General features: G+C 75.4%; 114 protein-coding genes and 1 tRNA gene (1 of these 115 cut by a window edge). 61 read left to right on the top strand and 54 right to left on the bottom strand.

The window, feature by feature from the left end; genetic code table 11:
- Window positions 1-79: 79 nt before the first annotated feature.
- On the bottom strand, window positions 80-850 hold the full coding sequence (locus J5O08_RS02340; protein WP_218705213.1) for a ParA family protein: 771 nt from the start codon (window positions 848-850) through the stop codon (window positions 80-82).
- Window positions 851-950: 100 nt separating this feature from the next.
- Here J5O08_RS02340 and J5O08_RS02335 point away from each other — a divergent pair, with 100 nt between their 5' ends.
- Complete coding sequence (locus tag J5O08_RS02335) at window positions 951-1,637, top strand: MBL fold metallo-hydrolase (RefSeq protein ID WP_218705212.1); 687 nt, start codon at window positions 951-953, stop codon at window positions 1,635-1,637.
- Between the two features lie 12 nt (window positions 1,638-1,649).
- Here the strand turns inward: J5O08_RS02335 and J5O08_RS02330 are convergent, their stop codons facing one another.
- Window positions 1,650-2,654 carry a LacI family DNA-binding transcriptional regulator gene (locus J5O08_RS02330; protein ID WP_218705211.1) on the bottom strand — a complete coding sequence of 335 codons (1,005 nt, stop codon included), beginning with the start codon at window positions 2,652-2,654 and terminating at the stop codon, window positions 1,650-1,652.
- Window positions 2,655-2,721: 67 nt separating this feature from the next.
- On the bottom strand, window positions 2,722-2,889 hold the full coding sequence (locus J5O08_RS02325) for a hypothetical protein (protein ID WP_218705210.1): 168 nt from the start codon (window positions 2,887-2,889) through the stop codon (window positions 2,722-2,724).
- Window positions 2,890-3,116: 227 nt separating this feature from the next.
- Between J5O08_RS02325 and J5O08_RS02320 the strand changes: the two genes are divergently transcribed.
- A complete protein-coding gene (locus J5O08_RS02320) occupies window positions 3,117-4,250 on the top strand; it encodes an AI-2E family transporter (protein ID WP_308281272.1) in 1,134 nt (377 codons plus the stop codon).
- A gap of 18 nt (window positions 4,251-4,268) precedes the next feature.
- Here J5O08_RS02320 and J5O08_RS02315 read toward each other — a convergent pair whose 3' ends face one another.
- A complete protein-coding gene (locus tag J5O08_RS02315) occupies window positions 4,269-5,006 on the bottom strand; it encodes a class I SAM-dependent methyltransferase (protein ID WP_308281271.1) in 738 nt (245 codons plus the stop codon).
- Between the two features lie 111 nt (window positions 5,007-5,117).
- Here J5O08_RS02315 and J5O08_RS02310 point away from each other — a divergent pair, with 111 nt between their 5' ends.
- The 3 genes from J5O08_RS02310 (at window position 5,118) to J5O08_RS02300 (ending at window position 6,666) form a co-directional block, all read left to right on the top strand.
- Window positions 5,118-5,453, top strand: a complete 336-nt coding sequence (locus tag J5O08_RS02310) for a cupin (protein WP_218705208.1) — start codon at window positions 5,118-5,120, stop codon at window positions 5,451-5,453.
- Window positions 5,454-5,555: 102 nt separating this feature from the next.
- The gene (locus J5O08_RS02305; RefSeq protein ID WP_218705207.1) at window positions 5,556-5,927 is read left to right on the top strand and encodes a hypothetical protein; all 372 of its coding nucleotides are present in this window, start codon (window positions 5,556-5,558) and stop codon (window positions 5,925-5,927) included.
- A gap of 10 nt (window positions 5,928-5,937) precedes the next feature.
- Window positions 5,938-6,666 carry a class I SAM-dependent methyltransferase gene (locus J5O08_RS02300; RefSeq protein ID WP_218705206.1) on the top strand — a complete coding sequence of 243 codons (729 nt, stop codon included), beginning with the start codon at window positions 5,938-5,940 and terminating at the stop codon, window positions 6,664-6,666.
- 24 nt (window positions 6,667-6,690) lie between these two features.
- On the opposite strand, the gene J5O08_RS02295 is transcribed toward J5O08_RS02300, so the two are convergent.
- Window positions 6,691-7,077: a PIN domain-containing protein gene (locus tag J5O08_RS02295; RefSeq protein WP_218705205.1), complete on the bottom strand. Its 387-nt coding sequence runs from the start codon at window positions 7,075-7,077 to the stop codon at window positions 6,691-6,693.
- A complete protein-coding gene (locus tag J5O08_RS02290; RefSeq protein ID WP_218705204.1) occupies window positions 7,074-7,337 on the bottom strand; it encodes a hypothetical protein in 264 nt (87 codons plus the stop codon). Before J5O08_RS02290 ends, J5O08_RS02295 begins: the two co-directional genes overlap by 4 nt.
- 156 nt (window positions 7,338-7,493) lie before the next feature.
- Here J5O08_RS02290 and J5O08_RS02285 point away from each other — a divergent pair, with 156 nt between their 5' ends.
- From J5O08_RS02285 to J5O08_RS02270, 4 genes are all read left to right on the top strand, one after another.
- Entirely contained in the window at window positions 7,494-7,916 is a 423-nt protein-coding gene (locus J5O08_RS02285) for a YciI family protein (protein WP_308281270.1), read from the top strand.
- Complete coding sequence (locus J5O08_RS02280) at window positions 7,889-9,187, top strand: DUF6596 domain-containing protein (protein ID WP_308281269.1); 1,299 nt, start codon at window positions 7,889-7,891, stop codon at window positions 9,185-9,187. Before J5O08_RS02285 ends, J5O08_RS02280 begins: the two co-directional genes overlap by 28 nt.
- A gap of 82 nt (window positions 9,188-9,269) precedes the next feature.
- A complete protein-coding gene (locus J5O08_RS02275; protein ID WP_218705203.1) occupies window positions 9,270-9,458 on the top strand; it encodes a hypothetical protein in 189 nt (62 codons plus the stop codon).
- A complete protein-coding gene (locus J5O08_RS02270) occupies window positions 9,455-9,817 on the top strand; it encodes a VOC family protein (protein ID WP_308281268.1) in 363 nt (120 codons plus the stop codon). The genes J5O08_RS02275 and J5O08_RS02270 overlap by 4 nt, the downstream gene beginning before the upstream one ends.
- Before the next feature lie 12 nt (window positions 9,818-9,829).
- Here the strand turns inward: J5O08_RS02270 and J5O08_RS02265 are convergent, their stop codons facing one another.
- Window positions 9,830-10,234, bottom strand: coding sequence for a GntR family transcriptional regulator (locus J5O08_RS02265; RefSeq protein WP_218705202.1), 405 nt, complete (start codon window positions 10,232-10,234; stop codon window positions 9,830-9,832).
- Window positions 10,231-11,136: a hypothetical protein gene (locus tag J5O08_RS02260; RefSeq protein ID WP_218705201.1), complete on the bottom strand. Its 906-nt coding sequence runs from the start codon at window positions 11,134-11,136 to the stop codon at window positions 10,231-10,233. The genes J5O08_RS02265 and J5O08_RS02260 overlap by 4 nt, the downstream gene beginning before the upstream one ends.
- A 226-nt stretch (window positions 11,137-11,362) precedes the next feature.
- Here J5O08_RS02260 and J5O08_RS02255 point away from each other — a divergent pair, with 226 nt between their 5' ends.
- Window positions 11,363-12,463, top strand: coding sequence for an EAL domain-containing protein (locus tag J5O08_RS02255; RefSeq protein WP_218705200.1), 1,101 nt, complete (start codon window positions 11,363-11,365; stop codon window positions 12,461-12,463).
- Between the two features lie 58 nt (window positions 12,464-12,521).
- Complete coding sequence (locus J5O08_RS02250) at window positions 12,522-12,692, top strand: DUF1059 domain-containing protein (RefSeq protein WP_217615678.1); 171 nt, start codon at window positions 12,522-12,524, stop codon at window positions 12,690-12,692.
- 74 nt (window positions 12,693-12,766) lie between these two features.
- Here the strand turns inward: J5O08_RS02250 and J5O08_RS02245 are convergent, their stop codons facing one another.
- Genes J5O08_RS02245 through J5O08_RS02235 form a run of 3 tightly spaced genes read right to left on the bottom strand, consistent with a single transcriptional unit; the run spans window position 12,767 to window position 14,902 of the window.
- Window positions 12,767-13,291, bottom strand: a complete 525-nt coding sequence (locus J5O08_RS02245; protein ID WP_218705199.1) for a hypothetical protein — start codon at window positions 13,289-13,291, stop codon at window positions 12,767-12,769.
- A gap of 42 nt (window positions 13,292-13,333) precedes the next feature.
- On the bottom strand, window positions 13,334-13,909 hold the full coding sequence (locus J5O08_RS02240; protein WP_308281266.1) for a dihydrofolate reductase family protein: 576 nt from the start codon (window positions 13,907-13,909) through the stop codon (window positions 13,334-13,336).
- 9 nt (window positions 13,910-13,918) lie between these two features.
- Window positions 13,919-14,902 (bottom strand): alpha/beta fold hydrolase, encoded by a 984-nt coding sequence (locus J5O08_RS02235; protein WP_308281264.1) that lies wholly within the window; start codon window positions 14,900-14,902, stop codon window positions 13,919-13,921.
- 116 nt (window positions 14,903-15,018) lie between these two features.
- Here J5O08_RS02235 and J5O08_RS02230 point away from each other — a divergent pair, with 116 nt between their 5' ends.
- A complete protein-coding gene (locus J5O08_RS02230; RefSeq protein WP_218705197.1) occupies window positions 15,019-15,420 on the top strand; it encodes a VOC family protein in 402 nt (133 codons plus the stop codon).
- A 12-nt stretch (window positions 15,421-15,432) separates the two neighbouring features.
- On the opposite strand, the gene J5O08_RS02225 is transcribed toward J5O08_RS02230, so the two are convergent.
- Window positions 15,433-16,035 (bottom strand): VanZ family protein, encoded by a 603-nt coding sequence (locus J5O08_RS02225; protein WP_218705196.1) that lies wholly within the window; start codon window positions 16,033-16,035, stop codon window positions 15,433-15,435.
- A gap of 178 nt (window positions 16,036-16,213) precedes the next feature.
- On the opposite strand from J5O08_RS02225, the gene J5O08_RS02220 reads away from it, so the two are divergent.
- The 6 genes from J5O08_RS02220 to J5O08_RS02195 all read left to right on the top strand — a co-directional run bounded on the left by J5O08_RS02220 (window position 16,214) and on the right by J5O08_RS02195 (window position 21,915).
- The gene (locus J5O08_RS02220; RefSeq protein WP_218705195.1) at window positions 16,214-17,026 is read left to right on the top strand and encodes a DUF4184 family protein; all 813 of its coding nucleotides are present in this window, start codon (window positions 16,214-16,216) and stop codon (window positions 17,024-17,026) included.
- Between the two features lie 39 nt (window positions 17,027-17,065).
- A complete protein-coding gene (locus J5O08_RS02215; RefSeq protein ID WP_218705193.1) occupies window positions 17,066-17,962 on the top strand; it encodes an oxidoreductase in 897 nt (298 codons plus the stop codon).
- A 38-nt stretch (window positions 17,963-18,000) separates the two neighbouring features.
- Window positions 18,001-18,411: an NAD(+)--rifampin ADP-ribosyltransferase gene (arr, locus tag J5O08_RS02210; RefSeq protein ID WP_218705191.1), complete on the top strand. Its 411-nt coding sequence runs from the start codon at window positions 18,001-18,003 to the stop codon at window positions 18,409-18,411.
- 199 nt (window positions 18,412-18,610) lie between these two features.
- Complete coding sequence (locus J5O08_RS02205) at window positions 18,611-20,395, top strand: HNH endonuclease signature motif containing protein (RefSeq protein WP_218705189.1); 1,785 nt, start codon at window positions 18,611-18,613, stop codon at window positions 20,393-20,395.
- 129 nt (window positions 20,396-20,524) lie between these two features.
- Entirely contained in the window at window positions 20,525-21,127 is a 603-nt protein-coding gene (locus J5O08_RS02200; protein ID WP_308281263.1) for a class I SAM-dependent methyltransferase, read from the top strand.
- A 209-nt stretch (window positions 21,128-21,336) separates the two neighbouring features.
- The gene (locus J5O08_RS02195; RefSeq protein WP_218705188.1) at window positions 21,337-21,915 is read left to right on the top strand and encodes a GNAT family N-acetyltransferase; all 579 of its coding nucleotides are present in this window, start codon (window positions 21,337-21,339) and stop codon (window positions 21,913-21,915) included.
- Between the two features lie 18 nt (window positions 21,916-21,933).
- On the opposite strand, the gene J5O08_RS02190 is transcribed toward J5O08_RS02195, so the two are convergent.
- Complete coding sequence (locus J5O08_RS02190; protein WP_308281262.1) at window positions 21,934-22,326, bottom strand: MerR family transcriptional regulator; 393 nt, start codon at window positions 22,324-22,326, stop codon at window positions 21,934-21,936.
- A 58-nt stretch (window positions 22,327-22,384) separates the two neighbouring features.
- Between J5O08_RS02190 and J5O08_RS02185 the strand changes: the two genes are divergently transcribed.
- Complete coding sequence (locus tag J5O08_RS02185; RefSeq protein WP_218705186.1) at window positions 22,385-23,074, top strand: SDR family oxidoreductase; 690 nt, start codon at window positions 22,385-22,387, stop codon at window positions 23,072-23,074.
- A gap of 58 nt (window positions 23,075-23,132) precedes the next feature.
- Here J5O08_RS02185 and J5O08_RS02180 read toward each other — a convergent pair whose 3' ends face one another.
- Complete coding sequence (locus tag J5O08_RS02180) at window positions 23,133-23,756, bottom strand: TetR/AcrR family transcriptional regulator (protein WP_218705185.1); 624 nt, start codon at window positions 23,754-23,756, stop codon at window positions 23,133-23,135.
- A gap of 57 nt (window positions 23,757-23,813) precedes the next feature.
- Here J5O08_RS02180 and J5O08_RS02175 point away from each other — a divergent pair, with 57 nt between their 5' ends.
- Window positions 23,814-24,662, top strand: a complete 849-nt coding sequence (locus J5O08_RS02175; protein ID WP_308281261.1) for an SDR family oxidoreductase — start codon at window positions 23,814-23,816, stop codon at window positions 24,660-24,662.
- Window positions 24,663-24,714: 52 nt separating this feature from the next.
- Here the strand turns inward: J5O08_RS02175 and dhaK are convergent, their stop codons facing one another.
- The 5 genes from dhaK to J5O08_RS02150 form a co-directional block, all read right to left on the bottom strand.
- Entirely contained in the window at window positions 24,715-25,710 is a 996-nt protein-coding gene (gene dhaK, locus J5O08_RS02170; protein ID WP_218705183.1) for a dihydroxyacetone kinase subunit DhaK, read from the bottom strand.
- Between the two features lie 36 nt (window positions 25,711-25,746).
- Window positions 25,747-26,367 (bottom strand): dihydroxyacetone kinase subunit DhaL, encoded by a 621-nt coding sequence (dhaL, locus tag J5O08_RS02165; RefSeq protein WP_218705181.1) that lies wholly within the window; start codon window positions 26,365-26,367, stop codon window positions 25,747-25,749.
- Window positions 26,364-27,155, bottom strand: coding sequence for an HAD-IA family hydrolase (locus tag J5O08_RS02160; RefSeq protein WP_218705179.1), 792 nt, complete (start codon window positions 27,153-27,155; stop codon window positions 26,364-26,366). Before J5O08_RS02160 ends, dhaL begins: the two co-directional genes overlap by 4 nt.
- Window positions 27,152-28,030 (bottom strand): class II fructose-bisphosphate aldolase, encoded by an 879-nt coding sequence (locus tag J5O08_RS02155; protein WP_218705177.1) that lies wholly within the window; start codon window positions 28,028-28,030, stop codon window positions 27,152-27,154. The genes J5O08_RS02160 and J5O08_RS02155 overlap by 4 nt, the downstream gene beginning before the upstream one ends.
- A 163-nt stretch (window positions 28,031-28,193) precedes the next feature.
- Window positions 28,194-28,469: a hypothetical protein gene (locus J5O08_RS02150; protein WP_218705175.1), complete on the bottom strand. Its 276-nt coding sequence runs from the start codon at window positions 28,467-28,469 to the stop codon at window positions 28,194-28,196.
- A 354-nt stretch (window positions 28,470-28,823) separates the two neighbouring features.
- On the opposite strand from J5O08_RS02150, the gene J5O08_RS02145 reads away from it, so the two are divergent.
- Window positions 28,824-29,333 carry a hypothetical protein gene (locus J5O08_RS02145; RefSeq protein WP_218705173.1) on the top strand — a complete coding sequence of 170 codons (510 nt, stop codon included), beginning with the start codon at window positions 28,824-28,826 and terminating at the stop codon, window positions 29,331-29,333.
- A gap of 31 nt (window positions 29,334-29,364) precedes the next feature.
- Here J5O08_RS02145 and J5O08_RS02140 read toward each other — a convergent pair whose 3' ends face one another.
- The 4 genes from J5O08_RS02140 to J5O08_RS02125 all read right to left on the bottom strand — a co-directional run bounded on the left by J5O08_RS02140 (window position 29,365) and on the right by J5O08_RS02125 (window position 33,558).
- Window positions 29,365-30,543: a sensor histidine kinase gene (locus tag J5O08_RS02140; RefSeq protein WP_218705171.1), complete on the bottom strand. Its 1,179-nt coding sequence runs from the start codon at window positions 30,541-30,543 to the stop codon at window positions 29,365-29,367.
- The gene (locus tag J5O08_RS21490; protein ID WP_218705169.1) at window positions 30,540-31,202 is read right to left on the bottom strand and encodes a response regulator transcription factor; all 663 of its coding nucleotides are present in this window, start codon (window positions 31,200-31,202) and stop codon (window positions 30,540-30,542) included. The genes J5O08_RS02140 and J5O08_RS21490 overlap by 4 nt, the downstream gene beginning before the upstream one ends.
- Window positions 31,203-31,263: 61 nt before the next feature.
- Window positions 31,264-32,520, bottom strand: coding sequence for an SLC13 family permease (locus tag J5O08_RS02130; RefSeq protein WP_218705167.1), 1,257 nt, complete (start codon window positions 32,518-32,520; stop codon window positions 31,264-31,266).
- A 36-nt stretch (window positions 32,521-32,556) separates the two neighbouring features.
- Entirely contained in the window at window positions 32,557-33,558 is a 1,002-nt protein-coding gene (locus J5O08_RS02125; protein ID WP_308281259.1) for an L-lactate dehydrogenase, read from the bottom strand.
- A gap of 189 nt (window positions 33,559-33,747) precedes the next feature.
- Between J5O08_RS02125 and J5O08_RS02120 the strand changes: the two genes are divergently transcribed.
- The 6 genes from J5O08_RS02120 to J5O08_RS02095 all read left to right on the top strand — a co-directional run bounded on the left by J5O08_RS02120 (window position 33,748) and on the right by J5O08_RS02095 (window position 38,253).
- A complete protein-coding gene (locus J5O08_RS02120) occupies window positions 33,748-35,487 on the top strand; it encodes an FAD-dependent oxidoreductase (protein WP_218705165.1) in 1,740 nt (579 codons plus the stop codon).
- Between the two features lie 215 nt (window positions 35,488-35,702).
- Window positions 35,703-35,966, top strand: a complete 264-nt coding sequence (locus J5O08_RS02115; RefSeq protein WP_217615254.1) for a metal-sensitive transcriptional regulator — start codon at window positions 35,703-35,705, stop codon at window positions 35,964-35,966.
- 77 nt (window positions 35,967-36,043) lie between these two features.
- Window positions 36,044-36,436 (top strand): nuclear transport factor 2 family protein, encoded by a 393-nt coding sequence (locus tag J5O08_RS02110; RefSeq protein WP_218705164.1) that lies wholly within the window; start codon window positions 36,044-36,046, stop codon window positions 36,434-36,436.
- Window positions 36,437-36,476: 40 nt separating this feature from the next.
- A complete protein-coding gene (locus J5O08_RS02105) occupies window positions 36,477-37,187 on the top strand; it encodes a YafY family protein (RefSeq protein ID WP_218705163.1) in 711 nt (236 codons plus the stop codon).
- 168 nt (window positions 37,188-37,355) lie between these two features.
- Window positions 37,356-37,694: a hypothetical protein gene (locus tag J5O08_RS02100; protein ID WP_218705162.1), complete on the top strand. Its 339-nt coding sequence runs from the start codon at window positions 37,356-37,358 to the stop codon at window positions 37,692-37,694.
- A gap of 67 nt (window positions 37,695-37,761) precedes the next feature.
- Entirely contained in the window at window positions 37,762-38,253 is a 492-nt protein-coding gene (locus J5O08_RS02095) for a nuclear transport factor 2 family protein (RefSeq protein WP_218705161.1), read from the top strand.
- A gap of 149 nt (window positions 38,254-38,402) precedes the next feature.
- Here J5O08_RS02095 and J5O08_RS02090 read toward each other — a convergent pair whose 3' ends face one another.
- A complete protein-coding gene (locus tag J5O08_RS02090) occupies window positions 38,403-39,158 on the bottom strand; it encodes an ABC transporter permease (protein ID WP_218705160.1) in 756 nt (251 codons plus the stop codon).
- A gap of 1 nt (window position 39,159) precedes the next feature.
- A complete protein-coding gene (locus J5O08_RS02085; protein ID WP_218705159.1) occupies window positions 39,160-40,083 on the bottom strand; it encodes an ABC transporter ATP-binding protein in 924 nt (307 codons plus the stop codon).
- Between the two features lie 79 nt (window positions 40,084-40,162).
- Between J5O08_RS02085 and J5O08_RS02080 the strand changes: the two genes are divergently transcribed.
- Both J5O08_RS02080 and J5O08_RS02075 read left to right on the top strand, forming a co-directional pair.
- Window positions 40,163-40,816 carry a TetR/AcrR family transcriptional regulator gene (locus tag J5O08_RS02080; protein ID WP_218705158.1) on the top strand — a complete coding sequence of 218 codons (654 nt, stop codon included), beginning with the start codon at window positions 40,163-40,165 and terminating at the stop codon, window positions 40,814-40,816.
- A gap of 70 nt (window positions 40,817-40,886) precedes the next feature.
- The gene (locus J5O08_RS02075; protein ID WP_218705157.1) at window positions 40,887-41,291 is read left to right on the top strand and encodes a helix-turn-helix domain-containing protein; all 405 of its coding nucleotides are present in this window, start codon (window positions 40,887-40,889) and stop codon (window positions 41,289-41,291) included.
- A gap of 30 nt (window positions 41,292-41,321) precedes the next feature.
- Here J5O08_RS02075 and J5O08_RS02070 read toward each other — a convergent pair whose 3' ends face one another.
- The 3 genes from J5O08_RS02070 to J5O08_RS02060 form a co-directional block, all read right to left on the bottom strand.
- Window positions 41,322-41,999, bottom strand: a complete 678-nt coding sequence (locus tag J5O08_RS02070; RefSeq protein ID WP_218705156.1) for an SDR family oxidoreductase — start codon at window positions 41,997-41,999, stop codon at window positions 41,322-41,324.
- 77 nt (window positions 42,000-42,076) lie between these two features.
- Complete coding sequence (locus J5O08_RS02065; RefSeq protein ID WP_218705155.1) at window positions 42,077-42,775, bottom strand: DsbA family oxidoreductase; 699 nt, start codon at window positions 42,773-42,775, stop codon at window positions 42,077-42,079.
- 115 nt (window positions 42,776-42,890) lie between these two features.
- Window positions 42,891-43,904: a helix-turn-helix transcriptional regulator gene (locus J5O08_RS02060; RefSeq protein WP_218705154.1), complete on the bottom strand. Its 1,014-nt coding sequence runs from the start codon at window positions 43,902-43,904 to the stop codon at window positions 42,891-42,893.
- Window positions 43,905-44,147: 243 nt separating this feature from the next.
- Here J5O08_RS02060 and J5O08_RS02055 point away from each other — a divergent pair, with 243 nt between their 5' ends.
- From J5O08_RS02055 to J5O08_RS02035, 5 genes are all read left to right on the top strand, one after another.
- Window positions 44,148-45,302, top strand: a complete 1,155-nt coding sequence (locus J5O08_RS02055; RefSeq protein WP_218705153.1) for a glutathione-independent formaldehyde dehydrogenase — start codon at window positions 44,148-44,150, stop codon at window positions 45,300-45,302.
- 1 nt (window position 45,303) lies between these two features.
- The gene (locus J5O08_RS02050; protein ID WP_218705152.1) at window positions 45,304-45,879 is read left to right on the top strand and encodes a type 1 glutamine amidotransferase domain-containing protein; all 576 of its coding nucleotides are present in this window, start codon (window positions 45,304-45,306) and stop codon (window positions 45,877-45,879) included.
- A 477-nt stretch (window positions 45,880-46,356) separates the two neighbouring features.
- Entirely contained in the window at window positions 46,357-47,529 is a 1,173-nt protein-coding gene (locus tag J5O08_RS02045) for a zinc-dependent alcohol dehydrogenase (protein ID WP_218705151.1), read from the top strand.
- A 4-nt stretch (window positions 47,530-47,533) separates the two neighbouring features.
- Window positions 47,534-48,220: a DUF1345 domain-containing protein gene (locus tag J5O08_RS02040; RefSeq protein WP_218705150.1), complete on the top strand. Its 687-nt coding sequence runs from the start codon at window positions 47,534-47,536 to the stop codon at window positions 48,218-48,220.
- Between the two features lie 83 nt (window positions 48,221-48,303).
- Window positions 48,304-48,807: a nuclear transport factor 2 family protein gene (locus J5O08_RS02035; protein WP_218705149.1), complete on the top strand. Its 504-nt coding sequence runs from the start codon at window positions 48,304-48,306 to the stop codon at window positions 48,805-48,807.
- A 146-nt stretch (window positions 48,808-48,953) separates the two neighbouring features.
- Here the strand turns inward: J5O08_RS02035 and J5O08_RS02030 are convergent, their stop codons facing one another.
- A complete protein-coding gene (locus tag J5O08_RS02030) occupies window positions 48,954-49,664 on the bottom strand; it encodes a MerR family transcriptional regulator (RefSeq protein ID WP_218705148.1) in 711 nt (236 codons plus the stop codon).
- A gap of 78 nt (window positions 49,665-49,742) precedes the next feature.
- Between J5O08_RS02030 and J5O08_RS02025 the strand changes: the two genes are divergently transcribed.
- Complete coding sequence (locus J5O08_RS02025) at window positions 49,743-50,099, top strand: nuclear transport factor 2 family protein (protein WP_218705147.1); 357 nt, start codon at window positions 49,743-49,745, stop codon at window positions 50,097-50,099.
- A gap of 33 nt (window positions 50,100-50,132) precedes the next feature.
- Here J5O08_RS02025 and J5O08_RS02020 read toward each other — a convergent pair whose 3' ends face one another.
- A complete protein-coding gene (locus tag J5O08_RS02020) occupies window positions 50,133-50,570 on the bottom strand; it encodes a VOC family protein (RefSeq protein ID WP_218705146.1) in 438 nt (145 codons plus the stop codon).
- Window positions 50,571-50,632: 62 nt separating this feature from the next.
- Here J5O08_RS02020 and J5O08_RS20670 point away from each other — a divergent pair, with 62 nt between their 5' ends.
- Together J5O08_RS20670 and J5O08_RS02005 are read left to right on the top strand one after the other, a co-directional pair.
- Window positions 50,633-52,402 carry an HAD-IA family hydrolase gene (locus J5O08_RS20670; RefSeq protein WP_255589095.1) on the top strand — a complete coding sequence of 590 codons (1,770 nt, stop codon included), beginning with the start codon at window positions 50,633-50,635 and terminating at the stop codon, window positions 52,400-52,402.
- Window positions 52,403-52,428: 26 nt separating this feature from the next.
- Window positions 52,429-53,178, top strand: coding sequence for an SUMF1/EgtB/PvdO family nonheme iron enzyme (locus J5O08_RS02005; protein ID WP_218705145.1), 750 nt, complete (start codon window positions 52,429-52,431; stop codon window positions 53,176-53,178).
- Window positions 53,179-53,189: 11 nt separating this feature from the next.
- Here J5O08_RS02005 and J5O08_RS02000 read toward each other — a convergent pair whose 3' ends face one another.
- Both J5O08_RS02000 and J5O08_RS01995 read right to left on the bottom strand, forming a co-directional pair.
- Window positions 53,190-54,161: an NAD(P)-dependent oxidoreductase gene (locus tag J5O08_RS02000; protein WP_218705144.1), complete on the bottom strand. Its 972-nt coding sequence runs from the start codon at window positions 54,159-54,161 to the stop codon at window positions 53,190-53,192.
- A gap of 79 nt (window positions 54,162-54,240) precedes the next feature.
- On the bottom strand, window positions 54,241-55,122 hold the full coding sequence (locus J5O08_RS01995; protein WP_218705143.1) for a helix-turn-helix transcriptional regulator: 882 nt from the start codon (window positions 55,120-55,122) through the stop codon (window positions 54,241-54,243).
- Window positions 55,123-55,675: 553 nt separating this feature from the next.
- Here J5O08_RS01995 and J5O08_RS01990 point away from each other — a divergent pair.
- Entirely contained in the window at window positions 55,676-56,899 is a 1,224-nt protein-coding gene (locus J5O08_RS01990) for an MFS transporter (RefSeq protein WP_218705142.1), read from the top strand.
- A 4-nt stretch (window positions 56,900-56,903) separates the two neighbouring features.
- The gene (locus J5O08_RS01985) at window positions 56,904-57,242 is read left to right on the top strand and encodes a metalloregulator ArsR/SmtB family transcription factor (protein WP_218705141.1); all 339 of its coding nucleotides are present in this window, start codon (window positions 56,904-56,906) and stop codon (window positions 57,240-57,242) included.
- Window positions 57,243-57,350: 108 nt separating this feature from the next.
- Here the strand turns inward: J5O08_RS01985 and J5O08_RS01980 are convergent, their stop codons facing one another.
- The gene (locus J5O08_RS01980) at window positions 57,351-57,833 is read right to left on the bottom strand and encodes a hypothetical protein (RefSeq protein WP_218705140.1); all 483 of its coding nucleotides are present in this window, start codon (window positions 57,831-57,833) and stop codon (window positions 57,351-57,353) included.
- 81 nt (window positions 57,834-57,914) lie between these two features.
- Complete coding sequence (locus J5O08_RS01975; RefSeq protein ID WP_218705139.1) at window positions 57,915-58,502, bottom strand: TetR/AcrR family transcriptional regulator; 588 nt, start codon at window positions 58,500-58,502, stop codon at window positions 57,915-57,917.
- Between the two features lie 117 nt (window positions 58,503-58,619).
- Here J5O08_RS01975 and J5O08_RS01970 point away from each other — a divergent pair, with 117 nt between their 5' ends.
- Complete coding sequence (locus J5O08_RS01970) at window positions 58,620-59,537, top strand: chlorophyllase (RefSeq protein WP_218705138.1); 918 nt, start codon at window positions 58,620-58,622, stop codon at window positions 59,535-59,537.
- Between the two features lie 10 nt (window positions 59,538-59,547).
- Here J5O08_RS01970 and J5O08_RS01965 read toward each other — a convergent pair whose 3' ends face one another.
- A complete protein-coding gene (locus tag J5O08_RS01965) occupies window positions 59,548-59,955 on the bottom strand; it encodes a nitroreductase family deazaflavin-dependent oxidoreductase (protein ID WP_218705137.1) in 408 nt (135 codons plus the stop codon).
- Window positions 59,956-60,365: 410 nt separating this feature from the next.
- On the opposite strand from J5O08_RS01965, the gene J5O08_RS01960 reads away from it, so the two are divergent.
- Together J5O08_RS01960 and J5O08_RS01955 are read left to right on the top strand one after the other, a co-directional pair.
- Complete coding sequence (locus tag J5O08_RS01960; RefSeq protein ID WP_218705136.1) at window positions 60,366-60,851, top strand: FBP domain-containing protein; 486 nt, start codon at window positions 60,366-60,368, stop codon at window positions 60,849-60,851.
- A 38-nt stretch (window positions 60,852-60,889) separates the two neighbouring features.
- The gene (locus J5O08_RS01955) at window positions 60,890-61,327 is read left to right on the top strand and encodes a VOC family protein (RefSeq protein WP_218705135.1); all 438 of its coding nucleotides are present in this window, start codon (window positions 60,890-60,892) and stop codon (window positions 61,325-61,327) included.
- A 6-nt stretch (window positions 61,328-61,333) separates the two neighbouring features.
- On the opposite strand, the gene J5O08_RS01950 is transcribed toward J5O08_RS01955, so the two are convergent.
- The 3 genes from J5O08_RS01950 to J5O08_RS01940 are packed head-to-tail and all read right to left on the bottom strand — an operon-like array spanning window position 61,334 to window position 63,776.
- Window positions 61,334-62,122 carry an alpha/beta fold hydrolase gene (locus J5O08_RS01950; protein WP_218705134.1) on the bottom strand — a complete coding sequence of 263 codons (789 nt, stop codon included), beginning with the start codon at window positions 62,120-62,122 and terminating at the stop codon, window positions 61,334-61,336.
- 31 nt (window positions 62,123-62,153) lie between these two features.
- Entirely contained in the window at window positions 62,154-63,026 is an 873-nt protein-coding gene (locus J5O08_RS01945; protein ID WP_218705133.1) for an SDR family oxidoreductase, read from the bottom strand.
- Window positions 63,027-63,071: 45 nt separating this feature from the next.
- The gene (locus J5O08_RS01940) at window positions 63,072-63,776 is read right to left on the bottom strand and encodes a DUF1361 domain-containing protein (RefSeq protein ID WP_218705132.1); all 705 of its coding nucleotides are present in this window, start codon (window positions 63,774-63,776) and stop codon (window positions 63,072-63,074) included.
- 156 nt (window positions 63,777-63,932) lie between these two features.
- Here J5O08_RS01940 and J5O08_RS01935 point away from each other — a divergent pair, with 156 nt between their 5' ends.
- From J5O08_RS01935 to J5O08_RS01925, 3 genes are all read left to right on the top strand, one after another.
- A complete protein-coding gene (locus tag J5O08_RS01935; protein ID WP_217615227.1) occupies window positions 63,933-64,367 on the top strand; it encodes a VOC family protein in 435 nt (144 codons plus the stop codon).
- Window positions 64,368-64,371: 4 nt separating this feature from the next.
- On the top strand, window positions 64,372-65,019 hold the full coding sequence (locus tag J5O08_RS01930; RefSeq protein WP_147796680.1) for a helix-turn-helix domain-containing protein: 648 nt from the start codon (window positions 64,372-64,374) through the stop codon (window positions 65,017-65,019).
- Window positions 65,020-65,151: 132 nt separating this feature from the next.
- The gene (locus tag J5O08_RS01925; RefSeq protein WP_218705131.1) at window positions 65,152-66,177 is read left to right on the top strand and encodes a diacylglycerol kinase family protein; all 1,026 of its coding nucleotides are present in this window, start codon (window positions 65,152-65,154) and stop codon (window positions 66,175-66,177) included.
- A gap of 4 nt (window positions 66,178-66,181) precedes the next feature.
- Here the strand turns inward: J5O08_RS01925 and J5O08_RS01920 are convergent, their stop codons facing one another.
- Window positions 66,182-66,559 (bottom strand): DUF2255 family protein, encoded by a 378-nt coding sequence (locus tag J5O08_RS01920; RefSeq protein WP_218705130.1) that lies wholly within the window; start codon window positions 66,557-66,559, stop codon window positions 66,182-66,184.
- A gap of 49 nt (window positions 66,560-66,608) precedes the next feature.
- Between J5O08_RS01920 and J5O08_RS01915 the strand changes: the two genes are divergently transcribed.
- From J5O08_RS01915 to J5O08_RS01885, 7 genes are all read left to right on the top strand, one after another.
- The gene (locus tag J5O08_RS01915; RefSeq protein ID WP_218705129.1) at window positions 66,609-67,145 is read left to right on the top strand and encodes a cysteine hydrolase family protein; all 537 of its coding nucleotides are present in this window, start codon (window positions 66,609-66,611) and stop codon (window positions 67,143-67,145) included.
- Window positions 67,146-67,200: 55 nt separating this feature from the next.
- Window positions 67,201-67,602, top strand: a complete 402-nt coding sequence (locus tag J5O08_RS01910; protein WP_218705128.1) for a pyridoxamine 5'-phosphate oxidase family protein — start codon at window positions 67,201-67,203, stop codon at window positions 67,600-67,602.
- A 55-nt stretch (window positions 67,603-67,657) separates the two neighbouring features.
- Window positions 67,658-68,098, top strand: coding sequence for a MarR family winged helix-turn-helix transcriptional regulator (locus tag J5O08_RS01905; protein ID WP_218705127.1), 441 nt, complete (start codon window positions 67,658-67,660; stop codon window positions 68,096-68,098).
- A 132-nt stretch (window positions 68,099-68,230) separates the two neighbouring features.
- On the top strand, window positions 68,231-69,682 hold the full coding sequence (locus J5O08_RS01900; protein WP_218705126.1) for an MATE family efflux transporter: 1,452 nt from the start codon (window positions 68,231-68,233) through the stop codon (window positions 69,680-69,682).
- 56 nt (window positions 69,683-69,738) lie between these two features.
- Window positions 69,739-70,503, top strand: a complete 765-nt coding sequence (locus J5O08_RS01895; protein WP_308281254.1) for a phosphotransferase — start codon at window positions 69,739-69,741, stop codon at window positions 70,501-70,503.
- Between the two features lie 56 nt (window positions 70,504-70,559).
- Window positions 70,560-71,117 (top strand): DUF664 domain-containing protein, encoded by a 558-nt coding sequence (locus tag J5O08_RS01890; RefSeq protein ID WP_255589093.1) that lies wholly within the window; start codon window positions 70,560-70,562, stop codon window positions 71,115-71,117.
- A gap of 76 nt (window positions 71,118-71,193) precedes the next feature.
- Window positions 71,194-72,267 carry an alkene reductase gene (locus tag J5O08_RS01885; RefSeq protein ID WP_218705125.1) on the top strand — a complete coding sequence of 358 codons (1,074 nt, stop codon included), beginning with the start codon at window positions 71,194-71,196 and terminating at the stop codon, window positions 72,265-72,267.
- 91 nt (window positions 72,268-72,358) lie between these two features.
- Here the strand turns inward: J5O08_RS01885 and J5O08_RS01880 are convergent, their stop codons facing one another.
- Together J5O08_RS01880 and map are read right to left on the bottom strand one after the other, a co-directional pair.
- Window positions 72,359-72,871 carry a MarR family winged helix-turn-helix transcriptional regulator gene (locus tag J5O08_RS01880; RefSeq protein WP_218705124.1) on the bottom strand — a complete coding sequence of 171 codons (513 nt, stop codon included), beginning with the start codon at window positions 72,869-72,871 and terminating at the stop codon, window positions 72,359-72,361.
- A 39-nt stretch (window positions 72,872-72,910) separates the two neighbouring features.
- Window positions 72,911-73,678 carry a type I methionyl aminopeptidase gene (gene map / locus J5O08_RS01875; protein WP_218705123.1) on the bottom strand — a complete coding sequence of 256 codons (768 nt, stop codon included), beginning with the start codon at window positions 73,676-73,678 and terminating at the stop codon, window positions 72,911-72,913.
- Window positions 73,679-73,746: 68 nt separating this feature from the next.
- Between map and J5O08_RS01870 the strand changes: the two genes are divergently transcribed.
- From J5O08_RS01870 to J5O08_RS01860, 3 genes are all read left to right on the top strand, one after another.
- Window positions 73,747-74,034, top strand: a complete 288-nt coding sequence (locus J5O08_RS01870; protein ID WP_217615216.1) for a helix-turn-helix transcriptional regulator — start codon at window positions 73,747-73,749, stop codon at window positions 74,032-74,034.
- A 126-nt stretch (window positions 74,035-74,160) separates the two neighbouring features.
- On the top strand, window positions 74,161-74,820 hold the full coding sequence (locus J5O08_RS01865) for a SigE family RNA polymerase sigma factor (protein WP_218705122.1): 660 nt from the start codon (window positions 74,161-74,163) through the stop codon (window positions 74,818-74,820).
- Window positions 74,817-75,803: a hypothetical protein gene (locus J5O08_RS01860; RefSeq protein ID WP_218705121.1), complete on the top strand. Its 987-nt coding sequence runs from the start codon at window positions 74,817-74,819 to the stop codon at window positions 75,801-75,803. The genes J5O08_RS01865 and J5O08_RS01860 overlap by 4 nt, the downstream gene beginning before the upstream one ends.
- A 33-nt stretch (window positions 75,804-75,836) precedes the next feature.
- Here J5O08_RS01860 and J5O08_RS01855 read toward each other — a convergent pair whose 3' ends face one another.
- Window positions 75,837-76,184 carry a hypothetical protein gene (locus tag J5O08_RS01855; protein WP_218705120.1) on the bottom strand — a complete coding sequence of 116 codons (348 nt, stop codon included), beginning with the start codon at window positions 76,182-76,184 and terminating at the stop codon, window positions 75,837-75,839.
- Between the two features lie 236 nt (window positions 76,185-76,420).
- Between J5O08_RS01855 and J5O08_RS01850 the strand changes: the two genes are divergently transcribed.
- The gene (locus J5O08_RS01850) at window positions 76,421-77,047 is read left to right on the top strand and encodes a dihydrofolate reductase family protein (RefSeq protein ID WP_218705119.1); all 627 of its coding nucleotides are present in this window, start codon (window positions 76,421-76,423) and stop codon (window positions 77,045-77,047) included.
- 18 nt (window positions 77,048-77,065) lie between these two features.
- Here J5O08_RS01850 and J5O08_RS01845 read toward each other — a convergent pair whose 3' ends face one another.
- From J5O08_RS01845 to J5O08_RS01835, 3 genes are read right to left on the bottom strand one after another with little or no spacing between them, the layout of a single operon-like run.
- Window positions 77,066-77,551, bottom strand: coding sequence for a hypothetical protein (locus J5O08_RS01845; protein WP_218705118.1), 486 nt, complete (start codon window positions 77,549-77,551; stop codon window positions 77,066-77,068).
- Between the two features lie 30 nt (window positions 77,552-77,581).
- Window positions 77,582-78,184: a DUF1349 domain-containing protein gene (locus J5O08_RS01840; RefSeq protein WP_218705117.1), complete on the bottom strand. Its 603-nt coding sequence runs from the start codon at window positions 78,182-78,184 to the stop codon at window positions 77,582-77,584.
- A gap of 27 nt (window positions 78,185-78,211) precedes the next feature.
- Complete coding sequence (locus tag J5O08_RS01835) at window positions 78,212-79,459, bottom strand: MFS transporter (protein WP_308281251.1); 1,248 nt, start codon at window positions 79,457-79,459, stop codon at window positions 78,212-78,214.
- Window positions 79,460-79,541: 82 nt separating this feature from the next.
- On the opposite strand from J5O08_RS01835, the gene J5O08_RS01830 reads away from it, so the two are divergent.
- Together J5O08_RS01830 and J5O08_RS01825 are read left to right on the top strand one after the other, a co-directional pair.
- On the top strand, window positions 79,542-80,111 hold the full coding sequence (locus J5O08_RS01830; RefSeq protein ID WP_218705115.1) for a TetR/AcrR family transcriptional regulator: 570 nt from the start codon (window positions 79,542-79,544) through the stop codon (window positions 80,109-80,111).
- 67 nt (window positions 80,112-80,178) lie between these two features.
- Window positions 80,179-80,559 carry an HNH endonuclease gene (locus J5O08_RS01825; protein WP_218705114.1) on the top strand — a complete coding sequence of 127 codons (381 nt, stop codon included), beginning with the start codon at window positions 80,179-80,181 and terminating at the stop codon, window positions 80,557-80,559.
- A gap of 33 nt (window positions 80,560-80,592) precedes the next feature.
- Here J5O08_RS01825 and J5O08_RS01820 read toward each other — a convergent pair whose 3' ends face one another.
- On the bottom strand, window positions 80,593-80,934 hold the full coding sequence (locus J5O08_RS01820; RefSeq protein WP_218705113.1) for a hypothetical protein: 342 nt from the start codon (window positions 80,932-80,934) through the stop codon (window positions 80,593-80,595).
- Between the two features lie 290 nt (window positions 80,935-81,224).
- On the opposite strand from J5O08_RS01820, the gene J5O08_RS01815 reads away from it, so the two are divergent.
- On the top strand, window positions 81,225-81,464 hold the full coding sequence (locus tag J5O08_RS01815; RefSeq protein ID WP_218705112.1) for a hypothetical protein: 240 nt from the start codon (window positions 81,225-81,227) through the stop codon (window positions 81,462-81,464).
- Window positions 81,465-81,471: 7 nt separating this feature from the next.
- Here J5O08_RS01815 and J5O08_RS01810 read toward each other — a convergent pair whose 3' ends face one another.
- From J5O08_RS01810 to J5O08_RS01800, 3 genes are all read right to left on the bottom strand, one after another.
- Complete coding sequence (locus tag J5O08_RS01810; RefSeq protein WP_147796654.1) at window positions 81,472-81,690, bottom strand: DUF2945 domain-containing protein; 219 nt, start codon at window positions 81,688-81,690, stop codon at window positions 81,472-81,474.
- Window positions 81,691-81,785: 95 nt separating this feature from the next.
- Window positions 81,786-82,352, bottom strand: coding sequence for an adenylyl-sulfate kinase (locus J5O08_RS01805; RefSeq protein ID WP_218705111.1), 567 nt, complete (start codon window positions 82,350-82,352; stop codon window positions 81,786-81,788).
- A 47-nt stretch (window positions 82,353-82,399) separates the two neighbouring features.
- The gene (locus tag J5O08_RS01800; protein WP_218705110.1) at window positions 82,400-83,101 is read right to left on the bottom strand and encodes a hypothetical protein; all 702 of its coding nucleotides are present in this window, start codon (window positions 83,099-83,101) and stop codon (window positions 82,400-82,402) included.
- Window positions 83,102-83,289: 188 nt separating this feature from the next.
- Here J5O08_RS01800 and helR point away from each other — a divergent pair, with 188 nt between their 5' ends.
- Both helR and J5O08_RS01790 read left to right on the top strand, forming a co-directional pair.
- Window positions 83,290-85,461 (top strand): RNA polymerase recycling motor ATPase HelR, encoded by a 2,172-nt coding sequence (gene helR / locus J5O08_RS01795; RefSeq protein ID WP_308281250.1) that lies wholly within the window; start codon window positions 83,290-83,292, stop codon window positions 85,459-85,461.
- 139 nt (window positions 85,462-85,600) lie between these two features.
- Window positions 85,601-86,008 carry a DUF1232 domain-containing protein gene (locus J5O08_RS01790; protein ID WP_218705108.1) on the top strand — a complete coding sequence of 136 codons (408 nt, stop codon included), beginning with the start codon at window positions 85,601-85,603 and terminating at the stop codon, window positions 86,006-86,008.
- Window positions 86,009-86,062: 54 nt separating this feature from the next.
- Here the strand turns inward: J5O08_RS01790 and J5O08_RS01785 are convergent.
- The 5 genes from J5O08_RS01785 to der all read right to left on the bottom strand — a co-directional run.
- Window positions 86,063-86,136, bottom strand: a tRNA-Pro gene (locus J5O08_RS01785).
- A 48-nt stretch (window positions 86,137-86,184) separates the two neighbouring features.
- A complete protein-coding gene (locus J5O08_RS01780) occupies window positions 86,185-87,471 on the bottom strand; it encodes an MFS transporter (protein WP_308281248.1) in 1,287 nt (428 codons plus the stop codon).
- The gene (locus J5O08_RS01775; RefSeq protein ID WP_218705107.1) at window positions 87,468-88,238 is read right to left on the bottom strand and encodes a GntR family transcriptional regulator; all 771 of its coding nucleotides are present in this window, start codon (window positions 88,236-88,238) and stop codon (window positions 87,468-87,470) included. Before J5O08_RS01775 ends, J5O08_RS01780 begins: the two co-directional genes overlap by 4 nt.
- A gap of 210 nt (window positions 88,239-88,448) precedes the next feature.
- Window positions 88,449-89,567, bottom strand: a complete 1,119-nt coding sequence (locus J5O08_RS01770) for a hypothetical protein (protein WP_308281247.1) — start codon at window positions 89,565-89,567, stop codon at window positions 88,449-88,451.
- A protein-coding gene (gene der, locus J5O08_RS01765) for a ribosome biogenesis GTPase Der (protein ID WP_218705106.1) crosses the window boundary here: on the bottom strand, window positions 89,564-90,138 show its 3' portion. 979 nt of this gene lie beyond the right edge of the window; 575 of the gene's 1,554 nt are visible here — the last part of the coding sequence; its start codon lies off the right edge, out of view — the gene reads right to left on this strand; the stop codon is at window positions 89,564-89,566. Before der ends, J5O08_RS01770 begins: the two co-directional genes overlap by 4 nt.

Below are 90,138 nucleotides of genomic sequence, written 5' to 3'. Positions count from 1 at the left end.
GGCGTGTCGGGCAGAACACTCCACCCGGTTCCACTCGCCCTGTGCGCGGCTCCACTCGCCCTGTGCGTGGCTCCGGTCGTCAGGTGCGCGGGGCCCGCAGCGCGCGGTCCAGCAGCTCCTCGAACGCGCCCGCGACCTCGCGCGCGCCGGCGCCCGGCCACGCGTGCACCGGCTGCGCCGCGCCCTGGGCCTGCTGCAGCGCGGCGCGCTCCGGGACGAACGGGGTCAGCACCAGCGGTCCGTACAGCCCGCGGAGCTCGTCGAGCCGGAACGCCTGCTCCACGGACCGCGCCTTGACCCGGTTCACGACCACGCCCAGGGGCTGGAGCTGGCCCGCCGGACCGCGGCGGAGGTCGTCGATGGTCTTCATCGCGCGGCCGACCGCCGTGACCGAGAACAGCCCGGGCTCGGTCACGACGACCGCGCGGTCGCACGCCGTCAGCCCGGTGCGGGTCAGGCCGCCGAGCGACGGCGGGCAGTCGACCAGGACCAGGTCGTAGTCGTGCACCCACGCCAGCGCGAACCGCAGCCGGTCGACGTCCGTGTCCGCGCCGTCGTACGCGTCGTGCCGCGAGGACGCGGCCGAGCCGACCAGCACGTCCAGGCCGGCCTCGGCCCAGGCGCTGGGCGCGGTGGCGGCGGCGATCGACTCCGCCGTGGGGGAGTCGAGCACCCCGGCGACGTCGGCCTCGGCGCCGGCGGTGGCCAGCGCGAGCGTGCTGTCGCCCTGCGGGTCGAGGTCGACCACCAGCGTGCGGAGCCCGCGCTCCAGCGCGGCGGACGCCAGCCCGAGCGTCACCGATGTCTTCCCCACGCCGCCCTTGAGCGAGCACACTCCCAGCACCAGCACGGGGCACACGGTAACGGGCCGCCCGCCGTTCGCGGAATCACGTCCGCCCCGCCGGGCCGCCCCGGTCGACGTCGCGCCCACCTGGGGTGATGCTGGCCCCATGACCGACAGCACCCCCGCCCGCACGACCGAGATCACCCACTGGGGCCACGCCTGTGTCCGCCTGGAGCGCGACGGCAACCGCCTGGTGCTCGACCCGGGCTCGTTCAGCGACCCGACCGTCCTCGACGACGCCGACGCCGTGCTGATCACCCACGAGCACGTCGACCACGTGGACGTCGCGCGCCTCGCGGCCGCGCTCGGCGCCCGCACCGGGGTCGACGTGTGGGCGCCCGCGGGCGTGGTCGCGCAGCTCACCGAGGCCGGCGCGCCCGCGGACCGGGTGCACGCCGCGGCCGACGGGGACGCGTTCGACGCGGCCGGGTTCGCCGTCCGGGCGGTGGGCGAGTGGCACGCCGTGATCCACCCCGACGTGCCGCGCGCGCACAACGTCGCGTACCTGGTGGACGGGGCGCTGCTGCACCCGGGCGACTCGTTCACGCCGCCGCCCGCCGGGACCGCGGTCGACCTGCTGCTCGTGCCGGTCGCCGGGCCGTGGCTGAAGCTCGCCGAGGCGATCGACTACGTCCGGGCCGTGCGCCCGCGGGTGGCCGCGCCGATCCACGACGCGATCCTGTCGGACCCGGGCCGGGCGCTGGCCGACCGCCTGGTCGGCGGCATGGGCGGCGCGGGGGAGTACGTGCGCATCGCCGCCGGCGCCCCGTACACCTGGACCCCGGGCGCCTGACCGGCGCCCGGCTCAGGCCGGCGGGGCGGTCGAGCCGCGGCGGACCAGGGACGTCGGCAGCCGCACGTGCGGGTCCGGCGCCTCGCCGCCGTCGAGCAGTGCCGTGAGCAGCGCGATCGCGGCCGCCCCCATGCGCTGGATCGGCTGGTGCACCGTCGTGAGCGGCGGCTCCGTCTGCGCCGACTCCGGGATGTCGTCGAACCCGATCACGGACAGGTCGCGCGGCACGTGCAGCCCGAGCTCGCGGGCGACCTCGATCGTCGCGATCGCCGAGAGGTCGTTCGCCGCGAACACCGCGGTGGGTCGGTCCGGCAGGCTGAGCAGCGCGCGCACCGGCTCCCGCGTCGGCTCCTTGCGGTAGTCGCCCTCCCGGACGAGCACCTCGTCGACGGCGACCCCCGCGGCGGCCATCGCCCGCCGGAAGCCCTGCTCGCGCAGGCGCGACGACTCCAGGTCCGGCCTGCCCCCGACGAACGCGATCCGCCGGTGCCCGAGCCCCAGCAGGTGCTCCGTCCCGAGCACCGCGCCCGCGAGGTTGTCCGAGTCGACCGTGGGCAGGCCGGTCGGGCCGGTGTGCGGGTCGATCGCGACGACCGGCACCCCGGCGTCGGCCTCGACCACCGTCGGCGTCACCAGCACGGCCCCGTCGATCAGCGTGCCGCTGAGCCGCGACAGGTACCGCCGCTCCCAGCCGGCCCCGCGGCCGTGCAGGCCGCCGGTGTAGGCGAGCAGCTCGTACCCGGAGTCGGAGTCCGCGAGCGCCGTCGCCGCGCCCTTGAGGATCTCGGCGGAGAACGGCTCGAACTCCGCGACGAGGATGCCGAGCACGTGCGTGCGGTGCGACCGGAGGCTGCGCGCGACCAGGCTCGACTCGTAGCCGAGCCGGTCGATGACCTCCATGACCCGGGTCGAGGTCGCCTGCGCCACCCCGTACCGGCCGTTGATGACCTTCGACACCGTCGCGACGGAGACGCCCGCGTCCCGCGCCACGTCGGTGATGGTCACTCGCTGCCCCATGCCGGGGATCGTAGCCGCGCGCGGGGTGCGCCCAGGCGCGATCCCGGCCTCCGCCGGCGGACCGGGGTCAGCGGCGCCGGTCGGCGCCCGCGGCCACGTGCACCGCGGGGTCCATGGCGAGCCGCAGCGCGACGTCCAGCGGGAGGCGCGTGCGGGCCCGGCTGCGCCGCGCGAGGAGCGCCGCGCGCTGCCGGGCGCGCGCGTCGTCGAGGCGGTGCGGTCGGTCCTGGGCCATGCCCCCACCCTGCCCCGGGGCGCCCGCCCGCGGCATCGGCCCCGGGGTGGAGATCCGTGTACGCCGGACGGTGGACCCGGCCGACGGTCCCGGCGCGGACGGCGCGCCCGGTCGCGGCCCTGGTCGGCGCCCCGTACCGTCCCCGGCAGAGGGACACCGGGAAGGGGTGGGGCGGGCACATGTGGTTCCGACGACGGAGGACGACGCCGCCGAGCGGCGGGGACGCCGTGCGCGCGGCGGAGGTCGCCCGCGACGACGCCGGACGCGGACCGGGCGCCGGCGCGCTGTGGGCGGACGGCTTCGGCCGGATCGGCACCCGCTCCGTGCAGGTCCTGGCGCTGCTGGCCCTGGTCACCGTCGCGGTGTTCGCGATCACCCGGCTGACGCTCGTCGTGGTGCCGGTGCTCATCGCGCTCGTGCTGGCCTCCGCGATCCACCCGCTGGTGTCCTGGCTGCGCCGGCACCGGCTGCCGTCGATCGCGGCCACCTGGATCGCCCTCGTGCTGATCGTCGGCGTGCTCGGCGGCGTGATCACCGCGGTCGTCTACTCGGTGATCCACCAGTGGGACGACCTCGCGGACCAGGCGGTCGCCGGCTTCGGGGAGCTGCAGGACTCGCTCACCGGGCTGCCGATCCAGATCACCGACGACCAGATCGCCGACGCGCGCACCGCGGTGACCGACTTCCTCACGTCGAGCAGCTTCGGAGCGGGCGCCATCGCGGGCGTGTCCGCCACGGCGAACTTCCTCACCGGGTTCGTGCTGATGGTCGTCGTGCTGTTCTTCTTCCTCAAGGACGGCCCGACCATCTGGGAGTTCCTGCTCCGGCCCTTCGAGGGCGAGCGCTACCGGCGCGGGCAGCGCGTCGGCGGGCGCGTGGTGCAGACCATGGGCGGCTACGTGCGCGGTACGGCCATCGTCGCCGCGGTCGACGCGATCGGCATCGGCATCGGCCTGGTGATCATGGGCGTCCCGCTCGCGATCCCGCTGTCGGTGCTCGTGTTCCTGCTGGCGTTCATCCCGCTCGTGGGCGCGACCCTGGCCGGCGCGCTGGCCGCGCTCGTGACGCTGGTGGCGCTCGGGCCGGTCGAGGCGCTGATCGTGGTCGGCATCGTGATCCTGGTGAACCAGCTGGAGGGCAACTTCCTGCAGCCGGTCGTCATGGCCCGGTCGCTGGCGCTGCACCCGCTGGTCATCCTGGTCGCCCTGACCATCGGCACCGTGCTCGCGGGCATCACCGGCGCGGTGCTGGCCGTGCCGATCGCCGCGTCGATCTGGGGCGCGATCCAGGTGTGGAACGGCCCCCACGAGCCGGCGCGGCCGGCGCAGCAGAAGCGCCGCGAGGTCACCGAGGGCCGCTGACGGGCCCGGGGCCGCGGGTCAGGCCTGGGTGCGCCAGACCGAGACGTGGGAGGTGCTCTCCGCGGTGAACGGCGCCTCCGTGAAGTCCGCCCAGCGCTCCGTCAGGCGCATGCCCGCGATCCGCGCCATCAGGTCGAGCTCCGCCGGCCAGACGTACCGGTGCGGCGACCGTCCGGTGCTCACCGACCCGTCGGGCTCGACCGTGTAGTGGTGCGACACCAGTCGCTGCTCGGCCACGTCGTACCGGTCGAACCCGAGGTGCGCGTCGCTCACGTCGAACGGCAGCGCCACCTCGCCCGGCGGGAGCCGGCGCAGCTGCGGCACGAACACCTCGCACACGAACGCCCCGCCGGGCTCCAGGTGCCGGGCGGCGTTCTCGAAGCACGCGACCTGGGCGTCCTGGGTCATCAGGTTCGTGATCCCGTTGAACACGAGGTACACGAGCCGGAACCGCCCGGGCGCCGTCGCCGTCGTCATGTCGCCGATCGTCACCGGCACCCGCTCCGCCCCGGGCTTGGCGGCGAGCCGGGCGGCCATCGGCTCGGACAGCTCGATCCCGGCGACGGGGACCCCGCGGTCGGCGAGCGCCAGCGCGACGCGCCCGGTGCCGACCGCGAGCTCCAGCGCACGCCCGCCGTCGGCGCGCGCCGCCAGGAAGTCCACCGTCGGCCCCAGCACGTCGGGGGCGAACATGGCGGCGCTCGACTCGTCGTAGCGCGCGGCGACCCGCTCGGTCCAGATGTCCTCGTCCGTCACGCCGTCGAGGCTCCCACCGGCGCGACGTGGCGGGCCAGGGAATAGCGGACCGGCGCGCGGCCGTGTTGAGTAGGACGCGTCAGCCGACGACGACGCCGGGAGGAGCCCCGCATGGACGTGCACCAGCTCGCGCAGGAGCAGATCGACCTCGCCCACCAGGACCCGCACGGCCGGAGCGCCCAGATCGTGGTGCACGACGGCCCGCTCCGGCAGACCGTCATCGCGCTGCGCACCGGCACCCGGCTCGCCGAGCACAACTCGCCGCCCGCGGGCAGCATCCTCGTGCTCCGCGGCACGGTGGCCGTGTCCAGCGCCGAGCGGGTGGACACGCTGCCGACCGGCTTCCTGGCGACGCTCACGCACGACCGGCACGGCGTCGAGGCGCTGAGCGACGCGGCGATCCTGCTGACCACCGTCACGGGGACGGGGGAGCCCTCGCACGGCTGACGCGCGCGGCGCGCGGCGCAGCTCACGTTGTGGGGGCGTCCCGCCGCTGGCTACGGTCGGGAGGGCGTGCAGCGAGGCGCGCCCGACCCCAGGAGGCCCGCCGTGACGATCCGGCCCGACGACCCGGCGACCACGCAGGACGAGCCGCCACCGGGCCCGACGCTCGGCGACCGTCTCGCGCGCCTCCGCTGGACCCCGGGGCGGGTGGCGTGGCTCGGGGCGTCGGTGGTCGTGCTCGGGGCGCTGTTCGACCTGGCGCTGCTGCGGATCTACACCAGCTCGGGCGTCCGGGTCGCGCAGTGGCTCGCGACCCTGCTGAGCCACCTCTCGACGACGCTGACGGTGCTCGGCCCGGCTCTGCTGGCCGTCGCCCTCGGCGCGGCGCTGCTCCGGGCCCGGCCGCCCGCCGACGCCGGGCCGGGGACGGCGGCGCCCGGCGGAAACCCGTCGCGCGACCTTGGCGCCCGTCCGTAGCGTGGCGCGCGTGCCCGACCCGATCTTCGCCGACCCGCGCCTCGCCCCGCTCTACGACGTCTTCGACGACGACCGCTCCGACCTCGACCTGTACCGGGCCGTCGCGCGCGAGGTCGGGGCGCGCCGGGTCCTCGACGTCGGCTGCGGCACCGGCACGCTCGCGCTGCTGCTCGCAGGCGACGGCCTGGACGTCGTCGGCGTGGACCCGGCGGGGGCGTCGCTCGACGTCGCCCGCGCGAAGCCCGGCGCCGATCGCGTCAGCTGGGTGCACGGGGACGCCACGACGCTGCCGCCGCTGGCGGTCGACCTGGCCACGATGACCGGGAACGTCGCCCAGGTGTTCCTGGCCGACGACGACTGGTCCGCCACCCTGCGCGGCATCCGGGACGCGCTCGTCCCGGGCGGCCACCTGGTCCTGGAGACCCGCCGGCCGGAGGCCCGGGCGTGGGAGACCTGGGCCGCGGGTGACGGCGGGGGCGCACGGGACGTGCCCGGCGTGGGACGGGTCGTCGAGGAGTTCGCCGTGACCGAGGTCGCGCTCCCGCTGGTGTCGTTCCGCTCGGTGTTCCGTTTCCCGGACGGCCGCGAGGTCGCGTCGTCGTCGACGCTGCGGTTCCGGTCGCTGGACGGGGTGCGCGCGTCGCTGGCAGCGGCGGGCCTGGACGTCGTCGCCGTGCGGGACGCGCCGGACCGGCCCGGTCTGGAGCACGTCGTCCTGGCCCGGCGCCCGCCGGCCTGAGGGAGGATCGCGCGCCGCGGGTCGTCAGCCGCGGGCCTCGTGGAGCACGCCGTAGGCCCGGGCCGCCGTGGCGAGCCGGGCGTCGAACGTCGCGAGCGTCAGGTCGAGTCCGACCGCGGTCGCCAGCACGCAGACGTCGGGCATCTTGAGACGCGTGTCCGCGCGGAGCCGGGCGAGCAGCACGGGTTCGTCGTCGCCGAGAGCCGCGGTCCGGACGCCGAGCCCGCGGAGGTCGTCGTGCATCTCGCGCTCCCGGTGCACGCGGGCGGGCCCGACCAGGACCTCCGCGAGCGTGAGGGGATGCACGACCAGCGGCTCGTGCGCCTCCGCGAGGAGGGCGACGGCGCGCTCGTGGTGCGCGTCCGCGGGCTCGAGGAACCCGATGAGCACGCCGGCGTCGAGGACGATCACGCGTCCCAGTCCTGGCGAAGGTCGTCGAGGTAGCCCGCTCCGTACGTGCCCGCGTACTTCTGCGAGACGGCGTGGACCCGCCGGCGCCGCTCGGCGTCGTCCGACCGCTGGTCCTGCTCGATGGCCCGCGCGCCCTCCTCGATGAGGTGCGCGAGCAACGCACCCGGGCGCTGGCCCGGCCACCTCCGGCGCGCGACGTCGAGGGCGTGCTGCACCGAGGCGGTGTGCGTGACCTGGGTCCGGGGGAGCGCGGTCGGCATGGGCACAGTGTACCTCCGCCTTCGCAGGTGGTACACCCGGTCGCGTGTGCTCAGCCCCTGAGCGGACGTACGGCGTCCGTGTCGATCCGCGGGTTCCCCGTTCGACTCCTGGGTGAGAGGGTCCGGACGAGGACCCGGCACCAGGGAGGCACGACCGTGAAGTACATGCTGATCATGCGCTCGTCGGGGGAGGCGGCGCCCGCCGGCGACGCGAGCTCGTACGAGGACTCGATCGAGACCATGAGCCGGTACAACGAGGAGCTGGTCGCGGCCGGCGTGCTCGTGGCGATGGAGGGGCTGTCCGACGACCCGACGGAGAGCGTCGTCGTCGACTACGCGCAGACCCCGCCGGTCGCCACGGACGGCCCGTACGGGGAGGTGAAGGAGCTGTTCGGCGGCTACTGGATCCTGGACGTCGGATCGCAGGCCGAGGCGGTCGAGTGGGCGAAGCGCGCGCCGCTCACCTTCCCGGCCGCCAAGGTGGAGATCCGGCGGATCGCGAGCATCGACGAGTTCCCCCAGGACAACCCGTGGATCCAGCGGGAGCGGGCGTGGCGCGAGGCGACGGGTCAGCTCTGAGCCCGGACGCGCCGGGGGAGGGCCGCGCCGCGGTCGAGGCGGTCTGGCGGACGAGCGCCGCCCGGATCGTGGCGACCCTGGCGCGGTCCACCGGCGACCTCGCCCTGGCGGAGGACGTGGCGCAGGAGGCGCTGGCCGAGGCGCTGGTCGCCTGGCCGCGGGACGGCGTGCCCGTGAACCCCGCCGGCTGGCTCGTGACCTCGGGGCGGCGGCGCGCCGTGGACGCGTTCCGGCGGCGTGCGGCGCTCGACGACCGGTACGCCGCGCTCGCGCGGGACGCGGGGCGGGGCGACGGGCCGGCCGGCGACGCCGACCTGCTGCACGACCCGGACGCGGTCGGTGACGACGTCCTCGCCCTCATGTTCGTCGCCTGCCACCCGGTGCTCTCGCGCGAGGCGCAGGTGGCGCTGACCCTCCGGGTCGTCGGCGGCCTGACCACCGAGGAGATCGGGCGCGCGTTCCTGGTGCCGACCGCGACCGTGCAGGCGCGCATCACCCGCGCCAAGAAGACGCTCACCGCCGCCCGGGTCCCGTTCGCGGTGCCGTCGGGGCCGGAGCGCCGCGAGCGTCTGGCGTCGGTCCTCGCGGTGGTGTACCTCGTGTTCACCGAGGGCTCGACGGCCACCTCCGGGGACGACCTGCTGCGGCCCGACCTCGCGCGGGAGGGCGTCCGGCTGGCGCGGGTGCTCGCGCACCTGACGCCCGACGAGCCGGAGGTGCTGGGTCTGCTCGCGCTCCTGGAGCTCACCGCAGCGCGGTTCCCCGCGCGGGTGGCCGACGACGGCTCGGTGGTGCTGCTCGAGGACCAGGACCGGCGTCGGTGGGACCGGGCGGCGATCCGCCGGGGCCGGGCCGCGCTGGCGGCGGCGGGCCGGGCGGGGAACGGGCTGGGCGCGTACGGGCTGCAGGCGGCGATCGCGGAGTGCCACGCGGTCGCGCCCTCGGTCGCGGCGACGGACTGGGAGCGCGTCGTGCTGCTCTACGACGCGCTCGGCCGGCTCGCGCCCTCGCCGGTCGTCGACCTGAACCGGGCGGTGGCCGTCGCGATGGCGCACGGCCCGGCGGCGGGGCTCGCGCTCGTCGAGCGGCTGGCGGACTCCGGTGCGCTCGCCGGGTCGCACCTGCTGCCCTCGGTGCGCGGGGAGCTGCTCCGGCGGCTCGGCCGGGACGCCGAGGCGCGCGACGACCTCGCCCGCGCGGCGGCGCTGTGCCCGAACCCGCGGGAGCGCCGGGTGCTGCAGGACAAGATCGCGGCCCTGCCGGCCGGGTGAGACCACCGCGCCGGCCCTGTACACGGGCGTCGCCGCGCTGGCAGGCTCGGGCCGAAGACCACCCGACCCGGACGGGGGAGCCGTGCCCGACGACGACCGGACCGACACGCGGACGCTCGGCGAGCGTCCCGGCACCAACGACGCCCCGCTCGGCCCGTCGTTCCGCGACGCGCCGCCCCGCACGCCGAGGTCGGCTGCGGCGGTCCTGGCCGAGGCGGTCCCGTTCCTGCTGCTCGCCGCGGTGGTCGTGCTCGTGGTGGCCGGCCGGTGACCGGCCCGGAGCGGGTGCTCGGCATCGGCGGCTACTTCCTGCGGGCGCGGGACCCCGAGGCCCTGACGGTCTGGTACCGGGACCTGCTCGGGATCGAGGACGACGCCCACGGCCTGTGGCACCAGGAGGCCGGCCCGACGGTGTTCGCGGCGTTCGACCCGGACACCGACTACTTCGGGTCGCCGCAGCAGCAGACGATGCTGAACTTCCGGGTCCGCGACCTCGACGCGATGCTCGAGCAGCTCCGGGAGCGGGGCGCCGACGTCGCGACGGAGACGCAGGACATGGAGGGGGTCGGGCGGTTCGGCTGGGTCACCGACCCGGAGGGGAACCGGGTCGAGCTCTGGCAACCGGCCTGACGGCGGCGGGGATCAGCCGCTGACGCGGAGCTCGGCCTGCGCGCCGCGCACCAGCAGCAAGAGCTCGCCGTCGTCCAGGCCCGCCGCGCGGGCGCGCGCGACCAGGGCGCGCACGTCGGTCAGCAGGTCGGCGCGGTCGGCGGTGGGGTCCGGACCCGACCGCGGCAGACGTGGCACGTCCCCGGCCACGACGGTCCCGGTCCGCCGGCGGGCGTGCACGACACCGGCGGCCTCCAGCTCCCGGTACGCGCGCTGCACGGTCCCGACCGCGACGCCGAGGTCCCGTGCGAGGTCGCGGGAGGCGGGCAGCCGATCGCCCGGCCCGAGTGCGCCCACGGCCACGAGCGCCGCGAGCTGGGAGCGGATCTGCTCGTAGACGGGGGTCGCGGCCGTCAGGTCGACGCGGAGCTCGGTCACGCGGCGATCCCGGCGAGCGGACGCGGACGCGGGACGTGGCGCGCAGCCACCGCGGTGCCGGCGACGACCATCGAGCCGATCAGGACCGCGGTGCCACCCAGTGCCGAGAGGGCCGCGGCCACAGGCGTGCGCTGCAGCGCCAGGGCGGCGAACAGCATGGTGAGACCCACGCCCGCCCCTGCCCAGAGCTGCGCTCCCGCGAGCAGGCGTGCGGCGGCGAGCCGGCGGACCGCGTCGTCGTGCTCGGTCGTGACGAGCGGGAGCGGCGGACGCCGGGTCAGCACGCGCAGGGCGAGCAGCGTCGCGACCGCCACCGCGGCGAGCCCGACGAGGATCGGGCCGCCGTAGTACCAGCCCGGGTAGGGCCCGCGGGCTCCCCACGTGACCGGGCCGCCGTCCCCCATGACGGTGTGCGCGACCCGCTGGCCGTCGGGCGTCGCGGTCGCGCCGTAGAGCAGGACCGCGAGGACGCCGGTGCCGAGCGTGGCTGCCAGGACGGCCAGCCGCCAGCCGCCGGTGCTCACCGGCGTGCGCCTCGTGAGCGGGGCCGTCCGCACCGTGCCGCGCGGCCGGGGCCACGTGCGCTCGCCCACCGCCCGGACGAGGCAGAGCGCGACGGCCCCGACGTAGGGCGCGGTGGCGGCGCCCAGCGCGTAGCCCGCGCCGCGCTGGCCGCCCGCCGGCGAGAGCGGCAGCGACGGCAGCATGAGGAAGGCGACCGTGGCACCCGCGCTGGCGAGCGCGGCGACGACCGAGACGAACGTCTCGTGCCGTCGCGCGGCGAGCGCGACGGACGGCGCCGCGGAGTCGGGGCCGGCTCGTCGCGTGACGACGACGTGCACGGCGAGCACCACCGCTCCGGTGAGCACGGCGAGCAGGACGAGGAGCACCAGCGCGGCCACGAGACCTCCAATGAGTCGTTGACGTGGTTCATTGAAGCAGTGGGCCTATCCCGCGTCCAGCACCCCGCGTCGGGGTGGCGCCGGGTGAACCCCGCCGCGCAGGGGGTGAAACCCCTGGTCGGAGCGCCCGGGGAGCGCATCCCGGGGGAGTCCGCCCCGTACCGTCGACCCCCCGGGCCGGCCGCCGCCGCCCCGTCCGCGCGCGAGGTCCGAGAGGGGAGCCGCGATGGATGCCGAGCCCGCGGCCCCGCCGGTCGACGACCCGCGCTGGCGGGACGCCCTGCGGTCCGTCCTCGACGAACCCGCCGCGCACGCCTTGCACGCGCAGCCGATCGTGGACCTCACCACGGGATCCGTCGCCGGCTACGAGCTGCTGTCCCGGTTCGACGGCCCGTGGCGCGCGACCCCGGACGTCTGGTTCGCGGCCGCGCAGCGCTGGGGGGCGAACCCGGCGCTGCAGGCGCGCGTGCTGGAGCGGGCCGTCGCCACGCGGGCCGATCTGCCGCCCAACACGTTCCTCACCGTCAACGTCGACCCCCACCTGCTCGCCGACGACCTCGTCGCGGGCGCCCTGCTCCGGCACGGCGACCTGTCCCGCGTCGTCCTGGAGCTCACGGAGCACACCCGGGTCGACGAGGCCGGCCACGCCATGGCGGTGCTCGGCCGGGCCAGGTCCGCGGGTGCGCTCGTCGCCATGGACGACGCCGGGACCGGTTACGCGGGCCTCGAGCTGCTCCTCGCCCTGCGCCCCGACATCGTCAAGCTCGACCGCGCCCTGGTGACCGGCATCGACACCGATCCGGTGAAGCGGGCGCTCGCCGAGGTGTTCGGCGACCTGGTCGGCCGGATGGACGGGTGGATCCTCGCCGAGGGGGTCGAGACGCGCGGCGAGCTGGAGGCCCTGATCGGCCTCGGCGTGCCGCTGGGGCAGGGCTGGGCACTCGGCCGCCCGCAGCCGCAGATGCTCGCGACGCTGCCCGACGAGGACGCCGCGCACATCCGCGCGACCGCCTCGCGGGTGTCGCTCACCGGCAACGTGGCGAGCCTCGTGCGCCCGGCCCGGGCCGGGGCGGACCGCGACCGGGACGACGTGCTGCTCGCGGACAGCGGTCTGGTCGCCGGGGTGCGTGACGGGTCGGGGGCGTGGGTGCCCGCCATGACGGTCGCCCCCAGCGCGTCGCTCGCGGAGGTGGCGCGGCGGGCGATGCTCCGCCCCGAGCCCCGACGGTGGGACCCGCTGGTGTGCACCGCGGCCAACGGCGAGGTCCTCGGGACCGTGCCGATCGACATCCTGCTGCTCGCGCTCTGCGACTCATCAGGGACCTGATCCACGCCGATAGACGAGGGACCCCGCCGGGGCCCGAGACCAGGAAGAGGACACCACCATGAAGGCATTCCGCTGCGGGGACGTCGTCCCGGGCTGCGCCCGCGCGTTCACCGGCACCGAGGACGAGATCCTCGCCCAGGTGGCCCAGCACGCCCAGCAGGACCACGGCCTCACGGAGGTCCCCGCCGAGCTCGTCGCGCAGGTCCGCGGGGCGATGGTCCCGGCCTGACGCACGCCGTGCGCACCGGAGGCCGGTCCTGCCGCCTGGCGGGGCCGGCCCCCGTCGTCCTGGACGTGGGGGCGTCAGCGCACCCGTTCGACGCGGTCCGGCGGGCGTCGCCGCCACCGCGCGGGACGGCGGCCCGGCGCCCCGATCACCCCGGACCCCGGCAGCGTCCACCGGCTCGCCACGACGTCGCCCGCGGGGTCGAGCCAGTCGGCCCGCTCGACCGGTGCGGCGAGCGCCGTCGCGAGCCACCGCGCCGTGAGGTCCGCGAGCTCCCCGGGGGTGGCGGGCAGGCCGAAGAGCTCCAGCGCCCCGGCGGGGCCGCCGTCGAGGAGGTGGCTGCCGCCCCACCCGCCCTCGACGCCCGTCCCGCGCGGCCCCGACGTCCAGAACCCGACCTGGAGGTTGACGTGCCGAGGCGGGAGAGCGGGGACGTCCACCTGGAGGTGCAGCGGACGCAGGACGGTCCGGACGCGGGTGCCCGACGGGTCGAGGCCCGCCGACTCCCACACCTCGTGGCGCTCCCGCAGCGCCGCGAGGAACCTCGCCTCGTCGGGGGACCGCGGGGCGTCGCCGTCGAACCAGGTCGCGGGGTCGGCCATGCGAGGCACGCTAGCGGGGCGCGGGCTGCTGCGCCCTGGTCGTCACCCCGCGTCGGCGGCGGGCGCACCCGAGGAGCGGCGGTAGCGCTCGTAGACCACGCGCGACCCGAACGTCCGCGTCTCCACGAGCTCCAGGTGGAGCGGTTCCGCCACGGGCGGCAGGAACGGCGTCCCGCCCCCGACCACCAGCGGGTTCCGGAACGCCCGCACCTCGTCCAGCAGGCCGAGCGCGATCGCCTGCGCCGCCAGGTCCGCCCCGCCGACGGACACGTCCCGGTCCGAGCACGCGAGCGCGGCGGCGACCTCCTCGGCCACCGACCCCCTCGCGAGCCGCGCGTTGCCCTCGACCCGGTCGAGCGTGCGGCTGAACACCACCTTGGGCAGGGCGGCCCACACGTCGGCGAACGCGTCGCCCAGCGTCGTGCTCCGCATCAGCGGGTCGGTCTCCCAGGGCAGCATCGTCTCGTAGAGCTGCCGGCCGCACAGGTACGCGCCGAGCTCGCCGACCTGCGCCAGGCTGAACCGGAACTGGTCCTCGGACGGCGCGCTCCACGCGAACCCGCCGGTGCGGTCGGTGACGAAGCCGTCCAGCGTGACGCTCATCGAGTAGATCAGCACGCGCCGAGCCTAGGTCCGGTCCTCCCGGCGCAGCGGCTGCCCACCGCGCCGACCCCGGTCGGCGAGCCCGTCGATCGCGCGCCGGGTGAGCTCCATCTCGACGTCACCCCCGTGCCCCTCGGACTCGACGACGTGCAGCTCGCTGCCGGGCCACGCCCGGTGCAGCCGCCACGGCGTGATCGCGGGACCGCTGATGTCGCGCCGGCCGTGGACGAGCACGCACGGGACGCCGGCGAGCCGGTGCGCACGGGCCAGCACCGCCTCGTCGCCCGCCAGGAAGCAGTCGTGGGCCCAGAAGTGCGTCACGAGCGTCGCGAAGTTGGCGCGCTCCCGAAGGTCGTCGTGCAGCGGGCCCGGCGTCCAGCCCGGGTCGAGCGACACGTGCGTCGACTCCCAGGCGTCCCACGCGTCGGCGGCGGCCACCCGCACGTCCGGGTCGGGGTCGCGGAGCCGGCGCGCGTAGTGCTCGACGACGCGCACGCCGTCGGGGACGTCGGCGGCGAACCGGTGCCAGGCCTCGGGGAAGACGCGGCCCACTCCCTCGGTGATCCAGTCGATCTCGTCGCGCCCGCCGGTGGTCACGGCGGTGAGCACGAGCGCGGTGACGCGGTCCCGGTGCGCGAGGGCGTACGCCAGGGCGAGCGTGGACCCCCACGACACGCCGTGCACCAGCCACGCGTCGATCCCGAGGTGCTCGCGGAGCGCCTCGACGTCCTCGACGAGCGTGCCGGTGGTGATCTCGTCCAGGTGGTCGAGGTCGTCGACCGCCCACGGGGTGCTGCGGCCGCAGCCGCGCTGGTCCAGGCCCACGACGCGGTAGCGCGACGGGTCGAACCGGCGTCGGTACGCACCACGCCCGAGCCCGCTGCCCGGTCCGCCGTGCAGGTACAGCGCGGGGAGGCCCGCCCGGGTGCCGGACTCCTCCCAGTACAGCCGGACGCCGCCGGGGCGGTCGAGCCAGCCGGAGTCGGACGGTTCCGTGGGCGGGTGCACCCTCGACACGGTACGAGCACCGGGCGGTTCGTGGCGTCGACGCGCGCCGGGTCTTGTCGTAGCGCGGGCCGGCGGCGGACCCTGGAGCAGCACGTGGTCCCTGGGAGGTCGGTGCGATGGGCGCACGGCTGTTCGCGTACGTGAGCTACCCCGACGGGCCCGCGGCGCTGGACTGGCTCGCCGCCGTCGGCTTCGTCGAGGTCCGCCGCCAGGACGACGCCACGGGCGCCGTGGTGCACGCCGAGCTCCGGCTCGGCGACGCCGTCGTGATGGTGGCGAGCGACGACGCCGCCTACCAGCGGCCGCCGCTCGTGGGCAGGTCGACGGGCAGCGGGGTCTACCTGCTGGTCGAGGAGCCGGCTGCGGTGGACGCGTTCACGGAGCGCGCACGCGCCGCCGGCGCCCGGGTGGTCGTCGAGCCCGAGGACACGCCGTGGGGGAGCCGCCGGGCGCGCGTGCTCGACCCGCAGGGACGCGAGTGGACCCTCGGCACGTACGAGCCCGGAGCCGCGTGGTGAGTGCTGCGGGAGTCAGCCGGCGTCGGCCGTGACCCGGCGGCTCGGCTCGGCGTCCGCGGCAATGGCCGGGGCCGGGGCGGCGTCCCAGCGGAACCGCTCGACGTGCCCGCGCGTCACCGGGACGCGGGCGGCGACGGCGAGGACGGCGACGCCCGCGGCTCCGCCGACGACGTTCCACAGGAGGTCGTTCACGTCGGCCACGTGGCCGCTGCCCAGGAGGTGGGTCGAGAGCAGCTGGACGACCTCGATCACGAGGCTCACACCCGCGGCCGCGACCACAGGGCGCCACCACGACGACCGCTCGAGGACCAGTGCCAGCAGGATCCCGAGCGGCACGAAGACCGCCACGTTCATCAGGGCATCGGCGACCTCGTAGTCGGCGAACGGGACCAGCACCGCCTGGCTGGTCCACGACGCGTCGCCCACCGGCTTGTCCAGGTAGATCGGGAAGACCGTGTTCGCCACGACTCCGGCGAGGTAGACGCAGAGCGCCAGCGCGACGAGCGCGCGCGGTGCGGTGAGCCGTCCGCGACGGCGCAGCGACCCGAGCAGCGCGGCGAGCGCAGCGGCGGCCAGGGGGAGGACGACGGGGAGGACGGGGACCTGGCGGAACACGGGCGCTGCTCTTCCTGCTCGGCGGACGGGCGCGGTCGGCGGGACCGGCCCCTCGCCACCGTGGCACGGCGCGTGGCCCGCCGCGTCCACCCGGGGTCGGACGGCGCGGTGACCAGCACGGTCGCGGGTCCCACCCCGGGTGGACGCCGGGGCGCGCCTCGGCAGGCAGGCTGCTCCGGTGCCCTTCACGCTCGCCCACCCCGCCGCCGTCCTCCCGCTCGCCCGGCGGCCGCTCGTCCCGGCCGCGCTCGTCGCCGGCGCACTGGCACCCGACGTGCCGTACTTCCTGCCCCTGCCGCGGTCGGCGGGGTCCTGGTACGAGCCGTTCGTGAACGCGACGACGACGCACGCGTGGCCGGGCGCGCTCACGGTGGCCGTCCCCTCCGCCGCGCTGCTGCTCGGGCTGTGGTGGCTGGTGCGCGCGCCGCTGCGGGCGCTGGTCGCGACCGGTCCGGGGGAGCCGGAGGAGCGGCGCGGGGCAGGTGCTCCGCGCGGAGCCGCCTCGGGATCCATCTCGCGCACCGCCGCCTGGCTGGTCGTGTCCCTGGTCCTCGGCGTCCTCACGCACGTGGTCTGGGACGCGTTCACCCACGGCGACGGGGCCCTGGTGCAGCGAGTGGCCTGGTTGCGCGAGCCGCTCGTCTCCGGGGTTACCGCCGCGCGCGTGCTGCAGCACCTCAGCACGGCCGCCGGGCTTCTGGTGCTCGCGCTCTGGGCGGGGCGACGGCTCCTCGCGTGGCGGCGCGCCGGCGGTCGCCCGGCGCTCGGACGCCTCCAGGTCGTCGGAGTCGGCGCCGTCGTCGCGGCCGGGATCGGGGGCGTCGTCGTCGGTGTCCTCGGTGCGACGGGGTCGGGCGTCGAGGCCGTCCTGTCCGCGGCGGCGAAGGACGGGGGCACCGCTCTCGTCCTGGCCGTGCTCGTGGCGGCCGCGGCGTGGTGGCTGGGCCGCGTCGCGCGGGCGAGGACGGCGCGGCCGGCCGGCGCGCGCTAGCGTCGGCGGGAGATCCCGTCGCCGACCCGGAGAGCCACCATGACGCCCACGCACCTTCCCCGGATCGCGGTCGTCGGCCCGGGGGCGATCGGGACGTCGGTCGCCGCCCTGCTCCACGAGGCCGGCCGGACCCCGGTGCTCGCCGGGCGCCGGGCACGCGCCGGGCTCCGGCTGCACTCCGACCGCGGCACGGTCGACGTCCCGGGTCCCGTGCTGACCGACCCCGACGCGATCCGGGAGCCGGTCGACGTCGTGCTCCTCGCGGTGAAGACCACCCAGACCGTGGCGGCCGCGCCGTGGCTGCGCGCGCTGTGCGGGCCGGGCACCGTCGTGTGCGTGCTCCAGAACGGCGTCCAGCAGCGCGAGGACGTCGCGCCCCTCGTCCCGGGCCACGAGGTCGTCCCGGCGGTCGTCTGGTTCCCGGCGGTGCACGGCGACGACGGGTCCGTCCGGCTCCTCGCCGACCCGCGCCTCACGGTCCCGGAGTCGCCCGGGTCCGCGGCGGTCGTCGCGGCCCTGCGGGGGAGCCGGTGCGCGGTCGACGTCTCCGCGGACTTCACGACCCAGGCCTGGCGCAAGCTCCTGCAGAACGCGGCGGCCGGGCTCATGGCGCTGACGGGCCGGCGGTCGGGGGTGTTCCGGCGCGAGGACCTCGGAGCGCTGGCGCTCGCGTACCTCACCGAGTGCCTGGAGGTCGCGCGGGCCGAGGGCGCGCACCTGCCGGACGACGAGCCCCAGCGGCTCCTCGACGCGTTCCGCGCGGCGCCGGCGGACCGGGGGACCTCGATCCTCGCCGACCGAGAGGCCGGGCGACCGCTCGAGTGGGACGTCCGGAACGACGTCGTCCGGCGCCGCGGCCGGACCCACGGCATCTCCACGCCGATCAGCGACGTCCTCGTGCCGCTGCTCGCGGCGACGAGCGACGGTCCGGGCTGAACCCGCCAGGGCGGCGCAGGGCGACCTACCCTGGGCGCGTGAACCAGGCGCTCGACGACGGTCCGTTCTTCCACGGCACCAAGGCCGACCTCCGCGTCGGCGACCTGCTGACCGCGGGATTCCGCTCGAACTACCGGCCCGAGATCACGATGAACCACGTGTACTTCACCGCTCTCGTCGGCGGCGCCGGCCTGGCCGCGGAGCTGGCGGCGGGGGAGTCGGAGCCGCGGGTCTACGAGGTCGAGCCCACCGGTCCGTACGAGGACGACCCCAACGTCACCGACAAGAAGTTCCCCGGCAACCCCACCCGGTCGTACCGCAGCGGTGCGCCGCTCCGCGTGGTGCGCGAGGTCACGGACTGGCCGCGGCTCAGCCCCGAGGACCTGGCGTCCTGGCGCGAGCGGATCGCCGCGTTGGCGGCCGACGAGCGGGGCGAGATCATCAACTGAGGTCCGGGGCACGCTGCACGGACCGCAGACGGGTCGGATCACCGGAGGCGCCCGCGGCCGGCTGCTAGGGCCGTGGCGTGCTCGGCGGCGGCTCGTCACGCGGGTGCCGAGTCGTCCACAGGTGCGGTGGTCGTGCGTCGTCCCCAGGGCGTGGTCCGGTCGCCGGGGTCGTGTCGGTGGGCGTCGGTAGTGTCGTTCCATGGCATCTGACCTGCAAGAACACCCCGACGACGATCCGGTCGCCGCCGTGGTGCTGCCGGTCTACGGGGCGGACGGGACGTGCCTGACGGACTTCGGCCCGGACCCGGTCGTGGCGGCCGGTGGGGCGCCGCGCACGAGTGAGCAGCGGCAGGTCGAAGCGATCCGGTCCTGCGAGCCGGGACCCGTGCTGGACGCGTGGCTGCGGGACCTGGACCCGGACGTGCTGACCTCGAAGGTCCTGGTCGAGGTGATCGCCGCGCAGACCCGCATCGAGTCCTACCAGCACGCCCGCACCCTCGGCCTGATCGCCGAGCTGGCCTCCCGCGAGGAGATGACCCCCGAGTGGTCCCCGCTCGCGGGTGCCCCGCCCACGCAGGCCTGCGTGGCCGGCGACGAGCTGGCGATGCGCCTCGGGTGGCCGCGGGTCACCGCGACCAAGACCGTGCACCGCGCGCTGGTGCTCGACGGGATGCTCGGTGCGACCCGGGGAGCCCTGGAGGTCGGGCATCTCGACGCGGCCAAGGCCGAGGTCCTCACCGATCTGCTGGCCGACCTGTCCTACCAGGTCGCGCACGCGGTGGAGGACGCGGTGCTGCCCGACGCGCACCAGTGCTCCGTGGCCCAGCTCCGGCAGCGGGTGGCGCGGGAGATCCGCCTGGTCGACCCCGAGGGCGCCGCCGCACGCCGGGAGCGGTCCCGGTGCACCCGGAAGGTCTCCCACCCCCGCCCTCAGGCGGACGGCATGGCCTCGATGTGGCTGGTGCTGGACGCGGCGGACGCACTGCGGGTCGACGGGGTCCTGACCCACGCCGCCAAGACCGCCAAGGCACTGGGTGACGACCGCACCCTGGACCAGCTGCGCGCCGACGGCCTGCGCGACCTGGTGGTCGGCGACGTCCCGGAGTCCGACGGGCCGGCGTTCGAGGTCCACCTGTCCCCGGGGCTGCCGGTGCCGCCGGAGCCGAAGCGGTCGTGGAACGGGTCCTGGTTCACCGGCGAGAACGGACCTGTCCTGGCACCGCCGGTCGAGCCGATCCCGATCGCCACGCTCATCCCGGTCGGCGACTCAGGTGCGCACTCCGTGCCCGGCGTGGATGACTCCCGTGCGCTGGCCGGGGCGCGCACCACCTCGACCGAACCCGACACCGGGAACAGCACTGCCGCCACCGCGCCCCGCGCACCGACCGAAGCCACCCCACCCGCTCCCGCTCGCCGCGGCTGCACCCGCTGCTCCGGACGCCCCGGCGCCGAGGTCCGCATCACCATCCCGGCGTCCACCCTGCTCGGCCTGGACGACCAGCCCGCCCACCTCGACGGCCACGGCCCCATCGACGCCGTCCAGGCAAGGGCCCTGGCGATCGGCGGGGTCTGGCAGCGAGTCGTCACCGACCCGCTCACCGCCCGGGTCCTGGACGTCGGCCGCGAGCGCTACCGACCACCCGCCGCCCTGGCCGAACTCGTCCGCACCCGCGACGGAACGTGCGCCGCACCCGGCTGCAGGGTCCCCGCCTGCGCATGCGAGCTCGACCACACCCAGGAGTTCCACCCCCAACCCGGCGGTGACCCCGACGCGCCCCTTGGCCGCACCGATGCCGACAACCTCGGACCGGTCTGCCACCGGCACCACCGCCTCAAGACCGACGGCGGTTTCCGGCTGCGGCAGATCGAACCCGGGCTCTACGAGTGGATCACCCCCACCGGGCACCGATACCTCACCCGACCCGGCACCGGGCAGTGCCACGACGCGACCGCCGACCCCTACGACGCACCACCCCCGTTCTGAGATCGGCCGGTGCGGTGCGCCACCCCGCGCAGCGCGCCGGCGTGCCTGCGTTCCGGATCCGGGGCGATCGCGAGCAGGAAGATCGGCCGCCCCGCACCCGGACGGAGCGTGTCGCGCTAGCGTCGGCGCGTGACCACCGTCGCCGACGCCTACTCCCGGAGAGCGGGGGAGTACGTCGACCTCTTCGGCTCGATGTCCGCGGTGCACCCCTCGGACAGACAGCTCGTGGAGACCTGGGTCGACGGGGTGGCCGGGCCCGTCCTCGACGCCGGGTGCGGACCGGGGCACTGGACCGACCACCTCGTCGGACGTGGGCACGACGCCCGCGGGATCGACCTGGTGCCCGCCTTCGTCGAGCGTGCCCGGTCGGTGTACCCGGGCGTCCCGTTCGCCGTCGGCAGCATCGACCGGATCGACGAGCCCGACGCCTCGCTCGGCGGGATCCTCGCGTGGTACTCGACGATCCACCACGCTCCGGACCGCATCGGGGTGCCGCTCGCCGAGTTCGCGCGGACCCTGCGTCCCGGTGGATCGCTGCTCCTGGGGTACTTCGACTCGGAGTCGACGGTCGACCGGTTCGACCACGCGGTGGCCCCGGCCTACCGGTGGCCCGCACCAGCTCTGCGGGCGATGCTCGGCGACCACGGTTTCGAGGTCGTCGAGCAGCATCGCCGCACCGGGCGCGGGCACCGGCCGCACGGCGCCGTCGTCGCGCGGGTGGCCGAGCACTGACCACGCCCGACCGCGCGCGTCGACAGGGGCTGATCGGCGGTGCGTCAGCGTGTCGCGCGACGGAGGGAGCCGCGGCCCGCAGCCCCACCCGTAGCCGCCGCTCGCAGCCACCGCCTCCGTCCACCGCCCCCGCCCGCCGCCGGCATCCACGGCCGGACGCCGGGCCGCCGGACCTTCCGTCCGGCGCGACGCCGGAGCAGGATCACCCCATGGCCGCACACGTCGTGAAGCCGCTGTCGCCGGAGACGTTCCCCGCCTGGCGCGCGCTCGCCGAGAAGCACAACGGTGTGTGGGGCGGCTGCTGGTGCAGCTACTTCCACGGCGACACCCCGACGACGACCAAGGCCGACCACGCGGGGCCGGATTTCAAGCGGCGGCTGGTGGAGGAGGGCGTCGCGCACGCCGCGCTGGTGTTCGACGGCGAGCAGGCGATCGCCTGGTGCCAGTACGGCAGCCCCGAGGAGCTGCCCCGGATCTACCACCGCAAGCAGTACGACGCGGGGGAGGACCGTCCGGCGCCCTGGCGGATCACCTGCTTCTTCGTCGACCGGGACCACCGGCGGCAGGGCGTGGCCCTGGAGGCGCTGCGCGGTGCGCTGGACCTCATCGCGCACGCGGGCGGCGGGGAGGTGGTGTCGTTCCCGAACGAGCTGCCGCCGGGCAAGCGGGTCTCGTCCTCGTTCCTGCACAACGTCACGCGCGGGATGTTCGAGGAGGCCGGGTTCGTGTTCGAGCGGCACATCGGGACGAGCAAGACGGTGATGCGGACGACGGTCGCGCCCGCGTAGGTCAGGGACCGGGGCCCGTCAGGAGGCGGCGGCGCAGACGCCCTCGCCGGCGCGGTGCCCGTGTCCCGGGCGGTGCGCCTGCCCGAGCCGGATGACGTCGTCGAGCTTGTCGCGGGTCGCGGTCAGCTCGTCGAGCTGGGCCTGGACCCGCGCGCGCTCGGCCAGCAGCCGGTCGTGCATCTCGTCGGTGAGCACCCCGCGGTCCATGCACGGCAGGATCCGCAGCACGGCCTTGCTGCCCAGCCCGGCGGCGTAGAGGCTCTGGATGAACCGGACCCGCTCGACCGCACCGGGCGGGTACCGGCGCTGCCCGCTCGCGGTGCGCTCCGCGTCCAGCAGCCCCTGCTCCTCGTAGTAGCGCAGCGCCCGCACGCTCACGCCCGCCTGCGCGGCGACCTCTCCGATGCGCACCCGGCCTCCCGACCCGCACTTGACCCTCACGTCGACGTCAGGTCCTAGCGTGCCAGACATGACAACCGCACTGATCACCGGGGCCAACCGCGGCCTCGGTCGCCACTTCGCCGCCGAGCTCCTCGCCCGCGGGGCCACGGTCTACGCCGCGGCGCGCGAGCCCGCCGCGATCGACCTGCCCGGCGTCCGCCGGGTCGCGCTCGACATCACCGACCCCGACGCCGTCGCCGCGGCGGCTGCGCTGGCCACGGACGTGGACCTGCTCGTCAACAACGCCGGCATCTCGACGGGCTCGACGCTGCTCGGCGACCTCGCGGGCGTGCGCGCCGAGATGGACGTCAACTTCTGGGGCACGCTGTCGATGGTCCGCGCGTTCGCGCCCGTGCTGGCCGCCAACGGCGGCGGGAGGATCGTCAACGTCGCCTCCGCGCTGTCCTGGTTCGCCTTCCCGGGCTCCGGGGCGTACGCGGTGTCCAAGGCGGCGAACTGGAACATGAGCAACGCGCTGCGGCTCGAGCTGGCCGCGCAGGGCACGCAGGTCACCTCCGTGCACCTCGGGCTCGCGGACACGGACATGGCCGCGGGCATCGACGGCCCGAAGGAGGACCCGGCGGCGGTCGTCCGGCGGACGCTCGACGCCGTCGAGGCCGGTGACCTGGAGGTCGTGGTCGACGACTGGAGCGCGATGGTCAAGGCGTCCCTGGCCGAGGACCCCCGCGCGTTCTACGAGCGGTTCCTCACCGTCTGACCCCTCCTCGCTGCGGAGAGTGGGCCCGCCCCGGACGACGCCCGGGGCGGGCCCGCGGTCAGCGGGGTGCGGACGTGAGCGCCGCGAGGCGGTCGAACGCCTCGTCGAGCAGGCCGGAGAGGTCGCGGCCGCTGGTCGCGGCGAGGTCGTTCGCCGTCCGCATGCAGGCGAACGCCGCGCCCACGGCGGCCTCGGGTGCCGGGTCCCCGTCGTCCCACGGTCGCCCGGACGCGGAGCCCCGTGCGCGGGCGGCGGCGACGAGCGCGGTCTGGATCCCGTCGAGGCGCTGGAGGTACGAGGCGCGCAGCGCGCCCTCGGCCTGCACGATCTGCTCCATCGCCGCCATGCGCGCGGCCCGGGCCGGGTCGGCCGCGTAGTCGACGACGCCGTCGAACACCCGGCGGAGCGAGTGCCACAGCGGCTCGTCGGCCGGTCGTGCGTCGAGCGCCTCGACGAGCTGGTCGGCCATGGCGTCGTACTTGCCCAGCACCAGGTCGTCCTTCGAGGCGAAGTACCGGAAGAAGCTGCGCCGGGACATGCCGACGGCGGCGGCGATCTGGTCGACGGTCGTGCCCTCGTAGCCCTGCGCCACGAACAGGTCCTGCGCCGCGTCGATCAGCTCCGACCGCACCGCCCGGCGCGTGCGCTCCCGCAGGGCCGACCCCGTCCGCTCCGCCACCATGCGGCCGAACCTACCACCGGTTGCTGATCTGGCACCGAGTGCCATACCGTGCGTCAGGTGACAGGAACGGTCGACGAGGAGGACACGATGTCGAAGGTGTGGTTCATCACGGGCACGAGCCGGGGCTTCGGCCGCGAGTTCGCACTGGCGGCGCTCGGCCGCGGCGACCGGGTGGTCGCGACCGCGCGCGACACGGGGTCGCTGGACGACCTGGCCGGCGAGTTCGGGGACGCGGTGCTGCCGCTGGCGCTCGACGTCACGGACCGCGCGGCGGCGTCCGCCGCGGTGGACGCGGCGGTGGGACGGTTCGGCCGGCTCGACGTGGTCGTGAACAACGCGGGCTACGGGTTGTTCGGCGCGGTGGAGGAGATCACGCCCGAGCAGCTGCGCGACCAGTTCGAGGTCAACCTGTTCGGCGTGCTGCACGTGACCCAGGCGGTGCTGCCCGTCCTGCGCGAGCAGGGGAGCGGCCACATCGTGCAGATCTCGACGATCGGCGGTGTCGCGGCGTTCCCCAATCTCGGCGGCTACCACGCGTCGAAGTGGGCCCTGGAGGGCCTGACGGAGTCCCTGGCCCAGGAGGTCGCCGGGTTCGGCATCAAGGTCACCCTCGTGGAGCCGGGCGGGTTCGCCACCGACTGGGCCGGCAGCAGCGCCACGCACGCCACCCCGCTGCCCGCGTACGACCCGCTGCGCGAGGCGATGGCCGCGCGCCGGGGCGGTGCGAGCATCGGCGACCCTGCGGCCGCCGGACCCGCACTGCTCCGCGTCGTGGACGCGGACGAGCCCCCGCTGCGCGTCCTGTTCGGCACCCAGCCGACGGAGATCGTCCCCGCCGTGTACCGCGCGCGGCTGGAGACCTGGGAGCAGTGGAAGGACGTCTCGATCGCGGCGAACGGCGACTGAGCCGGGCGCGACAGGGCCCGGGACTCGACCGGGGTCCCGGGCCCGCGCCGCGTCAGAACACCCGCACCGCCACCTCGGCCGGCGCGGCGAGCAGCCCGCGGATCTCGTCGTCCAGGCGGACGAGCGTGAGGGACGCGCCGGCCATGTCCAGCGAGGTGCAGTACTCGCCGACGTAGGAGCGCCCGACGGTGATGCCCTGGGCGGCGAGCCTCTGGTGCGCGATCCCGTACAGCAGGTACAGCTCGCTGATCGGCGTCCCGCCCAGCCCGTTGATCATCAGCGCGACCTCGTCGCCCGAGGCGTACGGCAGGTCCGGGAGCACCGCGCCGAGCAGCTCGTCGACGACCCCGTCGGCCGGCACCAGCGGCGCCCGGCGGCGGCCCGGCTCCCCGTGGATCCCCACGCCGACCTCCATCTCGTCGTCGCCCAGCTCGAACAGCGGTGATCCCTTGGCCGGCGGCGTGCACGGGGTGAGGGCGATGCCCATCGTGCGGGTGACGGAGTTGACCCTCTCGCCGATCCGGACGAGCTCGTCCAGGTCGGCCCCCGCCTCGGCGGCGGCGCCGACGGCCTTCATCACGAAGAAGTTGCCCGCGACGCCGCGCCGCCCCACGGTCCAGGTGGAGTCCTGTACGGCCACGTCGTCGTCGATGAACAGGGTGCGGACCGACAGACCCTCGGCCTCGGCGAGCTCCGACGCCATCTCGAACGCCATCTTGTCGCCGGTGTAGTTGTTCACCAGGAGCAGCACGCCCTTGTCGGACGCCAGGAGCTTGGCCGACTCCAGCACGTACTCCATCGGCGGGGCGGCGAACACGTCGCCGGGACACGCGCCGTCGAGCATCCCCTTCCCGACGACCATGACGTGCGCGGGCTCGTGGCCCGACCCGGAGCCCTGGATGATCGACACCTTGTCGTGCCGCGGGGCGTCGGCCCGCATGATCAGGTTGTACTCGGGCACGTACCGGAGCGTGTCCGGGTTCGCCAGCGCCAGGCCGGTGAGCATGTCGGGCACGAAGGTCTTCGGGTCGTTGACGAACTTCTTCATCGCGGTCGCCTTCCCTGTCGTCCGGTCCTCGGTCGCTCACCAGGTGGCGGCGACCCGCCCCGCCAGCACCGCGACGGCGACGGCACCGGGGTCGAGGGACCCGATGCTGCGCTCGCCGGTGTAGGACGCCCGGCCGCGCCGGGCCTGCATCGGCCGGGTCGCCTCGGCGGCGGCGCGCGCGGTCGCGGCGGCCGCCTTCGCGACCTCGGCCGGTGCGGCGCCGGCGGCGAGCTGCTGCTCGACGGTGTCCGTCAGCGGGACGAGCGCGTCGAGCAGCGTCTTCTCGCCGAGGTCGGCGCCGCCCCGCGCCTTGATCCCCTCGACGGCGGCGCGCAGCATCGCGACCACGTCGTCGCCGGAGACGTCCTGCTTGCCCTTGACGACGCCGGCGGCCCGCAGGAACGCCGTGCCCCAGATCGGGCCGGAGGTGCCGCCGATCCGACCGCTCATCGTCACGGCGATCTTCTGCAGGAACGTCCCGGCGTCGGCCCGGTCGTAGTCGTCCCAGCCCGCCAGCACGTTCTCGAACCCCCGCGCGAGCGAGAAGCCGAAGTCCCCGTCGCCGACGACGGAGTCCAGCTCGCCGAAGTACCGCTCGTTCTCGACGCAGGTCTCGGCGACGGTGCGGACGACCTGCTCGACGCGCTGCTGGCTCACGGTGTCGCTCCTTGCTGAGGTCCGAGGAGGCGCTGCAGGTGATCGAGTCCGACGGCGCCGTCGACCTCGAGCCCGTGCGGGTCCGCCAGGGCGGTCGCGGGGTCGTCCGGCGGGTCGCCGAGGGACGTCACGACCAGCGCGGCCCCGGTGAAGTCCTCGTCCCGCGTGTAGCTGCTGACGGTGACGACCGTCGTGAGGCCGGCGGCGAGCGCGGCCCGCAGCCCGTTCGCGCTGTCCTCGACGACGACCACCTCGCGCGGGTCGAGCCCGGTCTCGCGCAGGGCTAGCAGGTAGATGTCCGGTGCGGGCTTCTTGTGCGGCACGACGTCGCCCGCGAACACGTCGAACCGCGCGGCCAGACCCGGCCCGACCGCGTGCTCCAGCACCGCCCGGACCGACTCCTCGGCCGATGTCGACGCGACCGCGAGCCGCCAGCCCGCCGCGTCGGCCTCGGCGACCAGCCGGGCGATCCCCGGGCGGCCCGGGAGCGCGCCCGAGCGGACGAGTGCGGTGTAGCGCTGGGTCTTCGCCCGGTGCCAGCGGGCGACCAGCTCCCGCTGCTCGTCCTCGTCGGTCGGCAGCCCGGCGCGGGCGACGAGCCCGGGCTCGAGCAGGGTCCGCAGCCGCTCCTTGCCGCCGCCGATCGCCAGCAGCCGGCCGTACTCCTCCTGCGACCAGCGCACGGGGAGGCCGAACTCCTCGAAGGTCGCGTTGAAGGCGGGGAGGTGTCCGTCCCGCTCCGTGTCGGCCAGCACGCCGTCGCAGTCGAGCAGCAGCCCCGGGCTCACCGCACGGCCCTCGCCACGCCGCGCGCGTGGCCGGCGGCGCCGAACTGCTCGACCAGCGGCACGATCGCGCCCTCGACCGCGGCCGCGACGTCCCGGAACATGCTCGGGGGGTCCCACTTGTCGCGCTCCCGCGCGACGTCGAGGTGGGCCGCCGCCGCGCGCATGTAGGCGACCTTCACGGCGGTCGAGATGTTGATCTTCGAGACACCCGCGGCGATGAACGCGGCGAAGTCGTCCGCCGAGAGCCCGGTGCCGCCGTGCAGCACGATCGGCCGGTCCGTCAGCGCGGCGAGCTCCCGCACCCGCTCGGGGAGGAGGGCCGGCCGCGCCCGGTACTCGCCGTGCGCGGTGCCGAGCTGCGGCGCGAGGAGGTCGGCCCCCGTCCGGTCCGCGACCTCGGCGAGCTGCTCCACGGAGTAGGCGTGCAGGGCGACGTCGGACCCGACGCCGTCCTCGACGCCGACGATGTTCTCGATCTCCGACTCGACGTCCAGGCCGGCCGCGTGCGCCTGCGCCACGACCTCGGCCGTCTCGCGCTCGGCCGTCACCAGGTCCCGGTCCGACGCGTCGAACAGCACCGACGACCAGCCCGCGGCGACCACCTCGTCGATCACCGACCGGTCGGGGCAGTGGTCCAGGTGCAGGGCGACCGGCACGGTCAGGTCGCGGGTCGCGTACCGGAACATGCTGGTCAGCAGCTCGGTGCCCGTCGACCGGACGGTCTTCACGGACAGCTGGATGATGAGCGGGGCCTGGAGGTGGACCGCGGCGGCCACCACCGCCCGCAGGCTCAGGTCGTCGAGGACGTTCACCGCGGGCACCGCGTACCCGTGCTCGCGGCCGTGCCGGGCGAGCGCCGCCGTGGATGCGATCATCGTCGATCTCCTCGGGCCCGGACGCTGCGATTCGTCCGGATTGTCCGGAGTCTAGGGCGCTGCCGCGCGCACGGGCCAGGGTGGGCCGCGAGGATCACCCGCGGGCGGGCCGGAGCAGCCCCCGGCGGCGCGCGGGTCGCCCGTCAGCTGCGACTGACGCGGATCAGCCGTGGTGCCTCGGCGCGGCGAGGACCGCCCCCGACGAGCACCACGACAGGACCGACCGCACCGCGACGGCGGACAGGACGGAGCCCGCCGCCAGCCAGCACCCGACCGACGCGACGGAGGCGATCGAGCCGACCGACGCGATCGAGCTGATGCTCCCCACGGACGCGACCGAGCCGATGCTGCCGATCGACAGCACGGAGTCGCGGGAGCCGATCGAGAGCACGGAGCCGCTGGAGCGGAAGGACAGGAAGGAGCGGTCGGTGCGCGTCATCGTCGTCTCCGCGGAGGTCGGTGCCCGGTCGGCGTCGCTGGAGCCGATCGTCCCACCGCGGGGCGTCGGCGTCACGGGGGACGGCCGACGCGCAGGCGTGCGACGTGGACGAGGGGTGGTGATCCTGCGTCGGACGAATGGGAGCGCCGCGGGGCGATCGCGCCCGCTCGTAGCCTGCGCCGTGTGGAGGTCGACGGGGGAGGCCGCGTGACGGTGATGACCGGGAGCGTGCGTCACCGCTCGGAACGCGCCGCGCGCCTGCGGCGCCGGGCCCGCGGACTGCGCTGGTGTGCCGCGGCGTTGCTCACCGCGACCGTCGGGGTCGCGTGGTGGGCGGTCGGCGACGCTCTCCCGGTGGTGATCGGCGACCTCGTGGTCGGACCGGCCCTCGTCGGACCGCTCGCCGCGCTGCTCGGCAGCGGCGCGGCCCTCACCGCCGCGATGACCGAGGCCCGGGCTCAGGCCTCGGGGGCCCGCCCCGGTAGCGGACGGTGGTTCGTCCGGTGGCCGGTCAACGTCGTGAAGGCGTGCGTGCTCGCGGTCGGCTGGCTCGGGGCCGTGGTCTCGTTCGTCGTGGGCGTGCTCGACGACGACGTCCGGATTCTCGAGCCGGCGAGCGAGCGTGGCTGCCGGGTCGTCGTCGTGCAGCACCTGTGGGGCGGCACCATCCACGTGCTGCCGCGCGGGACGGTCCGCCCGGCCGAGGTCGGCTCCTACGGCGCGGACGACGGGTACCAGCCCGTCTCGCGCGCCACGTTCGATCTCAGCTGGACGGGGGAGACGGGCAGCCTCGTGCTCCGAGGCGCGCCGGGCATGCAGGTGTGGCAGCACGGAGCCGAGACCGTCGACTGCCCCTCCCGGTGACTCGTGCGCCGCGCGTCAGCGGGGTGTCACGTCAGGACGGCGGAGCCCCCGGCGACACGGTGAACGGCAGCCGGAAGCTCAGCCGCCCGCCGCCGTCCGGGTTCGTGCCGAGCGTGAGCGTGCCGCCCCGGTGCTCGAGCCGCTCGCGGTGCCGCGCGAGCCCGTGCAGGGGCGGGTCGGGGCGGGTCGGCCCGGTGCCGTCGTCGTCGACGACCGTCGCGAACACCCAGTGCTCCGGGTCCGCGGTCGGCTCGGCCTCGGCGCGCACCCGCACGGTGTGCGCCCGGCCGTGCTTGAGCGCGTTGGTCACGGCCTCCTCGACGGTGTAGATGACGACGAGCCGCTCGGCCATCGGCATGGGCGCGGCGCCGGTCTCGACGAGCCCGCGGTAGACGGGGCCGATCTCGATCGACGTGCTGACCTGCGCCGGGAGCCGGTGGAGCAGCAGCGCGATCGCCTCCTCCGTGCCGAGGTCCGCGCCGGAGGGGAACACGGCGTGGCTCAGGGAGCGCACGTCCTGCTCCCGGATCTCCTCCAGCGTCTCCGCCCAGGCACGGACCTCGGTGCCGCGGTCGCCGGCCCCGGCCGCGTCCAGGTCCTCCGCCAGCCGGTCGAGCCCGGCGGTCACGCTCACCAGGTGGTACTGCAGGGTGCCGTGCAGCTGGTCGAAGACCATGCGCCGCACCCGGAGCTCCTCGTCCTGCAGCGCGTCGACGGCGCGTCGGGCCCGGTCCGCCTCGGCCGCCCGGCGCTGCTCCTCGCGCCGGGCGCGGTCGACGAGCGTCCCCGCGAAGACGGCTGCGAGGACGCCGACGAGACCGGACAGGAACCCCATCGCACCCGTCGCGGTCACGTAGGCCACGCCGGTGGGCGTGCTGCCGAGCGACACCAGGGCCACCATCCGCGGCACCGACGCGGCCGCGGACACCGCGGCGGTCACCCCGACACGGGCGGGCCACCCGCGGTCGAGCACGCCCAGCGCGAGCGCGCCCGCCAGGACCGCGAAGCCGAACGCGAGGTTGATGACGAGGATGAGCGCCCCGTCGGCGACCACGGCGGCGAGGCTGCGCTCCCGCGTCAGCTCCGCCTGCAGCCCGCCCCAAGCGGCCCACGCGCCCGCCGTCAGCGCCGCGTAGAGCGCGGTGTTGGTGATCCCGACGACGAGGGTGACGCGTCGCAGGTCACGGCTGCCCGCGGCCGCCGTGGTCACGCCCGCCACGTGCGCCCCGTCTGCTCGAGGAACGCCAGCACGGCGGCGACCCGCCGGTTGTGCCCCTCGCCGTCGATCCCGAGCCGCTGGTAGATCGACTTGAGGTGGCTCTCGACCGAGCGCTCGTTGATCCCCAGCCGGTCGGCCGCGGCGTGGTTCGACAGCCCCTCCGCGACGAGCCGCAGCACCCCGAACTGCGCGGGCGTGAGCTCCGAGACCGCCGACCCCGGCCGCGGCTGCGACCGCTGGACCAGGTAGGGGTCGAGCACCACCTGCCCCTGCGCGGTGGCCACGACCGCGCGCACCAGGACGTCCCGGGCGAAGCTCGACCGCTTGGACAGGTAGCTCCACGGGCGGCTCGCCTGGTCCTGCACCGTGGTGAACAGGCCCATGACGTCCTCGCTGGACAGCAGCATGACCGCGAGCCGCGGGTCCGCCCGCTGCAGCGTGACGCCGAGGGCGACCCCGTTGCCGTCGGGGAGGTTGACGTCGAGCAGCGCGACGTCGCACGAGCCCGGGGTGAACACGAGCCGCGCCTCCGTGACCCCCGGGACCGCGTGCACGACGCGGATCGACTCCTGCGCCGACAGGGTCTGCTCGAGCATGGAGCGCATCAGCGCCTCGTCCTCGACGATGCCGACGCGTGTGAGGGGCGTCACGTGCCGATCGTAGGGCGGCGGGCGACGCGCGGCCACGCACCCGGCGGACGGGGCCCGGAGCTCACGGGCCCAGGGGCCACACCAGGGGCACGACGGCCGTCACCACGACGAGCCACGCGAGCGTCACCACCGCCCCGAGCCGCCAGTAGTCGCCGAACTGGTACCCGCTGGGCCCCTGGACGATCATGTTCGCCGGCGTGGCCAGCGGCGTCAGGAACGACGCCGCCCCCGCGGCCGCGACGAGCATGAGCACCGGCTCGGCCCCGACGCCGACCTCGGCGCCCGCCGCCAGGGCGATGGGCGTGACGACGAGGACGGTCGCCGCGTTCGACACGAACTGACCCAGGGCGACCGTGAGCAGGAAGAGCGCGACCAGCAGCAGGTGCCCGTCGCCGTCGGGGACCACGCGGACCACGACGTCCGCCAGCACGTCGGCCGCGCCGGACCCCGAGATCGCGGCCGACAGCGGGATGAGGCCGCCGATCAGGACCAGCGTCTCCCACGGCACCGCGCTGAGCGCCCGGGACGGCCGCACCACGCCGGTGAGGACCATCGCCGCGGCCCCGGCCAGGCCGGCGAGCGCGGGCGTCACCGCGCCGGACGCGAGGAGGCCGATCGTGGCACCCAGCACCACGACCGCCCGGACCGCGGCCCCGCCCACCCGCACGTCCTCGTGCACGACCGACCCGGGGGCGGGGTCCGGCGCCGCGCGGTCCGGCAGCAGGCGGTTCCCGAGCAGCGCCGTCACCAGCACCGTCACCAGGGTGAGCGGTACGCCGAGCGCCGCGAACTCGAAGAACCCGAACCGGTCCCCGGTCGTGTCGGCCAGGGCGTCGGAGACGATCACGTTGACCGGGCTGCCCGCGAGGGTGAGCAGCGCACCCGCGCTCGCCGCGTAGGCCAGCGGGATGCCCAGGCGGGAGGCCGAGGTGCCGGAGCGTCGGGCCACCAGGAGCGCGACGGGGAGGACCGCCGCGGCCGCGCCGTTGGGCGTGACGAGGGCCGAGATCAGCGCGGCGAGCGCCATGACGGCGACCGCGACCCGCCGGTGGCCCGAGCCCGCGCGCGCGAGCACCAGCTCGCCGGCCCAGGCGGTCACCCCCGAGGCCTGCAGACCTTCGCTCAGCACGAACAGCGTCGCGATGAAGACCACCACGGGGTCGCCGAAACCGGCGACCGCCTGCGCCTCGGTGACGACGCCGGTCGCCGCGAGCGCCAGCGCCGTGAGGACCGCGACGACGGCGGCCGGGAGCCGGTTCCAGACGAACAGGGCGACCGCGGCCGCGAGGACCAGCAGGCTGGTGGTGGCGTCCGACATCCGGGTCGCCGTCGTCGCCGGTCGACCGTCGGGGGCTCAGAGCCCGAACGGGCGGGCGGTCTCCCGCAGCGCGTCCGCCGAGCGCCGGAGGGCCACGATCTCGTCGGTCGACATCGGCACCCGCAGCGGCGCACCCGCCCCGTCGTGCGCGACGACGGTGGGCACGGACAGGCACACGTCGCCGATGCCGTCGAGGTCGTCGATCAGGGAGGACACGGGCATGACGCGGTGCTCGTCGTTCGTGAGCGCCTCGACGATCCGCGACCCCGCCAGCCCGATGGCGTAGCTGGTCGCGCCCTTGCCCTCGATGATCTCGTAGGCGGAGTGCACCACGTCGTGCGCGATGGACGCGCGCACGGCCGGCGTCAGCGGCTCGCGCCCGGGCAGCGGGTCGAGGTCCAGCAGGGGCACCCCGCCGATCGTCGCCGAGGACCACAGCGCCACCGCGGTGTCGCCGTGCTCGCCGACGATGTACGCGTGCACGTTCTGCACCGCCACCCCGACGTGCTGGGAGATCAGGTACCGGAACCGGGAGGAGTCCAGGACCGTCCCGGACCCGATGACCCGGGCGCGGGGGAGCCCGGAGAACCGCAGCGCCGCGTAGGTGACGACGTCCACCGGGTTCGTCACCATCACGTAGACCGCGTCGGGCGCGACCTCCAGCAGCTGCGGCACGAGCGTCCGCATCAGCCCGATCGTGCGCCCCGCCAGGTCGGTGCGGGTCTGCCCGGGACGCTGGTTGGCCCCGGCGGTCACCACCACGACGTCCGCGCCGGCGCACGCGGTGATGTCGTCGGTGCCGACCACGTGCGCCATGGGCACGAACTGGATCCCGTGCGCGAGGTCGAGCGCCTGGGCGCGGACCTTCGCCGTGTCGACGTCGTAGAGCACGACCTCCCGCGCCGCGCCGCGCATCAGCACGGCGTAGGCGAGGGTCGCGCCGACGGCGCCGGCGCCGACGACGGCGACCTTCGCGGTCGAGCGGAGGGTCGGCTCCGCGCCGCCCTCCACGGTCCGTCCCTCGGCGTCACCTGTCACCGCGTCCCCCTCGGCCCGTGTCCCACAGCCCCGCCCTCCTGGAGGCGGGATGTGATGCGCGTCACCCTATCGCCCGCCTCGCCAGGACGACCAGCCGGGTCGTCCGCCGGGTGCCGCGTCCCCGACAGGGCTGTCTGATGCCGCACCGCGCATGACGATCTGATACCCCGGGGGGTATATGATGGAGCTATGTCCACGACCTCCGACCCCGTTGCCGTGCCCCGTCCTCGCCGCCTCGTGATCGTCGGGGGAGTGGCCGGCGGCATGAGCGCCGCCGCCCGCGCCCGCCGCCTCGACGAGCGCGCCGAGATCGTCGTGCTGGAGCAGTCCGAGCACGTCTCGTTCGCGAACTGCGGTCTCCCGTACGGGCTGTCCGGCGAGATCGAGCAGCGCGCGGACCTGCTGCTGCACACGCCCGGGTCGCTGCACGCCGCACTCGCGCTGGACGTCCGCACCGGCAGCCGCGTCACCGCGATCGACCGCGCCGCGCGCACCGTGCACGTCACGACGGCGACCGGCGGCTACGAGCTCGGCTACGACGCGTTGCTGCTCGCCCCGGGGGCCGTCGCCGTCCGCCCGCCGGTGGACGGCCTCGACCACCCCGCGGTGCACGCGCTGCGCACCGTCCCCGACCTCGACGCCCTCACCGCCCGGATCGCGGCGCTCCCCGTCGGCGGCCCCCGGCGCGCCGTCGTCGGCGGTGCCGGCTTCATCGGGCTGGAGGCCGTGGAGGCGCTCGTCGCCCGCGGGCTCGAGGTCGCGCTGGTCGAGCTCGCCGACCACGTCCTGCCCCCGCTCGACCCCGAGCTCACGCCGCTGCTCGCGGACGAGCTGCGCGCGCACGGCGTCGGGCTCCACCTCGGGGTCTCGGCCACGGCGATCACCGGGGCGGCGGACGAGGCCGCGCTCGTGAGCCTGTCGGACGGCACCCGGCTCCCCGCCGAGGTCGTCGTGGTGAACGTCGGCGTGCGGCCCGCGAGCGACCTCGCCCGGGACGCCGGTCTCGACCTCGGCGCCCGCGGCGCGATCCGGGTCGACGCCGACCAGCGGACCTCCGACCCGTCGATCTGGGCCGTGGGCGACGCCGTCGAGGTCGTCCGGGCCGTCACCGGGGACCGGGGGCCCGTGCCGCTCGCCGGGCCGGCGAACCGCCAGGGCCGGCGCGCGGCGGACGCGATGCTCGGCCGGCGCACGACGCCGCAGGCGCCGGTGCTCGGGACCGCGATCGTCCGGGTGTTCGGGCTGACGGCGGCCGTCACCGGGGCGAGCCGGTCGACGCTGCGGCGCGCCGGCCTCGCGCACGAGACCGTCCGGGTCCACGCGGGCCACCACGCCGGGTACTTCCCGGGGGCCGAGCAGGTCCACGTCGTCGCGAGCTTCGCGCCCGACGGCCGGCTGCTCGGCGCCCAGGCGGTGGGCCGCGAGGGCGTCGACAAGCGGATCGACGTGCTGGCCACGGCCCTGCGCGCCGGGATGGGCGCCGACGACCTCGCCGAGCTCGAGCTCGCCTACGCGCCGCCGTACGGCTCGGCCAAGGACCCGGTCAACATGCTGGGCTTCGTGGCGCAGAACGCCCTGGACGGCACCATGCCGCAGTGGCAGCCGGACGACGCGGACGACGTGCTCGCCGGCAGCCTGGTCCTCGACGTCCGCACGCGCGCCGAGCACGACCGCGGGCACCTCGACGGGGCGCTGCACGTCCCGCACACCGAGCTGCGCGACCGGCTCCAAGAGGTCCGCGCGGCAGCGGGCGGCCGCCCGGTGGCGGTGCACTGCGCCAGCGGCGTCCGGTCCCACATCGCCACGCGCGTCCTGCTGCAGGCCGGGTTCGACGCCCGCAACCTGTCCGGCGGCTGGATCAGCCTCGACCTGGCCCGCCCCGACCTCACCCGCGCCCGCGGACGGGCCCTCGACGGGGCCCTGGTGTGACCCTGCGGCAGGATGCCCGGGCGGTCGTCGTGTGAACGTCCGTCACCGACCCACAACCCCACCCACGAACGAGGAGACCACCACCATGTGCAGCCCCGCCCTGTGCCGCTCCTGCGGCAAGACCACCTGGACCGGCTGCGGCATGCACGTCGAGTCCGTCATGGCCGACGTGCCCCGCGACCAGCAGTGCACCTGCGGTTGAGGAGAGGACGACCATGGAGCTCGACCCCGGCGAGATGGGCAAGGTCGTCAACCGCCTCAAGCGCGCCCAGGGCCAGCTGGCCGCGGTGGTGCGCATGATCGAGGAGGGCCAGGACTGCGAACCGGTGGTGACCCAGCTGTCCGCGGTCTCCAAGGCTCTGGACCGCGCCGGCTTCGCGATCATCGCGTCCGGCATGAAGCAGTGCCTGACCGACCCGGACGACGACAGCACCCTGGACGTCGACAAGCTGCAGAAGCTCTTCCTCTCGCTGGCCTAGGCGCGGGCGCCGGGACCGGTCGATCGGTCCCGGAACACCGACACACCGTTGTCGCGCCCGTGTCCGAGCCTGGACGCATGACCGAGACCACGAACCCCACGACCACCTCCCGCCGCTCCCTGGACCGGTGGCTGACCATGTGGAACTCCGACGGCGACCTCGCCCGCGAGATCTGCGCCGAGGACTTCCGCATCCACTTCGCCGTGACCGAGCCGGACGGCTCGACCCCTGCGGACGACATCCGCACCGCCGACGACTTCGCGCGGTACCTCGCCTGGTGGCACGGCCAGAACCCCGGTGTGGTGTTCACCGCGGTCGCCGACGCGATCGACGGGGACCACGGCCGGCTGCTCTGGGACGTGGAGCAGGGCGGCGCCCGGGCCGGTGGCGTGGACGTGTTCGACTTCGACGCCGACGGCCGGGTGCGCCGGGTCTGGTCCGTCGGGAGGCAGCGGAGCATGCGCAGCTGACCGCCGCGACCAGCGACGACGCGTCTGCCAGGCTGGCGGCATGAAGCGAGCCGAGCGGCAGTACGCCCTCGTCGACCTGCTCCGCGGAGCGCGCCGGCCGTGGTCGGCCGCCCGGCTCGCGCGCGAGCTCGGGGTGTCCACCCGCACGATCGAGCGCGACATCGCGTCGCTCCAGGTCGCGGGCGTGCCCCTGTACGCCGAGCACGGGGCCGCGGGGGGCTACGCGATCCTGCCCGAGTACTCGCTGCCGCCGCTCAACCTCTCGGCCGCCGAGTCCCTGGCGGTGCTCGCCGGGCTGGCGCTGCTCGACACCTCGCCCTACCAGGGCGCCGCCCGGCGCGCCCGCGCCAAGGTCGCGGCGGTCATGGGGGAGGAGCACCGCGCCCCGGTGCAGGAGCTGCTCGGGCGGATGCAGGTCATCGACCCCGTCGCCCTGGCAGGAGGCGGTGTGCCGCTCGGCATGCTCTCCGACGCCATCGCCGCCCGGCGGGTCGTGCGGCTGACCTACCTGGGCGAGGCCTCGGGGGACGACGTCCCGGCGAGCACGGTCCGCGACGTCGAGACGATGGGGCTGCTGCGCGGGGGCGACGCCTGGTTGCTCGTCGGGTGGTGCCGGCTCCGCGACGCGATCCGCGGGTTCCGCATCGAGCGCATCACGCGCCTCGAGCTGCTCGACGAGGTCGCGCCGGAGCGCGACCCGGCGCTGCTGGAGGCGGACCAGGTGCGGTGGCCGATCCGGACCCTCGGCTGACGGTCCCGCAGGCGACGACCGGCTGCCGACGGTCGGGGCGTGACCCGACGCCTCCCGCGCCCGTGCCCGCGCGAAGGAGGGCGCGTCGATGATCGTGCGGTGAGGCCGCGACCGCTCGTCGGGACCGAGGGCCCTGGTGGTCGACGTCCCGCGTGCCACCCTGGCGCCATGCCGACGCCGCCCGCCTACCACACCGACCCGCGGGATCTGCTGCGCGACCACAGCCGCCGGCTCGCCGACCTCGTCGCCTGGGACCGGTCGGTCGGCGACGACGCACCGCGCTTCGGGCTGATGTTCCGCGACAAGACGGACGAGGTCGTCGTCGCGGCGCGCAGGCTCGCCGCGCACCCGACGCTGTCGGGGGACGTCGACCTCGGACGCTCCGTCGTCTCCCTCGGCGACGCGGCCGCGCGCGGGTGGGCCGACCCGACGTTCAACCGGGAGGTCATCGCGGCGGCGCACGAGGTCGCCGAGCGGGCCGAGGACCTGCTCGGCATCACGTGGTGAGGCCGGCGCGGAACCCAGCACCGCGGCCGGACCCGCCTCCGGTCGCGCGATTGCTGGCGTCTCGGAGATGACGAGCGAGATCGCGCTGCAGCAGCGCCTGGGCCGCCTGGAGTCCGAGTCCGCCATCCGCAGGTTGGTGCACGAGTGCTGCCACGGGGCCGACAAGCGGGACCGCCGCCGGTTCGCGGGGGTGTGGGCTCCCGACGCCGTCTGGCAGGTGGCTCCCGGACAGGAGTTCCGAGGTGTCGAGGCGATCTGCGGCGCCCTCGAGCGGCAGTGGAGCGCGTTCCTGCAGATGCACCACTGGACCGCCAACCTGGTGATCGACCTGGACGGCGACGTGGCGCGCGGCGAGGTGGACGTCAGCGTCACGATCCAGTTCCCGGACGGGACCTGGTTCCGCGGCGGCGGGGTGTACCGCGACACGTACGTGCGCACCGCCCTCGGCTGGCGCATCTCGCGACGAGAGGCCGAGCACCTGTTCGACCTGGATCCGAGGCCGCACCTCGACGGCGACGCGGTCGAGCGCCGCGAGGCGTCGGGACCAGCTCCGGACTGAGCCGGCGATCGGCGGCGCGCTGCAGGTTCGAGCGCGCGGCGAACCGGACGACGGCGCGCAGCTCGTCCGTGGTCAGGTCGACCTGTCGCGGCCCCAGCTGCCCATGATGCCGCCCGCGGAGCCGGCCGCAGGGCAGGATCGCAGGTGCCTCACGCGTCCCGGGTCCGGAGCGTGAGGTGGGCGGCGAGCGTGGTCCAGAGGGTGCACACCGCCATGACCGCGAGGCCTCCCGGGCCCGCCAGGGGTCCGGTCCCGGTGGTCGTGTAGGAGGCCTGCCCGGCCGTCGTGGGCCAGTAGGTGCCGGCGAGGTCCCCGAGGGCGCCGGGCAGCCCGGGTGCCAGCGCCGGCACGAGGAGGGCCACGGTCACGACGACGGCGAGTGCCCCCGAGGAGGAGCGTGTGAGGGCACCGAGCGCCACGCCCAGCACGGCGGTGAGCACCAGGTAGCCCACCGCGCACAGGACCGCCCGGACGCTGTCGGCCTCGGTCAGGTCCGCCGTCGGCAACCCCGCTGCGGCCAGGGCCGCCTGGCTCGCGCCGAGACTGCAGACGACGGTGAGCACGGCGGTCGCGAGCGCGACGAGGGCGGTGATGGTGAGCTTGGTGACCAGGAGGACGGCGCGCCGGGGCGCGATCGTCAGGCTCGTGACGATCTGACCGGTGGCGTACTCGCTGGTGAACGCCTGGGCACCCAGCGTCGCGACGAGGATCTGCCCGACGAGGATGCCCTTGAAGCTGACGCCGGTCGGGTCGAAGTCCGCGGGCAGGTCGGCCTGCCAGTCGGCCGCGAGGCCGCTGATGCCGAGCAGGCTCACGACCACGGTGACCAGGACGGTGCCGGCCGCGAGGATCCAGGTGGCGCGGATGCTGCGGGTCTTGATCCACTCCGAGACGAGGAGGTCCATGTCAGGCGGCGTCCTTCTGGGTCGAGGTCATGGTGAGGAAGACGTCCTCGAGCGAGTCGCGGACCGCGGTCAGCTCGGACAGCGTTATCCCGGCGGCGACGGCGACGCGGCCGACGTGGTCGGTCGCGGCCCCGTCGACGTCGATCCCGTCCGCGCCGGCGGTGTCGGCTGTGGCCTGCAGGCCCGCGCGGGCGAGCGCCTCGAGGAGTCCGGGCCGGTCCGGCGTGCGGGCACGGACGTGCTCGGTGGTGTGGTCGGCGATGAAGGCGGCCAGGGGCTGATCGGCCAGCAGCCGCCCCCGGTGGATGACGACGAGGTGGTCCGCCGTCAGCTCCATCTCGCCCATGAGGTGGCTGGAGAACAGGACCGTGCGGCCCTCGGCCGCCAGGTCGCGCATCAGCGAGCGCGCCCACCGGATTCCCTCCGGATCGAGGCCGTTGAGCGGCTCGTCGAAGATCACGACGGCCGGGTCCCCGATGAGCGCGGTGGCGATCCCCAGCCGCTGCTTCATCCCGAGCGAGAAGTCGCCGGCGGGGCGGTTGCCGACCCTCCTCAGCCCGACCAGCTCCAGCATCTCGGGCACCCGGGACCGGGCCACGCCTCCCGCGCGCGCCACCGCCGCGAGATGGTCCGTGGCGGTGCGGCGCGGGTGGACGCCCCGGGCGTCGAGCATCGCGCCGACGACCCGCATCGGGTGCGGGGTCTCCGCGAGCCGCAGCCCGCCGACCGTCGCCGCACCGCTGGTCGGCCTGTCCAGGCCGAGGAACATCCGCAGCGTCGTGGACTTCCCCGCCCCGTTGGGGCCCAGGAAGCCGGTCACGACGCCCGGCCTGACCGCGAACGACAGGCCGTCGACGGCGGTGAGGTGCCCGTAGCGCTTGTGCAGGGCGTGCGCCTGCAAGGTCACCGGGTTCATGGTGTGCATGGCGAACGACACTACACCGTGTGGTGTAGATCTACACCCGCCGGTGTAGCATCAGAACCGAGCACCACGGAGGAGAGCGATGACGACGGTGGGCGACAGGCCCGTGCGCGAGGGTCAGGCGCACAAGCGAGCGGCGATCCTGGCCGCCGCCCGGGAGCTGTTCGTGCAGACGGGCGTGGAGCGCACCAGCATGGACGCGGTGGCCGCGCTCGCCGGGGTGTCGAAGCGGACCGTCTACGACTACTACGGGGACAAGCGGCGCCTGCTCCTCGGCGTCGTGGAGGACGCGGGCGAGCGCGCGCTGGCCACGCTCCGCGGGCTGGTCGCGGAGCACCTCGACGACGCGGGCATCACGGACGTCGCCGACCTCGACGAGGCGCTCACCGCGCTCGCCGCCGACCTCGGCCGCTCCCTGCTGCTGTCGTCGGACTACCTCGCCGCGGTCCGGCTGATCAACGAGAACGAGCCGCTGCTGCCGGAGCTCGACGACCACCCGCTCGACGAGGCCCACGCGCAGGTCCTCAGCGAGCGCGTCGGCCGCTTCGCCCGCGCCGGCCTGCTCGACGTCGAGGACCCGGATCTGGCCGCCGCGCACTTCCACGCCCTGACCGCGCTGCGCGTGCTCAACGAGCCGGCGCGCCGGCGCGCCGAGAGCGCGCACGTCCGGCGGATCATGACGGACGGGGCGCGCGCGTTCGTGCGCGCGTACGGCGTGCGCGACGGAGGCGGGTGACACCCCGGCGTCTCGACGTACGCTGCGTGCTGCTACGTGACGAGCAGTAACGGACGGGGAGGTGGTCGCCGTGGCGACGACGACCAGGACGCTGAGCGGGCCGTGCCGGGCGTGGCCGGCGGAGAGCGGGTTCATCCGGGAGGTGCTGGACCGCATCGGCGACAAGTGGACGATGCTCGTCGTCAGCACGCTCGGCAACGGGCCGCTGCGCTACTCCGACCTGCAGGCGAGCATCCCCGGGATCTCGCAGCGGATGCTCACGGTGACGCTCAAGGCGCTCGAGCGCGACGGGCTCGTCACCCGGACCGCGTACCCGGAGGTGCCGCCGCGGGTGGAGTACGAGCTGACGGACCTGGGACGCTCGCTGTCCGACGCCGTGCTGTCGATGGCCGCGTGGGCCGCGAGCCACCACGAGGAGGTCGCGGCGAACCGGCGGGCCCACGAGATCACCGGGGTGGGCCGGAAGGGCGCGTAGCGGCGCCCTCCCGGCCGGAACCGGTCGCGGTCAGGGGGCGACGACGACCTCGTGCGCGGACCGCTGCTGGTGGGCGTCCCAGTAGAACGGCGCGATCTGCGCCGCCGACAGCGCGGGCACGCCGTCGGGCGCCTGGTCGGTGATCCACGCAGCGATCGCGACGTGCGCGACGTGGACGCCGTCGCCCGCCAGCTCGCCGGCGAGGTTCAGCGCCCAGTTCCGCATGGCCGCGGCGCCGGCGTTCACGTTGCCGAAGACCGCCGACGGCGTGATCGACCCCGCGCCGCTGGTGAACAGCAGGGTGCCCGCGCCCGCCCGGAGGAGGTCCGGCAGCACGGCGGCCGCGGCGGTCTGGGCCCCGTACAGGTAGTACTCGATCTGCGCCTGGGTGTTCTCCGGGGTCGTCTCCCGGATGTGGACCGGGGCGAGCGGTCCGGCCGAGGCGTCGGCGGGGGAGTACTCCAGCACGTCGATCCCGCCGAAGTGCTGCTTCGCGGCGTCCAGCGCGGCCGTCAGGCCGGCGCGGTCCAGGACGTCTGCGGGGAACGCGGCCGCGGTGATCCCGTCGGCGGCGAGGTCGGCGACCAGGCCGTCGAGCTTCTCCCGGTTCCGGGCGACGAACGCGACGTCGAAGCCCTCCGACCCGAACCTGCGCGCGATGGCGAGGCCGAGTCCGGGGCCGGCGCCGATGAGGGCGATCGTGGGCATGGTGCTCCTCTGGTCTTGCGGTGTGGTGGTGCTCCTGACAGATGGGGTGCGCGCGACGTCCTCGGCCGGTCCGCCGTTCACATCGCCGCCGCCGCCGTCGCCGCCGTCGCCGCGCCCCCGACCACCCGGTCGAGCACCTGCGCGTAGGCCGCCTCGGTCTGGGCGCCCGCGACGGCGAACCGGCGGTCGAGCACCACGAACGGGACGCCCCGCGCGCCCAGGTCCCGGCCCTCCCGGACGTCGGCCCGGACCGCGTCGGCGTACTCGTCGCCGACCAGCACCTCCCGGACCCGCCGGCCCGACAGGCCGACCTCCTCGGCGACCCGCGTCAGCGCCTCGGCGTCGAAGGGGTCGAGGTCGCCGGCGAAGAAGCGGTCCTGGACGCGGGAGAAGAGCTCCAGGCCCCTGCCCGACTCCTCGGCGTGGTGGACGAGCCGGTGGACGTCGAAGGTGTTCGCGTTGCGCCGGTCCACCGAGAAGGGGAGACCCTCGCGCTGCGCGAGGGCCTGGATGCGGCGCTCCGCCTGGCGCACGACCTCCGCTTCGCCGCCGTGCGAGCGGAGGAACGCGGCCTCGATCGTCTCCGGCGTCCGCGGCGCGTCCGGGTTCAGCTCGAACGACCGCAGCGCGACGACGAAGCGCCCCGCGTCCGGCCGGGCCGCGATCGCGCGCTCCAGCCGGTGCTTGCCGACGTAGCACCACGGGCAGCCCAGGTCGGACCACACCTCGATCACCACCGTGCCCTCGGGACCGTCCGGCGTCGTCCGCTCACCCATCGTTCCACCCCACTCCTCGTGCGTCGCCACATCATCGGTGCGTAAGGAAGGGGCCACAAAAGGCACCTCGAGGTGCGTGGGGGCGGGACTCCGCGCGGGTCGGTGGCGACGGCGACTAGCAGGGCATCGCGGGCACGTAGAGCCCGTCGCGCTCCGCGCGCACCGCGGCGTGGGTCCGCGTCGGCGTCCGGAGCTTGGCGGCGATGTGCTCGAGGTGCGTGGCGATCGTCCGCGAGGTGACGACGAGCCGGCGCGCGATGTCGGAGTTGGTGCACCCCTCGACGAGCAGCCCCAGCACCTCCAGCTCCCGCGGCGTGAGCCCGTGCAGCGGGGGCGCGGGGGAGAGCAGCGCCAGGCCGGCCAGCCCGGGACCCGCGTCGTCCGACGTGCTCAGGACGGTGACCCGCGCGTGGCCGTCGGGTGCGTGCGCCCCGCCGAGCGGCCACAGGAACGACGAGCTGACCCGGCCGTCGCCCACCCGCCGCCGCACGAAACCGAGCAGCGGCGAGCCCGGCAGCAGCAGCGGGTCGGTCGCCAGCCCGGGCAGCACCTGGCAACCGCCGTCCGCGCGCAGCGCGGTGCCCGCGGTCACGCCCTGGACGAGCCGGGCGCAGGCGAGGAGCGAGCTCAGCGGGTCGAGGCCGCGCGCGACCACGGGCGCGAGCCGGGCGAGGCGCCGGCGGGTGGCCGCGGAGGGCGGCGCGGGGCTCGCGGACAGCACCGCGAGGTGGCCCACGTGCCGGCCCCCGTCGGCGAACAGCGCGACGCCGAGGCCTTCCCGCAGGCCGGACGGGATCAGGCACTCCGCCCACGTCGGCAGCTCCTCCGCGGGGTACGGCAGGTCGGACGGCCCGAGCGGCGGGCACGCGCGGTCCGTGCCGGTCAGCTCGATGTCCCGGGCCACCTGCGGCCCCTCGAGGAACTGCACCGCCGCGTCGTCCAGGTCCAGCGTGGCGAGCGAGTAGTAGCGACGCTCCCACGGGTCGGCGAACGCGAGGAACGCCGCGTCGAACGGGACGACCCGGCGCAGCACCTCGAGCAGGCCCCGGGCCCGCTCGGCGGGCGGGGCGACGGGGCGCGCCGACGCGGCCTCGGCGAGGAGCAGCTCATCGGCGCGGAGCGGGCGCATGGGGGACCCCTCGAGGATGTCAGCGCAGCGCGCTGACCCACCCCGGCAGGACCGTTTCTCGACCGACCGGCGGGTGCGGACGAGACCCTTCCTACCCCACCGCGGGCGCCGTCGCCCGCGGGCGGCCGCCGGCTCCACGGAGGCCACGGATCGGCAGGTCTGCCGATACCGCGGCGGCTCGGCTCGTGGGTGCAATGACGTGTCCGACCCCGGCGTTCGCCGGGACCGATCGAAGGAGCCGTCATGAAGGCAGTGGTGTACGAGGGTCCGCGCCAGGTCAGCGTCTCGGACGTCCCGGACGCGAGGATCGAGCGGCCGACCGACGTGCTGGTGCGGATCACGTCCGCGAACATCTGCGGCTCCGACCTGCACATGTACGAGGGCAGGACGGACTTCGAGAAGGGCCGGTGGTTCGGGCACGAGAACCTGGGCCAGGTGGTCGAGGTCGGCGACGGCGTCGACAAGGTGCAGGTCGGCGACTGGGTGGTCCTGCCGTTCAACATCGCCTGCGGGCACTGCAAGAACTGCGAGCGGCAGCTGACCAACTACTGCCTCACGGCACAGCCGGAGCCGAGCATGGCGGGGGCCGCCTACGGCTTCGCCGACATGGGCCCGTACGGCGGCGGCCAGGCCGAGCTGCTGCGGGTGCCGTGGGGCGACTTCAACTGCCTGCGGCTGGGCGAGGACGCCGAGGAGCGGCAGACCGACTACGTGATGCTCGCCGACATCTTCCCGACGGGGTACCACGCCACCGAGATGGCCGGCGTGAAGCCCGGCGACCAGACGGTGATCTACGGCGCCGGCCCGGTCGGGCTGATGGCCGCGCTGTCGGCGACGATCCGCGGGGCCGGCAAGGTCATGGTGGTCGACCGGCAGCCCGACCGGCTGCGGCTCGCCGAGTCCATCGGGGCGATCACGATCGACGACTCGAAGGTCGACCCGGTGGAGGCCGTCCTGGAGCAGACCATGGGCCTCGGCGCCGACAACGGTTGCGAGTGCGTGGGCTACCAGGCGCACGAGCCCGATGGCCAGGAGCAGACGAACCTGACCATGAACCGGCTGGTCGGCTCCGTCCGATTCACCGGGACGATCGGCACCGTCGGCGTCTTCGTCCCGCAGGACCCCGGGGCCGAGGACGAGCTCGCGAAGCAGGGCAAGATCGCGTTCGACTTCGGCATGTTCTGGTTCAAGGGCCTGCACCTCGGCACCGGGCAGGCGCCGGTCAAGAAGTACAACCGGCAGCTGCGCGACCTGATCGCCGGCGGCAAGGCCGAGCCGTCGTTCATCGTGAGCCACGAGCTGCCGCTGGACCGCGCCCCCGAGGCGTACGAGCACTTCGACAAGCGCGACGACGGGTGGACGAAGGTCGTCCTGCACCCCGACGGGCGGGGGGCCTGACGTGGCCGGGGCGCTGGACGGGCGCCGGGTCGCGATCGTCGCCGCCGACGGGGTGGAGCGCGTGGAGCTCGAGAAGCCGCGCCAGGCGCTCGACGACGCGGGCGCGACCACCGTGGTGGTGTCGCTCGCGCCGGGCGAGATCCAGGCGCGCAACAACGACCTCGAGGACGCCGGCACGTTCCCCGTGGACGCGGTGGTCGCGGACGTGGCGGTCGACGACTTCGACGCCCTGCTGCTGCCCGGCGGGACGGTCAACCCGGACAAGCTGCGGATGGAGCCCGCGGCCGTGCGGTTCGTGCGGGACTTTGTCGGGTCCGGCAAGCCCGTCGCGTCGATCTGCCACGGCCCGTGGACGCTCCTCGAGGCGGACGTCGTGCGCGGCCGCCGCCTCACCTCGTGGCCCAGCGTGCGCACCGACCTGCGCAACGCGGGGGCCGAGGTGGTCGACGAGGAGGTGGTGACGGACGGCACGCTCACGACGAGCCGCTCGCCCGACGACCTCCCCGCTTTCTGCGAGCGGATCGTCCAGGAGTTCGCCCGCGGCCCGCAGCCCGCCGACGCGGGGGCCCGGTCGTGACCGGGTCCGTCGCGCGGGTGGGGTCCGCCGCGGCGCTCGCCGGCGGCGCGGTACTGCTCGTGCGGGTCGCGCGCGGCCGGGCGCCGCGCGGCCCCGTCACGAGCGGCTGGACCGGGTCCGGGTGGCTGGCGGTGACCGTGCTGCGCGAGCCGTCGGACCTCGACACCGACCAGCTGCCGGCCCCGCTCGCCGAGCTGGGGACCGGGTCGAGGTCCGGGTCCGCCCCGCGGCCGGCGGCAAGGGGACCGAGCTGGCGGCTCGGCTCAGGGACCGGCCGGCGCCGGCGTCCGCGCCGAGCCGGCTCGGCGGGCGCGACCCCGAGGCCGGGCTGCACTCCGCGCTGCGCCGGGCCAAGCAGGTGTACGAGGTCGGGGAGGTGCTGGCGGTGGACCCGGCACCGCACGGCAGGCGGACGGCGACGCCCTGGGGCGCGCTGCTGGAGGCGTGGACCCGGGTCGCGCCGGCGGGAGGTGTGCGATGAAGGCGGTGACCTGGCGGGGCGTCAACGAGATCGGCGTGGAGGACGTCCCCGAGCCCGGGATCCTCAACGACCACGACCTGATCCTCGAGGTGGGGCTGAGCGCGACCTGCGGCTCCGACCTGCACCTGCTCGGCGGCTACATCCCCGCGATGCGCGCGGGCGACGTGCTCGGCCACGAGTTCATGGGCACGGTCGCCGAGGTCGGGCGCGCCGTGACGAAGCACCGGGTCGGCGACCGGGTCGTCGTCGTCTCCTTCACCAGCTGCGGGCAGTGCTGGTACTGCCGGCAGGGCCTGTGGTCCCTCTGCGACAACGGCAACCCCGACCCGGGGATCACCGAGGCGCTCTGGGGCCAGTCCATCGGCGGCTGCTACGGCTACTCGCACGCGATGGGCGGCTGGGCGGGCAGCCACGCCCGCTACATCCGGGTGCCGTACGCCGACCAGGGCGCGTTCGCCGTCCCCGACGGCGTGTCGGACCTGCGGGCCCTGTTCGCCTCGGACGCCCCGACCGGCTGGACCGGGGCGCACCAGGCCGGCGTGCAGCCCGGCGACGTGGTCGCCGTCTGGGGCGCCGGGGGAGTCGGGCAGATGGCGGCGCGGGCGTCGATGCTCATGGGGGCCGAGCGGGTGGTGGTCATCGACCGCTACGACAACCGCCTCGACCAGGCGCGCACGTACGTCGGGGCCGAGACCCTCGACTACGAGCAGACCGACGTCACCGCCGCGCTGCGGGAGATGACGGGCGGCCGCGGGCCCGACGTCTGCATCGAGGCCGTCGGGATGGAAGCGCACTCGCCCGGGCCGCAGTACGCGTACGACCAGGTCAAGCAGCAGCTGCGGCTGCAGACCGACCGGCCGACCGCGGTGCGCGAGGCCATCTACGCGTGCCGGAAGGGCGGGACGGTCTTCACCCTCGGCGTGTTCGCCGGCGTGGTGGACAAGTTCCCGCTCGGCGCCGTGATGAACAAGGCGCTCACCCTGCGCGGCGCCCAGCAGCACGGGCACCGGTACATCCCGGAGATCCTCGAGCGCATGAGCCGGGACGAGGTGACGACCGAGCACCTCGCCACCCACGTCATGTCCCTGGACGACGGCCCGAAGGGCTACCGGATGTTCAAGGAGAAGGAGGACGGGTGCGTGCGCGCAGTGTTCCGCCCGGGTGGGTGACCGGGTGGTGACCGGGCGCGGGTCCGCGCCGGGTGCCGCCGCCGGGGACGGCGCGGGGGAGTCGACCTTCCTCGGGTCGCGCCGCCTGCTGCTGTTCCTCGGCGGCGGCGTCCTGGCGGCGGCGGCGACCGCGGTCCTCGGCGCGCCCGAGATCGCGGTCCTCGTGGGCTGGGTCCTCGCCGCCGGGGGCCTGCTGCTCCGGGTCTGGCGGATCGGCTGGCCGCAGGACCACCGCGGGACCAAGCGGCTCGCCGAGGAGGAGGGGCGGACGCGCGCCACCGACGCCGCCGTCCTCGGCGCCGCCGTGATCAGCCTCGGCGCGGTCGCCCAGGGCCTCGTCCAGGCCCAGTCCCGGGACCTCCTTGGGATCGTCACCGTGATCCTGTGCGTCCTGACCGTCGTCCTGTCCTGGTCCCTGGTGAACACCGTCTTCGCGCTGAAGTACGCCCGGCACTACTACGCGGGGGGCGACGGCGGGATCGACTTCGGGCAGGGCGAGGCGCCGACCTACAGCGACTTCGCGTACCTCGCGTTCACCGTGGGGATGAGCTTCGGCGTCGCCGACACCCAGCTCGTGACCACGCCGATCCGCAAGGTGGGGCTCGGGCACGCGCTGCTGTCGTACCTGTTCGGGACCGTGGTGATCGCGGTGGCGGTCAACCTGGTGACGAACCTGGGCCAGTCGGGCTGAGCGCGGGGACCGCGACCCCGCTGCCGGCACCTCCGCGTCCCGGGACCCCCCGTCCTCGCCGCCGGGTGGCTACCGTCTCGGGCATGACGAGGGAGACCGACCTCCACGAGCGCCTGGACCGCCTCGAGTCCGAGTCCGCCATCCGCACGCTGGTGCACGAGTACTGCCACGGGGCCGACAAGCGGGACCTCCGCCGGTTCGCGGCCGTGTGGACCCCGGACGCCGTCTGGCAGGTCGCGCCCACGCAGGAGTTCCGGGGAGTGGAGGCGATCTGCGCCGCTGTGGAGTGGCAGTGGAGCGCGTTCCCGCAGATGCACCACTGGACCGCGAACCTGGTGATCGACCTCGACGGCGACGAGGCGCGGGGCGAGGTCGACGTCAGCGTGACGACCCGGCTCCCGGACGGTGCCTGGCTGCGCGGCGGCGGGGTCTACCGCGACACGTACGTCCGCACCGACCTGGGGTGGCGCATCTCGCGGCGCGAGGCCGAGCACCTGTTCAGCCTGGATCCACGGGCCGGCCAGGACCCCGGCACGCCCGACCGCCACGAGGCGCTCGGCGCGGGGTCGGGCAACCCCGAGCGGTAGCGCGACCCGCGGGGACGGCCGCGTCGCGCGTCGGAACGCCGCGATCCTCCCGTGCGCCCGTGTCACGCGACGCGGAACACCGGCCACCCGATCTCCGTCCGCCAGGCGGCCGGGTCGCCGGTGTCCCGGGGGCCCACGCGGTAGACCTACCGCACGGGGCCGGCGACCGCCATCGCGTTCCCCACGACCCACGCGCCGAGCTCGCCGTAGGTGACGTCCACGCCGTCGTGCTCGCCGACGTGGGTGGTCACCGCCAGCTCCGCGGCCGGGAGCGTGACGGCGCGCACCCGTCCGGTGCGCGGCGGGTCCGAGGTCGGCAGGTAGACCAGCGCCCGGCCCCGGCCCTCCTCGAACAGGGCGTCGTCGTAGGTGCCCCCCGACGGTCCGGTCGCGCCGGGGCCGACGGCCGACTCCAGCTCGGCCAGGGCGCCGGCGAACCACGCCGCCACCTCGTCGTGCCCGATCACCGCCTCGACCGCCGCGACCCGGCGCGCGGGCTCGGCGCGCAGCTCGACCGCGATCGGCGCGGGGTCGGGCCGCAGCAGGCGCCGCAGCGAGGCGACCGCCGCACGGGTGCGGTCGAGCTCGGACTCCAGGCGGTGGAGGTGCTCCGCGACCAGGGCCGACCGGGCGCCGGGCTCCGAGGCGCGCAGGATCAGCCGGACGTCACCCAGGGGGACGTCGAGCTCGCGCAGGCGGTGGATGACCTGAGCGGTGGGGATCTGCTCGACGGCGTAGTACCGGTAGCCGGTGGTGCCGTCCACGACGGCCGGCTCGAGCAGCGCCGCCTCGTGGTACCGGCGCAGGGTCCGCACGCTCAGGTGGGTCAGCCGCGAGAACTCGCCGATGGTCAGCACGCACTCAGTGTGGGGGCTCTCCCCGGGGGAGGGTCCACCGCTTGACCCTGCTCCGACGGGAGGCCGCACGGTGACGACATGACACGCACCGAGCACGCCGACACCGTCCCGACCACCGTCCGCGACTTCCTCGCCGCCAGCACCGTGCACGACGCCGACGCGGCCTCGGCCTTCCTCGTCGAGGACGTCGTGGTCGTCGACCAGGGCGAGGCGTTCCGCGGCCGCGACGAGGTGCGCGCCTTCGTGCGCGACGCCGGCGCCGAGTTCGCGTACACCACCGAGCAGACCGGCGCCCGCCGCGTCGACGACGACCACTGGGTCGTCACTCTGCGCCTCGAGGGCACCTTCCCGGGCGGCGTCGCCGACCTGGACTACCGCTTCACCCTCCGTGACGGCCTCGTGGCCGGGCTGGTCATCGCCGACCACGACTCGTGAGCCGGCCACCGGGGCCCTGCCGCTCGGACGCCCTCAACGGCCGTAGCGGCCGTAGCGGCCGGCGAATCGCTCGACCGCCTCCGCACTCACCGGGCTGAACACGCCGACGAGGTTCTGGTCGGGGTCACGCAGGAAGAAGACCCGGTTGCCCCACGGCATGAGCGCCGGCTCGGCGACGAACGCCGTGCCCAGGGCGGCCAGGCGGGCGTACTCGGCGTCGACGTCGTCGACGAGGAGCTCGAGGATCGCCGACCGGTTGGCGGCCGCCTCGGCGGAGCCGGGTGCGAACAGCGGCACCGTGGCGGTGCTGCCGAGGGCGAGGGTCGCGGTCGGGGTGACGATCTCGGCGAAGACCGGGGCGGGGCGGACGGCGGTGGTGCCGGTGAGCTGCTCGTAGAAGGCGACCATCGCGTCGAGGTCGTCGGTGATGAGGCGGGTCGAGACGAAGGCGGCGGCAGGTGACTGGGTCATGGACGTGACGCTAGAACCGATACCGGGCGGAACCTGTCCGGTATCCGTGGGAATCTGTGCCCATGGCCCGCTCGACCGCTCGCGTGTTCGCGCTCCTGGAGCTCCTCCAGGCGGGCGGGGTCCAGCCGGTGGCCGCGCTCGCCACCCGGCTGGGCGTCGACGAGCGGACCGTGCGGCGCTACGTCGCGCAGGTGGTCGAGATGGAGGTGCCGGTCGAGTCGATCCGGGGGCGCCACGGCGGGTACCGCATCGCGCCCGGCTACCGGATGCCGCCGCTGATGCTGACCGACGAGGAGGCGCTCACCCTGCTGCTCGGGCTGATCGTCGGCCGTCGGGGCGGCGGGCTGCCGGTCGACGACGACACCGTCGAGGGTGCCGTCGGCAAGCTGCGTCGCGTGCTGCCGCGACGGACGGCGGCACGGCTCGACGCGCTGCTCTCCTCCGCGGACCTGGCACTCCTCGGCCCCTCCGGGCGGTCGGCGACCGAGGCGGTTAGTGACACCGACCCGGAGGTGCTGATGGTCCTCGCCGAGGCCGCGCGCGATCGCCATCCCGTCCAGATCGGCTACGTCCGCACGGACGGGACGGCGAGCCGGCGCACGATCCTGCCGTACGGCATCATCGCGCGGTCCGGGCGCTGGTACGTCACGGGCCACGAGTCGCGCACCGGAGAGGTCCGGACGTTCCGCGTCGACCGGATCAGCGACCCGGCGGCGCTGCCCGGCTCGTTCCACGTGCCCGGCGACTTCGACGTGAGCGCCACCGTGCTGGCGAGTCTGGCCGCCACCCCGTGGCGCCACGAGGTGTCGGTCCGCGTCGCCGGCACCGTCGAGGACCTGCGCACGCAGCTCCCCGCCGGCCTGGCGACGGTGGAACCGGCCTCCTCCGACGCGGGGCCCTGGACCCGCGTCCACCTGCGCGCCGAGCGGCTGGACTGGGTGGCTCCGTACCTCGCCGGGCTCGGCCGCGATCTCGTCGTCGAAGGTCCGGCCGAGCTCCGGGAGCACGTCCGGGTCCTGGCCGACCGCCTGCGCGCTGCGTGCGGGGACGTGATCACCGAGCAGTACGGATTCACCGCCGTGGGAGAGCAGTGGGACGACGAGGACGGCCTGGAGATCGTCTATGAGGTCGCTGCCGACGCCGGGACTTCGGCGCCGGTCATCTCGGGCGAGCAGATGGCCTCGCTGGCGTCGGGGGGCCTGCGTGCCGTCGTCTTCGACGTGGGGGAGACCCTGGTCGACGAGTCGAGAGCGTGGGGCGAGCAGGCGAGGACGGCAGGGGTGACCCCGTTCAGTCTCATGGCCGCGATCGGATCGGTGATCAGCCGAGGACGCGACCACCGCGAGGCGTGGCCCCTCCTCGGGGTGGCGCCGCCGGCCTCGGCACCTGACATCGAACCGGGCGACCTGTATCCGGACGCGCTCGAGTGCCTCCGCTCGGCACGCGCGGCGGGCCTCGTGGTGGGGGTGGCGGGGAACCAACCCCGAGGAGCGGAAGCGGCACTCAGGGCAGCCGGTGTCGACGTCGACTTCGTGGCCGCCTCCGCCACGTGGGGGGTCGCGAAGCCGTCGCCCGAGTTCTTCCGACGCGTGGTGGAAACGACCCAGGTCGACGCTCACCGCGTCCTCTACGTCGGCGACCGCCTCGACAACGACGTCCGCCCGGCAGCTGCCGCAGGTCTGCGGACGGCGTGGCTGCGACGTGGACCCTGGGCGCACCTGCAGCAGCGGACCGCGGACGAGGCGCGCCCGGACCTCGAGCTCCGCGATCTCGCGCAGCTGACGGCGATTCTCGGGCGACCTGCGCCGTCCGCCGAGCGAGCCGGCGACTAGCGTCAGGTCGCGTGACCCTACCCCCGATGACCGACGTCCCCGGCGGCGTCATCGAGCTGTCCGATGCCCGTCGCGGGACCTCTCGCCGGGTCTCGCTCTGCGACTTCGAGATCGGCACGCGACCGGTCACGGCGGCCGAGTACGCCGCCGTGACCGGCGAGACGGCGGTTCCGGACGCGTCCCCCGCTGCTCCGGTGCACGGAGTGCGCTGGCTCGACGCCGTGGCGTGGTGCAACGCGGCGTCCGTCCGCGCCGGCCTGACCCCGGCCTACGAGCTCGGCGGACGGCTCGTGCGGTGGGACGTCACCGCGTCGGGCTACCGGCTCCCGACCGAGGCGGAGTGGGAGTTCGCGTGCCGGGCCGGCACGACGGCGGCCACGTACGGACCGCTCGCGACCACGGCCTGGACGTCGCTGGACGACGTGGACGGCCCGCAGCCGGTGGGGTCGAAGGCTGCCAACGCATGGGGGCTGCACGACATGCTCGGCAACGTCTGGGAGTGGTGCTGGGACTTCGCCGACACCGCCCGGTACGGCGACTACCGCGTGCTGCGCGGTGGAGGGTGGGCGGACGCGACGTGGAGCGTCCGGGCCTCGGTGCGACGCGGCAGCGCCCCCGACGCCGTGATCGAGGACGTCGGGTTCCGCGTCGCACGCGGCGCGGTGCCGACGCGCGGCCCCGGGTCGGTGCAGGGGTGGTCGGCCGACGAGGACCGCCGACGCGCCGACGTCCGTGGCCCGCTTCCCCTCGGCTGGACACCGCTGCGGGGGCTGTGACGCGCCGACGACTACACGGTCAGCGGGTTCTCGACGCTCAGCTGCCCGTTCTCGACGAGCCAGCGCACCGACTCCAGGATCGCGTCCTCGGGCTCCCACGCCGGTGCGTACCCCAGCAGGTCGCGCGACTTCTCGATGGACAGCACGTGGTTGCGCTGCAGGTGACCCCAAGAGCTCTCCGCGAACTCGGAGGTGGTGAGGGTCCGGAACTCCTCCCACGTCACCGGCTCCAGCCGCGCGGCCCGTCCGAACCAGCCGGCGGCGATCGTGGCGTAGCCGTGCACGGTGAGGGCGTGGGGTGCGACCGCGTGGAAGTCCTGCCCCGCGGCCTGGTCGCGACGGGCGACGGCGAGCTCGAAGACCTGGGCGACGTCGTCGGCGTGCACGTGGTGCATCGACTCGGCGCCGCTCCCGGGGACGCGCAGCGTCCGCCCTGCCGAGAGCGCGGTCCACGTCGCGGGGTCGTTGTTGCCGAGGACGCCGGTCGGGTGCCAGCCGGGGCCGACGATGTGCCCCGGGTGGACGGAGGTCGTCACGAGCCCACCTGCTGCGGTCTCGCGCGCGAGGTACTGGGCGATCAGCTCCTTCTGCGTCCCGTACTCGTCGATCGCCGGGGTGCCCTGCCCCTCGCTGATCGGCAGCTTGAGGCTGGGGCCGTACCGCCACAGCGATCCGCAGTGCACCAGGTGTTCGACGCGGCCGCGGATCGCCTCGACGAGCGAGGCGGTGCTCTCCAGCGTGAAGCCGAGCAGGTCGATGACCACCTGCGGCTCCAGCCCGAGCACCGTCGCGCCGAAGGTGCCCTCGGCGTCCTGCTGCGACCTGTCGACGGCGACCTGCGTCACCTGCTGCCACTCCGGGCCGACCGCGTAGGCCTCGCGGGTGCCGCGGCTCATCGAGATGACGTCGTGGCCGGCGCGGACCAGACGAGGGACGAGGAACGTCCCGATGTGGCCGCTGCCACCGATGACGAGAACGCGCATGGGGGAGTGCTCCTGGTGCTCGTGGCGACGATGGTGCGCCGCCGGCCCTCGAGGGGCCAGGACATGGGGAGGGTCTGGTTCAGGTCGACGAGGACGCTCTGGCGCGTCGGTCGATGTGCTCGGTCGCTGCCCACGACGCCAGCAGTCGCAACCGTTCTGCGGAGGCGCTGCCGGGCACCGCGGGCAGGATCGTCAGCACGAGGCCAGGGTCTTCTTCGAACTCGAGGCTCTGGTAAGTGAGGTCGAGGTCTCCGACCGCGGGGTGGTGGTACTGCTTCACACCTGAGTAGTGACGGCGCACGTCGTGCGACGACCAGCGCTCACGGAACTCATCGCTGCGCGCCGACATCTCCTCGACAAGGGAGTCGAGACCGCGATCTCCGGGCGCCCGAGCCGAGTCGCGCCGAAGCAGAGCGACATTTGTGTCCGCGTGCAGCGTCCAGTCCTGGTAGAAGCTGCGTGCTCGCGGGTCGAGGAAGATGAACCTGGTGTGGTTGACGACACCGCTCGGCTCGTCAAGCATCTCGGAGTGCAACGCCCACCCGAGGGTGTTCGCCGCGACCATGTCCATCCGGTAGTTCCGGATCAGCGCGGGAGCATCGACGATCACGTCGAGCATGTACTGCAGTGCGGGTCGAACGCTCTCCGGTGCGCGCCGCCGAGGCTGGCGAGCCGACGAGTTCGCTGCACGGGCCAAGTTGAACAAGTGGTCGATCTCCGCCTGGTCCAGCTGCAGCGCGCGGGCGACCGCCTGAAGGACGGGCTGGGACGCGCCACCCAGATTCCCGCGCTCAAGACGGTTGTAGTAGTCGACGCTGACGCCGGCCAGACGTGCGACCTCTTCACGTCGGAGTCCCGCGACCCGCCGATGTCCACCGAAGACCTCGACGCCGGCCTGTTCGGGCGTGATCCGTGCACGTCGGCTCTGTAGGAACGCGCGCACCTCATCCCGATTGCTCATGCCTGCACGCTGCGACCAGTCCGTGCTGGACAACGAGGTACTGGCTTTACACCCATCGGCGTCACGCACGCTCCAGCAGCCGGCATGCCGCGGCGTGCACCGAGACGTCGCCGCGCACCGAATCGGCCACCAGCGCCCGCATTTGCGGCCTCGCGACCAACCCCGAGCTGGACCATCAGCACCCCCACGGCCTGGTCGATGACCACCCACCGCCTCAACTGCTCGCTGAGCAGCGTCCACGTCAGCTTGCGCTCATCGCCGTCTCCTCGACGCATGAAACCGGCAGTAGCCAGCCCTCTCCAGGCGGCCTCGTGACCGCAGTCGTGGGCGCGGCGAACCCCCTCAGCATGTCGCCGAGGGCGCACCAGCGCTACATCCGGCGCTGTCAGCCGCGGCGCTCACCGTGAATCGACGGCGACCTAAAGACACGATCAAGTGCACTGGTCAGAGGAACAAGCAGACTACTACTGGCACCTCTGCGCATCAGGATCGGTCGTACTCCTCAGCAGGCTGACGCACTTACGGACTCGCGCAAGTGTGCAACCATAAGTGGGTGCTGACTGCTCTCTCCGTGCCGACGTACCGCCGGCTGTTCGCCGCCCAGGTCATCTCCCTGGCGGGCACGGGCCTGGCGACCGTGGCCCTCGGTCTGCTCGCGTACGACCTCGCTGGGTCGGGCGCGGGGCTGGTGCTCGGCACGGTTTTCGCGATCAAGATGCTGGCGTACGTCGCGGTCGCCCCGGTCGCGGCGGCCGTGGTGCACACGGCTCCGCCGCGGGTGGTGCTGGTGGCGGCCGACGTCGTGCGGGTCGCGGTCGTGCTGGGTCTGCCGCTGGTGTCGGCGGTGTGGCAGGTGTATGTCCTGGTGCTGGTGATGCAGGCGGCGTCGGCGGTGCACACGCCGGCGTACCAGGCGGTGCTCCCCAGAGTGCTCGGGGACGAACGCCGCTACACCCAGGCGCTGTCGCTGTCGCGGCTCAGCGAGGACCTGGAGATGGTGCTGTCACCCCTGCTCGCCGCAGCGCTGCTGCTCGTCGTGCCGAGCTCGGACCTGTTCGTCGGCACCGCGATCGGGTTCGCGGTGTCGGCACTTCTCGTCTCGCGACTCGACCTCGCCCGGGGCGATGGGGTCGACGACGACTCGACGACCTTCGCGCGGCGAGCGCGTCGGGGGATCGCTCTGATGGTCCGCACGCCGGCGTTGCGGGCGGTGCTCGCGCTGAACATGGTCGTGGCGGCCGGGGGAGCGTACGTCCTGGTGCAGTACGTCCTGATCGCACGCGAGGTCCACGCCCGTGGCGACGGGACCGCGGCCCTGCTGATGGCCGCGCTCGGCGCCGGGTCCATCACCGTCGCCGCGCTGCTTCCTCGGGCACTTCAGGCCGTCCCGGAGCGCGCGTTGATGCTCGCCGGCGGCGGGGTGCTCGTGGTCGCGACGGCCGCCGTCGCCGCGGCGCTGCGCGCTCCCGGCACCGGGGGACTGGTGCTCGTCGGAGTGCTCTTCGCGCTGGTCGGTGCGGGCTGGGCGGCCGCCGAGACCCCGGTCGGCCGGATCATCACCCGCACCACCTCCGAGAGGGACCAGCCCGCGGTGTTCGCCGCCCAGTTCTCGCTGTCGCACGCGTGCTGGCTGATCACCTACCCGCTGGCGGGGTGGCTCGGGGCCCTCGGGCTCGGCCCGGCCGCCCTCGTGCTCGCCGGCCTGAGCGCGGCCGCGCTGGCAGCGACCGCCGTGCTGTGGCCGGCCAGGGAGCGCGCCACCCACGTGGCAGGCTGAGCAGGTGACCGCCGAGACCTCCCGGGCAGCCGTCCCGGACGTCGACCTCGACACCGCCGTCGACGTCCTGCGCCTGCTCGCCGACCGCACCCGGCTCGCCGTCCTCGGCCTGCTCCACGACGGAGAGCTGTCCGTCGGGGCGATCGCCGACCACCTCGCAAGACCCGTCCCGGCCGTCTCGCAGCACCTGGCCAAGCTGCGCGCCGGCCGGCTGGTCACCACCCGGCGCGACGGCGCGACGGTGTACTACCGCCTCGCCAACGAGCACATCGACGCCCTCGTCCTCAACGTCCTGCACCAGGCCGAGCACCTGCGCTACGACCAACCACCACACCACCGCTGATCCACTCGACCGCACACGCTCCTTGCGTTCAGCGACAGCCAAGTGCCACATTCTCGCCGTTCAGAGCGATAGGCAGACTACGGTCTGACATAACGTGCATTATCGGCGTTACGTGAGCACCCGCCGGATCGGACCCACCGGCCGGACGACGGCCCAGGCCCCGGCGGTCCCCAGGCCCCACGTGACGGCGGCGATCCCGGCCGCGAACCCCGCGAACACCGCGAACATCCCGTCGTACGGCGCGGTCGCGTCGATGGACCGCCAGCCGAACGGCCCCCACGGGCTCAGGAGGAACGCCGCGCCGACGGCGGCGGCTCCCGCGGCGAACCAGCCGACCGTTAGCACCTGCCACCCGAGCCCTGCCTCGCGCAGGCTCACCGCGGTGATCACCAGCAGCGGGACGCCGATCACCGCGGCGGGCACGAGGGCGAGCGCTGGGACCCAGAGCGCGACGTACCCGAGATCACCCCATGCGCCGGTCTCACCCGTGTGCGCCACGGCGGCCACGAGCAGGGCCAGGACGGTCGCGGCGACCGACAGCGTGAAGGCCAGCGGCCACACGAGCAGCAGGCGCCACCACCGGACCGTCATGCCGTGATCATGGCACCCGGTCGGCCTCCGAGGTGCGCGAACGCCGCCGCGTCCCTCGGGTGCCGCACGGGACGAGCCCCGTCAGCGCGACCCGGCGCGCAGCCCCGCCAGCAGCACCGCCACGGCGGCACGCGCGTCGTAGCGCTCGTCCGACTCGGCGCCGATGCACAGGTTCCCGACGGACCGCATCAGCTCGTAGGCGCCCAGCGCGTCGCCGATCTCACCGGCGGCACGTGCCGCGGCCAGCAGCTCGCCGCACACCGGCACGAGCCGGCTGACGAACAGCCCGTGCAGCGCCTCGAACCCCGGGTCCGTCGAGCGCAGCGCCCCGGCGAGCCCGTGCTTGGTGACGAGGAAGTCCACGAACCCGTCGATCCACGTCGCCAGCGCCGCTGACGGCGACGCGCCCGTGGCGATCAGGTCGGGCCCGAGGCGTGCCAACGCGTCGATCTGGTGCCGGTAGACGGCGACGACCAGGTCGGCGCGCGTCGGGAAATGCCGGTAGATCGTGGCGACGCCGACGCCGGCCCGCGCGGCGACGTCCCGCACCGGCACGTCGACGCCGGCCCGCACGAACTCCGTGGCTGCCGCGTCCAGCAGCGCGGCGACGTTGCGCTCGGCGTCCACGCGCCGCCGCCCCCGACCCGGGGTCGCCTCGGTCTCGGTCATGTGTGGGCTCACCTCACGCTGCTTGCTAACCGGAACACTGTTCCATATGGTCTACCGGAACGCTGTTCCGCATCGCCCAGTGTGTCAGATCGTCCTCCCCGTCGAAAGGCCATCGCCGTGACCACCAGCACGATCCCCGCGACGCCCATCAGCTCGGTCAAGCCCGTCGAGGTCCCGGTCGACGGGCGTCCCGCTCCCCTGCTCGTCCGGGTCACCGCTCCCCTGCGCGGCGACCGCCTCCCCGTGGTCGTCCTCTCCCACGGCAACGGCTGGTCGATGGACGGCTACGCACCGCTCGCCGAGCACTGGGCCGGCGAGGGCTTCGTCGTCGTCCAGCCCACGCACCTCGACTCGCGCTCCCGGCGCCTCGGCCACGACGACCCCGGCTTCGGGGACATCTGGCGCTGGCGGATCGCGGACCTCGTCGCGGTGCTGGACCACCTCGACGCGATCATGGCCGCGGTGCCGGGACTCGCCGGCCGGGCGGACGCGCGGCAGGTCGCGGTCGCCGGGCATTCCTGGGGCGCGCAGACCGCCGGCGCCCTGCTCGGCGCCGGCGTCCTGAGCCCCGACGGCGCCACCGAGGAGCGGTTCGCCGACCCGCGGGTGCGCGCGGGGATCCTGCTCGCCGCGACGGGCACCGGCGACAGCCTCACCCCGTTCGCCGCGGAGCACCTGCCGTTCATGCGTCCCGCGTACGCGCACCTGACGACCCCGACGCTCGTGGTCGCCGGCGACGCCGACCGGTCCGCGCTGTCCACCCGCGGACCCGACTGGTTCACCGACGCCTACCACCTCAGCCCCGGGGCGGACGCGCTGCTGACCCTGACCGGCGGCGAGCACTCGCTCGGCGGGATCGTCGGGCACGAGGTGGCCGAGACCACCGACGCCAGCCCGGAACGGGTCCGGCTCGTGCAGCGCGTGACCACCGCGTGGCTGCGCACGCGGCTGGGCGTCGACCCCGAAGCCTGGCCGGCGACCGCCGCGGACGTGCGGCGGACGGCGTCGGAGGTCGGGGCCCTGGCGACGGCGTGACGGCCGCCGGTCAGCGCGGGTCGAGCACCACGACCGGGATCTCACGGGCCGTCTTCGCCTCGTACCCGGCGAACCCGGGGTACTCGGCCTTCTGCTGCTCCCAGATGCCCGCGCGCTCCTCGCCGGTTGCCACCCGGGCCAGGAATTCACGTGTCGCGGTGCCGATCTCGGCCGAGACCCGTGGCTCCGCGACGAGGTTGTGGAACCACGCCGGGTTCACGTCGAGCCCGGCGTACGAGGCGAAGACGGCCACGCTGCCCCCGCCGAGGTCCCGGTACATGACCGGGTTCACGCGCTCCTGGCCCGACCTCGCGCCGGTGGTGTGCAGCAGGAGCAGCGGGGCTCCCTCGAACCGGCCGCCGACCTTGCCGTCGTGGGCGCGGAACTCCGCGATGATGCTCGCGTTCCAGTCGTTCATGGGTGCCTCTCTCGTCTCGTGACATCACAACACGCCTGGTCGGGCCCGTCATCCGGTCCTCGGGAGGCACGCGTCGGACCCGTCGCGGGGGTCGCGGTCCGGGCGGCGCCCTAGCTCGGTGGCGGGACCCGGCCGAGAAAAGGGCGCGACGATCCCCTGCCCCGTGGTGCATGCTCGCTAGGAGTGCGCCGCGCGAACCGCCGCGGCCGCAGGAGTACGAGGAGCCAGCGGATGTCCGCAGGGAGCGAGGTCGGCCGCCACGGCCACCTTGTGTGACGGGTCCCCCGCCGTCGCGCCGGACCGACCCACCCGCACGGGTGCGCGTCCCGGTCCCCCGCGACGGCGCTGCCCCGTGCCCGCGCGGCCCTGACCGCGCCGGGCGCTCCCCCTCTCCGAGAGCGAGCTCCACCATGCGTGCCCTGACCGTGCCCGAGATCCGTGCGTCCTTCGTCAACTGCTCCCGCCGCGACGCGGCGCAGGCCGTGCTGCCCGACCTGGCGTCCCTCGACTGGGACCGCCTGGACTACCTCGGCTGGACGGACCCCAAGAACCCCCGCCGCGCCTACGTCGTCACCCGCGTCGACGACCGCCCGACCGGCATGGTGCTGCGCGCCTCCGACGGCGCCACCCGCCGCAGCGCGGTGTGCACCTGGTGCGAGGACGTCGTCGCGACCAACGAGGTCGCCCTTTTCGTCGCGAAGCTGGCCGGCCCGGCCGGGCGGAACGGCGACACGGTCGGCACCCTGATCTGCGCCGACTTCGCGTGCTCCCGCAACGCCCGGCGCCGGCCGACGATCGTCGAGGCCGGGGACGACGCCGCCGCGGTGGTCGCCCGGCGGGTCGCGGCGGTGCAGGAGCACAGCGCGCGGTTCGTGGCCGCGGTCGCGCGCGGCTGAGCCACCGGCGTGCGCCGCACGGGCGTACCGTGCGGCGCATGCCGATCGCGCTCGAGAACGTCGGGATCGCCGTCCGGGACCTGGACGCGACGATCGCCTTCTTCACCGACCTGGGTCTGGAGCTGCTCGGCCGGGACGAGGTCAGCGGCGACTGGGCGGACACCGCCGTGGGGCTCGACGGGAACCACGCGCGGATCGCGATGCTCGGCACGCCGGACGGCCACGGGCGGCTCGAGCTGTTCGAGTACCTGCACCCGGACGCGATCGAGACCGAGCCGACGCTCCCGAACGAGATCGGGATGCACCGGGTCGCGTTCTCGGTCGACGACCTCGACGCCGCGCTGGCGACGGCCGCGCGGCACGGCTGCCACCCGCTGCGCGGGGTCGCGACGTACGAGGACGCCTACCGGCTGACCTACGTGCGCGGGCCGAGCGGCATCATCGTGATGCTCGCGCAGGACCTGCGCCGGGGCTGACCCGGGTCAGCCCGCGTCGGCCCGCACCCGCGCGAGCCAGTCGGCGACGAGCGCGGCCGTGAGCGCGGGCTGCTCCAGCTCCACGTCGTGCCCCGCCGAGTCGAGCACGACGAACGTGGTCCTCGGGTAGTGCGACCGGCGCGCCCACGCGTCCTCGTAGCCGACGACGTGGTCCTGCCGCGCGGTCAGCACCAGGCCAGGTGCCGTGAACGGCTCCGGGTCCGCGTCCTCCGGCTCGCGGTCCAGGGCGTACCGCGCGGCGATCCGCGCGAGCGCCCGCGTGTCGGCGGCGAGCAGCCCCGGCCGGACGTGCTCGAGGAAGGCCCGGACGTGCGCCTCGGACTGCACGACCGCGCCCTCGGCGTAGTCCGCCGCGGCCTCGCCGGCCAGCGCGAGCGCGGCCGGGTCGGCGCGCAGCACGGTGGCCGGCGGGACGTCCCGGCGGGCGTGCTCCGCGACGAACACGCCCGCGACGGTCGCCAGCCCCAGCACCCGGGGCCGGAGGTCGTGCGCGACCTGCCGCGCGACCATGCCGCCGAACGACTGCCCGAGGACCGCGAACGGCTCGTCGCCGATCCGGCGCGCCAGCTCGTCCTCGACGGCCGCGACCACGTCCTGCGTGCTCGCGACGTCCCCGGCGAGCGTCCCGCCGGCGCCGGGCAGGTCCACGTAGAGCCGCCGCCACCCGCCGGCCGCCTCGAGGACGGGGTCCAGCGGCAGCAGCACGCGGTGGTCGAGGCCGAAGCCGTGCAGGAGGACGAGGGGCGTCCCGGTCCCGTGCTCGACGACGTTCACCGGCGCACCGTACCGGCCGGCGCCGACACCGTCACCGGAGCCCGAAGCCGCCGTCGGACGTCAGCACCTGCCCGACGACCCAGGACCCCGCCGGGCTCACGAGCCAGCCGATGAGCCGCGCGGGGTCGGTGGGCTCGCCCCACCGACCGAACGGCGTCGCCGCTCGGAGCGCGTCGAGCTCCGCCAGCGGGCGGTCGGTCGACCCGGGATCGAGGTACCCCGTGTTCACCGGGCCCGGGTTCACCGTGTTGAGCACGATGCCAAGGTCCAGCAGCTCGGCCGCCACCGTGGCCGTCACCCCGGCCAACGCGGCCTTGGACGCCGCGTACGCCACCTCGCCGCGCATGGGACCGTGCTGCTGCCCGGAGGTCATCCAGACGACCTTCGGGGCGCGCTCGGGGTCGGCCGGCGCCTGCTGCGCGTGCCGCTCGCCGGGGCGCGTGCCCGCGGACGGCGGCGCGAACTGGCGCGCGAACCGCTGCGTGAGCTGGATCGTCGAGCGGGCGTTCGTCTGCCAGAACGCGTCGAGCGCCTCCGGCGTCATGTCGAGGATCGAGCCGTCCCCGCCGCTGCGCGCGTGGTTGCACACCAGGACGTCGACGGTGCCGGTCAGGCCGCGGGCGGCGGCGAACAGGGCGTCGACCTCGGCGGGGTCGCGCAGGTCCGCGCTCGCGCGCCCCGCGACGGCCTCGCCCCGGAGCGCGTCCCGGACGCCCGCGGCCACCGCGTCGAGGTCGTCGCCGCCCCAGGGCTGGTCCGCGTCGTGCGGCGCGTAGTCGTGCGTGAAGACGCTCGCGCCGAGGCGTCCCAGCTCGCGGGCGACGGCGTACCCGATGCCCTGGCGGCGGGACACGCCCGTCACGAGCGCGGTGCGGCCGGCCAGCGGGAGCTCGTCGAGGTGCATCCCGCGACCGTACCGAGCGGGGTCAACGCGAATACCGGCGGCCGCCTAGCCCAGGGCGACGACCGCGCCGACCAGCGGGCCGACGACCACCAGGTGCATCAGCCCGAAGAACGCCCCGCAGACGAGGGTGAACCCGGTCGCCTCGACGAGCCGCCCGGGCGACCGCAGGTGCGCCACGACCCGCGCGACGAGCCGCCACGGCCGCAGCACGTCCCAGCTGTTCACCCGGATGTTCCGGCCGAGGTAGATGCCGAAGGCCGCGAGGAGCAGCACCGCGACCGTCAACCAGCGCACCTCGGCGGACTGGAGCCCGTCCACGTCGTCGAACCGCAGCGCCACGTACGCGAGCTGGACGAAGAACACGTTGATCAGCATGTTCAGCACGCCGGACATCGCCAGCGACAGCACGAGGAGGATGTCGTACCACTCGGGGACGCGCTCCCCCGGCTTGCGGTGCGACTGGTTCAGCTCGGTCACGAGGTACCCGGCGTTGGGCAGCAGGAGCAGCCACACCAGGACGACCGCGACCTCCGCGGCCACGCCCACGGCCCGCGGCGCACCGGCGGCGAGCAGCAGCGCCACCGCCAGGACGCCCGCCCCGAGGACGACGACCGGCGCGATCGACAGGCCGACGTTCAGCAGCATCGGCCGGTACAGCCGCGTCCGGAACAGCGGCGCACGCGCGACCACCAGCAGCAGGGCGAGCACGTTCATCCCGACGATGCCCAGCACCGTGTCCTGCAGCAGCACGTCTCCCCCGTCCGCGGGCGTCCGACCCGCCCGCCACGAAGCCTGGCACGGCCGGCCGTCCTCGACCCGAGATCCGGGTGCCGCGCCCTTGACGGCGCACTTGCTTTTTGCAAGTGTGGTGCGCGTCACAGTCAGCCGCGTCCGAGGGAGAGCACCATGTCCGCGATCTTCGTCAACCTGCCGGTGACCGACCTCGAGCGCGCGAAGGCGTTCTACGAGGCGCTCGGGTTCACCGTCAACCCGCAGTTCACCGACCACAACGCCGCGTGCGTCGTCGTCGAGGAGGACCACGGCTACTTCATGCTCGTCACCCGCGACTACTTCCAGACGTTCAGCGACCGCCCCGTCGGCGACCCGTCGACGACGGTGTCCGCGACGACCGCGATCTTCCTCGACAGCCGCGCCGCGGTGGACGACACGATCGCCCGGGGCCAGGGCGCCGGCGGCGTGGAGGAGCGGCCCGCCGCGGACTACGGCTTCATGTACCAGCGCCAGATCGCCGACCCCGACGGGAACCTGCTCGAGTTCGGCTGGATGGACCCGGTCGCCGCCGCGAACGGCCCCGCGGCCGTGGCGGACCAGCAGGCCTGAGCCGATGGCCGCGCGCGACTACGGGCAGTACTGCGGCGTGACCCGGGGGCTGGAGCTCGTGGGCGAGCGCTGGGCGCTGCTCGTCGTGCGCGACCTGCTCGTGGGGCCGCGCCGCTACGGCGAGCTCGCCGCGGGGCTCCCCCGCATCCCGAGCAACGTCCTGGCGGCGCGGCTCAAGGAGCTGCAGGAGGCCGGGGTGATCCGGCGGGCGCCCCGGTCCCGGGTGATCGTCTACGAGCTCACGCCGTACGGGCGCGAGCTCGAGCCCGTCGTCCTCGCGCTCGGGGCGTGGGGCTTCAAGGCGCTGGGCGAGCCGCGCGAGGGGCAGGTCGTCACGCCCGACTCCCTGACGGTCGCCCTCCGCACCGCGTTCCGCCCCGAGGTCGCCGCGGCGCTGCCGCCGACCGCCTACGCCGCGCGCGTCGGCCCCGCCGACCTGCTCGTGCGCGTCGACGGCCCGGCGCTGGCCGTGGCGCCCGGCGACGGCACCGCGTCGGCCGACCTCGCGTTCGCGACGGGTCCCGGGATCCGCCGGCTGATCTCGGGCGAGCTCGACCCCGCCGGTGCGATCGCGTCCGGGGTGGTCGAGGTGCTGCGGGGGCCGGGCGACCTGCTCGACCGGTTCGCGCGGACGTTCCACCTGGCGGCCTGAGCCGCGTCGGGGCGCGCTCGTGGCTGGGGCGCGGCCGCTCGACGCGCCGGAACCCGCGCGGCGTGGTGCACTGCGGGTCGTGACCGCGCGGGCAGGGACCCGCGCCCGCCGCTGCACGGAAGAAAGAGCGCCATGAACCCGACCGGCACCACCGGCCCTGCCGACGCGACCCCCGACGCGCCCGAGGGAGACCGCCACCCCGCCGACGCGTCGCTCGACCGCGACGCCGGGCCGCTGCGCTCGGTCGTCGTCTACAACCCCGTGCGGGTCGACGGGCTCGAGGAGCGCCGGGCCGCGGTCGAGGCCGCGCTGACGGAGGCCGGGTGGCCGCTGCCCGAGTGGGTCGAGACCACCGCGGAGGACCCGGGCGCCGGGCAGGCGCGGCAGGCCGTCGCGGACGGCGCGCAGGTGGTGTTCGCCTGCGGCGGCGACGGCACCGTGCGGTCCTGCGTCGAGGGCCTCGCGGGCACGGGCGTCGCGCTCGCGGTGCTGCCCGCGGGGACGGGCAACCTGCTCGCCGCGAACCTCGGCGTGCCCGACGACCCGGCCGCCGCCGTGCAGATCGTCACCGAGCACGGGCGCCGGCGCATCGACGTCGGCGAGGCGGACGGCCGGACGTTCGCGGTGATGGCCGGCATGGGGTTCGACGCCGCCCTGCTCGACGACGCCTCCACCGCGCTCAAGGCCAAGGCCGGCCCGGTGGCCTACGTGCTGTCCGCGCTGAAGCACCTGGGCGACCGCAGCATGCACGTCGAGATCCACCTCGACGACCGTCCCCCGGTGCGCCGCCGCGCGCGCTCAGTGCTGATCGGGAACGTCGGGCGGCTCCAGGGGGGCGTCCGCCTGCTCGCGGACGCCGAGCCCGACAACGGGCAGATGGACGTGGCGGTCCTCGCCCCGCGCACGATCGGGCACTGGGTCCAGACCGCCTGGGGCGTGCTCCGGCACCCCCACCGGGTCGCGCACCTGGACGTGCTGCGCGCCGAGCGGATCCGGGTGGTCAGCGACCGGGAGGAGCGGCGTCAGGTCGACGGCGACGTCATCGACCCGGGCCGCACGCTCACCGTGACGGTCCGCCCGCAGGCCCTGGAGCTGTGCGTGCCGCGCCCCGAGCGCAGCGCGGACCTGTCCGAGGGCTCGGAGCGGCTCGGGCGGTAGCGGGTCAGCGGCGCGGGTCCAGGCGCAGCGTGCTGCCGACGGCGGAGGGCGTCACGACCGAGTCCGCCCCGGTCCCGCTGTACTTCGCACGGTACGCCGCCGTCACGCCCTCGGGCGCCCTCGCGCCGACGTCGACGACCACGACGTCCGCGGTGAGCCCCGGGACGCGCACCCGAGCCCGGCCCGACGCCACCGCGGCGCCGTACCACCCGGTGGCCCGGCGCACCCACGTGCGCACGTACACGTGCCCGTCGGCGACGACCAGCCAGATCGGGGTCCAGGGGCGGTGCGTGCCGTCGCGCCGCTCGGCCGCCACCTCGAGCTCCTGGGCGCGCCCCAGGCGGTCGAGCTCGTCCGCCGTCCACCCCGCCTCGTCCACCACGGGACCAGTGTGCCCCCGGGCGGGGGCGTGCGTCTGGCAGCATGCCCGCGTGACCGCGCGCACCGTCCTCCTCGTCATCGACCTGCAGACCGGCGTCCTCGACGGCTGCGTCGACGCGGCCGGCGTCCTCTCCCGGACCGCGGCGCTCGTCGACCGGGCCCGCACCGAGGGCGTCCCGGTGGTGTGGGTGCAGGACCACGGCGCGTTCGAGGTCGACTCTCCCGACTGGCGGCTGGCCCCGCCGCTGGCGCGCCGCGACGACGAGCCGGTGGTGGGCAAGACGTACCGCGACTCGTTCGCCGGCACCGACCTCGCCGACGTGCTGGCGGGGCTGGGCGCGACGCACCTCGTGGTCGCGGGGGCGCAGAGCGACTACTGCATCCGCACGACCACGCAGTCGGCGGCGGTCCGCGGGTTCGACGTGACCCTGGTGAGCGACGCGCACACGACGACCGACGCGGAGTACGACGGCGTGCGGATCTCCGGGGAGCAGATCGTCGCGCACACCACGATGTACTTCCGCGGCCTGCGGTACCCGGGGCGGCGGTACGCGGCGGAGCCGCACGACCGAGTCGTGCTCGACTAGCCGGGCCGGGGGCCCGGGCGCGCCGCCGAGGCGCCCGCCCCGTACGCTTCCCCGCGTGCTCCGCCTCTCCCCCGCCCGGCTCGCGTTCGTCACGGAGCGCCACCTCGCGACGCTCACCACCCTGCGTGCCGACGGGAGCCCGCACGTCGTGCCCGTGGCGTTCACCTGGGACGCGGAGGCGGGCGTGGCGCGCGTGACCACGAGGCCGACGACCCAGAAGGCCGTGAACGCGCGCCGCGGCGGCGCCGACGGCCCGGGACGCGCGGTGCTGTGCCAGGTCGACGGCCGCCGGTGGCTCACGCTCGAGGGCACGGTGGAGGTCGCCGACGACCCCGCCGAGGTCGCCGAGGCGCTGCGCCGCTACGAGCGGCGGTACCGCCCGCCGAACCCCGCCGTCGAGCGGGTCGTGCTGCGGGTCGCGGTCGACCGGGCGATGTCGTCGCGCGACCTCGCCTGAGGCGCCCTCAGTTCGACGGTTGACAGTTAGAGACCTAACACTTAGGTTTCTGCACATGGACGCGCCCGAGCTCACCACGACCCTCGACCTGGTCCGCTGGATCGGCTGGGCCCAGCGCAAGGCCGGCGAGGACTGGGTCCGCACCCGCGGGCTCAGCCACGAGCAGGCCTTCGTCCTCGGCTACCTGGCGCAGAACCCCGGGGCCATCCAGCGCGACATCGCCGCGATCACCCGGACCAGTGCCGCCAGCGTCTCGAGCCTGCTCAAGGGCCTGGAGGCGCGCGGCCTGGTCGAGCGCCGCACCGAGCCGGGCGACGAGCGCAGCAAGCGCGTGCACGCCACGCCCGAGGGCGCCGAGCTCGTGGCGGGCTTCGCCGCCGCGGTCGAGGCGGCCGACGACACGCTCCTGGCCCCGCTCGACCCCGAGGAGCGTGCGACCCTGCACGCCCTGCTCCAGAAGGTCACGGCCGCACTCCCCCGCCCGACGCGGGACTGACAGCCCCCTGACCCGTCCCCACCGCGCGGCCCGTCCGCGCGGCGGCACCCCGCGCCCTCGCGCGCCTCCCCCACCCCACGCACCCACGCGGCGTCCGCCGCGCGCTTCGCCCTGCCCTGAAACGGAGCAGCCATGCGCACCACGACCCCCACCCCCGACGCCGCCACCCCGGCCGACGCCCCCGGCACCGACCGGTGGTTCCTCTCCTCCGCGCCGGTCGTCAGCGCCCTCGTGCACCTGTGCGTGCCGATGGCGGCGGCGATGATCGCCGGCGCCCTGTACAACGTCGTCAACGCCGGCTTCATCGGCTCCCTGCACGACGACGCCCTGCTCGCCGCCGTGACCCTGGGCTCCCCGGTGCTCGCGCTGGTCATGGCGATCGGGAACGTCTTCGGCGTCGGCGGCGGGGCGCTCGTGTCCCGGCTCCTCGGGGCCGCCGAGCACGACGGGGCCCGCGGCGACGAGATCCGGCGCGTCTCCGCGTTCGCGCTCTGGGGCACCGTCGGAGCCGGCGTCCTGCTCGGCGGGACCGCGCTGCTGCTCCTCGACCCGGTGGTCTCGCTGCTCGGGGCGGACCGGGCGGCGCGGCACGCGACCACCACGTTCGTCGCGATCCTGCTCGCGTTCGTCCCCGTCCTCGCCGCGGCCGTCTGCCTCGAGCAGCTGGTGCGCGCCGAGGGCGCCGCCCGCCAGGTGATGACGGGCCTGATCGCCTCGACCGTCGCCAACGTGGCGCTGGACGCCCTGTTCATCCTCGGCCTGCACCTCGGCGTGGCGGGAGCGGCGCTGGCCGTCGGCCTCGCGAACCTGGTGTCCGTCGGCTACTTCGCGGTGTGGCTCACCCGGAACAGCACGCAGATGAGCCTGGCCCCGCGGTGGTTCGCCCTCGCCCCGAGCGTGCTCAAGCCCGTGCTCGGCGTCGGCGTCGGCACCCTGCTGCAGTCCGCGTTCCTCATCGTCACCGCGCTCGTGCTCAACAACCTCGCCGCCGGGTACGGCGACGGGCCGCTCGCCGCGATGGGCGTCGCGGTGCGGATCGCCCAGGTGCCGGAGTTCCTGGTCATGGGTGTGACGCTCGGGGTGCTGCCGCTGCTCGCCTACGCCTACGGCAAGGGCGACCGGGCGCGGCTCACCGCGGCGCTGCGGACCTCGGCCGTCGCGGTCGGCGGGGTCGCCCTGCTCTTCTCGGCGGTGGTGTTCCTGTTCCGCGACACGGTGCTGGCCGCGTTCCTCACCGACCGCTCCGTGCTCGCGCTGGGCGTCACGGTCCTGGCGGCGCAGCTGACCGCGATGATCGCCAACGGCTTCACCGGGCTCATCACCTCGCTGTTCCAGGCGACCGGCCAGGCGCTGGCGGCCACGGTCATGTCCGTGACGCAGGGCGTGCTGTTCGTGCCCGTCGTGCTGCTGGGCAACCTCTGGTTCGGGCTGCCGGGCATCATCTGGGCGCTGACCGTCACGGAGGTCGCGGTCCTCGCGGCCGGAACGGTGCTGCTGCTGATGACCCGGCGGGCGATCGACCGCGGGCTGTCGGAGGGCAGCCCGGAGCGCGCCGAGGAGGCGCTCGCGGCCGCGGCTGCGTGAGGCCGGCCGCGGGAATGCGCTGGCCGCGCAGGTCCGGGCGGCGCGACGATGGCGGCGTGGACCAGACGACCGCCGAGACCCGGCTCCCCGGCGGCGGCATGGGCGGCGCCGTCCGCGCGGGCGACACCGTGCGGCGCGCCGGCGGCCCCTGGACCCCGACCGTGCAGCGCCTGCTCGCGCACCTGCGCGCGGCGGGCGTCCCCGGGGTGCCGGAGCCGCTCGGCGTCGACGACCGGGGCCGGGACGTGACCGGCCTCGTCCCGGGCGAAGTCCCCGCCTACCCCCTGCCGGCGTGGGTGTGGCACGACGACGTGCTCGCCGACGCCGCCGCGCTGCTCCGGCGCGTGCACGACGCGTCGGCGTCGTTCGACCGGACCGGCGCCACGTGGCGGCTCCCGGAGCACGATCCCGCCGAGGTGGTCTGCCACAGCGACACCTCGCCGGACAACATGGTGTTCCGGGACGGGCGCCCGGTGGCGCTGATCGACTGGGACACCGCCGCGCCGGGACCGCGCACCTGGGACCTCGCGTACCTCGCGTACCGGCTGGTCCCGCTCGGCCCGGCGGGCGCGGACGCGGTCCCCGTCCCCCTCGCCGAGCGCCGGCGCCGGCTCGAGCTGCTGTGCCGGGAGTACGGCGGCGTCCGGCCGCGCGACGTCGTCCCGGTCGTCCCGGTGCGGCTGCGGGAGCTCGCGCGGTTCACCCGGTCGCGCGCCGACGGCGACGAGCGGCTGCTCGGGCACGTCGGGCTGTACCTCGACGACGCCGCGTGGGTCGAGGCGCGCGCGGCGCAGCTCGCGTCCGCGGGCGACGAGGGCTGAGCCCGGGCCGCGGGAAACACCTCGACCTCCGCGGCGGACCGGACGACCATGGCGGCATGGACCGCCCCACCCGGTGGACCCGGGCGACCGTGTACCCCGACATGTGGGTCGACCCCGCCGACGACCCGCGGAACAGCGACGGCGTGAGCCCCGACGGGGAGCTGCCGACGTTCGTCGACTACCTCGGACGGTACCGGGCGACGCTGCTGATGAAGTGCGACGACCTCGACGCCGAGCAGCTCGCCCGCCGGTCGGTCCCGCCGTCGACGCTGTCGCTGCTCGGCCTCGTCCGGCACCTGGCCGAGGTGGAGCGGGACTGGCGAGGCTGGATCACGCCGGGCGCGGAGCCGCCCCGGCTGTACGGCGGCGCCGACGGCGACTTCGAGGGCGCTGCACCCGACCCGTCGCTCGTCACGGCGGCGTTCGCGGACCTCGCGCGGGAGCAGGCAGCGACCGACGCCGCCCTCGCCGCGCACCCCGACCCGGGCGAGCGGCTGGGCGCCGGCGGCATCGCGGTGCGCGAGCTGCAGGTGCACCGGATCGAGGAGTACGCCCGGCACTGCGGGCACGCCGACCTGCTGCGCGAGTGCATCGACGGTCGCGTCGGCCAGTGACCCGGGACCTCGCGGGGGCGCCTTCCGGTGGCGCACGTCACGGAACAGCGCGCGCGTGCGAGGCGCTGGGTCGTGCGTGAAGATCTTCGACCCCACCACCGTCGGCCGCGTCGCGCTGGCCAACCGCGTCGTCATGGCCCCGCTGACCCGGCTCCGCGCCGGTGAGTCGGCGGTGCCGGGCGACCTGCTCGTCGAGCACTACCGCCAGCGCGCCGGCATGGGCCTCGTCCTCACCGAGGGCACGTACCCCGTGATCGAGGGCCGCACCTGGACCGGGCAGCCCGGCATCGAGACCGCCGAGCAGGCCGCCGGCTGGGCCCGGGTCGCCGACGCCGTGCACGCCGCGGGCGGGCGCATCGCGATGCAGATCATGCACGGCGGGCGCATCGCGCACCCCGACGTCACCGGCGCCGCCCGCGTCGTCTCGGCCAGCGCCGTCGCCGCGCCCGGCGAGATCCGCACGCCCACCGGCAAGGCGGCGCACCCCGTGCCGCACGCCCTCGGCACCGAAGAGATCGCCGAGGTCGTCCGCGGCTTCGTCGCCGGCGCGCGCCGGGCCGTCGACGCCGGGCTCGACGCGGTCGAGGTGCACGGCGCCAACGGCTACCTGATCCACCAGTTCCTCTCCCCCGCCAGCAACCTGCGGACCGACGGCTACGGCGGCACCCCCGAGGGCCGGGCGCGGCTCGCGATCGAGGTCGTCAGCGCCGTTGCCGCGGAGATCGGCGCCGACCGGACCGGAATCCGCCTGTCGCCCGAGCACGACATCCAGGGCGCGGTCGAGACCGACCCCGAGGTCACCGCGGCGACCTACGCGGCGCTCGCGGACGGGCTCGCGCCGCTGGGCCTCGCGTTCGTGGACGTGCTGCACCGCGACCTGCGCGGCGACCTGGTCCAGGGCATCCGCCGACGGGTCGGCGCGCCGCTGATCGGCAACTCGGGCTTCGCCGTCAACACCACGCGGGACGAGGCGGTCGGCCTGGTCGAGGAGGGCGTCGTCGACCTGGCGGCCGTCGGTCGCGCGGCGATCGCGAACCCCGACCTCGTCGCGCGCTGGGCGCGGGACCTCGGCGAGAACGCGCCGGACCCGGCGACCTTCTACGCCGCCGGCGCCGAGGGGTACACGGACTACCCGACCGCCGCGGCCTGACGAGTCCCCCAGGGCGCCCGGTCGCGGCCGGGCGCCCTGTGACCGCGCCGCCGCGGGCGACGTCTCGCGCGGTCGGCCGCCCGCCCCGGTGTCAGGCCTGGGACGCCCGCCCACGGCGGCGCGGCGCCGCCGAGCGCGGCGGGTTCGCCCGCAGGTGGTCCCGCACGGTGCCCAGCACCCGCGCGAGCGACTCGACGTCCGTGCGGTCCAGCGGGTCCACGAGCAGGTCCCGGACCACGCCGATGTGCCCCGGGAACACCCGGGCGAGCACGTCGCGGCCCGCCTGCGTGATCGTCACCGTGACGCCGCGCTCGTCGTCCGGCGACGGCGCTCGCGTCACCAGGCCGGCCTTCTCGAGCAGGCCGGCCTGGTAGGTCAGGCCGCTGCGGCTGTAGACCACGCCGTCGGCCAGGTCCGTCATCCGCCGGCTGCCCTCCGGGGCGTCACCGAGCGTCGCCAGGAGCTGGAACTGGACGTAGCTCAGGCCGCCGACCTCCTGGAGCTGCTGCTCGACGGTGTGCCGGAGGAGGCTGCTCACCTCGATGAGCGCGAAGTAGGCGCCGAGCTCGACGGGGTCCAGGGTGGGCGGCGGCGTGTCGGTCATGCGGACATCCTAGGTGCTTCGAATTCGCACCCGGGCGGGTCAGCGCAGCGTGAGGACCTCGACCCCGTCCTCGGTGATCGCGACCGTGTGCTCGCTGTGCGCGGTCCTCGCCCCGGTCGCGCTGCGCAGCGTCCAGCCGTCGGCGTCCGTGACCAGCTCGTCGGTGTCGGCCATGACCCACGGCTCGATCGCCAGCAGCAGCCCCGGTCGTAGGGTGTACCCGCGCCCGGCCCGGCCGGTGTTCGCGATGTGCGGGTCCTGGTGCATCGTCGACCCGACGCCGTGCCCGCCGAACTCGGTGTTGACGGTGTACCCGGCGTCGGTGAGGACGCTGCCGATCGCGTGCGACAGGTCGCCGATGCGGGCACCCGGCCCCGCGGCGGCGATGCCCGCGTCCAGCGCCCGCTCGGTGGCCTCGATCAGCGCCAGGCTCTCGGCCGGCCGGGTCTTCCCGACGACGAAGCTCACGGCGGAGTCGGCCACGATCCCGTCCAGCGACACCGCGAGGTCGAGCGTCAGCAGGTCGCCGTCGGCCAGCGTGTAGTCGTGCGGCTTCCCGTGCAGCACGGCGTCGTTGACCGAGGTGCAGATGTAGTGGCCGAACGGCCCGCGCCCGAACGACGGCGCGTAGTCGACGTAGCAGGACTCGGCCCCGGCGTCGGCGATCATCGCCCTCGTCCACCGGTCGATCTCCAGCAGGTTCGTCCCGACGGTGCTGCGCTCCTGCACGGTGCGCAGGATGGACGCCACCAGGGCGCCGGTCGCGCGGGCGCGGTCCAGCTCGGCGGGGCTGAGGATCTCGATCATGGTGCGGCCTTCCAGCATCCTGCGGATAACTATCCCGTCCATACTATCCCGGTACTAGAATCCCGATCATGGTCAGGCTCCCGCTCACCCCGGACGACGTCGAGCGCGGCCGCCGGCTCGGCGCGCTGCTGCGGCGGGCCCGCGGCGAGCGAACGGTCCTCGCCGTCGCGCTGGACGCCGGGGTGTCTCCCGAGACGCTGCGCAAGATCGAGTCGGGCCGGGTCGCCACCCCGGCGTTCCCCACGGTCGCGGCCGTCGCCGAGGTGCTCGGTCTGTCGCTCGACGCGGTGTGGGCGGAGCTGCGCCGCACCGAGGAGCCCGCCCTCGTGGCCGGCGGAGCGCGCATCGCGTCCTGACCGCCGGCGCGGCAGGCCCCCGCGCTGGCCCCCACGTCCGAGGCACGACCGCCGCCCCCGGCGACGAGGGGCGCGCCCCGACGCAACCGATCCTCGCGCCGCTGCGTCTTCTACGGTGTGACCACGATGAGCAGCGCGGACGGCGTGGACTTCCTGCGCGAGAGGTTCGAGGCCGCCGGGCACGCGCCACCGGCACCGGTAGCCCCGGCCGCCGCCGCCGACGAGGTCGCCCCCGTCGCCCTGGACCGCGACCGGCAGTTCACCGAGTTCGTCCGGCAGCACCAGACCGACCTGCTGCGCACCGCGTGGCTGCTCTGCGGGGACCGGCACCAGGCCGAGGAGCTCGTGCAGCAGGCGCTGGTCCGCACCTACAGCCGCTGGGGCCATGTCCGGCAGCGTGACCCGCTCGGCTACACCCGGCGCGTGCTCGCGAACCTGCGCGTGGACCACTGGCGACGCCGACGGCGCGAGGTGCTCGTCCCACCCGACGAGGTGTCCCCCGAGGACACGCCGCTGCACGGGCGGTCGGCGAGCGACCGCACCGGCGACCGCGACCAGCTCGTGCGCGCGCTCGCCACGCTGACCCCGCGCCAGCGCCGGGTCGTCGTCCTGCGGCACTTCCTGGACCTCTCCGAGGCCGAGGTCGCCGAGGACCTGGGCGTCAGCGCGGGGACCGTGAAGTCGACCGCCTCCCGGGCGATGGCGGCGCTCCGCGTCGTCCTCTCCGCGGACCGGTCCCCGGACCAGACCGACACGGGCGCCGCCCGGGACGGGAGCGACCGATGAGCGTCCAGGACGACGACCTCGCACGCCGCCTGCGAGCCCGGGCGGACGCCGAGATGCCGGCGATGTCCGTCGACGTGGCCGCGGTCGTGCGCGGGGGTCGGCGGCGACGCCTCGCCCGCGGGGGTGCGGTCCTGGCGGCGACGGCGCTCGCGGTCGCCGGGGCGTGGTCCGGGGTCCGCGCGCTCGACGCGCCGCCCGGCGACCTCCAACCCGCCGGCACGTCGACGCCAGCGCCCAGCCCGGCCGACGCCGACCTGCACGCCCAGGTCGACCCGGAGGCGGGGACGATCACGTTCCCGATGGCCCGGTACGACCTGACCGCCGAGGAGTGGGCGACCGTGGGCCTGGCCAGGAGCTGGGAGATGAAGCGCTGCGCCGAGGCGGAGGTCGGCCGGCCGATCGCCTGGGAGACGGCGATCCCCGGCGACCCGCCGAGCGACCGGACGTTCGGCGTGTGGGACCTCGAGGAGGCGCAGACGTACGGCTACGCGGTGCCGCCGGAGGGCGGCCGTTCCGCCGGCGCCGTGGACCCCGACGTGCCCATGGCCGTGTGGGAGGCGTGCGGCCGGACGGAGGCCGTGCGCGCGATGAGCCCGGAGCTCGACGGGAGCTACGAGCTCGCGGACGCCCTGCTCCACGCGCACGAGATCGCGGCGGCGTCCGAGGAGAGCCGCACCGCGGTCGCCGACTGGACCGCGTGCCTCGCCCGGTACGGTCTCGAGCCGGCGGGCGGCGACAGCGGCTACGCCGTCGCGGGGGCGACCACCAGCCGGTGGGACCGGGACAGCGTCGCGCTCGCGGTGACGGACGTGGGGTGCAAGACCGAGGTCGACTTCGTGCCCCGGATGGCGGACGCCGAGGCCGCGGCGCAGGCGCCGGTCCTGATGCTGTTCCGCGACGAGCTGGACGCGCGGATCGCGCACATGCGGGCCGTCGTCCCCGTCGCCGAGGCCTACCTCGCGGCGCACCCCGAGATCCCGTAGCCCGTGGGGGCGCCCCGCACCCGCAGGGCCGACTCAGGTCGGCGGGCGCTCCCCGCGGTACTCCGGCAACCGGGGGTCACGGCGCACCCGGCGGTGCTCGCTGATGCCGACGACCACCCCGCACCCGATCACGACGGTCACGCACACCCAGAACAGCCCGGGCACCGGGTCGAGCGACCGCGTCACCACCACGCCGACGAGGGCGATGCCAGCGAGCACCGCGACCGCCTTCGCCAGCGGCGTCATGTCCCGGATGCGCCGCCCCTCCTCGTGGTAGTCGGGCTGCTGGCCGGCGGTCGCGCGGCGCACGACGACCCGCGTGAGCAGGACGACCCCGAAGATGACGACGATGCTGAACAGGCCCCACGGGTCGAACGTCACGGCGGTCTCCTCGGCTCCGGAAGCACGTGCCCGCATCGTGGCGCGGGCGGCCGGCTCCGGCAACCGAGGGCGACGAGGGGTCCGGGCGACCGACGCCCGCCGCCGAGGTCGGTGCTTCGGGCCGAGGTCGGTGCTTGGAAGCACCGACCTCGGCGGGAACCACCGACTTCGGCGTCCGCGAGCCGAGCGGGCCTACAGTCAGCGGGACGGCCCGCAGCACGGGAGGAGCCCCGACGATGAGGCTGACGACGAGCACGCACGTCTCCCTGGACGGCGTGATGCAGGGCATGGGCGGCTCCGGCGAGGACACCCGCGGCGGGTTCACGCGCGGCGGGTGGGCGCTGGGCTCCGGCGACCCGGCGGTGGGCGACCTGGTCGCCGCCGAGTACGGCGCCGCGGCGGCGTTCCTGCTCGGGCGGCGGACGTACGAGAACTTCGCCGGGTACTGGGGCGCGTTCGCCGACCCCGGGTCGCACCCGATCGCCGCGGCGCTGCACGACCGGCCGAAGTACGTGGCCTCGACGACGCTGACCGACCCGGCCTGGACCGGGACGACGGTCCTGGCGGGCGACCTCGCCACGGCCGTCGGCCGGCTCCGCGCCGAAAGCGACGGCGACCTGCTCGTCCCGGGCAGCGGGGTGCTGGTCCGGTGGCTGCTCGCGCAGGGCCTCGTCGACCGGATGACCCTGCTCGTCTACCCGGTCGTCGTCGGCCAGGGCACGCGGCTGTTCCCGCAGGACGGCCCGGACCTGCGGCTGACGCTCGTGGCGTCCCGGACGACGCCGGGCGGCGTCACCGTGCAGACGTACGAGCCCGCCGGCCGCCCGGAGTACGCCGGCTCCGCCCCGCACCCCGACGCCTGAGGACCGCTGCCGGGCGGGTCAGGCCGGCGCCGAGCCCAGCACGAGCGCGTGCCACGCACCCGCGTGCTCCACGCCGGAGCCCGTGACGCCGACGCTCACGACGTCGCTCGCGGTGATCTGCTCGTCCTGGGCGTCCGCCCCGCACGGCACGTCGGGGAACGCGACCACCTCGGTCCGCGTCGCACCGGCGCCCGCGGCCGTCGTCACGTACACGTCGAAGTCGAGGACGCCGTCGCCGAGGCACGACAGCCGCACGCCGTCGAGCCGCGCGGCGGCCTGGAACGACAGGGTGATCTCCCCCGTGGTCGCGTCCGACGGCTCGGGATCGCCGGGGTCGACGCGACCCGTGGCGCTGCCGAGCAGCCCGTCGACCTCCGCGTCGTCCTGCGCGTCCATCCAGGCGGTGACCTCGTCCTGCGACGGCCCGGGCGGGCCCGAGCACCCCGTGACGGCCAGCACGACGACGAGCGCGGCGCCGGTGCGGGCGGCGGGTCCCCTGGTCATGGTCGCGACCCTAGCGGCCACGGCCCGCCGTCAGGAGCCGTTCCGCGGATCCGTGAGGGTGGCGGCCGTGAACTCGATCTCGGAGAACGCGACCTCGCACCCGTCGCCCGTCGGGGACTGCACCTCGAAGCCGAGCCGCGGCCGCACGCCGGGCACGTCGAGCGCGAACAGCCGCACCATCCGCCAGGCGATGCCGTCGACGGACGCGTGGAAGGCGAACACGGACCCGGTGCGGGACACCCGGAGCCAGGTCGACCGCCCGGCGACGTCCACCGCGTTCGCGTCGTCCGACACGGTGCGGTTCACCACCGACACGACCATCGGCTGCCCGCCCGGTGCGCCCTCGAGGCAGAGCTTGGCCCAGTGCGCGTCGTCGAACCAGAGCAGCAGCACCCCGGCGTCGAAGGTGCTCCTGACGTCGACCGTCACGCGGCAGCGGAGCTGGAAGTCGCCGTCGGGCAGCTCGCCCACCAGGCGTGCCGCGCTGAGGACCGGCGGACCGCCCGCCGGGTCCACGAAGACGTCGGTCCGCGGGGCGGCGGTCGCGGCGACCGCGTGGTCCTCGACGCGCCACCGGACGTCGCCGACGGGCTCGAGAGCGAAGGGGACGCCAGGGACGTGCGTGCTGGTCACGGGGGTGCTCCTCGGGTTCGCGGCGGGTCAGGCCGGCAGGTCGGCGCGCTCGGCCGGCCGGCCGGGCACGGGGTCGGTGCCGTGCTGGGCGGCACGGGTGCGGGCCGCCGGGGTCAGGAAGGTCGCGGCGGCCACCAGGACGAGCACCAGGATCAGCGCGTGCCGCAGGCCGTAGTGGTCGCCGAGGAAGCCGAGCGCCGGCGGGCCGACGAGGAACGCCACGTAGCCGATGGTCGCCGCGAGGGACACGCGCGCGGTGGCGTCCTCACCGGGCGCCGCGGTGTCGCCGGCCGCCGACAGCGCGACCGGGAACCCGAGCGACGCGCCGAGGCCCCACAGCACCGCGGCCGCCGCGGCCACCGCCTGGTGGTCGACGAAGATGACGAGCGCCAGCCCGACCGCGCCGACGACCGCGCTGACGGCGAGCACGGCGGCGCGCCCGAACCGGTCGACGAACCGGCCGCCGACGAACCGGCCGAGCGTCATCGCCGCGGCGAACGCCGCGTACACCGCGGAGCCCAGGGCGGCGTCGAACCCGTGGCCGTCGACCATGACGAGCGGCAGCCAGTCGTTGGCGGTCCCCTCGGCCAGCGCGAGCGCGAGGATGATGCCGCCGATCATGACGAGGCGGGTGTCGCGCCACACGGGGCGCCGCGCAACGACGACTGCCCCGTGCGCGGCCACGGCGGCCGCGGGCGCCCGCACACCGACGCCCGCCGGGATCACCCGGATCGCGGGCACCAGCGCGACCGCGACGACGACCGCGACCACGGCCAGGTGCGCGACGACCGGGAACCCGACCGCCGTCAGGACCATGCCGGCCACGGCGCCGACCACCGTCCCGAGGCTGAAGCAGCCGTGCATGGCGGGCATCGTGGACCGCCCGAGCCCGCGCTCGACCTCCGCGCCCTCGACGTTGAGCGCGATCTCCCCGCCGCCCATGCCGAGCCCGAACAGCGCCAGTCCCGCCGCGACGAGCGGCCCCGAGCCGAGCGCCGCCCCGACGCCGATCACGGCGGCGCCGACCGCGACGGAGACGGTGCCCGCGAGCATGACGGGACGGGTCCCCCGCCGGGCGACGAGGGCGCCGGATGACAGGATGCCGACCATCGACCCGGCCGACAGCCCGAACAGGATCAGCCCCATCTCGGCCGTCGAGGCGCCGACGAGGTCGCGCACGTCCGGCGTGCGGGTGACCCAGGACGCGATCGTGAGGCCGGGCAGGAAGAACAGCAGGAACAGGGCGTTCCGGCGCGCGGTGAGGCTGGCGGGCACGGGTGGGGCTCCTCGGGCGGCTGAGCAAGACTGTACAAGCGTACACACTTCGTCGTGCGCGTCCGTCGGGGAAGATGGGCGGGTGAGCGGCACGCGGCGGGAGGTCCCCAACGACCCGGGGCGTCGGGAGCGCATCCTCGACGCCGCGCTCGACGTCGTCGCCGAGGCGGGCGTGCACGGCACCACCCACCGGCGCATCGCGGCGCGCGCGGGCGTCCCGCTCGGCTCGCTCACCTACTACTTCTCCGGGCTCGACGACATCCTGGGTGCGGCCTTCGCCCGGCTCGTCGACGCGATGTCGGCGTTCTACGGCCGGACGCTCGTCGGCGCGCGGGACCGCGACGAGGCGGAGGCCGCGGTGGTCGAGCTGATCTGCGGGCCGGCGTACGCGTCCGAGCGGGAGATGACGCTGATCTTCGAGATGTACGCCTACGCCAACCACGACCCGGAGGTGCAGGCGCTCGCGCGGGACTGGGTCCTGCGGAGCCGCGACAGCCTGTCCCGGCACTTCCCCGAGGACGTCTGCCGCGCGCTCGACGTGCTCGTGGAGGGCTGGCCGATCCACCGCAGCTTCGACGCGGCGCCCACCGACCGGGCGCTCGTGGCCGCGACCGTGCACGCGATCGTGCACGGCCTCTCCGACCGCCCCTGACCCCGGGACCCGCGCGCGCGTGCGGTCGACCGCGCCCCGGTGCCGCGCCGGACGTACCGTCGGGCCCATGACCCCCGCCGGCCCGCGTCGCGCCCCGCGCGCCGAGCGGCTGCGCCTCCCGGTCGAGCGGGACGGCGCCCGGTGCGTCTGGTGCGGGCGCGGGTTCGGCCCGCTCGTGCCGCCGACCCGCGAGCACCTCGTCCCCCGGGCCAAGGGCGGGCCGTCGTGGCTCGAGAACGAGGTGCCGGCCTGCCGCCGGTGCAACGCCGAGCGCGGGCACCGCGGGGTCGTCGAGTGGCTCGAGGAGTGCGCGCGCCGCGGGTGGGAGCCCGACGGCGCGGCTGTGGAGCGGTCGCTCGACGCGCTCGCGGCGGCGATCGCCGAGCGGGGCGGCCAGCGCCGGGCGCGCGCCTACGTGGCGGCGCAGCTGCGGCGGCTGCGGCGCTGACGTGTGCGGGCGGCGGCAGGAACGCCCCGCGCGCTACGCACCCGCCTCGACGCGGTCGGCCGCACGGACGAGCACGACGTCGTCGTCCGTCACCCGGAGCAGGTCGCCGGGGCACACGTCGTCGTCGAGCTCCACGACCCGGCCGTCGGTGTACGTGACCACCGCCGGCGAGGCGTAGCACTCGGTGACGTCGAGCAGCAGGGCACCGCCGTCGTCGGTCACCTCGGTCTGCTCGTCGTCCCCGAGCCGCACCGTGACGTCCCCGTCGGCGCGGTTGTTGATCTCGATGTCCGCCCCCGAGGCGCAGCCCGCGAGGGCGAGCAGGCCCGCCCCCATGACGACCCCGACGGCCGCACGCCCTCGACCTGCCCGCATGGTCCCTCCGTCTGCCTGAGCCCCTCATCAGGGCGTCCACGCCGACGGTAGGCGCGCGGCCGCGTCGGGCGCCGTCCGTCCCTGTGCCGATCCTGTGCGGATCCGGCAGAGCTTCCCGCACGACCACGGAGGCACGCCCTGTGACGCACCGCACACGCGCGTGCGACCAACGGCCCGCCCGCACGACCCGGCCGAGGAGCAGCATCGGGAGCGGGCGGCGACGGCGCCGCCACCGCGGCCGACGTGCCCCGTCCCCGGGGCAGGCCGGCCCACGACGCGAGGAGGACGCGATGCGCACGGAGCACACCGACCCCCGGTACGCGGTCGAGGTCGACGACCAGCCGACGTACCGGGTCGACTTCGTCGGCGCCTACGGGGCGACCGAGGAGTTCCGGATCTTCGCCGCGCCAGACCTGCCGGCGGTGCAGCGCTGGGTCGGCGACCAGGCCGCCGGCCGCGCGTACACCGTGTGGGTCGAGTACGCGGGGAAGTCGGGGGTCGGGCTCGCCCAGGTGCTCGCGTCGCGCTGACCCGGGGTCAGTCCGAGGCGAGCCGGCGCAGCGCCGACCCCTTGTGCGCCGCGCGGGCGCCGGTCTTCTCGGACTCCACGAGGTAGGCGGGCTCGTCGTCGGACGCGGTGAACTTCTGGCCGTCGTGCTGGAAGTCCGCGGTGCGCCGCTCGACGACCGTGCCGTGCGTGCGGCCCTGCGAGGTGTTCCAGGACACCCGGTCCCCGACGTGGATCGGCTCGGCCATGGTGCGGTCCTCCCGTGCGACGACGTGCGGTCCGCGCCAGTCGACCACGCGGCGCGTGCGGAGGCACGGCGAGGACGCCCGGCGGCTCGGACCGGCTACGCCTCCCAGCCCACCGCCCGGAGCACCGCCGCGGCGACCTCGGCCGGCGCGAGGCCCTCGACATCGACCACGGCGTCCTCGACGCGCGCGTCCTCCAGGATCGCGTGCAGCTCGCCCGCGCGGTGCCGGTGCCACGCGAGCACCGCCGGGTACCCGGCGTGCCGCGCGTCGAGCCGGTCCCGGATCGCCGGGACCGCAAGCCGCAGCCGGCACACCGTCAGGGGCACCCCGACGGCGTCCTCGTACACCGCGCGGGACCCCCGGTCCTCGAGGACCCCGGCCAGCACGAGACGCGACGCGCCCCGGCGCCGGTAGACGGCGGCGACCGCCCGGAGGTTCTCCAGCTCCAGGTCCTGCTGGAACGGGTCGCCGGGCGGGGCGGGCCAGGACCGGCGCAGCTCGTCCAGGTCGACCACCGCGTGCGGCACCCCGCGCTCGGCGAGCAGCTCTCCGACGTGCTGCGCGGTCGTGCTCTTCCCCGCGCCGACGGTGCCGGTCAGCAGGAGCGCGCCCGGGTCGGGCGGCGCGGCGGGCGGGGTCGCGGGTCCCGGTGCGGAGGTCACGGCCTCACGCTACGGCCGGGTGCGGGTCCCCCGCCGCCCCTCGCCGGTCACTTCCAGGTGACGGGCGACGGGAAGTAGGGGTTGTCCGACGACGCGATGAACGACTGGTACGACTCGCCGTTGTACTCGGCCGAGGTGACGACGGCGCCGTCCTTGGCCAGCGCGACGAAGCACGACACCAGGACCCGGTTCTCCTCGTCGTACTCCGGGAGCAGCAGGCCGCACGAGTCGCCGGGCGAGTTCAGCGAGAACCCGCTGGTGAGGTACTCGGTGTCGGCGCCGGTCGCGTCGAGCGGGAACAGGTCGACCGTCGCGGGGTCGTAGCCCTCCGGGGTGTCGTACAGCCACTGGTGCTGCGTGATCACGGCGTACGGGGTGTAGCCCTCGAACTCCTCGGCGTTGCTGAACTGGTCGAACAGCGCGGCGTCGAGCTCGCTGACCTGGAGCACGGCCACGCCGACCCCGCCGCTGACCTCCTGGTCGCCGTAGGTCTCGGTCTGGTTCAGCCACGCCGGCTGGCCGAGGGCGAGAGCCGTGCCCGGTGCGGTGACGGCACCGGCGGCGCCGAAGTCGACCGCCTCGACCTCGTAGTCGACCTCGAGCGGGCCGGTCTCGACGTCCCTCGGCGCGGCCGAGGCGCCGGCGGCGGGCTCGCGGTCCTTCTCCTTCGGCTGGCCCGCGGAGCAGCCGGCGAGGCCGAGCGCGAGGACGAGGGCGGCAGCGGGCACGGCGAGGGACGGCAAGCGCACGGGGAGACCTTCCGAGGGCGAAGTGCCTGGTGCAGACACAGGCGAGACCCAGGGAACCCTAAGCCATGGTCGCGGGAGCCGCCTCCGCCACTCTCAACGTACAGCGCGGCGGGGGTCTTGCCGCAAGGCCCCCTCCCGGGCCCAGAATCCTCGGCGCACCGCCCCCCAGCGCGCCCCCGAGGAGCCCCGTGACCGCCACCGCCACCCCCGCCTTCCACCTGCCCGACCGCCTCGCCGCCAAGGCCGACCCCGCCCTGATCGCCGACGACGAGCGCCGGTTCGCCGAGATCGCCGCCGCCCTCGACGCCGCGACGACCGACCTCGCGCAGCGGCTCGACGCCGTCCGCCGGCAGCCCGCTGGCCGGGGCCAGCAGACCCTCGACCGCGACGCCGAGGTCCGTCGGCTCACGAACCGCCTGCGCGCGCTGCGGCGGTTCGGGATGGACCTGTGCCTGGGCCGCCTCACCCCGGACGACGGCGGCGAGCCCGTCTACGTCGGCCGCCTCGGGCTCACCGACGCTGACGGCCGCCGGTTGCTCGTCGACTGGCGGTCCCCCGCCGCCGAGCCGTACTTCGCCGCGACCCGGGCCCGGCCGATGGGCGTGGCGGCGCGGCGCCGGTACCGGTGGACCGGGGGCCGGGTCGCCGACTACTGGGACGAGGTGCTCGCCGGGGACGGCGCCGCCGGGCACGCCGCCGGCGCCGCACTCGACGACGAGTCCGCCTTCATCGCCGGCCTGGGCGCCAGCCGCACCGCGCGGATGCGCGACGTGCTCGGGACCATCCAGGCGGACCAGGACGCGATCGTGCGGGCGGGCTCGCGCGGGACGCTCGTCGTCGACGGCGGGCCCGGCACCGGCAAGACCGTCGTCGCCCTGCACCGCGCCGCGTACCTGCTCTACGCCGACCCGCTGGTCGACCATCGCCGCGGCGGGGTCCTGGTCGTCGGTCCGAGCCGGCCCTACCTCGACTACGTCGCCGACGTGCTGCCGAACCTCGGCGAAGACGGCGCGCGGACCTGCGTGCTGCGCGACCTGGTGGTCGAGGGCGCCACCGCGGTACCCGAGCCCGACCCCGAGGTCGCGCGCCTCAAGGGCACCCTCGACCTGGTCCGCGCGATCGAGCCCGCCGTGCGGTTCTCCGAGCGGCCACCCGCCGACGGCCTGCTGGTCGAGACGCCGTGGGCAGACCTGTGGCTCGGCCCCGAGGACTGGGCGCAGGCGTTCGGCGCGCCGGACCCGGGCACCCCGCACAACGAGGCCCGCGACGTGATCGAGGAGGCCCTGGTGGACCTGCTCGCGGAGCAGGCCCGCGAGCAGGACGACGAGATCCCCGACGACCTGCTCCGCCGCGCCCTGCGCCGGCACGCGGACCTGGTCGCCGCGCTGAACCGCGCATGGCCGCTCCTCGACGCGGCGGACCTGGTGGCCGACCTCTGGTCCGTCCCCGCGTACCTCCGGCTGTGCGCGCCGGGCCTGGCACCCGAGCAGGTCGCCCTGCTGCAGCGCCCCGACCCGCGGGCGTGGACCGACGCCGACCTGCCGCTGCTCGACGCCGCCCGGCACCGGCTCGGCGACCCCGGGGCGTCGCGGCGCCGACACCGCCGGCAGGCCGAGGCGGCGGCCGAGCGCGAGTACCGGGCGCGCGTCGCGGACGACCTGATCGCCGCCGACCGCGACGGCGAGCAGGAGGGCATGCTCGACATGCTCCGCGGCGCCGACCTCGAGCACGCCCTGCTCGGCGACCCCGAGGACGCCCGCACCGGCACCGACCGGCTGGCCGGCCCGTTCGCGCACGTGGTCGTCGACGAGGCCCAGGAGCTGTCCGACGCCGAGTGGCAGATGCTGCTGCGCCGGTCGCCGTCGCGCAGCCTGACCGTCGTCGGCGACCGGGCGCAGGCGCGGCACGGGTTCACGGAGTCCTGGGCGGCGCGGCTGCGCCGCGTCGGGCTGGGCGACCCGGTGGTGGCGTCGCTGTCGATCAACTACCGCACGCCCGCCGAGGTCATGGCGGCGGCCGAGCCGGTGATCCGGGCGGCGCTCCCCGACGCGAACGTGCCGACGTCGGTCCGCAGCACCGGGGTGCCCGTGGCGTACGGCACCGTCGGCGAGCTGGACGCGCTCCTCGGGACGTGGCTCGCCGAGCACGAGGGCGTGGCGTGCGTGATCGGCGCGGACCGGGAGGTCGCCGGGGCGCCTCGGGTCCGGTCGCTGTCGCCGGCCGCGGCGAAGGGGCTCGAGTTCGACCTCGTCGTGCTCGTCGACCCGCAGCGCTGGGGCGATGGCGTCACCGGGGCCGTGGACCGGTACGTCGGCATGACCCGGGCGACGCAGCGGCTGGTGGTGCTGACCGGGGAGTGAGCGGGCGCCGCGGGCTTCGGGTTCGTCCGGGTACCGTCGCCCGTGGCCGGGGCGCACCGCCCGGCCGACGACCCCGGGAGGGCCCGCGATGGCGGACGCGCGCGATGGCTCCCGCGACGGCACCCGCCGCTGACGGGCCGTGCCGGACTGGGCGTGGGCGCTGCTCGGCGTCCTGGGGGGCGTGCTGCTGCTGTGGCTCGCGCTGGTCGCCGTGCTCTGGGCGACCCGCCCCGACGAGCCGCGGCTGCGTGAGGCGCTCCGCCTGCTGCCGGACGTCGTGCGCCTGGTCCGACGACTGGCGGGCGACCGCGCGCTGCCGCGCGGGGTGCGCGTCCGGCTGTGGTTGCTGCTCGGCTACCTGGCGCTGCCGGTCGACCTCGTGCCGGACGTGGTCCCGGTGCTCGGCTGGGCGGACGACGCGCTCGTCGTGGCCCTGGTGCTGCGGTCGGTCGTGCGTCGGGCGGGGCCCGAGGCGCTCGACCGGCACTGGCCGGGCTCGCCCGAGGGGCTGGCGGCCGTGCGGCGGCTGGTGCGGCTGCCCGGCTGACGCCCGGGGGAACGACGAAGCCCTGGTGGGATCTCTCCCACCAGGGCTTCCACGTCGGGCTGACAGGATTTGAACCTGCGACCCCTTGACCCCCAGTCAAGTGCGCTACCAAGCTGCGCCACAGCCCGATGGTCCTCGAGAGGACCTCGGCGGCCCCCGCAGGAGCCTCGGAAACTCTACCGTATCCGGACGGTCCCGCCGTCCCCCGCCGGCAGATGGGCGCGCCACGCCGTCGCCACCACCACCAGGCAGACGACCGCGACGCCCAGCCCGGCCAGGAACATCTCCGGGTAGGTCCAGCGCGTCGACAGCCAGGCGAGCGTCGCGGGCACGAAGAACCCGAGGTACGCCGCCGAGTAGTAGACGGCCGTCAGCCCGGCGAGGTCCTCCGGCGTGGCGATGCGCTGCACCTCGGACAGGCCCGCGACCAGAGCGAGCCCGTACCCCGCGCCCAGCACCGCGGCGGCGAGCAGCACGACCGGCAGCGACAGCGTCGCCGCTGCCCGCGCCGCCAGCGCCATCCCGACGACGAGGATCACCAGCGCCACCACCGAGGCGCGGGCGCTGTGCCGGGTGTCGACGAGCCGGGCGACCGACTGCACCGCGAGGCCGACCGCCAGCGTGACCACGGTCAGCAGCGCGGAGAACGCGATCGGCATCCCGCCCGCGTGCTCGCGCATCAGGCCGGGGAGCACCGCGTAGGCCGAGCCGACGGCGCCGAAAACCCACGGCGCCAGCGGCAGCACGACCCGGAGGAACCGCCGGTGCCCGACGGCCGGGACCCGCAGGTCGTCGCGGAGCCGGGTGCGCGCGCCGGCCGGCCGGGCCGGGTGCGTCTCCGGGACGGCCAGCACGGCGACCAGGGCCAGCACGGTCACGGCGGCGTGCAGCAGGTACGGGGTGCCGGTGCGCCACGGCCCCCACTGGGCCAGCGCCCCCGCGACGCCCGCGCCGAGCAGGAAGCCCGACGTCAGCGCCAGCGACGCCCGCCGCGCGCCCGCCTGCGGCTGCCCGGTGGCCGCGCACAGCTCCGCCACCCAGGTGGTGCCGACCGCCATCACCAGCCCGAGGGCGAGGCCCGACAGCACCCGGCCCGCCGCGAGAGCCGGCACGGACGCCGGGCCGAGCGCGAGCACGAGCGACCCCACGACGCCCAGCGGCGCGGCGGGCAGCAGGAGCGGTCGCCGGCCGAACCGGTCCGACAGCGGCCCGCCGATCAGCAGGGCCGGGACGATGCCGAGGACGTACGCGCCGAGCAGCACGTTCACGGTGAGCGCCGAGAGGTGGCTGACCTCGCGGTACATCACGAGCAGCGGCGTGAATTCGTTGCCGCCCCACGCGACGGCGAACATGAGCGCCGCGACGCGGAGCCAGGCGCGCGGGTGCGGCTCGGCCGGGGCGACCGGGTCGCGGGGTGCGGCAGTGGCGGTGGTGCCGGTGGTGGTCGTGCCGGTGGCGGTCACCGCGCGCCGCCGTCCCGCTCCGCGCCCGACGGGTCGCCCGCGCCCGGCGCGCCGGGGTCGTCCGGCCGGCTGGCCGCGCCGCTGTCCCGGTCGACCGCGCCGCCGGCACGCGGGTGCGCGGAGGCCAGGTGCGCGCCGTGCAGGTGCTCACGCAGCCGGTCCCGGAACGCCGCCGCGTCGCCCGCCTCGATCGCCGCGACCAGCGCCTCGTGCCCCTCGACGAACCCCGGCGCGCGCTCCCCCGCGGCGCCGACGGAGAGCGCGACCATCCGCCGCTGCCGCTCGCGCAGCGTGACCGAGAACCCGGTGAGGAGGTCGTTCCCGCCCGCTGCCACGACCGCCAGGTGGAACGCGGCGTCGTGCTCGGCGTAGGTCGCCAGGTCGCCCGCGGCGACCGCGTCCCGCTGCCGGGTGAGCAACCCGCGCAGCTCGGCGGTCAGCGCGTCGCGGGCCGCCGTGGACCCCACGACGACGTCCACGGCGTGCGACTCCAGCAGCAGCCGCGCCTCGACGACCGCCTCGGCCTCGCCGGGCGCGACCGGCACCACCAGCGCTCCGCGCTTCGGGAACAGCCGGAGCCAGCCCTCGGTCGACAGCCGCAGGAACGCCTCGCGGACGGGCGTGCGGCTCATCGCGAGCTCGGCGGCGACGCCGCCCTCGCTGACCATCTCCCCCGCGGGCAGCCGCCCGGACAGCAACGCGTCCTTGACGTGCCGGTAGGCGACCTCGGCCGCGGGTGGTGCCGGCGTGGGGATGGTGGACTGCATGGTTACTACATGTATCTCAGTCGCATCCCAGAACCAAATCGGGTGCGCCGCCTCTGGGACGGGGCCCTGCCCGCGCCCGCGACCCGCGCCGCCTACGGCTTCCGGCGCGACCTACCACGATCGCAGTGGGTCGGGCCGGAAACAGTAGGCCGCGGTGCCGAGTCGCCCGGGTGTTCGGGTCGCGCGTGAGGCCGAGCGGTCCGGCGGGCGTCAGCGCGCCGGCGCCGTGTCCTCCGCCGCCTCGCCCGCGACGTCGTGCTCCCCCGACCGACCGCGCAGCACGTCGAGCTCCGCCGCCACGACGCCGAGCAGCAGCAGATCGACCACGAGGCCGGTGACCGCGCTCCACTGGTCGATCCGGAACAGGAAGATCTGGCTCAGCAGCAGGTTGACGAGCACCGCGCGCCGGAACCACTCGTACCCGCGCACCCGGTCGTCGCCGACCAGCCGCAGGCCCACCACGGAGCACACCAGGGACGCGGCGCCGCTGGCGAGCAGCCCGACCATCGCCCACCAGGGCAGGTCCGCCCCGGTCGCGACCAGCACGGTCCCCCGCACGACGGTGTACAGCGTGACGAGCGCCAGCACGCCGACGGTCACCCGCGGCAGCCACCGGACGCGCACCACGCGCCGGGACGCCGTCACGACGGCGCGGGCCACGGCGCTGATCGGGTCGGGCAGCTCCCGCGCGTCGTCCTCGACGACGTCGAGCAGCGCCCGGACCTCGGCCGCGCCCCGGACGTCGCCGGCGCCGGCCACGAGCTCCCGCGCCTGGCGCCGGGCGCGCGGCGAGAACCCGCCCGCCAGCCCGGCGACGGCGAGGTCCGCGGCGGCCGCGAGCGTCTCGTGCGGGTCGCGCCGCCGGCCGTGGATCACCTCGCCGACCAGGACCAGCACGACCACGACGACGTAGATGAGCGACGCGGTCGGCTCGTAGAAGTAGTCGTTGTCCGACGTGACGAACTTGCCGATCTCGTCGATGAACAGCCCGAACCCGATGCCGCCGACCAGCGCGGCCAGCGGCCGGACCACGGGGCCGGCCCAGGACAGCACCGCGACGACCGCGACCGCCATCAGCAGCCCGCCCCACAGGACGTGCGCGATGTGCAGGCCGTCGCCGCCCAGCTGTGGGAACCCGGTCAGCGCGAGCAGCCCCCGGGTCACCAGCACGGTCAGCACCGTGACGGCCAGGAACCCGGCGACGTGCCGCGGCCCGGCAGGGTCGCGCGGCAGGCCGAGCACGAGCACCGGCGACCGCCGCCGCACGTGGTGCCGGTCCGCCGCGGCCGTCCGGTGGCCCGTCCGCTCGACCTCCGCGCCGCGGGTCACCGCTTGCGCTTCTCCCGGACGCGGACCGAGATCGAGATCGGCGAGCCCTCGAAGCCGAACGTCTCGCGCAGCCGGCGCTCGATGAACCGGCGGTAGCCCGCCTCGAGGAAGCCGGTCGCGAAGATGACGAACCGCGGCGGGCGCGTCGAGGCCTGGGTCGCGAACAGGATGCGCGGCTGCTTGCCGCCGCGCAGCGGGTGCGGGTGCGCCGCCACGAGCTCGCCCAGGAACGCGTTGAGCTTGCCGGTGGGGATGCGGGTGTCCCAGGACTCCAGCGACCGCGTGAGCGCGGGGACGAGCCGGTCGGTGTGCCAGCCGGTCCGCGCGGAGATGTTCACCCGCGGCGCCCACTGGATCTGCACGAGCTCCTTCTCGATCTCCCGCTCGAGGTACGGCCGGCGGTCCTCGTCCATGAGGTCCCACTTGTTGTACGCGATGACCAGCGCGCGCCCGGCGTCGATGACCTGCTGGATGACGCGGGTGTCCTGCTCGGTGAGCGGCTGAGACGCGTCGAGGAGCACGACGGCGACCTCGGCCTTCTCGATCGCGGCCTGCGTGCGCAGCGAGGCGT

It is taken from the genome of Cellulomonas sp. PS-H5, assembly GCF_019265565.1.
GTDB lineage: Bacteria > Actinomycetota > Actinomycetes > Actinomycetales > Cellulomonadaceae > Cellulomonas.
Note: the sequence above shows the minus strand (reverse complement) of the source record. Positions and strands in the feature narration are given on the sequence as shown.

Bases quoted from the DNA above. Each gene is read 5' to 3' on its own strand.
- J5O08_RS02335 (WP_218705212.1), top strand. From the start codon at position 951: ATGACCGACAGCACCCCCGCCCGCACGACCGAGATCACCCACTGGGGC.
- J5O08_RS02330 (WP_218705211.1), bottom strand. From the start codon at position 2,654: ATGGGGCAGCGAGTGACCATCACCGACGTGGCGCGGGACGCGGGCGTC.
- J5O08_RS02325 (WP_218705210.1), bottom strand. From the start codon at position 2,889: ATGGCCCAGGACCGACCGCACCGCCTCGACGACGCGCGCGCCCGGCAG.
- J5O08_RS02310 (WP_218705208.1), top strand. From the start codon at position 5,118: ATGGACGTGCACCAGCTCGCGCAGGAGCAGATCGACCTCGCCCACCAG.
- J5O08_RS02290 (WP_218705204.1), bottom strand. From the start codon at position 7,337: ATGCCGACCGCGCTCCCCCGGACCCAGGTCACGCACACCGCCTCGGTG.
- J5O08_RS02255 (WP_218705200.1), top strand. From the start codon at position 11,363: ATGGATGCCGAGCCCGCGGCCCCGCCGGTCGACGACCCGCGCTGGCGG.
- J5O08_RS02250 (WP_217615678.1), top strand. From the start codon at position 12,522: ATGAAGGCATTCCGCTGCGGGGACGTCGTCCCGGGCTGCGCCCGCGCG.
- J5O08_RS02245 (WP_218705199.1), bottom strand. From the start codon at position 13,291: ATGGCCGACCCCGCGACCTGGTTCGACGGCGACGCCCCGCGGTCCCCC.
- J5O08_RS02230 (WP_218705197.1), top strand. From the start codon at position 15,019: ATGGGCGCACGGCTGTTCGCGTACGTGAGCTACCCCGACGGGCCCGCG.
- J5O08_RS02215 (WP_218705193.1), top strand. From the start codon at position 17,066: ATGACGCCCACGCACCTTCCCCGGATCGCGGTCGTCGGCCCGGGGGCG.
- J5O08_RS02205 (WP_218705189.1), top strand. From the start codon at position 18,611: ATGGCATCTGACCTGCAAGAACACCCCGACGACGATCCGGTCGCCGCC.
- J5O08_RS02195 (WP_218705188.1), top strand. From the start codon at position 21,337: ATGGCCGCACACGTCGTGAAGCCGCTGTCGCCGGAGACGTTCCCCGCC.
- J5O08_RS02185 (WP_218705186.1), top strand. From the start codon at position 22,385: ATGACAACCGCACTGATCACCGGGGCCAACCGCGGCCTCGGTCGCCAC.
- J5O08_RS02180 (WP_218705185.1), bottom strand. From the start codon at position 23,756: ATGGTGGCGGAGCGGACGGGGTCGGCCCTGCGGGAGCGCACGCGCCGG.
- dhaK (WP_218705183.1), bottom strand. From the start codon at position 25,710: ATGAAGAAGTTCGTCAACGACCCGAAGACCTTCGTGCCCGACATGCTC.
- J5O08_RS02155 (WP_218705177.1), bottom strand. From the start codon at position 28,030: ATGATCGCATCCACGGCGGCGCTCGCCCGGCACGGCCGCGAGCACGGG.
- J5O08_RS02150 (WP_218705175.1), bottom strand. From the start codon at position 28,469: ATGACGCGCACCGACCGCTCCTTCCTGTCCTTCCGCTCCAGCGGCTCC.
- J5O08_RS02130 (WP_218705167.1), bottom strand. From the start codon at position 32,520: ATGTCGGACGCCACCACCAGCCTGCTGGTCCTCGCGGCCGCGGTCGCC.
- J5O08_RS02120 (WP_218705165.1), top strand. From the start codon at position 33,748: ATGTCCACGACCTCCGACCCCGTTGCCGTGCCCCGTCCTCGCCGCCTC.
- J5O08_RS02115 (WP_217615254.1), top strand. From the start codon at position 35,703: ATGGAGCTCGACCCCGGCGAGATGGGCAAGGTCGTCAACCGCCTCAAG.
- J5O08_RS02110 (WP_218705164.1), top strand. From the start codon at position 36,044: ATGACCGAGACCACGAACCCCACGACCACCTCCCGCCGCTCCCTGGAC.
- J5O08_RS02105 (WP_218705163.1), top strand. From the start codon at position 36,477: ATGAAGCGAGCCGAGCGGCAGTACGCCCTCGTCGACCTGCTCCGCGGA.
- J5O08_RS02100 (WP_218705162.1), top strand. From the start codon at position 37,356: ATGCCGACGCCGCCCGCCTACCACACCGACCCGCGGGATCTGCTGCGC.
- J5O08_RS02095 (WP_218705161.1), top strand. From the start codon at position 37,762: ATGACGAGCGAGATCGCGCTGCAGCAGCGCCTGGGCCGCCTGGAGTCC.
- J5O08_RS02090 (WP_218705160.1), bottom strand. From the start codon at position 39,158: ATGGACCTCCTCGTCTCGGAGTGGATCAAGACCCGCAGCATCCGCGCC.
- J5O08_RS02085 (WP_218705159.1), bottom strand. From the start codon at position 40,083: ATGCACACCATGAACCCGGTGACCTTGCAGGCGCACGCCCTGCACAAG.
- J5O08_RS02080 (WP_218705158.1), top strand. From the start codon at position 40,163: ATGACGACGGTGGGCGACAGGCCCGTGCGCGAGGGTCAGGCGCACAAG.
- J5O08_RS02070 (WP_218705156.1), bottom strand. From the start codon at position 41,999: ATGCCCACGATCGCCCTCATCGGCGCCGGCCCCGGACTCGGCCTCGCC.
- J5O08_RS02065 (WP_218705155.1), bottom strand. From the start codon at position 42,775: ATGGGTGAGCGGACGACGCCGGACGGTCCCGAGGGCACGGTGGTGATC.
- J5O08_RS02060 (WP_218705154.1), bottom strand. From the start codon at position 43,904: ATGCGCCCGCTCCGCGCCGATGAGCTGCTCCTCGCCGAGGCCGCGTCG.
- J5O08_RS02055 (WP_218705153.1), top strand. From the start codon at position 44,148: ATGAAGGCAGTGGTGTACGAGGGTCCGCGCCAGGTCAGCGTCTCGGAC.
- J5O08_RS02045 (WP_218705151.1), top strand. From the start codon at position 46,357: ATGAAGGCGGTGACCTGGCGGGGCGTCAACGAGATCGGCGTGGAGGAC.
- J5O08_RS02035 (WP_218705149.1), top strand. From the start codon at position 48,304: ATGACGAGGGAGACCGACCTCCACGAGCGCCTGGACCGCCTCGAGTCC.
- J5O08_RS02025 (WP_218705147.1), top strand. From the start codon at position 49,743: ATGACACGCACCGAGCACGCCGACACCGTCCCGACCACCGTCCGCGAC.
- J5O08_RS02020 (WP_218705146.1), bottom strand. From the start codon at position 50,570: ATGACCCAGTCACCTGCCGCCGCCTTCGTCTCGACCCGCCTCATCACC.
- J5O08_RS20670 (WP_255589095.1), top strand. From the start codon at position 50,633: ATGGCCCGCTCGACCGCTCGCGTGTTCGCGCTCCTGGAGCTCCTCCAG.
- J5O08_RS02005 (WP_218705145.1), top strand. From the start codon at position 52,429: ATGACCGACGTCCCCGGCGGCGTCATCGAGCTGTCCGATGCCCGTCGC.
- J5O08_RS02000 (WP_218705144.1), bottom strand. From the start codon at position 54,161: ATGCGCGTTCTCGTCATCGGTGGCAGCGGCCACATCGGGACGTTCCTC.
- J5O08_RS01995 (WP_218705143.1), bottom strand. From the start codon at position 55,122: ATGAGCAATCGGGATGAGGTGCGCGCGTTCCTACAGAGCCGACGTGCA.
- J5O08_RS01980 (WP_218705140.1), bottom strand. From the start codon at position 57,833: ATGACGGTCCGGTGGTGGCGCCTGCTGCTCGTGTGGCCGCTGGCCTTC.
- J5O08_RS01975 (WP_218705139.1), bottom strand. From the start codon at position 58,502: ATGACCGAGACCGAGGCGACCCCGGGTCGGGGGCGGCGGCGCGTGGAC.
- J5O08_RS01965 (WP_218705137.1), bottom strand. From the start codon at position 59,955: ATGAACGACTGGAACGCGAGCATCATCGCGGAGTTCCGCGCCCACGAC.
- J5O08_RS01960 (WP_218705136.1), top strand. From the start codon at position 60,366: ATGCGTGCCCTGACCGTGCCCGAGATCCGTGCGTCCTTCGTCAACTGC.
- J5O08_RS01955 (WP_218705135.1), top strand. From the start codon at position 60,890: ATGCCGATCGCGCTCGAGAACGTCGGGATCGCCGTCCGGGACCTGGAC.
- J5O08_RS01945 (WP_218705133.1), bottom strand. From the start codon at position 63,026: ATGCACCTCGACGAGCTCCCGCTGGCCGGCCGCACCGCGCTCGTGACG.
- J5O08_RS01935 (WP_217615227.1), top strand. From the start codon at position 63,933: ATGTCCGCGATCTTCGTCAACCTGCCGGTGACCGACCTCGAGCGCGCG.
- J5O08_RS01930 (WP_147796680.1), top strand. From the start codon at position 64,372: ATGGCCGCGCGCGACTACGGGCAGTACTGCGGCGTGACCCGGGGGCTG.
- J5O08_RS01925 (WP_218705131.1), top strand. From the start codon at position 65,152: ATGAACCCGACCGGCACCACCGGCCCTGCCGACGCGACCCCCGACGCG.
- J5O08_RS01905 (WP_218705127.1), top strand. From the start codon at position 67,658: ATGGACGCGCCCGAGCTCACCACGACCCTCGACCTGGTCCGCTGGATC.
- J5O08_RS01900 (WP_218705126.1), top strand. From the start codon at position 68,231: ATGCGCACCACGACCCCCACCCCCGACGCCGCCACCCCGGCCGACGCC.
- J5O08_RS01890 (WP_255589093.1), top strand. From the start codon at position 70,560: ATGGACCGCCCCACCCGGTGGACCCGGGCGACCGTGTACCCCGACATG.
- J5O08_RS01880 (WP_218705124.1), bottom strand. From the start codon at position 72,871: ATGACCGACACGCCGCCGCCCACCCTGGACCCCGTCGAGCTCGGCGCC.
- map (WP_218705123.1), bottom strand. From the start codon at position 73,678: ATGATCGAGATCCTCAGCCCCGCCGAGCTGGACCGCGCCCGCGCGACC.
- J5O08_RS01870 (WP_217615216.1), top strand. From the start codon at position 73,747: ATGGTCAGGCTCCCGCTCACCCCGGACGACGTCGAGCGCGGCCGCCGG.
- J5O08_RS01865 (WP_218705122.1), top strand. From the start codon at position 74,161: ATGAGCAGCGCGGACGGCGTGGACTTCCTGCGCGAGAGGTTCGAGGCC.
- J5O08_RS01860 (WP_218705121.1), top strand. From the start codon at position 74,817: ATGAGCGTCCAGGACGACGACCTCGCACGCCGCCTGCGAGCCCGGGCG.
- J5O08_RS01850 (WP_218705119.1), top strand. From the start codon at position 76,421: ATGAGGCTGACGACGAGCACGCACGTCTCCCTGGACGGCGTGATGCAG.
- J5O08_RS01845 (WP_218705118.1), bottom strand. From the start codon at position 77,551: ATGACCAGGGGACCCGCCGCCCGCACCGGCGCCGCGCTCGTCGTCGTG.
- J5O08_RS01825 (WP_218705114.1), top strand. From the start codon at position 80,179: ATGACCCCCGCCGGCCCGCGTCGCGCCCCGCGCGCCGAGCGGCTGCGC.
- J5O08_RS01820 (WP_218705113.1), bottom strand. From the start codon at position 80,934: ATGCGGGCAGGTCGAGGGCGTGCGGCCGTCGGGGTCGTCATGGGGGCG.
- J5O08_RS01815 (WP_218705112.1), top strand. From the start codon at position 81,225: ATGCGCACGGAGCACACCGACCCCCGGTACGCGGTCGAGGTCGACGAC.
- J5O08_RS01810 (WP_147796654.1), bottom strand. From the start codon at position 81,690: ATGGCCGAGCCGATCCACGTCGGGGACCGGGTGTCCTGGAACACCTCG.
- J5O08_RS01775 (WP_218705107.1), bottom strand. From the start codon at position 88,238: ATGCAGTCCACCATCCCCACGCCGGCACCACCCGCGGCCGAGGTCGCC.